The organism is Streptomyces sp. NPDC030862, from assembly GCF_055571835.1.
The window spans coordinates 614496-725914 of sequence record NZ_JBVIEN010000001.1; the positions used below are offsets into that span (position 1 = coordinate 614496).

103 protein-coding genes and 3 pseudogenes (1 of these 106 only partly in view) are annotated in these 111419 nt (G+C 72.5%); 53 read left to right on the plus strand and 53 right to left on the minus strand.

Translation table 11 applies throughout. From position 1 onward, the window contains the following. The first annotated feature begins 202 nt into the window (after positions 1 to 202). From ACZ42X_RS02805 to ACZ42X_RS02815, 3 genes are read left to right on the plus strand one after another with little or no spacing between them, the layout of a single operon-like run. Positions 203 to 1141 carry a carbohydrate ABC transporter permease gene (locus ACZ42X_RS02805; RefSeq protein ID WP_468283550.1) on the plus strand — a complete coding sequence of 313 codons (939 nt, stop codon included), beginning with the start codon at positions 203 to 205 and terminating at the stop codon, positions 1139 to 1141. Continuing rightward, a complete protein-coding gene (locus ACZ42X_RS02810) occupies positions 1138 to 1980 on the plus strand; it encodes a carbohydrate ABC transporter permease (RefSeq protein WP_468283552.1) in 843 nt (280 codons plus the stop codon). The genes ACZ42X_RS02805 and ACZ42X_RS02810 overlap by 4 nt, the downstream gene beginning before the upstream one ends. A 36-nt stretch (positions 1981 to 2016) precedes the next feature. After that, the gene (locus ACZ42X_RS02815; protein ID WP_468283554.1) at positions 2017 to 3447 is read left to right on the plus strand and encodes a GH1 family beta-glucosidase; all 1431 of its coding nucleotides are present in this window, start codon (positions 2017 to 2019) and stop codon (positions 3445 to 3447) included. On the opposite strand, the gene ACZ42X_RS02820 is transcribed toward ACZ42X_RS02815, so the two are convergent. Next, the gene (locus tag ACZ42X_RS02820) at positions 3383 to 4288 is read right to left on the minus strand and encodes an oxygenase MpaB family protein (RefSeq protein WP_468283556.1); all 906 of its coding nucleotides are present in this window, start codon (positions 4286 to 4288) and stop codon (positions 3383 to 3385) included. The genes ACZ42X_RS02815 and ACZ42X_RS02820 overlap by 65 nt on opposite strands. Before the next feature lie 157 nt (positions 4289 to 4445). Then, positions 4446 to 4955 (minus strand): F0F1 ATP synthase subunit B family protein, encoded by a 510-nt coding sequence (locus ACZ42X_RS02825; RefSeq protein WP_468283558.1) that lies wholly within the window; start codon positions 4953 to 4955, stop codon positions 4446 to 4448. Positions 4956 to 5103: 148 nt separating this feature from the next. Between ACZ42X_RS02825 and ACZ42X_RS02830 the strand changes: the two genes are divergently transcribed. From ACZ42X_RS02830 to ACZ42X_RS02855, 6 genes are all read left to right on the plus strand, one after another. Then, the gene (locus ACZ42X_RS02830) at positions 5104 to 6051 is read left to right on the plus strand and encodes a GlxA family transcriptional regulator (RefSeq protein WP_468283560.1); all 948 of its coding nucleotides are present in this window, start codon (positions 5104 to 5106) and stop codon (positions 6049 to 6051) included. A 197-nt stretch (positions 6052 to 6248) separates the two neighbouring features. Next, positions 6249 to 6998, plus strand: coding sequence for a DJ-1/PfpI family protein (locus tag ACZ42X_RS02835; RefSeq protein ID WP_468283562.1), 750 nt, complete (start codon positions 6249 to 6251; stop codon positions 6996 to 6998). Positions 6999 to 7101: 103 nt separating this feature from the next. Next, positions 7102 to 7872 carry a DJ-1/PfpI family protein gene (locus tag ACZ42X_RS02840; RefSeq protein ID WP_468283564.1) on the plus strand — a complete coding sequence of 257 codons (771 nt, stop codon included), beginning with the start codon at positions 7102 to 7104 and terminating at the stop codon, positions 7870 to 7872. Positions 7873 to 8035: 163 nt separating this feature from the next. Beyond that, positions 8036 to 9010: a sphingomyelin phosphodiesterase gene (gene sph, locus ACZ42X_RS02845; RefSeq protein WP_468284112.1), complete on the plus strand. Its 975-nt coding sequence runs from the start codon at positions 8036 to 8038 to the stop codon at positions 9008 to 9010. 113 nt (positions 9011 to 9123) lie between these two features. Then, the gene (locus ACZ42X_RS02850) at positions 9124 to 10113 is read left to right on the plus strand and encodes a cation diffusion facilitator family transporter (RefSeq protein ID WP_468283566.1); all 990 of its coding nucleotides are present in this window, start codon (positions 9124 to 9126) and stop codon (positions 10111 to 10113) included. Positions 10114 to 10389: 276 nt separating this feature from the next. Then, entirely contained in the window at positions 10390 to 10956 is a 567-nt protein-coding gene (locus tag ACZ42X_RS02855; protein ID WP_468283568.1) for a hypothetical protein, read from the plus strand. A gap of 191 nt (positions 10957 to 11147) precedes the next feature. Here the strand turns inward: ACZ42X_RS02855 and ACZ42X_RS02860 are convergent, their stop codons facing one another. Together ACZ42X_RS02860 and ACZ42X_RS02865 are read right to left on the minus strand one after the other, a co-directional pair. Further along, positions 11148 to 11636 carry a macro domain-containing protein gene (locus ACZ42X_RS02860; RefSeq protein WP_468284114.1) on the minus strand — a complete coding sequence of 163 codons (489 nt, stop codon included), beginning with the start codon at positions 11634 to 11636 and terminating at the stop codon, positions 11148 to 11150. 56 nt (positions 11637 to 11692) lie between these two features. Next, positions 11693 to 12262, minus strand: coding sequence for a DUF3885 domain-containing protein (locus ACZ42X_RS02865; protein ID WP_468283570.1), 570 nt, complete (start codon positions 12260 to 12262; stop codon positions 11693 to 11695). An 87-nt stretch (positions 12263 to 12349) separates the two neighbouring features. On the opposite strand from ACZ42X_RS02865, the gene ACZ42X_RS02870 reads away from it, so the two are divergent. Further along, positions 12350 to 13090, plus strand: a complete 741-nt coding sequence (locus ACZ42X_RS02870; protein WP_468283572.1) for a MerR family transcriptional regulator — start codon at positions 12350 to 12352, stop codon at positions 13088 to 13090. A gap of 14 nt (positions 13091 to 13104) precedes the next feature. Here the strand turns inward: ACZ42X_RS02870 and ACZ42X_RS02875 are convergent, their stop codons facing one another. The 7 genes from ACZ42X_RS02875 to ACZ42X_RS02905 form a co-directional block, all read right to left on the minus strand. Continuing rightward, a complete protein-coding gene (locus ACZ42X_RS02875) occupies positions 13105 to 13773 on the minus strand; it encodes a response regulator transcription factor (RefSeq protein ID WP_468283574.1) in 669 nt (222 codons plus the stop codon). Between the two features lie 12 nt (positions 13774 to 13785). Next, positions 13786 to 14838 (minus strand): sensor histidine kinase, encoded by a 1053-nt coding sequence (locus ACZ42X_RS02880; protein WP_468283576.1) that lies wholly within the window; start codon positions 14836 to 14838, stop codon positions 13786 to 13788. Positions 14839 to 14885: 47 nt separating this feature from the next. Beyond that, positions 14886 to 15524 (minus strand): DUF998 domain-containing protein, encoded by a 639-nt coding sequence (locus tag ACZ42X_RS02885; protein ID WP_468283578.1) that lies wholly within the window; start codon positions 15522 to 15524, stop codon positions 14886 to 14888. 277 nt (positions 15525 to 15801) lie between these two features. Continuing rightward, on the minus strand, positions 15802 to 17973 hold the full coding sequence (locus ACZ42X_RS02890; protein WP_468283580.1) for a 3-hydroxyacyl-CoA dehydrogenase NAD-binding domain-containing protein: 2172 nt from the start codon (positions 17971 to 17973) through the stop codon (positions 15802 to 15804). 34 nt (positions 17974 to 18007) lie between these two features. Then, on the minus strand, positions 18008 to 19225 hold the full coding sequence (locus ACZ42X_RS02895) for an acetyl-CoA C-acetyltransferase (RefSeq protein ID WP_468283582.1): 1218 nt from the start codon (positions 19223 to 19225) through the stop codon (positions 18008 to 18010). Positions 19226 to 19228: 3 nt separating this feature from the next. After that, positions 19229 to 20389 carry an acyl-CoA dehydrogenase family protein gene (locus ACZ42X_RS02900; protein ID WP_468283584.1) on the minus strand — a complete coding sequence of 387 codons (1161 nt, stop codon included), beginning with the start codon at positions 20387 to 20389 and terminating at the stop codon, positions 19229 to 19231. After that, positions 20386 to 21528 carry a CaiB/BaiF CoA transferase family protein gene (locus ACZ42X_RS02905; RefSeq protein ID WP_468283586.1) on the minus strand — a complete coding sequence of 381 codons (1143 nt, stop codon included), beginning with the start codon at positions 21526 to 21528 and terminating at the stop codon, positions 20386 to 20388. The genes ACZ42X_RS02900 and ACZ42X_RS02905 overlap by 4 nt, the downstream gene beginning before the upstream one ends. 149 nt (positions 21529 to 21677) lie before the next feature. On the opposite strand from ACZ42X_RS02905, the gene ACZ42X_RS02910 reads away from it, so the two are divergent. Then, complete coding sequence (locus ACZ42X_RS02910; RefSeq protein WP_468283588.1) at positions 21678 to 22229, plus strand: hypothetical protein; 552 nt, start codon at positions 21678 to 21680, stop codon at positions 22227 to 22229. Positions 22230 to 22307: 78 nt separating this feature from the next. Further along, positions 22308 to 23573 (plus strand): saccharopine dehydrogenase family protein, encoded by a 1266-nt coding sequence (locus ACZ42X_RS02915; RefSeq protein ID WP_468283590.1) that lies wholly within the window; start codon positions 22308 to 22310, stop codon positions 23571 to 23573. A 12-nt stretch (positions 23574 to 23585) separates the two neighbouring features. Here ACZ42X_RS02915 and ACZ42X_RS02920 read toward each other — a convergent pair whose 3' ends face one another. Further along, positions 23586 to 24275: an endonuclease V gene (locus ACZ42X_RS02920; protein ID WP_468283592.1), complete on the minus strand. Its 690-nt coding sequence runs from the start codon at positions 24273 to 24275 to the stop codon at positions 23586 to 23588. A 50-nt stretch (positions 24276 to 24325) separates the two neighbouring features. Continuing rightward, positions 24326 to 24754 carry a hypothetical protein gene (locus tag ACZ42X_RS02925; RefSeq protein ID WP_468283594.1) on the minus strand — a complete coding sequence of 143 codons (429 nt, stop codon included), beginning with the start codon at positions 24752 to 24754 and terminating at the stop codon, positions 24326 to 24328. A gap of 237 nt (positions 24755 to 24991) precedes the next feature. Between ACZ42X_RS02925 and ACZ42X_RS02930 the strand changes: the two genes are divergently transcribed. Further along, entirely contained in the window at positions 24992 to 25294 is a 303-nt protein-coding gene (locus ACZ42X_RS02930; RefSeq protein WP_468283596.1) for a YciI family protein, read from the plus strand. 40 nt (positions 25295 to 25334) lie between these two features. Here the strand turns inward: ACZ42X_RS02930 and ACZ42X_RS02935 are convergent, their stop codons facing one another. After that, positions 25335 to 26534: a WD40/YVTN/BNR-like repeat-containing protein gene (locus tag ACZ42X_RS02935; protein WP_468283598.1), complete on the minus strand. Its 1200-nt coding sequence runs from the start codon at positions 26532 to 26534 to the stop codon at positions 25335 to 25337. A 113-nt stretch (positions 26535 to 26647) separates the two neighbouring features. Here ACZ42X_RS02935 and ssgD point away from each other — a divergent pair, with 113 nt between their 5' ends. The 7 genes from ssgD (at position 26648) to ACZ42X_RS02970 (ending at position 33136) form a co-directional block, all read left to right on the plus strand. Then, positions 26648 to 27064 (plus strand): spore wall synthesis regulator SsgD, encoded by a 417-nt coding sequence (ssgD, locus tag ACZ42X_RS02940; RefSeq protein ID WP_468283600.1) that lies wholly within the window; start codon positions 26648 to 26650, stop codon positions 27062 to 27064. A gap of 304 nt (positions 27065 to 27368) precedes the next feature. Continuing rightward, positions 27369 to 29003 (plus strand): ABC-F family ATP-binding cassette domain-containing protein, encoded by a 1635-nt coding sequence (locus tag ACZ42X_RS02945; RefSeq protein ID WP_468283602.1) that lies wholly within the window; start codon positions 27369 to 27371, stop codon positions 29001 to 29003. 137 nt (positions 29004 to 29140) lie between these two features. Further along, complete coding sequence (locus ACZ42X_RS02950) at positions 29141 to 30115, plus strand: acyl-ACP desaturase (RefSeq protein WP_468283604.1); 975 nt, start codon at positions 29141 to 29143, stop codon at positions 30113 to 30115. Between the two features lie 200 nt (positions 30116 to 30315). Beyond that, on the plus strand, positions 30316 to 30618 hold the full coding sequence (locus tag ACZ42X_RS02955) for a hypothetical protein (protein ID WP_468283606.1): 303 nt from the start codon (positions 30316 to 30318) through the stop codon (positions 30616 to 30618). Continuing rightward, positions 30611 to 31840, plus strand: coding sequence for a putative T7SS-secreted protein (locus ACZ42X_RS02960; protein WP_468283608.1), 1230 nt, complete (start codon positions 30611 to 30613; stop codon positions 31838 to 31840). The genes ACZ42X_RS02955 and ACZ42X_RS02960 overlap by 8 nt, the downstream gene beginning before the upstream one ends. 19 nt (positions 31841 to 31859) lie before the next feature. Next, positions 31860 to 32543 (plus strand): hypothetical protein, encoded by a 684-nt coding sequence (locus ACZ42X_RS02965; RefSeq protein WP_468283610.1) that lies wholly within the window; start codon positions 31860 to 31862, stop codon positions 32541 to 32543. A 317-nt stretch (positions 32544 to 32860) separates the two neighbouring features. Continuing rightward, positions 32861 to 33136 carry a hypothetical protein gene (locus tag ACZ42X_RS02970; RefSeq protein WP_468283612.1) on the plus strand — a complete coding sequence of 92 codons (276 nt, stop codon included), beginning with the start codon at positions 32861 to 32863 and terminating at the stop codon, positions 33134 to 33136. Positions 33137 to 33139: 3 nt separating this feature from the next. On the opposite strand, the gene ACZ42X_RS02975 is transcribed toward ACZ42X_RS02970, so the two are convergent. Further along, complete coding sequence (locus ACZ42X_RS02975) at positions 33140 to 33397, minus strand: WhiB family transcriptional regulator (RefSeq protein WP_468283614.1); 258 nt, start codon at positions 33395 to 33397, stop codon at positions 33140 to 33142. Between the two features lie 42 nt (positions 33398 to 33439). Between ACZ42X_RS02975 and ACZ42X_RS02980 the strand changes: the two genes are divergently transcribed. After that, complete coding sequence (locus tag ACZ42X_RS02980; protein ID WP_468283616.1) at positions 33440 to 33565, plus strand: hypothetical protein; 126 nt, start codon at positions 33440 to 33442, stop codon at positions 33563 to 33565. Positions 33566 to 33661: 96 nt separating this feature from the next. After that, positions 33662 to 34528, plus strand: a complete 867-nt coding sequence (locus ACZ42X_RS02985; protein ID WP_468283618.1) for a hypothetical protein — start codon at positions 33662 to 33664, stop codon at positions 34526 to 34528. 7 nt (positions 34529 to 34535) lie between these two features. Here the strand turns inward: ACZ42X_RS02985 and ACZ42X_RS02990 are convergent, their stop codons facing one another. Then, positions 34536 to 35519 (minus strand): multicopper oxidase domain-containing protein, encoded by a 984-nt coding sequence (locus ACZ42X_RS02990; RefSeq protein ID WP_468283620.1) that lies wholly within the window; start codon positions 35517 to 35519, stop codon positions 34536 to 34538. A 194-nt stretch (positions 35520 to 35713) separates the two neighbouring features. Here ACZ42X_RS02990 and ACZ42X_RS02995 point away from each other — a divergent pair, with 194 nt between their 5' ends. Continuing rightward, entirely contained in the window at positions 35714 to 38197 is a 2484-nt protein-coding gene (locus ACZ42X_RS02995) for a ThuA domain-containing protein (RefSeq protein WP_468283622.1), read from the plus strand. Between the two features lie 17 nt (positions 38198 to 38214). Further along, positions 38215 to 40401, plus strand: coding sequence for an OmpL47-type beta-barrel domain-containing protein (locus ACZ42X_RS03000; RefSeq protein WP_468284116.1), 2187 nt, complete (start codon positions 38215 to 38217; stop codon positions 40399 to 40401). Between the two features lie 78 nt (positions 40402 to 40479). Here the strand turns inward: ACZ42X_RS03000 and ACZ42X_RS03005 are convergent, their stop codons facing one another. Both ACZ42X_RS03005 and ACZ42X_RS03010 read right to left on the minus strand, forming a co-directional pair. Next, on the minus strand, positions 40480 to 41985 hold the full coding sequence (locus ACZ42X_RS03005; RefSeq protein WP_468283624.1) for a PH domain-containing protein: 1506 nt from the start codon (positions 41983 to 41985) through the stop codon (positions 40480 to 40482). Beyond that, a complete protein-coding gene (locus ACZ42X_RS03010; RefSeq protein ID WP_468283626.1) occupies positions 41982 to 42578 on the minus strand; it encodes a PH domain-containing protein in 597 nt (198 codons plus the stop codon). Before ACZ42X_RS03010 ends, ACZ42X_RS03005 begins: the two co-directional genes overlap by 4 nt. A 121-nt stretch (positions 42579 to 42699) precedes the next feature. Here ACZ42X_RS03010 and ACZ42X_RS03015 point away from each other — a divergent pair, with 121 nt between their 5' ends. Continuing rightward, the gene (locus ACZ42X_RS03015; protein ID WP_468283628.1) at positions 42700 to 43323 is read left to right on the plus strand and encodes a TetR/AcrR family transcriptional regulator; all 624 of its coding nucleotides are present in this window, start codon (positions 42700 to 42702) and stop codon (positions 43321 to 43323) included. A gap of 18 nt (positions 43324 to 43341) precedes the next feature. Here the strand turns inward: ACZ42X_RS03015 and ligD are convergent, their stop codons facing one another. Continuing rightward, on the minus strand, positions 43342 to 44355 hold the full coding sequence (gene ligD / locus ACZ42X_RS03020) for a non-homologous end-joining DNA ligase (protein ID WP_468283630.1): 1014 nt from the start codon (positions 44353 to 44355) through the stop codon (positions 43342 to 43344). Positions 44356 to 44438: 83 nt separating this feature from the next. On the opposite strand from ligD, the gene ACZ42X_RS03025 reads away from it, so the two are divergent. Continuing rightward, positions 44439 to 45509: an ATP-dependent DNA ligase gene (locus ACZ42X_RS03025; RefSeq protein ID WP_468283632.1), complete on the plus strand. Its 1071-nt coding sequence runs from the start codon at positions 44439 to 44441 to the stop codon at positions 45507 to 45509. On the opposite strand, the gene ACZ42X_RS03030 is transcribed toward ACZ42X_RS03025, so the two are convergent. The 16 genes from ACZ42X_RS03030 to ACZ42X_RS03105 form a co-directional block, all read right to left on the minus strand. After that, the gene (locus ACZ42X_RS03030) at positions 45443 to 46735 is read right to left on the minus strand and encodes a lytic transglycosylase domain-containing protein (RefSeq protein WP_468283634.1); all 1293 of its coding nucleotides are present in this window, start codon (positions 46733 to 46735) and stop codon (positions 45443 to 45445) included. The two genes, ACZ42X_RS03025 and ACZ42X_RS03030, sit on opposite strands and share 67 nt — an antisense overlap. Then, positions 46732 to 47385, minus strand: a complete 654-nt coding sequence (locus ACZ42X_RS03035; RefSeq protein WP_468283636.1) for a hypothetical protein — start codon at positions 47383 to 47385, stop codon at positions 46732 to 46734. The genes ACZ42X_RS03030 and ACZ42X_RS03035 overlap by 4 nt, the downstream gene beginning before the upstream one ends. 56 nt (positions 47386 to 47441) lie before the next feature. Further along, a complete protein-coding gene (locus ACZ42X_RS03040) occupies positions 47442 to 48005 on the minus strand; it encodes a nuclear transport factor 2 family protein (protein ID WP_468283638.1) in 564 nt (187 codons plus the stop codon). Between the two features lie 22 nt (positions 48006 to 48027). Further along, on the minus strand, positions 48028 to 48558 hold the full coding sequence (locus tag ACZ42X_RS03045; protein ID WP_468283640.1) for a hypothetical protein: 531 nt from the start codon (positions 48556 to 48558) through the stop codon (positions 48028 to 48030). A gap of 15 nt (positions 48559 to 48573) precedes the next feature. Then, complete coding sequence (locus ACZ42X_RS03050; RefSeq protein ID WP_468283642.1) at positions 48574 to 49044, minus strand: hypothetical protein; 471 nt, start codon at positions 49042 to 49044, stop codon at positions 48574 to 48576. Then, positions 49041 to 50159 (minus strand): MCE family protein, encoded by a 1119-nt coding sequence (locus ACZ42X_RS03055; RefSeq protein ID WP_468283644.1) that lies wholly within the window; start codon positions 50157 to 50159, stop codon positions 49041 to 49043. The genes ACZ42X_RS03050 and ACZ42X_RS03055 overlap by 4 nt, the downstream gene beginning before the upstream one ends. Then, positions 50159 to 51298: an MCE family protein gene (locus tag ACZ42X_RS03060; protein WP_468283646.1), complete on the minus strand. Its 1140-nt coding sequence runs from the start codon at positions 51296 to 51298 to the stop codon at positions 50159 to 50161. Before ACZ42X_RS03060 ends, ACZ42X_RS03055 begins: the two co-directional genes overlap by 1 nt. Further along, the gene (locus ACZ42X_RS03065; protein ID WP_468283648.1) at positions 51295 to 52398 is read right to left on the minus strand and encodes an MCE family protein; all 1104 of its coding nucleotides are present in this window, start codon (positions 52396 to 52398) and stop codon (positions 51295 to 51297) included. Before ACZ42X_RS03065 ends, ACZ42X_RS03060 begins: the two co-directional genes overlap by 4 nt. Then, a complete protein-coding gene (locus ACZ42X_RS03070; protein WP_468283650.1) occupies positions 52395 to 53492 on the minus strand; it encodes an MCE family protein in 1098 nt (365 codons plus the stop codon). Before ACZ42X_RS03070 ends, ACZ42X_RS03065 begins: the two co-directional genes overlap by 4 nt. Further along, positions 53489 to 54520, minus strand: coding sequence for an MCE family protein (locus ACZ42X_RS03075; protein ID WP_468283652.1), 1032 nt, complete (start codon positions 54518 to 54520; stop codon positions 53489 to 53491). Before ACZ42X_RS03075 ends, ACZ42X_RS03070 begins: the two co-directional genes overlap by 4 nt. Then, positions 54517 to 55782 (minus strand): MCE family protein, encoded by a 1266-nt coding sequence (locus tag ACZ42X_RS03080; RefSeq protein WP_468283654.1) that lies wholly within the window; start codon positions 55780 to 55782, stop codon positions 54517 to 54519. The genes ACZ42X_RS03075 and ACZ42X_RS03080 overlap by 4 nt, the downstream gene beginning before the upstream one ends. Continuing rightward, positions 55779 to 56585 (minus strand): MlaE family ABC transporter permease, encoded by an 807-nt coding sequence (locus ACZ42X_RS03085; protein WP_468283656.1) that lies wholly within the window; start codon positions 56583 to 56585, stop codon positions 55779 to 55781. The genes ACZ42X_RS03080 and ACZ42X_RS03085 overlap by 4 nt, the downstream gene beginning before the upstream one ends. Before the next feature lie 2 nt (positions 56586 to 56587). Beyond that, a complete protein-coding gene (locus tag ACZ42X_RS03090; RefSeq protein WP_468283658.1) occupies positions 56588 to 57529 on the minus strand; it encodes an MlaE family ABC transporter permease in 942 nt (313 codons plus the stop codon). After that, complete coding sequence (locus tag ACZ42X_RS03095) at positions 57526 to 58506, minus strand: ABC transporter ATP-binding protein (RefSeq protein ID WP_468283660.1); 981 nt, start codon at positions 58504 to 58506, stop codon at positions 57526 to 57528. Before ACZ42X_RS03095 ends, ACZ42X_RS03090 begins: the two co-directional genes overlap by 4 nt. Before the next feature lie 202 nt (positions 58507 to 58708). Continuing rightward, positions 58709 to 60313 carry a DUF6801 domain-containing protein gene (locus ACZ42X_RS03100; protein WP_468283662.1) on the minus strand — a complete coding sequence of 535 codons (1605 nt, stop codon included), beginning with the start codon at positions 60311 to 60313 and terminating at the stop codon, positions 58709 to 58711. Positions 60314 to 60484: 171 nt separating this feature from the next. Continuing rightward, the gene (locus tag ACZ42X_RS03105; RefSeq protein WP_468283664.1) at positions 60485 to 61138 is read right to left on the minus strand and encodes a hypothetical protein; all 654 of its coding nucleotides are present in this window, start codon (positions 61136 to 61138) and stop codon (positions 60485 to 60487) included. A gap of 596 nt (positions 61139 to 61734) precedes the next feature. On the opposite strand from ACZ42X_RS03105, the gene ACZ42X_RS03110 reads away from it, so the two are divergent. The 4 genes from ACZ42X_RS03110 to ACZ42X_RS03125 all read left to right on the plus strand — a co-directional run bounded on the left by ACZ42X_RS03110 (position 61735) and on the right by ACZ42X_RS03125 (position 66006). Then, complete coding sequence (locus ACZ42X_RS03110) at positions 61735 to 62952, plus strand: PucR-like N-terminal domain-containing protein (RefSeq protein ID WP_468283666.1); 1218 nt, start codon at positions 61735 to 61737, stop codon at positions 62950 to 62952. A 165-nt stretch (positions 62953 to 63117) separates the two neighbouring features. Then, a complete protein-coding gene (locus ACZ42X_RS03115) occupies positions 63118 to 63378 on the plus strand; it encodes a hypothetical protein (RefSeq protein ID WP_361415506.1) in 261 nt (86 codons plus the stop codon). A gap of 30 nt (positions 63379 to 63408) precedes the next feature. Then, on the plus strand, positions 63409 to 63846 hold the full coding sequence (locus tag ACZ42X_RS03120) for a GNAT family N-acetyltransferase (RefSeq protein ID WP_468283668.1): 438 nt from the start codon (positions 63409 to 63411) through the stop codon (positions 63844 to 63846). 90 nt (positions 63847 to 63936) lie between these two features. Continuing rightward, complete coding sequence (locus ACZ42X_RS03125; RefSeq protein ID WP_468283670.1) at positions 63937 to 66006, plus strand: MDR family MFS transporter; 2070 nt, start codon at positions 63937 to 63939, stop codon at positions 66004 to 66006. A gap of 65 nt (positions 66007 to 66071) precedes the next feature. Here ACZ42X_RS03125 and ACZ42X_RS03130 read toward each other — a convergent pair whose 3' ends face one another. Then, positions 66072 to 66521, minus strand: coding sequence for a YchJ family protein (locus tag ACZ42X_RS03130; protein ID WP_468283672.1), 450 nt, complete (start codon positions 66519 to 66521; stop codon positions 66072 to 66074). Positions 66522 to 66749: 228 nt separating this feature from the next. On the opposite strand from ACZ42X_RS03130, the gene tgmA reads away from it, so the two are divergent. From tgmA to ACZ42X_RS03160, 6 genes are all read left to right on the plus strand, one after another. Then, positions 66750 to 66950, plus strand: coding sequence for a putative ATP-grasp-modified RiPP (gene tgmA / locus ACZ42X_RS03135; RefSeq protein WP_468283674.1), 201 nt, complete (start codon positions 66750 to 66752; stop codon positions 66948 to 66950). A gap of 18 nt (positions 66951 to 66968) precedes the next feature. Continuing rightward, complete coding sequence (gene tgmB, locus ACZ42X_RS03140; protein ID WP_468283676.1) at positions 66969 to 67910, plus strand: ATP-grasp ribosomal peptide maturase; 942 nt, start codon at positions 66969 to 66971, stop codon at positions 67908 to 67910. Positions 67911 to 67958: 48 nt separating this feature from the next. Beyond that, entirely contained in the window at positions 67959 to 68465 is a 507-nt protein-coding gene (locus tag ACZ42X_RS03145; RefSeq protein ID WP_468283678.1) for an EF-hand domain-containing protein, read from the plus strand. 173 nt (positions 68466 to 68638) lie between these two features. Then, positions 68639 to 70441 carry a hydroxysqualene dehydroxylase gene (locus ACZ42X_RS03150; RefSeq protein WP_468283680.1) on the plus strand — a complete coding sequence of 601 codons (1803 nt, stop codon included), beginning with the start codon at positions 68639 to 68641 and terminating at the stop codon, positions 70439 to 70441. A 30-nt stretch (positions 70442 to 70471) separates the two neighbouring features. Further along, positions 70472 to 71800 carry a 6-phospho-beta-glucosidase gene (locus ACZ42X_RS03155; protein WP_468283683.1) on the plus strand — a complete coding sequence of 443 codons (1329 nt, stop codon included), beginning with the start codon at positions 70472 to 70474 and terminating at the stop codon, positions 71798 to 71800. Positions 71801 to 71860: 60 nt separating this feature from the next. Then, positions 71861 to 73780: a M64 family metallopeptidase gene (locus ACZ42X_RS03160; RefSeq protein ID WP_468283685.1), complete on the plus strand. Its 1920-nt coding sequence runs from the start codon at positions 71861 to 71863 to the stop codon at positions 73778 to 73780. Positions 73781 to 73792: 12 nt separating this feature from the next. Here the strand turns inward: ACZ42X_RS03160 and ACZ42X_RS03165 are convergent, their stop codons facing one another. From ACZ42X_RS03165 to ACZ42X_RS03175, 3 genes are all read right to left on the minus strand, one after another. Then, a complete protein-coding gene (locus ACZ42X_RS03165) occupies positions 73793 to 74617 on the minus strand; it encodes an SAM-dependent methyltransferase (RefSeq protein ID WP_468283687.1) in 825 nt (274 codons plus the stop codon). Positions 74618 to 74696: 79 nt separating this feature from the next. Next, on the minus strand, positions 74697 to 74939 hold the full coding sequence (locus tag ACZ42X_RS03170; protein WP_355357486.1) for a DUF397 domain-containing protein: 243 nt from the start codon (positions 74937 to 74939) through the stop codon (positions 74697 to 74699). Beyond that, on the minus strand, positions 74940 to 75803 hold the full coding sequence (locus tag ACZ42X_RS03175; RefSeq protein WP_468283689.1) for a helix-turn-helix domain-containing protein: 864 nt from the start codon (positions 75801 to 75803) through the stop codon (positions 74940 to 74942). It abuts the gene before it with no gap. A 207-nt stretch (positions 75804 to 76010) separates the two neighbouring features. On the opposite strand from ACZ42X_RS03175, the gene ACZ42X_RS03180 reads away from it, so the two are divergent. The 3 genes from ACZ42X_RS03180 to ACZ42X_RS03190 all read left to right on the plus strand — a co-directional run bounded on the left by ACZ42X_RS03180 (position 76011) and on the right by ACZ42X_RS03190 (position 80458). Continuing rightward, positions 76011 to 76547: an ATP-binding protein gene (locus tag ACZ42X_RS03180; protein WP_468283691.1), complete on the plus strand. Its 537-nt coding sequence runs from the start codon at positions 76011 to 76013 to the stop codon at positions 76545 to 76547. After that, positions 76541 to 76966 (plus strand): hypothetical protein, encoded by a 426-nt coding sequence (locus tag ACZ42X_RS03185; protein ID WP_468283693.1) that lies wholly within the window; start codon positions 76541 to 76543, stop codon positions 76964 to 76966. Before ACZ42X_RS03180 ends, ACZ42X_RS03185 begins: the two co-directional genes overlap by 7 nt. Before the next feature lie 81 nt (positions 76967 to 77047). Continuing rightward, positions 77048 to 80458, plus strand: coding sequence for a DUF4132 domain-containing protein (locus ACZ42X_RS03190; protein WP_468283695.1), 3411 nt, complete (start codon positions 77048 to 77050; stop codon positions 80456 to 80458). Between the two features lie 146 nt (positions 80459 to 80604). Here ACZ42X_RS03190 and ACZ42X_RS03195 read toward each other — a convergent pair whose 3' ends face one another. Further along, positions 80605 to 80901, minus strand: a complete 297-nt coding sequence (locus tag ACZ42X_RS03195) for a VOC family protein (protein ID WP_468283697.1) — start codon at positions 80899 to 80901, stop codon at positions 80605 to 80607. A gap of 522 nt (positions 80902 to 81423) precedes the next feature. Here ACZ42X_RS03195 and ACZ42X_RS03200 point away from each other — a divergent pair. From ACZ42X_RS03200 to ACZ42X_RS03210, 3 genes are all read left to right on the plus strand, one after another. After that, complete coding sequence (locus tag ACZ42X_RS03200; protein WP_468283699.1) at positions 81424 to 83226, plus strand: S8 family peptidase; 1803 nt, start codon at positions 81424 to 81426, stop codon at positions 83224 to 83226. Positions 83227 to 83489: 263 nt separating this feature from the next. Further along, complete coding sequence (locus ACZ42X_RS03205; RefSeq protein ID WP_468284118.1) at positions 83490 to 86252, plus strand: helix-turn-helix transcriptional regulator; 2763 nt, start codon at positions 83490 to 83492, stop codon at positions 86250 to 86252. A 105-nt stretch (positions 86253 to 86357) separates the two neighbouring features. Further along, positions 86358 to 87260 carry a trypsin-like serine protease gene (locus ACZ42X_RS03210; protein ID WP_468283701.1) on the plus strand — a complete coding sequence of 301 codons (903 nt, stop codon included), beginning with the start codon at positions 86358 to 86360 and terminating at the stop codon, positions 87258 to 87260. Positions 87261 to 87353: 93 nt separating this feature from the next. On the opposite strand, the gene ACZ42X_RS03215 is transcribed toward ACZ42X_RS03210, so the two are convergent. Then, complete coding sequence (locus ACZ42X_RS03215) at positions 87354 to 87557, minus strand: cold-shock protein (RefSeq protein ID WP_190203608.1); 204 nt, start codon at positions 87555 to 87557, stop codon at positions 87354 to 87356. A gap of 300 nt (positions 87558 to 87857) precedes the next feature. Between ACZ42X_RS03215 and ACZ42X_RS03220 the strand changes: the two genes are divergently transcribed. Continuing rightward, positions 87858 to 88376 (plus strand): hypothetical protein, encoded by a 519-nt coding sequence (locus ACZ42X_RS03220; RefSeq protein WP_468283704.1) that lies wholly within the window; start codon positions 87858 to 87860, stop codon positions 88374 to 88376. Positions 88377 to 88401: 25 nt separating this feature from the next. Here the strand turns inward: ACZ42X_RS03220 and ACZ42X_RS03225 are convergent, their stop codons facing one another. Beyond that, complete coding sequence (locus ACZ42X_RS03225; RefSeq protein WP_468283706.1) at positions 88402 to 89451, minus strand: rhamnogalacturonan acetylesterase; 1050 nt, start codon at positions 89449 to 89451, stop codon at positions 88402 to 88404. Positions 89452 to 89604: 153 nt separating this feature from the next. Here ACZ42X_RS03225 and mmuM point away from each other — a divergent pair, with 153 nt between their 5' ends. Both mmuM and ACZ42X_RS03235 read left to right on the plus strand, forming a co-directional pair. Beyond that, a complete protein-coding gene (mmuM, locus tag ACZ42X_RS03230; RefSeq protein WP_468283708.1) occupies positions 89605 to 90531 on the plus strand; it encodes a homocysteine S-methyltransferase in 927 nt (308 codons plus the stop codon). A 101-nt stretch (positions 90532 to 90632) separates the two neighbouring features. Continuing rightward, positions 90633 to 92559, plus strand: a pseudogene (locus tag ACZ42X_RS03235) (DUF2264 domain-containing protein). Between the two features lie 11 nt (positions 92560 to 92570). Here the strand turns inward: ACZ42X_RS03235 and ACZ42X_RS03240 are convergent. After that, positions 92571 to 93203, minus strand: a complete 633-nt coding sequence (locus tag ACZ42X_RS03240) for an NAD(P)-dependent oxidoreductase (protein WP_468283710.1) — start codon at positions 93201 to 93203, stop codon at positions 92571 to 92573. Beyond that, positions 93200 to 94192: an EamA family transporter gene (locus ACZ42X_RS03245; RefSeq protein ID WP_468283712.1), complete on the minus strand. Its 993-nt coding sequence runs from the start codon at positions 94190 to 94192 to the stop codon at positions 93200 to 93202. Before ACZ42X_RS03245 ends, ACZ42X_RS03240 begins: the two co-directional genes overlap by 4 nt. Before the next feature lie 78 nt (positions 94193 to 94270). Here ACZ42X_RS03245 and ACZ42X_RS03250 point away from each other — a divergent pair. Continuing rightward, positions 94271 to 95118, plus strand: a pseudogene (locus ACZ42X_RS03250) (LysR family transcriptional regulator). A 46-nt stretch (positions 95119 to 95164) separates the two neighbouring features. Here the strand turns inward: ACZ42X_RS03250 and ACZ42X_RS03255 are convergent. Continuing rightward, the gene (locus ACZ42X_RS03255) at positions 95165 to 95449 is read right to left on the minus strand and encodes a hypothetical protein (protein ID WP_468283714.1); all 285 of its coding nucleotides are present in this window, start codon (positions 95447 to 95449) and stop codon (positions 95165 to 95167) included. 188 nt (positions 95450 to 95637) lie between these two features. On the opposite strand from ACZ42X_RS03255, the gene ACZ42X_RS03260 reads away from it, so the two are divergent. The 3 genes from ACZ42X_RS03260 (at position 95638) to ACZ42X_RS03270 (ending at position 98400) form a co-directional block, all read left to right on the plus strand. Next, positions 95638 to 96837 (plus strand): ABC transporter substrate-binding protein, encoded by a 1200-nt coding sequence (locus ACZ42X_RS03260; RefSeq protein WP_468283716.1) that lies wholly within the window; start codon positions 95638 to 95640, stop codon positions 96835 to 96837. 308 nt (positions 96838 to 97145) lie between these two features. Beyond that, complete coding sequence (locus ACZ42X_RS03265; protein WP_468283718.1) at positions 97146 to 97721, plus strand: DUF3291 domain-containing protein; 576 nt, start codon at positions 97146 to 97148, stop codon at positions 97719 to 97721. A gap of 88 nt (positions 97722 to 97809) precedes the next feature. After that, the gene (locus tag ACZ42X_RS03270) at positions 97810 to 98400 is read left to right on the plus strand and encodes a hypothetical protein (protein WP_468283720.1); all 591 of its coding nucleotides are present in this window, start codon (positions 97810 to 97812) and stop codon (positions 98398 to 98400) included. 169 nt (positions 98401 to 98569) lie between these two features. On the opposite strand, the gene ACZ42X_RS03275 is transcribed toward ACZ42X_RS03270, so the two are convergent. The 7 genes and pseudogenes from ACZ42X_RS03275 to ACZ42X_RS03305 all read right to left on the minus strand — a co-directional run bounded on the left by ACZ42X_RS03275 (position 98570) and on the right by ACZ42X_RS03305 (position 104103). Further along, entirely contained in the window at positions 98570 to 99031 is a 462-nt protein-coding gene (locus ACZ42X_RS03275; RefSeq protein WP_468283722.1) for an SRPBCC family protein, read from the minus strand. Positions 99032 to 99140: 109 nt separating this feature from the next. Beyond that, a pseudogene (locus ACZ42X_RS03280) lies at positions 99141 to 99908 on the minus strand (alpha/beta fold hydrolase); the annotation flags it as partial. Positions 99909 to 99931: 23 nt separating this feature from the next. Then, a complete protein-coding gene (gene pcaB / locus ACZ42X_RS03285; RefSeq protein WP_468283724.1) occupies positions 99932 to 101221 on the minus strand; it encodes a 3-carboxy-cis,cis-muconate cycloisomerase in 1290 nt (429 codons plus the stop codon). Further along, positions 101218 to 101826 (minus strand): protocatechuate 3,4-dioxygenase subunit alpha, encoded by a 609-nt coding sequence (pcaG, locus tag ACZ42X_RS03290; protein ID WP_468283726.1) that lies wholly within the window; start codon positions 101824 to 101826, stop codon positions 101218 to 101220. The genes pcaB and pcaG overlap by 4 nt, the downstream gene beginning before the upstream one ends. Beyond that, positions 101823 to 102596, minus strand: a complete 774-nt coding sequence (gene pcaH / locus ACZ42X_RS03295) for a protocatechuate 3,4-dioxygenase subunit beta (RefSeq protein WP_468283728.1) — start codon at positions 102594 to 102596, stop codon at positions 101823 to 101825. Before pcaH ends, pcaG begins: the two co-directional genes overlap by 4 nt. A 29-nt stretch (positions 102597 to 102625) precedes the next feature. Next, positions 102626 to 103273, minus strand: a complete 648-nt coding sequence (locus tag ACZ42X_RS03300; protein ID WP_468283730.1) for a CoA transferase subunit B — start codon at positions 103271 to 103273, stop codon at positions 102626 to 102628. Continuing rightward, positions 103273 to 104103 carry a CoA transferase subunit A gene (locus ACZ42X_RS03305; RefSeq protein WP_468283732.1) on the minus strand — a complete coding sequence of 277 codons (831 nt, stop codon included), beginning with the start codon at positions 104101 to 104103 and terminating at the stop codon, positions 103273 to 103275. Before ACZ42X_RS03305 ends, ACZ42X_RS03300 begins: the two co-directional genes overlap by 1 nt. A gap of 182 nt (positions 104104 to 104285) precedes the next feature. Between ACZ42X_RS03305 and ACZ42X_RS03310 the strand changes: the two genes are divergently transcribed. Next, positions 104286 to 104762 (plus strand): MarR family winged helix-turn-helix transcriptional regulator, encoded by a 477-nt coding sequence (locus tag ACZ42X_RS03310; protein ID WP_468283734.1) that lies wholly within the window; start codon positions 104286 to 104288, stop codon positions 104760 to 104762. A gap of 26 nt (positions 104763 to 104788) precedes the next feature. Here ACZ42X_RS03310 and ACZ42X_RS03315 read toward each other — a convergent pair whose 3' ends face one another. Continuing rightward, positions 104789 to 105703, minus strand: a complete 915-nt coding sequence (locus ACZ42X_RS03315) for an NADP-dependent oxidoreductase (protein WP_468284120.1) — start codon at positions 105701 to 105703, stop codon at positions 104789 to 104791. A gap of 163 nt (positions 105704 to 105866) precedes the next feature. Between ACZ42X_RS03315 and ACZ42X_RS03320 the strand changes: the two genes are divergently transcribed. The 3 genes from ACZ42X_RS03320 to ACZ42X_RS03330 form a co-directional block, all read left to right on the plus strand. After that, positions 105867 to 106835, plus strand: a complete 969-nt coding sequence (locus ACZ42X_RS03320) for a LysR family transcriptional regulator (RefSeq protein WP_468283736.1) — start codon at positions 105867 to 105869, stop codon at positions 106833 to 106835. A 240-nt stretch (positions 106836 to 107075) separates the two neighbouring features. Further along, the gene (locus ACZ42X_RS03325; RefSeq protein ID WP_468283738.1) at positions 107076 to 108965 is read left to right on the plus strand and encodes an HSP90 family protein; all 1890 of its coding nucleotides are present in this window, start codon (positions 107076 to 107078) and stop codon (positions 108963 to 108965) included. Beyond that, positions 108962 to 111419, plus strand: partial view of a tetratricopeptide repeat protein gene (locus tag ACZ42X_RS03330; protein ID WP_468283740.1) — the 5' portion only. The gene runs 605 nt beyond the window's last position; the window shows 2458 of its 3063 coding nt (coding positions 1-2458); the start codon lies at positions 108962 to 108964; its stop codon lies beyond the right edge, outside the window. Before ACZ42X_RS03325 ends, ACZ42X_RS03330 begins: the two co-directional genes overlap by 4 nt.

The window sequence follows — 111419 nt, forward strand, 5'->3', positions numbered from 1 at the left end:
GGGGGGGGGGGGGGGGAGAAAGCGCGGGAAGGGAGGGAGGGGGGGGGAAAAGACCCCCCCCCCCCCCCCCACCGAACCCCCCGGCCCCGCCCAAAGCCCACCGCGGCAGCAAGCCCCGCGCAGCGGCCCGCACCCGCCCACCGGACAGCACGCACCGCGCAGCGCACCTCGCCGCGCGCCGAACTTCGAAGGGCCCCGTACCGTGACCCTCCACGCACCACCCGCCGCCGCGCGCGGCGCGACGTACCGGCGCCTCTGGCGGGCGGCCTCGCCGTACGCGTACATCGCGCCGTTCTTCACCCTCTTCGCCGCCTTCGGGCTCTTCCCCCTCCTCTACACCGCCTTCGTCTCGCTCTACCGCGTCGAACTCCAGACCCCCGGTGACATGCAGTGGCGCGGCCTGGCCAACTACACCGCGCTCTTCGCCGACGACTTCTTCTGGCTCTCGCTGCGCAACACCTTCACCATCGGGGTGCTGTCGACGGTCCCGCAGCTGGTGATGGCGCTGGGCCTGGCGCACCTGCTGAACTACAGGCTCCGTGGCCGGACGTTCTTCCGGACGGCGATGCTGCTGCCGTACGCGACGTCCGTCGCCGCCGCGACGCTGGTGTTCGCGCAGCTCTTCGGGCGGGACTTCGGCCTGGTGAACCACCTGCTGGGCGTGGTCGGGTTCGGCCCGGTGGACTGGCAGACCGGTACCGTCGCCTCGCAGGTCGCGGTGTCGACGATCGTCATCTGGCGGTGGACCGGCTACAACGCCCTGATCTACCTCGCGGGCATGCAGTCCATCCCGACCGAGCTGTACGAGGCCGCGGAGATGGACGGCGCGTCGCGCTGGCGGCAGTTCGTGCACGTCACGCTGCCGGGCCTGCGGCCGACGATCGTGTTCACCGTGGTGGTGTCGACGATCGGGGCGACGCAGCTCTTCGGGGAGCCGCTGCTCTTCGAGGGCAGCGTGTCGGGCGGTATCTCGCACCAGTACCAGACGCTCGGTCTGTACCTGTACGAGCAGGGCTGGGGCTTCTTCCACCTGGGCCGGGCGGCCGCGGTCGCCTGGGTGATGTTCCTGCTGATCCTGGTCCTGGTCGGGGTCAACGCCCTGGTCGTGCGCCGCCGTGCCCGCAAGGAGGCCGTCCGATGACCGTGAAGCGACGCGCGGGGCGCACGCTCCACGGGGGGAGGGTCGCGTATGCGATCCTGATCGCCGCCGTGCTGGTCTCCGCCTTCCCGTTCTACTGGACGATCGTCGCCGCGAGCCGCTCGAACGCGGATCTGGCGCAGGTGCCGCCGGCGCTGCTCCCCGGCCCGAACCTGGTGCGGAACGTCGAGGCGGTGCTGGAGGAGGCGGACATCGGCACGGCCCTGCTCAACTCCCTGATCGTGTCGGGTTCGATCACCGTCGGTACGGTGCTGTGCTGCACGCTCGCCGGCTTCGCCTTCGCCAAGCTGCGCTTCCGCGGCAAGGGGGCACTGCTGGCGGTGACCGTGGGCACGATGATGATTCCGCCCCAACTGGGCGTGATCCCGCTGTTCATGCTGATCGCGAAGCTGGAGTGGGTGAATCAGCTGCAGTCGGTAATCCTGCCGGGGCTGGTGTCGGCGTTCGGGGTGTTCTTCATGCGCCAGTTCCTGGTGCAGTCGCTGCCGGACGAGTTGATCGAGGCGGCGCGGGTGGACGGCGCGTCGAACGCGCGGATCTTCTGGTCGATCGTGGTGCCGGTGGCGCGGCCCGGGATGGCGGTGCTGGGCATGCTGACGTTCATGGCGGCCTGGAACGACTTCTTCTGGCCGATCGTGGCGCTGTCCTCCCAGAACCCGACCGTGCAGGTCGCCCTGCGCCAGCTGGGCGGCGGTTATGTCCACGACCAGTCCGTGATCATGGCGGGCACGCTGCTCGGCACCCTTCCCGTACTGCTCGTCTTCGGCCTGCTGGGCCGCCAGATCGTCGGCGGCATCATGCAGGGCGCCGTCAAGGGCTGACCTTCCCTTTCCCCTCCATCTTTCGTTGGGAGTCTCATGACCGACCTCAGCTTCCCGGCCGGCTTCCGCTGGGGCACGGCCACGGCCGCGTACCAGATCGAGGGCGCCGCCGACGAGGACGGCCGGACGCCGTCCATCTGGGACACCTTCAGCCGTACGCCGGGCAAGGTGCGCAACGGCGACACCGGTGACATCGCCGCCGACCACTACCACCGGATGCACGAGGACGTCGCGCTGATGAAGGACCTGGGGGTGACGGACTACCGGTTCTCGGTGGCGTGGCCGCGCGTGCAGCCGACGGGGCGGGGGCCCGCGGTCCAGAAGGGGCTGGACTTCTACCGGCGGCTGGTGGACGAGTTGCGGGCGGCGGACATCCGGCCGGTGGCCACGCTCTACCACTGGGACCTCCCGCAGGAGCTGGAAACCGCTGACATCAGCGGCTCCGCCGCGGGGGGCGGCTGGCCGCAGCGGGAGACGGCGGAACGGTTCGCCGACTACGCCGCGCTGGTGGCGGGCGCGCTGGGCGACCGGGTCGCCACCTGGACGACGCTGAACGAGCCGTGGTGCGCGGCGTTCCTCGGGTACGCCTCGGGGGTGCACGCGCCGGGCCGCACGGAGCCGGTCGCGTCGCTGCGCGCGGCACACCACCTGAACCTGGCGCACGGGCTCGCGGTGCGGGCCCTGCGGGCAGTGCTCCCGGCGTCGGCGGAGGTGTCGCTGACGCTGAACCTCCACGCGGTGAGGGCGCTGTCGGACTCGGACGCCGACCAGGACGCGGCGCGGCGGGTGGACGCGCTGGGCAACCGGCTCTTCCTGGACCCGGTGTTCCACGGGCGGCTGCCGGCGGACCTGGTGGCGGACACGGCCGGGCTGACGGACTGGGCGTTCGTGCGGGACGGGGACCTGGAGGTGACGTCCGCGCCGGTCGACTCGCTGGGGATCAACTACTACTCCCCCACGGTCGTCGGGGCGGGGACGTCCGACGCGCCGTCGCCCTGGCCGGGCGCGGAGGCGCACGTCCGCTTCGTACCGGCGCCGGGGCCGCGCACCGCGATGGACTGGCCGGTGGACGCCGACGGACTGTACGAGCTGCTGGTACGGCTGCGGGATGAGCTGCCCTCCGTACCGTTGCTGGTGACGGAGAACGGCGCGGCGTACGACGACTACGCCGACCCGTCGGGCGACGTCCACGACCCCGAGCGGGTGGCGTACCTGCACGCGCACCTCGCGGCGGTGCACCGGGCGCTGGCGGACGGGGTGGACGTGCGCGGCTACTTCCTGTGGTCGCTGCTGGACAACTTCGAGTGGGCGTACGGCTACGGCAAGCGGTTCGGCATCGTGCACGTGGACTTCGCGTCCCAGCGGCGTACGCCGAAGGACAGTGCGCGGTGGTACGCGGACGTCATCGCGCGGGGCGGGCTGGCCGGGCCGGGCGGGTTGGGCGGGCCGGGCACGCTGCCGAACTGAGACGGTGCCGTCGGCGGGCCTCACGCGCCAGCGGAAGATAGCGCAGGCGCTCGGGCAGGACGGGGACGAGGGCTCGTACCACGCGGCCGAAGCGGCGCAGCGTGCGTTCCTGCCGGTCCGACCACTCCAGACCGAGCGCGGCGCGCGCGTCGGGCGGCATGAAGCCGATGGTGACGAAGCGGCGGAAGCGGGCGAGGGGCGGGAGCAGCACCGGCCACAGGGCGCGCAGGAGGAGCCGCGTCGGGAGCGGTCCACGGTCGGGCGGGGGCACCGGGCTGTCGGTGGCGACCAGCTCCCGGACGACGACGGTGGCCTCGATCTCCTCGGCGAGGATCTTGCGGTAGTACGGCCAGAAGTCCTCGATCGTCTGCGGCATGTCGCGGTCGTGGAGGCCGAGTATCCGGCCGACCTGCAACCACTCGGCGTACAGCCGCCGCTCCTGCGCCTCGGTCATGGGACGCACGAGGTAGCGGTAGGCGTGGTGGAAGACGGGGAAGCCGGTGGCGTGGACCCAGGCGTAGTTCGCCGGGGTGAGGGCGTGGTAGCGGCGGCCGCGGGTGTCGGTGCCCTGGATGGTCTTGTGGAGCCGCCGGAGCCTGCGGCCCTCCTCGGCGGCGGCCTCGCCCCCGTACACCCACAGCTGGAGCGAGCGCAGGGAGCGTTCGCCGCGGCCCCAGGGGTCGGTGCGGAAGACGGAGTGCTCGTCGACGCCGGCGCCGACGGCGGGGTGGGCGACCTGGAGGGTGAGCGCGCCGGGCAGCATGAGCAGGCCGCGGACGTCGCCCGCGAGGGTCCACAGCACGCCGCCGGGGGGTGGCGGTGCCGGGTCTGCTGCTGCCATGGCCGACGTGCTCCTCGGTGCGGTTCCGGGGCCCGGGGTGGGCCCCGGTACCAGTATCGATCACCGAGGGTGGGCGGCGGAGGCGGGGGCGCGGGTGCCGGTGCCCCGGCTCGGGCCAGGGGCTTCGAACCTGGAGCCTGGGTTCTCGGGCCTGGGATCAGCGGCGGTCGGCGGGGCGGGCGGGGACGGGTTCGCCGATGATCCGCTCGGCGAGGGTGCGTGCCCATGCCTCCACGTCGTCGCCGAGGGTGGACGCTGCGGCGGCGCGTTCCTCCGCGATGCGGGTGTGCCCGGCGGCGAGGATCCGCTCGCGTTCGCGCGCCCCCTCCTCGCGGGCGGCGGCGAGGGCGGCCGCGCCCTGCTCGTGCGCCTCGGCGCGGATGCGGGCGGCGTCGTGCCGCGCCGAGGCGAGCTCGGCCTCGTACTGGCTACGGAGCTGGGCGGCCTGCTCGCGCAGTTCCTCGGCGCGGTCGGTACCGCCCTCGATGGCGTCCTGGCGCTGCTGCAGGGTGCGGTTGATCCGGGGCAGGATCACCGTGGCCATGATGAGGAAGGTGGCGCCGAAGAACACGACGCCGATGATGAGTTCGGCCCACACGGGGTTGAGCGGTCCGAGATCGAAGGGGAACACCTCGGTGTTCCGGGCAAGAGTCACCGTCGAGTCCATGTCCGGATCCTACCGACTCCTCTCGATCCGTCCCGACCGGGCGGGGCGGGACACGAGCGGTGCGGACGGGAGTTGACGCGGCGGCCCCGCGGCGGTGGGGGCAGCCCGGTCGGGGCGGGGTGAAGCGCCCGGCGTACCGTGCGGCCCCATGCATGTGGTTGCCGTACTCGCTCTTGACGGAGTGTCAGCGTTCGACCTGACCACCCCCTGCCAGGTGTTCGCCTTCGCGCGCAGGCCCGACGGGACGCCCGCGTACGAGATCAGGGTCTGCGCGGACCGCGCCGTCACCACGCGGGCGGGTGAAGCGGAACCCTTCCGCCTCACCGCCCCGTACGGTCTGGCGGACGCCCGCGGCGCGGACACCGTCATCGTGCCGGGCATCGCCGCCGACCAGGCGCCGCACCCGCGGGTGGTCCGGCTGCTGAGGGAGGCGGCGGCCTCGGGAGCACGCATCGCCTCCATCTGCACGGGCGCCTTCGTCCTGGCCCGGGCCCGGCTGCTCGAAGGGCGCCGGGCGACGACGCACTGGCGCTTCGCCGACGACCTCGCCGCGCGGTTCCCCGAGGTGACGGTGGACCCCTCCGTGCTGTTCGTCGACGACGAGGACGTCCTGACCTCCGCGGGCATCGCCGCCGGCCTCGACCTGTGCCTGCACATCGTGCGCCGGGACCAGGGCGCAGCGGTCGCCGCCGACGTGGCCCGCATGATCGTCATGGCTCCGCAACGGGAGGGTGGCCAGGCCCAGTTCATCGAGCACCGGGAGCCCGGCACCGACACGGACTACCTCGGCGGGACGCTGCGGTGGATGCGGGACAACCTGCACCGGCCGCTGGCGATCGCCGACATCGCCTCCCAGGCCGCGATGAGCAGGCGCAGCCTGGCGCGGCGCTTCCGGGCGCAGACCGGGACGACCCCTTTGCGGTGGCTGCTCGCACACCGGGTGCAGCGTGCCCGGGAACTGCTGGAGACCACCGACGTACCGATCGGCCGGATCGCGGAGAGCACCGGTTTCGGGTCCATCGAGGCCCTCCGGCACCACTTCACCCGGCAGGTGGGCACGACCCCTAAGGCGTACCGCGCGAGCTTCCGGGTGTGAGGCTTTCGGGTGTGAGGCTTCCGGGGCGAGGCGCCGGGGCGCGTGCACGCCCCCGGGGCGTGGCCGCATCTTGCGCCACATGGGCACCCAGGCCACTGTCCCCTCTCGTCCTCCGTCGGAAGACTGGGCCCGTCGTCGCACCTCAGGGGCCGCATGCGGTGTCCCCTGGGGCGCTTCCCCCTCTCCCTGGAGGATCCATGCACAGGCGCGATCTGCTGCGTTCGAGCGCCGCCGCCGCGGTCGGCATCGGGGCCGCCGGCTCCGGCCTCGCGGGCGCCGGCCCTGCGGCGGCCGGCTCACCGGCGGGCCCGGGCCGACGGCGTCGCGAGCCCCTGCGCGTACACACGGTGCTGTACGACGGCGTGGAGGAGCAGGACTTCGCGGGACCGGTCGAGGTCTTCGGCATCATCGGGGACCGGGGTCCGGTCGAGCAGACCTTCGTCACGGCGGACGGGCCGCGGACGGTCGTCACCACCGCGGGCATGGAGATCGTCTGCCGGGCGCGCTGGTCGCCATCCGCGGCCGACCTGATCGTCGTGCCGGGCGGCGGGTACGGTCCCGGGTCGGGCCTGCGGAAGGAGATCGACCGCGGCAGGCTGCCCAGGGCGCTCGCGGAGGCCCGGCGGCCGGGACTGGTCCTCGCGGCCGTGTGCAGCGGGACGATGCTGCTCTCCGCCGCCGGCATCACCAAGGGCCGGCCCTGCACCACCCACCACATCGCCAAGGACGACCTCCGCGCTCAGGGCGCGCAGGTGGTCGGCGGTCGGGTCGTCGACGACGGCGACCTGGTGACCTGCGGGGGCGTCACCTCGGGCATCGACCTCGGGCTCTGGCTCGTCGAACGGTTCTACGGCCACGAGACGGCCGTCTTCGCCGAGGAGGTGCTCGAGTACGAGCGCCGCGGCACCGTGTGGCGCTCCCGACGCCGCGCCCCCGACCGGGCGTGAGCCTTCCGCCGCCATCGGAGCCGTCAGCCGTCAGCCGTCGGGGCCGAGCATCGCGGCCGAACCACCTGTCCACCGACCCGCCCCACACCCCTGGGAGACCTGCGTGAACCGCCGAGACCTGCTCCGTGCCTCGACCGCGGTCGGCGCCACGACCCTGGCCATGGGCGCGGCTGCCGCCGCCCCCGCCTCCGCCGCCGCGCCTTCCGCGTCGGCCGCTCCGAAGCCGCCCGCCGCCGGAGGCGGCGAGCCCCTGCGCGTGCACATCGTCCTCTACGAGGGCGTCGAGGAGCTCGACTTCATCGCGCCCTACGAGGTCTTCTCCGCCGCCGCCTTCTTCACCGACCGGCCGGTGGAGGTCGGGTACGTCAGCGTCGCCGGGACCGCGACCACGGCCGTCAGGGCCGCGTACGGCACGGAGGTCCACGGCGTTCGCCCCTGGGCACCGCACCGGGCGGACCTGTTGGTCGTGCCGGGCGGCGGGTACGCCCGCAGGGGCAGCCCCGGCGTCTGGGCCGAGATCCAGCGCGGCACGCTGCCGAGGGCCCTGGCCGCGGCGGCGCGCCCTGGCCTCACCATCAGCGCGCTGTGCACGGGGACGATGCTGCTGTCGGCTGCCGGTCTGACCCGGAACCGGCCCTGCACCACGCACCACAGGGCACGGCAGGACCTCCAGGACCAGGGCGGCGTGGTGAAGAACGCCCGGGTCGTCGACGACGGTGACCTGGTGACGGCCGGCGGCGTCACGTCCGGCCTGGACCTGGCCCTCTGGCTCGTACGCCGGGAGCTGGGTCCGGACGCAGCGACCGGTCTGGAGGCCATGCTCGAGTACGAGGCGCGCGGAACGGTGTGGACGTCGCCCGCCGCGGGGCGCTGAGGATCCGCATCCTTTCTCTCAGGTGTCGGGAGCGTGTCGGGAAAGGTCCATCCAACGGCTACCGGAAAGTAACCGCAGATGATGTGATGTGCGGCGCCACGTCCAACCCCCCCTCACTCCTCAGGAGTTCGTTGTGCCGCGTTCCCTGGTCCGCCGTTCCCTCATCCGCCGCTCCCTGTCCGCCGCGGTGCCCGTGGCGCTCGCCGCCGCCACGCTGGCCGCCACCGGCCCTTCGGCCTCCGCCGCGTCCGCCGCCGGAACGCCGAACCTCAAGGTCCTCTCGTACAACGCGTTCCTCTTCAGCAAGACCCTCTACCCGAACTGGGGCCAGGACCACCGCGCGGCGGAGATACCCAAGACGGGCTTTTACCAGGGCAATGACGTCGTCGTGCTCCAGGAGGCGTTCGACAACGGCGCCTCCGACGCGCTCCTGCGCAACTCCGCCGCTCAGTACCCGTACCAGACGCCGGTGATGGGGCGCAGCAGGGACGGCTGGGACGCCACCGGCGGCGCGTACTCGGCGACGACGCCAGAGGACGGCGGGGTCACCGTGCTCAGCAAGTGGCCGATCGTGCGCAAGGAGCAGTACGTCTACAAGGACGCGTGCGGGGCGGACTGGTACTCCAACAAGGGCTTCGTCTACGCGGTGCTGAACGTGAGCGGCGCGCGCGTGCATGTGGTGGGCACGCACGCCCAGTCGACGGACCCGGGCTGCTCGGCGGGCGAGGCGGCGCAGGTGCGCAGCCGCCAGTTCAAGGCGATGGACGCCTTCCTGGACGCGAAGAACATCCCGGCGTCCGAGCAGGTGCTGGTGGCCGGCGACTTCAACGTCGACTCGCACAGCGCCGAGTACGCCGCGATGCTCGGTGACGCGGGGCTGGCGGGCGCGGACGCGCGCACGGGGCACCCGTACTCCTTCGACACCGAGCAGAACTCGATCGCCGCGGAGCGCTACCCCGACGACCCGCGCGAGGACCTGGACTACGTCCTGCACCGCGCCGGTCATGCGCGGCCCGCCGGCTGGACCAACGACGTGATCAAGGAGCAGAGCGCGCCCTGGACGGTGTCGAGCTGGGGCACGCGGTACACGTACACGAACCTGTCCGACCACTATCCGGTCGTGGCGTCCGGCCGGTAGCGGACCATGGCCGGCCAGTAGCCGACGGCTCGCAGTCGCGACTGCTTCGCAGCTGGTCGGAGGGCGTATCACCACAGTGGCTGCAGGGCTGTTGAGCTGCCATGGTGGTGTCCATGACGGGTCATGGACACCACCACCGCCATCACCACCACCCCCACGAGCGGATCGACGCCGCACTGGAAGGGTCGGCGGAGGGGCTGCGCACCCTGTGGTTCTCCTTCGGGGTGCTGGCCGCGACGACCGTCGCCCAGGCGGTCGTCGCCGTGCTGTCGGGTTCGGTGGCGCTGCTCGGTGACACCGTGCACAACGCGACGGACGCGCTGACGGCACTGCCCCTCGCGCTCGCCTTCGTGCTGGGCCGCCGGGGCGCCACGCGCCGCTATACGTACGGCTTCGGGCGCGCCGAGGACCTGGCGGGCGTGTTCGTGGTGCTGGTGATCGCGGCGTCGGCGGTGTTCGCCGGGTATGAGGCGGTAAGGCGGCTGCTGGAGCCTCAGCCGGTCAGCCATCTGCCGGCGGTCGCGGCGGCCGGGCTGGTGGGCTTCGCGGGCAACGAGTGGGTGGCGCGCGCCCGCATCCGTACGGGCAGGCGCATCGGATCGGCCGCACTGGTCGCCGACGGGCTGCACGCCCGGACGGACGGGTTCACCTCACTGGCCGTGCTGCTGGGCGCGGGCGGCGCGGCGGTGGGGTGGCGGTGGACGGACCCGCTGATCGGGCTCGTCATCACGGCCGCGATCCTGCTGGTGCTGCGGGGCGCGGCGCGGGAGGTCTGGCACCGGCTGATGGACGCGGTGGACCCGGCCTTGGTGGACCGTGCGGAGCATGTGCTCTCCCATGTCGAGGGGGTGCGGGGTGCAGGGGCCGTGCGCATGCGGTGGCTGGGGCATGCGCTGCGCGCCGAGACGTCCGTGGTGGTCGACCCGTCGCTGACGGTCGTCCAGGCGCACGCGGTGGCGGTAGCGGCGGAGCACGCCTTGTTGCACGCCGTGCCGCGCCTGACCGCGGTGACCGTCCACGTGGACCACGGCCACGCGGCGGACGCGGACCCGCATGAGGCGCTGGCGCACCACTTCCCGGCCGTGGGCGGCCGGAGCGCGTAGCCGCCCCGGCCGCCGGCGAGCGCCGGGGACGGGAATGCGCGGCCTTTCCGGGAAATCAAGGGACCACATTTCGGTTTCCACATACGGAATGTGCTGGATACGCGCGGCGCGCACGGCGGGGCGAATGTGGCGGGTGATTGCCATTTCAGGGTCGGCCTCGCGCACGAGGGAATGAGCACCACATCACCGTCTGGACAACCGTCCGACGCCCCCACGAAAGCGCGCGGTCCTGAAATGCGTCCGCGTGCCGCCCGGGAACCAAGAAAGGGAAAAGCGATGTACCAGAATTCCCTCAGCGCCGTCGTCAGCTCCGCCTGCAAGGGCGAGCCGGTCATGATCGTGCACCAGCTCAGTGGCGGCTACATCACCAAGGAGTGGGACCTCCAGATCCGCACCTATCCCCTGTCGACCATCAACGACAACAAGCACCTGTGGAAGGTCATCTGTGAGGACGTACGCGACGGCAACGTCGTCTACCGTCTGCAAAGCGCCATGACGGACGAGAAGCAGATGGCGATCGACCCCAACAACCCCACCGGAACGGGCATTCTGCTCCAGGACGCCCGCCCGCTCAACGAAGAGGGCCAGCGGGCCGACGTGCAGCGCTGGTACATCCTCCCTTCCGGCAACGGCTGCTGGACCATCGTTCCGTTCCTCCGTCCCGATCTCGTCCTCGGCCCGATGGACAAGCAGGTCGGCATCAACGTCTGCTTCCGGCTCGTCGAGGTCGTGGGCAACGTGACTCCCACCACCAGCTGCGTCCAGTTCGCTCCGCCCAACCCGCCCAAGGACCCCGCCTGCGAAGGCGCGGGGACGGCCGGCCAGCAGACCCGCCGCGTCTGACCTCCGGCCGCGTACAGGCTCCGCCACCGAAGTCGGCCCGGCAGCGGCGCGTCCGCCTGCGGACGGGCGCGCCGGCGGCTCGGCGGAGCCGGCGCCCGCCGCCGGGGCCGGACGCGGGCGGAGGGACGCGGGCGGAGGGACGCGGGCGGACGGACGCGCCCGGACTGCCGGCCGCACCGTCTGACGCGGGCTCAGCCGACGTGGTCGTACACGGTCACCGGTATGCCCCGCGCCACGAGCCGCTCGGCTATCAGCGGCTCCACCCGGGACCACTTCCCGCCCGCCAGCCCGCAGCCGATCCTCGGCATGTGGACCGAGGCCCCGAGCTCGGCGGCCTTGGCGCCGAGCTTGTCCAGTGCGGCGTCGATCGCCTCGTACCGCACGGGCACCCCCTTGCTGCCCGTGCGGATCCCCCGCTGCCCCACCATGTTCGCCACCCACAGGTACGGCCCCACCTGGACGTACTGCACGGCCCCCAGACCGAAGTCATTACGGGCCCGCTCCCTGTGCCAGCGCCGGTAGGCGGCCTCCGGCTCCGGCCAGCGCCGTGAGAGGGCGAGGACGAAGCCCTTGCCCCAGCCGCCCAGGTCGTTGCAGACATGCGCGATGATCTTGACGCCCTTGCCCACCGGCGTGGTGGCGTCCCCCTGTACGTACGAAACCTGCGCAGTTTCCGTCATCCCCGTCATGCGAACCACCGTACGAGACGCCACTGACAATCGCCGCGGCGTGCTCCTCAGAGGCCGGCCGGGTGATCGGAAAGCCAGTCGGCGTGCCGGTCGCGTAGCCTGTCCCGCTCCGCAGGGGTGGTGAGCAGGACATCAGCACCACCGTCGTAGGGGTGGTAGACGCGCTCCATGCCGGTGTCGGTGATGAGGACATCGGCCACCTCGTCGTCGGCGACCTGGCGCAGCAGGCCGTCGATGCACCCTCGCCGCCAGGGGCGGCGTTCCGTGAAGAGGTGGGAGTGGATACGGAAGTCCGGATCGGGGTCGTCCTCCACCAACAAGGACTGCCAATAGCCCGCCTCGGGTGCATGCGGGGGGACAGTGGGCCCGTTCGTCCATACCGCGCGGATCACGTACACATCCGCCCCCGCGAACAGCTCGTCCAGCACGGTGTTGTGGTGCTCCAGGACGGTCGTGTACTCGCTCTCGTCCTCGGGGTAGCGCTGGGAGCCCGGGAGACTGTGGAAGCGCACCCACACCGTCGCGTGTGCACCACTGAGCAGGTGCCCCACCGGAGCGCAGCCTGGCCAACGCCGCTGCCACAGCTCCGTCAGCGCGGCCTGTCCGCTCTCCGACATCGCGGATCCCTACTTTCACATCATTGGTGAGACAGCAATACTGTTTCATTGACGCATCGCACGCCGCACCACCGGAAGTGAGGCCCCATGGCGACCGAGACCGAGGAGTCCCAGCAGCAGCCGACGCTCACCGTCGACGAGCTGGCGGCCCGGGCGGGAGTCACCGTGCGCACGGTGCGGTTCTACAGCACGCGCGGGCTGCTGCCGCCCCCGGTGATCGGGCCGCGCCGGGTGGGACTCTACGGTCCCGAGCACCTGTCGCGGCTCGCGCTCATCGAGGAGTTGCAGCACCAGGGGATGACGCTGGCCGCCATCGAACGGTACCTGGAGCAGCTGCCTCCGGACCTCAGCGCCCACGATCTGGCCATCCACCGGGCGCTCGTGGCGACCTGGGCGCCCGACTCGCCGGAGGAGCTGTCGCGGGCGGAGCTGGAGCGACGGGCGGGCCGGGCACTGTCGGAGGAGGACCTGGCGCGGCTGACCGCGATGGACGTGCTGGCGCGGACGGAGGACCCGGAGACCTACCGGGTGGACGCCGGGCTGCTGCGACTCGGGGTACGGCTGCTGGACGTGCCGATCGCGCACGAGACGATCCTGGCCGCGCGTACGGTCCTGTTGGAGCACACCCGTTCGGCGGCGCAGGAGCTGACGCGGCTGTTCCGGGACGAGGTGTGGAGCCCGTACCGACAGCGCGAGTCGGATCCGGAGCATCTGGCGGCGATGAAGTCGCTGTCCGCCCATATGCAGCCGCTGGTGGTGCAGGCGCTGGTCACGGCGTTCCAGCGGTCGCTGAAGGAGGAGCTGCGCGCCGCCTTCCGCGCGGAGTGAAGGGGGCGGGGGCATCAGGGCCACGATGTTCGCCCGTTGGCGGCGCCACCGACCAGTCCTTGCTCGTAGGCGAGGATGACCAGTTGTACACGGTCCCGTACGCCCAGCTTGGTGATGGCCCGGGAAACATGGGTCTTCACGGTGAGCGGACTGATCACCAGCCGGGCGGCGATCTCGTCATTGGACAGGCCTTCTGCCACCAGCCTGACGACATCGCTTTCGCGTGCCGTCAGCGCAGCCAGTGTCGCGGCCGCGCGGGGGCGGTGCGCGAAGCGCTCGATGACGCGACGGGTGACGCTCGGCGACAGCAGGGAGTCGCCCGCCGCCACGACCTCGACCGCCCGGCGCAGTTCGGCGGGTTCGACGTCCTTGGTGAGAAACCCGCTCGCGCCTACCCGCAGCGCCTCGAAGACGTGCTCGTCGGTGTCGAACGTGGTCAGGATGATCACCCTGGTCGAGGGCAGCTCGCTCACGATGCGGCGGGCGGCCTCGATACCGTCCATCCCCGGCATCCTGATGTCCATCAACACGACATCAGGCCGCAGCAGGGCAGTCTGCCGCACCGCCTCCTCCCCCGAGGCGGCCTCGCCTACGACGGACAAGACCTTGGCACGGCCGAGCAGGCTGCGGAACCCCGCCCGCACGAGCGCCTGATCGTCGACGAGCAACACACTGATGGTCATGGGCCGAGCCTGTCACGTTGCCGTCAGGGGCAGAACCGCCTGTACGGCAAACCCGGTACCGGCGCCGGTACCGGTGCCGGCGTCGACGCTCAGCGTTCCGCCGAGCACCGTGACGCGTTCGCGCATCCCGGTCAGACCGTGCCCCTCGGTGAATCCGGTAGCCGAGCGCCCGTCGTCGGCGATAGTGACCTCCAGCTCTCGCGACCGGGCGTGCACCTCGATGGTGAGGTGTCCCGCGTCGGAGTGGCGCAGCGTGTTGACCACGGCCTCCTGGATGACGCGGTAGGCGGTGAGCGCCTGTGCGGCGGGGACGGCGGAGGGATCGCCCTCCAGGTTGTAGCGCACCGCCAACCCGGCGGTGCGGGCGTGCTCCACCAGATCGGCGACGGACTCCAATCCGTGCTGTGGGGCCTCGCGGAGTTCGCCCACGAGTGCTTTCAGGTCGCTCATGGCCTGGTTGCGTACGGAGATCGCGGTGCGCAGGGCATCGAGTGCCTCCTCGGGCGCGTCGTCCAGGGCTTCGACGGCGACGTTCAGGTGGACGCCGACGATGGCCAGGGTATGGGCCACCACATCGTGGACCTCGCGGGAGATCCGCAAGCGCTGCTCAGCCAGCCGTGTCTGTTCCAGCTGGACAAGACGGGCCCGGTGCTCGGCACGCCAGCGGCCGTACTGGCGCCATGCACTCGCCGCGGCCAGCACCAAGGCCAGCCAGAGCAGTTCGACGCCACCTCGGGCAAGGGCCTCCGGGGCATCGAGACCCTGCGAGGCCAGGCCGCACACCAGGCCGAGGGCCCCAACACCGGCGGACCAGCCCGGGCGACTGAGCGCGGCGGTGAACAGCGCGGCGGACAGGGGCCAGATCCAGCCGCCCTCGAACAGGCCGACGATCTGCCAGCCGATGAGTGCAGTGGCGGACAGGACGAGTACGAGCAGGGGGCGACGCCTGCGCACCGACAGCAGTCCGCCCAGGATCAGCGCGAGTGCGAACGTACCGTGCCACGAAAGGGGTGCGCCCATCGCGGCGGGGCCTGCGGCGACACCCACGGCGGTCAGCAGCGCCAACCCCATGTCCACCAGTCGCGCCCGCCACCCGCTCCACGGACGTGAGCTCACTTGCCGATGCCTGCCGTCATCCGGCCCATAGTGCCCGACGTCGAGGGCCGGGGGACCGACAAGGTGGTGGCGGCCAGAGCGAGCCAGGTCAGGTTGACGGCGATGACGACGCGCTCGGCCAGTCCCAGCGGGGCGGTGTGGGTGAAGGCCGCCTTGTCCACCATGGCGACGGCGAACAGCACGAACGCCCCTGACGACGCCCACGCGAGCACGGTCAGCCCACGCGTCTTCGACGCCCAAGCAGGCTCGCGTCGCCACAGCGTGGTCAGCCGTACGATGGCGACCGCCAGCGCGAGGAATCCCGTCCAGGCGGCCGTCCCGTGCACCGCGTCGGCGAGTGAGGGACGGTCCCAGTTGCCCGGCGGGTCGGCAGGGAAGACAGCGGAGACCAGGACGCATCCCGCCCATAAGTGGAGCAGCCACCCGCCCCATCCACTGCCGGTGGCCTGGACCCCCAGGGCCGCCGACCCGACGGCGGCCGCCAGCAGGCCGACGGTCACCAACCAGCCGTGTGGCAGGTTGACATATCTGCTGATCGTCTCGTCCAGCGGGTCGTACCCCCCGTTGACCGCATCGGACACCACGAAAGCGAGGACGGCGACGGCGAAGCCGGCCAGAGAGATTGTTTTGGGCATGGGCCCAACGGTAGGTTTTCGCTTCCTCCGCAGCATCGTCCCCCACTCGTCATCCGGGCCTGCGCCATGGGCGTACGTGCGTACTCCCATCGATGTACGGCACGACCGGGATGAGGAGCGCCGGCGGCTTGACTCCCCCGCCTTGACGACGGCACACACCCGCCCCGCCGAGGACGGGCCCCGGATGCCGGAGACCTCCCGCAGCCACGGCACCACGCTCGCCGGCGTCGGGGCGGCCGGCCCGCTGACCAGCGCGGCCGCCCCGATGGCCGGGGGCTCAGTCGCTGAACGTCTCGCCCCGCTCCGCCTTCTCCACCAGCAGCGCCGGCGGCTGGAACCGGTCCCCGTACCGTTCGGCGAGCTCTCGCGCCCGGGCTACGAAGCCGGGCAGGCCGCCGGCGTAGCCGTTGATGTACTGGAGCACGCCGCCGGTCCAGGCCGGGAAGCCGATGCCCATGATGGAGCCGATGTTGGCGTCGGCGACCGACGTCAGCACGCCTTCCTCCAGGCAGCGGACGCTGTCCAGCGCTTCGGAGAAGAGCATCCGCTCCTTCATGTCCTCGAAGGGGACCGCTGCCGCGCCGCCGCCGAAGTGCTCGCGCAGACCGGGCCACAGGCCCTGCCGCTTGCCGTCCGCGTCGTAGTCGTAGAAGCCCGCGCCGCCGCTGCGGCCGGTGCGGCCGAACTCGTCGACCATCCGGTCGATCACCGCGTCCGCCGGGTGCTCCGGCCAGGTGCCGCCCGCCTCCTCGACCGCCCGCCGGGTCTCGTCACGGATCTTGCGCGGGAGGGTGAGCGTCAGCTCGTCCATCAGGGACAGCACCTTGGCCGGGTACCCGGCCTGCGCCGCGGCCTGCTCGACGGAGGCGGGCTCCACGCCCTCGCCGACCATCGCCACGCCCTCGTGGATGAACTGGCCGATGACGCGTGAGGTGAAGAAGCCGCGCGAGTCGTTGACGACGATCGGCGTCTTCTTGATCTGGCGTACGAGGTCGAAGGCGCGCGCCAGCGCCTCGTCGCCCGTCCGCTCCCCCTTGATGATCTCGACGAGCGGCATCTTGTCGACCGGCGAGAAGAAGTGCAGGCCGATGAAGTCGGCCGGCCGCTCGACGCCCTCCGCGAGGAGCGTGATCGGCAGGGTGGAGGTGTTGGAGCACAGCAGCGCGTCGGGCTCGACGATGTCCTGGATCTCCTGGAACACCTTGTGCTTGAGCGCCGTGTCCTCGAACACAGCCTCGATGACGGCGTCGCAGCCGGCCAGGTCGGCCGGGTCGGCGGCCGGGGTGATCCGCGCCAGCAGCTCGTCGCGCTTGGCCTCGGTCGTCCGGCCCCGCGCGAGCGCCTTGTCGAGGAGCTTGACGGAGTACCCCTTGCCCTTCTCGGCCGCTTCGAGCGACACGTCCTTGAGGACGACCTCGATGCCCGCCTTGGCGCAGGCGTACGCGATGCCCGCGCCCATCATCCCGGCGCCGAGGACGGCGACCTTGCGGACGGTGCGCGGCTCGACGCCCTGGGGGCGGCTCCGGCCGGCGTTGACCGCCTGGAGGTCGAAGAAGAACGCCTGGATCATGTTCTTGGCGGTCTGCCCGGTGACCAGCTCGGTGAAGTACCGCGCCTCGATGGTCAGGGCGGTCTCGAAGTCCACCTGGGCGCCCTCGACGGCGGCCGCGAGGATGTTGCGCGGCGCCGGGTAGGGGGCGCCGTTGAGCTGCTTCCTCAGGTTGGCCGGGAAGGCGGGGAGGTTGGCGGCGAACTTCGGGTTCGACGGCGTACCGCCCGGGATCTTGTAGCCGGGTACGTCCCAGGGCTGCCGCGACTCGGGGTTCGCGTCGATGAACGCCCGCGCCTTGGCGAGCATCTCCTCCTCGGTGGCGGCCACTTCGTGGACCAGGCCGTTCTCCAGCGCTCGCTGCGGCGGGTACTGGGTGCCCTGGAGCAGCACCTTCAGCAGGGCGTCGGCGATGCCCATCAGCCGTACGGTGCGGGCGACGCCGCCGCCCCCCGGGAGCAGGCCCAGGGTGACCTCGGGCAGGCCGATCTTGGAACCGGGCGCGTCGAGGGCGATGCGGTGGTGGGAGGCGAGTGCGATCTCGTAACCGCCGCCCAGCGCGGCCCCGTTGACGGCGGCGACGACGGGCTTGCCGAGCGTCTCGATGCGGCGCAGCGCGCTCTTGATCTCGGTGCCGGTGTCGAAGACCCGCTGGGCGTCCTCGGGCCCGGCCTTCATCATGTCCTTGAGGTCTCCGCCGGCGAAGAAGGTCTTCTTGGCGGAGGTCCAGATGATGCCGCGGATCGAGTCCTTCTCGGCCTCCGCACGCTCGGCGACCGCCGCGATGGAGGCGCGGAAGGCCTGGTTCATGGTGTTGGCGGACTGGTTGGGGTCGTCCAGGACGAGGGTGACGACGCCGGTCTCGTCCTGTTCCCAGCGGATGGTCGTGCTCTCGGTCATGTGCTGCTCTCCGTAAGGGGTGCGGACGGGACGGTCAGACGCGCTCGACGATGGTGGCGATGCCCATGCCGCCGCCGACGCAGAGCGTGGCGAGGCCGTAGCGCTTGTCCTGGCGCTCCAGTTCGTCGACGAGGGTGCCCAGGATCATGGCTCCGGTGGCGCCGAGGGGGTGGCCCAGGGCGATGGCGCCGCCGTTGACGTTGACCTTGTCCAGCGACAGGCCCATGTCCTTGACGAAGCGCAGCACGACCGCGGCGAACGCCTCGTTGATCTCGACCAGGTCGATGTCGTCGATGGTGAGCCCGGCCTTGGCGAGGGCCTTGCGGCTGGCGGGCGCGGGGCCGGTGAGCATGATGGTCGGCTCCGATCCGGAGACCGCCACGGAGACGATGCGCGCGCGGGGCGTCAGCCCGTACCGCTCGCCGACCTCCTTGTTGCCGATGGCGACGAGCGCGGCGCCGTCGACGATGCCGGAGGAGTTGCCGGCGTGGTGGACGTGGTCGATCTTCTCGATCCAGTGGTACTTCTGCAGCGCGACGGCGTCGAAGCCGCCCATGTCCCCGATGGCCGCGAAGGACGGCTTGAGCGAGGCGAGGGAGTCGGCGGTCGTGCCGGGGCGCAGGTGCTCGTCGCGGTCGAGGACGACGAGGCCGCTGCGGCGGTCCCTGACCGGGACCACGGACCGCTCGAAGCGGCCCTCCTTCCAGGCGGCCGCTGCCCGCTCCTGCGACAGCGCGGCGTACTCGTCGACGTCGCGCCGCGAGTAGCCCTCGATGGTGGCGATGAGGTCGGCGCCGATGCCCTGCGGGACGAAGTTGGTCTCCAGGTTGGTCATCGGGTCGTTGAACCAGGCGCCGCCGTCGGAGGCCATGGGCACGCGCGACATCGACTCGACACCGCCCGCCAGGACGAGGTCCTCCCAGCCCGAGCGGACCTTCATCGCCGCCATGTTGACGGCTTCGAGGCCGGAGGCACAGAAGCGGTTCTCCTGGACGCCGGCGACCGTGTCGGGCAGCCCGGCGGCGATGGCCGCGATGCGGGCGATGTCGGAGCCCTGGTCGCCGACCGGGCCGACGACGCCGAGCACGATGTCGTCGACGGCGGCCGGGTCGAGGCCCGGGAAGCGGTCGCGGAGTTCGTGGATGAGTCCGACCACCAGGTCGACGGGCTTGGTGCCGTGCAGGGCGCCATTGGCCTTGCCGCGCCCGCGCGGGGTGCGGATCGCGTCGTAGACGTACGCTTCGGTGCTCACTGGTCAGGCCTTTCGGGAGGGGTGGTCGAGCAGGGAACGGCCGATGATCTCCTTCATGATCTCGGTCGTGCCGCCGTAGATGGTCTGGATGCGGCCGTCCGTGAAGGCCCTGGCCACCGGGTACTCGGCCATGTACCCGTAGCCGCCGTGCAGCTGGAGGCAGCGGTCGGCGACCCGCTTCTGCAGCTCGGTGGCCCACCACTTGGCCATCGAGGCGTGGACGGCGTCCAGCTCTCCGTCGGCGTGGTCGACGATGCAGCGGTCCAGGAAGGTGCGGGTGACGGCGCACTCGGTGGCCATCTCCGCGATCTCGAAGCGGATGTGCTGGAGCTTGGCGAGCGGCCGCCCGAACGCCTCCCGCTCCTTGACGTAGTCGGTGGTGATCTCCAGCAGGTGCTCGGCGGCGGCGATGCCGGCGACCGCTATCGCCATCCGCTCCTGCGCGAGGTTGGTCATCAGGTGGATGAAGGCGCCGTTCAGCTCGCCGAGCAGGTTCTCCTTGGGGACGCGTACGTCGTGGAAGAACAGCTCGGCGGTGTCCTGGGACTTCTGGCCGATCTTGTCGAGGTTGCGGCCGCGCTCGAAGCCCTCCATGCCGCGCTCGACGACCAGGAGGGACAGTCCGTGCGCGCCGCCCTCGGGGGTGGTCCTGGCGACGACGATGACGAGGTCGGCGAGGATGCCGTTGGAGATGAAGGTCTTGGAGCCGTTGAGCAGGTAGTGGTCGCCCTTGTCCTCGGCGGTGGTGCGGATGCCCTGGAGGTCGGATCCGGCGCCGGGCTCGGTCATGGCGATGGCGGTGATGGTCTCGCCGGTGCAGAAGCCGGGCAGCCAGCGCCGCTTCTGCTCGTCGGTGGCGAGACCGGTGAGGTAGGGGCCGATGATGTCGTTGTGGAGGCCGATGGCGAAGCCGGGCGTGCCGGCGCGGGTGAACTCCTCGGCGAGGACCGCGCTGTAGCGGAAGTCGGCGGTCCCGCCGCCTCCGTACTCCTCGGGCACGGCGAGACCCAGCAGGCCCTGCCGGCCTGCCGCCCGCCAGGCGTCGCGCGCGACGATGCCGTCCTTCTCCCACTGCTCGTAGTGCGGCAGTACCTCCTTGGCGAGGAAGGTGCGGACGGTGTCGCGGAAGGCGTCGTGCTCGGCGCTGAAGATCCGGCGTTTCACCCGGTCCCCCTGGTCTCGTCGGTACGGATGCTCGGTACGCCCCAGTCGCGGGCGATCTCGTCGGTGTCGGCGCCCGGCCGCGCGGGCGGGCGGCGTACGGCCCCGGGCGTGGCGGAGAAGCGGGGCGCGGGTGCGGGCTGGGTGATGCCGCCGTGGTCGGTGAAGGTGGACCGGGCGGCGAGGTGCGGGTGTGCGGGCGCCTCGCGCAGCGAGAGGACGGGTGCGACACAGGCGTCGGACCCTTCGAAGACGGCGGTCCACTCGGCGCGGGTCTTCTCCTTGAACCGCCGGGCCACGGCGGCGCGCAGCTCGTCCCAGCGGGCGAAGTCCTTGCGGGCGGGTGCGGTGTCCTCGATGCCGAGGAGCGCGGTGAACTCGTCGTAGAACCGCTGCTCCAGCGCGCCGACCGCCATGTACGCGCCGTCGGCGGTCTCGTAGGTGCCGTAGAAGGGGCAGCCGCCGTCCAGGAGGTTGGCGCCGCGCCGGTCCTGCCAGCCGCCGGCCGCCATCATGCCGTGGATCATCGTGGCGAGGTGGGCGGTCCCGTCGGTGATCGCCGCGTCGACGACCTGCCCGCTGCCGCCCTCCGCACGGGCGTGGTGGAGCGCGGCGAGCACGCCGACGACGAGGTAGAGGGCCCCGCCCGCGTAGTCCCCGAGGAGGTTGGCGGGCACGGTCGGCGGCTCATCGCTTTTGCCGATCATGGAGAGGGTGCCGGTGATGGCGATGTACGCGATGTCGTGCCCGGCGCGCTGGGCGAGCGGGCCGTCCTGGCCCCAGCCGGTCATCCGCCCGTACACCAGCTTCGGATTCCGGACCAGGCACGGCTCGGGGCCGATCCCGAGCCGTTCGGCGACGCCGGGGCGGAAGCCCTCGATGAGGATGTCGGCGCGCTCGACGAGGTCGAGCACCCGCTCCGGTGCGCCGTCGGCCTTGAGGTCGATGAGGACGGAGCGCTTGTTGCGGTTGGTCAGGTCGTACGCCGGGTCGATCGCGAGCCCCGCGCCGCCGGGCCGGTCGACGCGTACGACGTCGGCGCCCAGGTCTGCCAGGAGCATGGCGGCGAACGGGCCGGGGCCGATGCCCGCCAGCTCGACCACGCGCACTCCGGCGAGCGGGCCGGTGCCTGTCGCTGCCATTCAAACCCCCAGCTGATGTGACACAACTGCTGTAACAGCATCGATGCTAAGAACACGTTCCACTGCGCACAAGGCCTGTGGACAACTCCGCTTCGGGAGCCGACCGGGCCGGTCCGGTTCCGGCCTCACCCGCTTGCTACGTTCGCGACATGCGTATGTCCGGCCGTTGGCCCCTCGCCCTGCTCGCCGCGCCCGTGGCGGCCCTGTTGATCTCCTGTTCCGGCGGCGGCGAGCCGGCCGGGGGCCGCGCGACGACCACGGCCACGGCCACGACGGCACCGGCGCACGGAGCGGCGGCCCCTGAGGCCGGCACGGAGGCGGACGCCGCACCGGAAGCCGGTGACACCGCCTCCCCGGCCGTCGACTCCGGTCCCGGTTCCGGTTCCGGCCCCGGTCCCGAGAAGGTGCGCGACGCCTTCGCCGGGCTCCAGGCCACGCTCGGCGACAGCTGCACCCCGGGCAACTGCGCCTACTTCCTCGACCGCGTCCACGAGAAGCTCGACGGCCTGGACCGTGCCATGAAGGCGGACCCCAAGGGCCCCGGCCACTTCACCGAACCCATCGCGTGGATCGCCGCGCTGCGAACCTCCCTCAAGGGCGACACCTCGTTCGACAACCTCAAGAAGCACCAGAGCGAGCTGATCGGCACCCGCGACCGCATCAACGTCTGGATGCAGGACCACCCGGGCGATTACCGCTGACACCCACGCTAGCCTCTGCCACCGACAACAGCGCGGCACGCACTGCACGTGTGGGGCTCCTGGGACGCGGAGGGCTGGATGGACAGACGGGACAGCACGGAACGGGCGCAGGGGTCACGCGCGCACGAGGCCCCGGCACAGGGCGCCCCAGCGCACGAGGCCCCGGCACGTGCGTCACGCCCCTATGACGTCGTGCTCTTCGGAGCCACCGGTTTCGCCGGGGAGCTGACCGCCCGCTATCTGGCCACGCACGCGCCCGCGCACTGCCGCTGGGCGCTCGCCGGGCGCAACCGGGACAAGCTGGAACGGCTGCGTGAGCGGCTCGCCGCCGACAACCCCGCCTGCGCCGAGCTGCCCCTGCTGCACGGCGACGCCGCCGACCCCGGCTCCCTGCGCGAACTCGCCGAGTCCGCCAGGGTCGTGGCCACCACCGTCGGGCCGTACATCTGGTACGGCGAGCCCCTGGTGGCCGCCTGCGCCGAGGCGGGCACGGACTACGTGGACCTGACCGGCGAAGCGGAGTTCACGGACCTGATGTACGTACGCCATGACGCGCGGGCCCGCGAGACCGGCGCCCGTATCGTGCACGCGTGCGGCTTCGACTCGGTGCCGTACGACCTCGGCGTGTACTTCACGGTCCGGCAGCTGCCGAAGGACGTGCCGCTCCGCGTCGACGGCTTCGTCCGGACCAACGCCTTCTTCTCCGGCGGAACCTTCGCCTCCGCGCTCACCGCGATGGGGCGCGGGCGCCAGATGATCCGGGCGGCGCGGGAGCGGCGGCTGCACGAACCCCGGCTGGTGGGGCGCCGGGCACGGGCGCCGCTGGCCGGCCCCCGGTTCAGCCGCGAGACCGGGGCGTGGGCGCTGCCCCTGCCGACCCTCGACCCGCGGATCGTGCAACGCTCGGCGACCGCACTCCCCCGGTACGGGCCCGACTTCCGCTACCGCCACTACGCGGCCGTCCGCACCCTGCCCATGGCGCTCGGCGGAGCGGCGGCCGTCGGCGCGGGGGTCGCACTCGCGCAGGTGCCCGCCGTACGGCGCTGGCTGATGGAGCGTTACGAACCGGGGAGCGGCCCCGACGCGGAGCGGCGCGCGCGCAGCTGGTTCAGCGTGCGGTTCGTCGGCGAGGGCGGCGGACGGCGGGTGTTCACCGAGGTGGCGGGCGGCGACCCGGGCTATGACGAGACGGCGAAGATGCTCGCCGAGTCGGCGCTGTGCCTCGCGTTCGACCCGCTGCCGAAGACGGCCGGCCAGGTCACGACGGCCATCGCGATGGGCGACGCGCTGCTGGACCGGCTGCGGGCGGCGGGCATCGTCTTCCGGGTGGCCGATGCCCGCTGACCGGAGGCGCGCTCAGGCCGTCGCCTCCTTCAGGGCGCGGCGGCACAGGGCGTCGGCGCGGCGGGTGGTCTCGGGGATGCGGTAGCGGGGCGTCAGGTGGAGGGTGTGCGCGCAGGCGTTGTCCAGGGTGACGCGGTGTCCCGCCGAGACGAAGACCGGCTTGACCGCGTCCCGGGTGCGCAGCGCCCGGCCGACCTCCTCGCCGTCGGCGAGCAGCGGGCTGGACGCGCCGCGCTGCGACGCGGGCTGCTCGTACGTGAAGGTGAAGGGGTTCTTGGCGACGCCGATGACCGGGCGGCCGGTGAGGACGCCGAGGTGGCTGGCGAGCCCGAAACGGCGCGGGTGCGCTTGGCCGTATCCGTCGCAGACCACCACTCCCGGGTCGGCGGCGAGGGCGTCCAGGGCTGCCAGGACCGCGGGGATCTCGCGGAAGGCCAGCAGGCCGGGGACGTACGGGAAGGAGACCCGGCCGACCGCGGTGGCCTCGTCGACGACGTCGAGGGTGCGGGCGTCGAGGACGACGGCCGCCGCGGCGACGAGGTCGCGTTCGTCGTCGTAGGCCACGTCGACGCCGGTGACGTGGCCGGTGCCCGGGGGCGGGCCCGGCTCGTCCAGGACGACGCGGCTGCGCAGCTCGTCCTGGACGGCCAGGGCTTCGGTCTCGTGGGCGGGCCAGTCGGCGGGCACGGGGATGATCGTCATGATGACGGTCACCTTACGGCCGTCCGCGCGCCGGGGGCCCGGGGGTCGGATCAGTACCAGGGCGTGGAGGCCAGGTCGTGGCCGTTGCAGGAGAGGATGGCGCGGGAGAGACGGCCGTTCAGGTTGTTGGCGATCTTGGTGTAGGCGTAGTTGATGCCGGGGTCGACGCTCTCGGAGACCCATCCCCCGCCGTCGGCGCGCTGGGCGACGGCGACGCAGCCCTGGGGGGCGTTCTCGATGCGGGCGAAGGAGCCGCACTTGGAGGAGTAGAAGTACTTGAGCGTGATGCCGGAGGCGCCGCTCGTGTACTTCAGCGCGAAGGTGCCGGAGCAGCCCGAGACGGTCGGGTACGAGCCCTCGTAGGCGTAGGCACCGTAGTTGCCTCCGCTGTACGAGGCGGCCTGGGCGGTGAAGGGCGAGAGGACGACGGCGGTGACGGCACCGGCGGCGGCCAGCAGGGTCTTGGTGGTACGGCGCATGGTCCCTCTTTCTGCGCTGCTCGTGGGGCTTGGAGCTCGAAGCGCGCTCACCGTAGGGCGGGAGGGGGCGATTCCGGACCGGAGCGCAGGAGGTTCGGCCGAATTTCGCCTAGGCGTGGGATGTATCTGCGGATATTCCGTGACGTATCACCTCGTTAGAGGGGGCGATTTTCGGACACGTCTGAGTTATCCACAACCCCCCGGGGCTTGTCGGCGGAGGCGGGTAGCCTGGCGCACATGTTCGTACTGGAATTGACCTACACGGGGCCGCTCGAGGCCATCGACGCGCAGCTGGACGCCCACATGGCCTGGGTTGACGAGCACTACGTGTCGGGTGTCTTCATCGCCTCCGGCCGCAAGAACCCGCGCGACGGCGGCGTGCTGCTGGCCGTCGGGGACGACCGCGCGCACATGGAGAAGATCACGGCGGCCGACCCCTTCGTCGCGGCCGGGCTGTGCGAGTACCGCATCACCGAGTTCATAGCGACCAGGACCGCGCCCGAGCTCGCCGCGTACCGCCAGCAGCCGCTGTCGTCCTGACGCCGCCGCGCCCCCGCGCGGGCGGGGGCGCGTAGGTCCGTCAGGGGTGGGCCGGCCGCTGCAGGCGTGCCACCCGGCCCTTTTCACCCGAGGCCCAGCAGCCCCCGTCGGCGGCGCAGTCGACGGTGTCGTACGCCCCGGAGTCGACCGTGTGCCAGGTGCGGCCGCCGTCCGTGGTGAGGTCCGTGCCCGTCGGGCCGACGGCGAGCGCGGCGGACCGGCTGTACGGCAGCCAGGCCACGCCGGAGCGGTAGGCGGGCGGCGGGGTGTCCGCCTGCCGCCAGGAGCGGCCGCCGTCCGCGGTGACCGCGGCCGCCTGCGGGGACGGCTGCCCGGTCCGGTAGTCGCCACCCACCGCCAGGCCGTGCGTCCGGTCACGGAAGGCGAGGGCGAACACACCGCGCGCCGGGTCACCGGCCGGGAGGGTGGAGTCGGCGACAGTCCAGTTCAGGCCACGGTCCGACGAGTGCAGTACGCGTGCGGCGGCGCCGCCTCCGGTGGCCAGCCAGACGTCTCGCGGGCCCGAGCTCACCAGGCACTGGCCGCTCGCGGCGAAGGCGGCCTCGCCGGGCAGCGCGGCGGGCATCCCCGCGTTCGGCAGGACGCTCCAGGACCGGCCGCCGTCGCGGGTCGCCAGGATGCGGTACCGGCCGTCCACCGGGTCGCTCACGGCGAGCCCGTGCCGGCGGTCGAGGAAGGTGACGCAGTCGTAGAAGGCGCGCGGGTCGGTGTTGCGGAAGGACTCGGTCCAGGTGGCGCCGCCGTCGTCGGTGCGCAGGATCCTGGACGCCTCACCCTCGCCGATCGCCAGCACCACCGCGCGGCGGTGGTCGAACGCCTCGATGTCGCGGTACTCCAGCGCCTCCCCGCCCGGCGGCGACACGTTCCGCCAGCTGCGGCCGCCGTCCGCCGTGCGCAGCACCGTGCCCCGGGAGCCGGCCACCCACGCACCGGTACGGCTGACGGCCGCGAGGCCCCGGAACCGTACGTCCGTACCGGTCGGCCGCGGGGACCAGACCGGAGCCTCGTGGGCGGTACCTCCGGGCGCTTCCTGGGCGGCCCCCGGGGCCGCTTCGGCCGGGACGGGCCGCGCCCGGGCGGTAGGCGGCGCGGCGGTCAGGGCCGCGGTCAGGGCCACGCTGAGTGCCGCCACGGCCAAGGCGGCCCCCGGGGTCACTCCGCTGCGTCCTCCCGGCCGCACCGTTCTCACCGTTGGTCTCGTCTTCCCCATGGGCGTCATGGCGGGGGACGGTGACACACGTCACGCCACTCGTCAATGCACGCCTTGGCCGAATCCATCGTCCTCACCCGTGTAAAGAGACGTACCCCAAGCCACGTGTGAGGGAGCAGGCCTTGTCCACCGTCATCGAGCAGGCCGTGCAGGCCCGCCTGGTCGCGTCCGCGCCCTGTATGGAGACCGTTCCGGCCACGCTCCGCTACGACCGGAAGGACCCGTTCGCCGTACAGATGGCGTTCCCCGCCCCCGCCACTCTGGAGGGCACCGAGGTGGCCTGGGCCTTCTCGCGGGAGCTGCTGGCCGCCGGCGTCGACCAGCCGGCCGGCCTGGGGGACGTCCGCGTACGGCCGTACGGCTACGACCGCACGGTCGTGGAGTTCCACGCGCCGGAGGGCGTCGCGATGGTGCATGTGCGCACCTCGGAGGTGCGCCGGTTCCTCCAGCGGGCCCAGCACCTCGTACCCACCGGCTGCGAGCACCGGTTCCTCGACCTCGACGGGGACCTGTACGAGCTGCTGCGCGACGCCCGCTGACCGCCGCTCCCACGCATCCGTCCGTAATTCCGTTGCCGCCCGGAGCCGTCGGGGCGTAGCGTCTTTCCCGGCCCTTGTCGTCGTCGATCGGAGTAGGACGTTGCTCGTCTGAGGTCTCGAGACACCGTGTCGCACCCCGCGTTCTCGGCGGTGTGCGCACTGATGTGTGCGACCTCGGCATAGAGCCGTACGCGCTGCGCCAGCCGTACGAGCCGCACGAGCCGTCCCGCGACAGCGACCGCCACTGCCCGCGGTGTCTCACCCGTTGCCCCACCCCTTTTCCTCACGCAACCGGGAGACCCGTATGTCTACCTTTCCCACCTTTATCAGCTGCACCGACCTGTCCTTCTCCTGGCCGGACGGCACCGAGGTGCTCGACGGTTTCCAGCTGGCGGTCGGCCCCGGCAGGACCGGCCTCATCGGCCTCAACGGCTCCGGCAAGTCGACCCTGCTGAAGCTGATCGCCGGAGACCTGACCCCGTCCGAGGGCTCGGTCCGCGTGGCCGGCGAGGTCGGTTACCTGCCGCAGAACGCCACCCTCGACACCGCCCTCCGCGTCGACCAGGCCCTCGGCATCGCCGCCACCCGCGCCGCGCTGCACGCCATCGAGGCGGGTGACGCGAGCGAGGAGCACTTCACGGCGGTCGGCGACGACTGGGACGTCGAGGAGCGGGCCCGCGCCCTGCTCGACCAGCTCGGCCTCGGCCACATCGGCCTGGACCGCACCATCGGCGAGGTCTCGGGCGGCGAGTGCGTCCTGCTGCGGCTGGCGGCCCTGTTGCTGGCCGAGCCCGATGTGCTGCTGCTGGACGAGCCGACGAACAACCTCGACCTGTACGCGCGCCGCCGCCTGTACGCCGCGGTGCGGTCCTGGCCGGGCGTCCTGGTCGTGGTCAGCCACGATCGCGAACTGCTGGAGCTGGTGGACCGCATCGCCGACCTGCGGGACGGTGACGTGGCCTGGTACGGCGGGCCGTACTCCGCGTACGAGGAGGCCGTCGCCGCCGAACAGGAGGCGGCCGAGCGCATGGTGCGGGTCGCCGAGGCCGACGTACAGCGGCAGAAGCGGGAACTGTCGGAGGCGCACATGAAATTGGCGCGGCGCAAGCGGTACGGGCAGAAGATGTTCGACAGCAAGCGCGAGCCGAAGATCGTCATGAACGCGCGCAAGCGGGCCGCCCAGGAATCGGCCGGAAAGCATCGCATCCTGCACACCCAGAAGCTCGCCGAGGCCAAGGAGCGGCTCGACGAGGCGGTGGAGGCGGTCCGGGACGACGACGAGATCCGTGTGGAGCTGCCTTACACCACGGTCCCGCCGGGCCGCGGCGTGCTGCTCCTGCGCGACCTGGAGCTGCGGTACGGGGCCCGGGTCAGCGGCGAGTGGGAGTTGCGCGGCCCGGAGCGCATCGCGCTCGTCGGGCGCAACGGCGCGGGCAAGACGACGCTGCTGCGCACGATCGCCGGGGAGCTGGAGCCGGTGTCGGGCGAGGCGGTGGCGCACGTCCCGCTGCGGTTCCTGCCCCAGCGGCTCGACGTACTGGACGACGACCTGAGCGTGGTGGAGAACGTCGCCCGCTTCGCCCCCGAGGCCACGCCCAACCGCATCCGGGCCCGACTGGCGCGCTTCCTGTTCCGCGGCGCGCGGGCCGACCAGCCCGCCGGGACACTCTCGGGTGGTGAACGGTTCCGGGCCTCGCTCGCCGCGCTGCTGCTGGCCGAGCCGGCGCCTCAGTTGCTCCTGCTGGACGAGCCGACGAACAACCTCGACATGGCGAGCGTACGGAAACTGACGGCGGCGCTCGACGCGTACGAGGGGGCGCTGATCGTGGCGAGCCACGACATGGCGTTCCTGGAGTCGATCGGCATGACGCGCTGGCTGGAAATGGACGGCGAGCTGCGTCCGACAACACCGGAATCCGTGGTTCCGTCACTCGAATGACGGACGCGACCAGGGAGTATGACCCACCGTAACGACACATGACCGGACCCGGGCTTGGCTGGGGCTTACGGCGCCCTTAACCTACGGTTTCGTAACCTACGAAGCCGTAGGTATGTCACGTCCCCAGGAGTAGCCGCATGACCCTCACCTCTCCCCACCTCGGCAGTTCGGAAGCGTGGACCGACGCCCGGCTGCTGTACGCCCTGGAAGAGGTGGTCGAGAAGGAGCTCAACCGCCATCTGAAGGTCGTCAAGGACTGGATGCCGCACGAGTACGTGCCGTGGTCGGACGGCCGCAACTTCCCGGGCCTCTTCGAGGACGGCGAGGCCTGGGATCCGGAGCAGTCCAAGGTCTCCGACATCGGCCGGATCGCGCTGGTCGTCAACCTGCTCACCGAGGACAACCTCCCGAGCTACCACCACGAGATCGCCACGCTCTTCGGCCGTGACGGCGCCTGGGGCACCTGGGTGCACCGCTGGACCGCGGAGGAGGGCCGGCACGGCATCGTCATGCGCGACTACCTGCTCGCCTCGCGCGCGGTCGACCCGGACAAGCTGGAGCAGTTCCGGATGGCGCACATGAGCGAGGGCTTCGAGTCGGACAACCGGCACTCGATGCTGCACTCGGTCGCGTACGTCGCCTTCCAGGAGCTCGCCACGCGCATCTCGCACCGCAACACCGGCCACCAGTCCGGGGACCCGGTCTGCGACCGGATGCTGGCGCGCATCGCGACCGACGAGAACCTGCACATGGTCTTCTACCGGAACCTGCTGGGCGCCGCCTTCGAGCTCGCGCCGGACCTGACCATGCAGGCGGTACGGGACGTGGTCGTCAACTTCCGGATGCCGGGGCACGGCATGCCGGGCTTCGAGCGGGCGGCCGCGCAGATGGCCATCGGCGAGATCTACAACATGCGCATACACCATGACGACGTGCTCCAGCCGGTGCTGCGCTTCCTGAAGGTCCTGGAGATCGAAGGGCTCGGCCCGGAGGGTCTGAAGGCGCAGGAGGAGCTCGGGCTGTACATGGGTGGCCTGGACGCCGAGGCGCGGAAGTTCGACGAGAAGCTCGCGGCGCGCAAGGCCCGGCTGGCGGCACGCGCGGCCGGCTGACGCGAGCCCTCCGGGAGCATGCGGCCGAGCGGCGCCTCCGTCACCTGCGACGGGGGCGCCGCGCACGCGTGCGGCCCCCGTCGCAGGTGACGTGCAGACGTACGGAGAAACGTTCCCCATCGATCAGTGGGCCACGAACACCACCCGGGAGGGTTACGGCGTTTCGGCGCATTGCTGCAGATCTGCCAGGGTGGTCCGCCATGGACCAGCATCTCCGTGTCGACCGTGACCAGTTGGGCCGTTTCTCCCATGCGTTGGGCGAATCGCTGACCTCCCTCGCGGAGGCCAGACGCGCGCTGGAGCACGTACGGGCCGATCAGCTCGGTACGCCGGAACTGGACGAGGCCTGCGACGGCTTCCAGGACCGCTGGAAGTACGGCGCGGAGCAGCTCGGTGTACGGATCAAGGCCGTGCACGAGGGGGTGCGGCTGAGCCACCAGGGGTACGTGCAGCTCGACCACGCGATCGCGTCGGCGTTCCGGGCGGTGGGCCGCCGTGACTAACGCCGCCTTTCCCCACTTGGGCTGGAACCCGGCGCCGGGGAGCCCGGCGGAGATCGCCGCGCTCCGGTCGAAGCTGACGTCCTCCGCGGCCGCGCTGGGTACGGCGCACCGCCTGGTGCGCCAGCTGCTGGGCGAGAGCTCCTACTGGGCGGGCGAGGCCGCGGACGCCTTCCGCGAGGCCCTGGACGGCGAACTCCCCCGCTACCTGGGCAACGCCCACCGCTCCCTGACCAAGGCGGCGGACCGCCTGGGCACCTGGCACGACAGCCTGGTCTCCTTCCAGACGACGGCCCGCCGCTACGAGACCCAGGCGGCCCTCCACGCGAAGTCCCTGAGCACCGCGGAGTCCACCCACGCCGCGACCACCTCCCGCGCCGACGCCTCCCCCTCCGACCTCCACGCCGCGACGACCGCCCTCACCGAAGCCCGCGAAGCCCTGCAACACGTCCGCCGCCTCGCCCGCGAGCTGGAGGACACCCACAGGGTGGAGGCGGCTCGCGTGGCGAAGTGCCTCAACGAGGCGACGGACCGGTTGGCTCCGGAGGAGCCGGGGGTGTTGAGCAAGGCTCTCGACTGGATCAGCGAGGACCTCGGCGATGTGCTGTCCGACGCATCTGCCGTCATGGGCTTCGCCGGCCTTGTGCTGGGGGTTGCCTTTCCACCGGTTGGCCTCGGTCTGATGATCCTCGCCACCGGAGCGAGCATGGGAGCGCTGGCCCTGCATCTTTCGAACGATAAGGTGCGCACCTCACTGCGAGACGGCTTCACCAAGGGTGAGTTCGACGCCGACTTCTGGGACAACGCCGTCACTCTCACCGGCGACGCCCTGGGGTCCGTCCCAGGCGTTGCTGCCTTGGCACAGGGTGCCAAGGCAGTTCGTGCGAGTTCTGCCCTGGCCGGGTCTGATTCCCTTGCTGGTTTGGGAGCAGGAGCACGCGAGTTCGCCAGCGCTTCCAAGAGTTCGATGGATGAACTCCGGAACATCGAGAACCCTCTTACGGAGTGGGCACTCCGAGAGGCACACCCAACGGTGAGAAGCAGTGTCAAGTACGGCATGCCGGCGACGGGCGCGGTGACTGCCGCCAGCCATTACTCATCCCTCGATGAAAACGATACGTTCTCCAACTCGGCTACAGCAGTCGACGGTACGAGAGTCGCTATCGAAGATGCCCCGACATCAGCAGCCAGGATCGCGCACGCATGGGCCTCGCTCTCCCGTTGACAGCCTGTAAGGCGGTTTCATGAGCACCAAAGAAAATGCTCCCCCAGTCTGGTTTCGATTGCCTCCCGGTTTCCACTCCCTCGAAACCATCACTGACGAAGCCCTTACGCGGGCCGTCACCTCAGTCGTTACGCCTCTGCTAGGGCAAGCACCGGAGGCCGACCAAGCGTTGCGGGACGCACGCGTGTTGACGGAACTCATGACGGCGCTGTTCCATCGAGGGGCCGCTTTTCTGGCTTTCGGCCTGCACCCCGATGGCGCCCACGGAGCGTGCATGTCGCTTTTCTCGCTCTCCACGATCAGCACAGCAGCTCCCTCACCACACGTGGCCGCGGCTCGTACGGGCATCACACTGGCCGACTCGTCTGCATGGCGAACACGGAGTTGCAGACTTCTCGAGCTGCCCACCGGCGTCCCCGCGGCGATGGTCGCAGGGACGTTGGCCCCTCCAATGGACCTCGTGCAGCGTGCCGGGATCTCACCGCAGGCGGGTGAAGTATTTCAAGCCCGCATCGCGGTGCCGTACCCGTGCGGTTCTCATGTCGTGGTCGCCGACTTGGCGAGCGCGGCCACACGCCATGCAGATTCCTACACCGACATCCTCGAGGGAATTGCTTACACGTTCTCGTTTTCACATCCGGAAGACGATTCCAATTCCGCCGCTGCGGCACCTACTTCACGAATTATGGAGCTTCTCACGTGACACCACCACCGACACCGGCACCTCTACTGAAGAGGGCTATTGATCACGCACCGACGATTCGGGGGCATGGCCGCCTAGTGATCAAACGCTGGGCCTGGCTTTTCTCCACAACCGCTCTGGCGGCGGTCTCCTTCTATGCATGCATCGCATGGAGGTCGATCGGGCTTACCATCCTGTGCGTGCTCTTCTATCCGTTCATACTGCCACTGGCAATGGTGGCGCTGCGGCAGGCGCAGCGTGTAAAGGCAATCCTGAGCACGTACCCCTGGGTAGCGTATCCGTGCTCATATCCTCCGCGGTCGCTGGAACGACCAGTCGTGATCCGCATCCGGTTCAGTGAGCATTACGCGCCCACCCTCCGGATCACGCCCTTCTCGGTCGAACTGGCCCGCAAGCAGAACCCTCAGCCCGACATGATCTGGTTCGCCGGGGACCCCCGCTACGGCGGCGTCGTCTCGCCCGTCGGCGGGCACTACCCCGTGCGAGTCGTGCCCGAGGACATGGGGGACGGCGTGCCGGGCGGAGCCCCCGCGGATGACGTGCTCGCGGAGCAGGCCGGTCTGGTCAAGGGCGGAAGAGCTCGGCGGAGTTGAGGCTCAGCGGCTGTTGCGCCTCAGCGCGTGCCGTTCCTTCTCCGAGAGGCCTCCCCAGACGCCGAACCTCTCGTCGTGCGTGAGCGCGTACTCGAGGCAGGCCTCGCGGCCCTCGCACGCCGCGCACAAGCGCTTGGCGTCGCGGGTGGAGGAGCCCGGGTCCGGGAAGAAGAGCTCCGGGCCCGTCTGGGCGCAGAGGGCGGTCTCCTGCCAGGAGAGTTCGTGGTCGATCGTGGTCGAGGCATTGGTGTGGATCGGCATGGCGCACACGCTGCCCCGGCGGGATAAACGACGCCTCAACGAATGATCAACACGGCGCACCGCGGATCGCTCCTCGTCAGCATGGGCTTCCGTGACGTGATCGGCAAGGGCGCCATGCCGCGCGCGTATGATCGGATCATGACGATCAGAAAGGCTCATGCCGCCTAGGCGCCCCGTACCGCGCCCCTCGGCGAACGCGCCGCCGGGTCCTCCGTGTTCACCCGTGGAGGCCCGTGTCAGGAGACGTTCCGAGGAGTCGGCAGCATGAAGACCACCCCTTTGACGCCGTACGCGCGGTTGCCGCGTGCGTACCGCGAGATACCGGTCATCGCGAGCACCGTCGATGCGTACGGACGTGCGCACTGGCTGCTCGGCGAGGCCGGCGGCAGGACCGGTGAAGGGCCGTACGACGCCGTCATGGTGACGGTGGACGAGGGGCGTGCGGAGGAGACGGAGCTCAGCGCGGTGCGGCCACGGCGGCCCATGATCGACGCGTTGCCGGACGGCGGGTTCGTCTTGGCGGCCGGGCGCAGTCGCCCCGACGAACAGCATGTGCAGGTCTTCGACGCGCTGGGGAAGCCGTCGTGGACGTTCCGGGTGGGGGACGGCATCGAGCACCTGCTCGCCGACGAGGCCGGGGACCTGTGGGTGGGCTACTTCGACGAGGGGATCTACGGGGACGACCCGCTCAGCTGGCCGGGGCTGCGGCGGTGGAGCGGTACCGGTGAGCCGCAATGGGCGTACGCCCCGCCCGCCGGGAACCAGTACATCTGGGACGTCTACTCCCTGAACGTGGACGGGGATGCCGCCTGGTCGACGCCGTACGGCGCGGGCCCCCTCCTGGAGGTGCGGGGCGAGGAGGTGCGCGTGCGCTCGGCTCCGGTGCGGATGGCCACCGCGCTCGCCGTGCACGGGGATCGGGTGGTGTTCCTGAGCGGCAGCGGCAAGCCGACCGATCTGCTCACGTACGGGCGGCTGACGGACACCTCCGTCGAGTCGGTGATGGAGCGCCGGCTCGTACGGGCCGACGGGCGGGACGTCGGGCGGTGCCGGACGGTCTGCCGGGGTTCGCGGATCTTTCTGCGGCACACGTCGGCCGTCGACTGGGAGGTCCTGGACCTCGCCGGCTGATACCCCCTCAGTGGGCGGTGTGGCCTCCCGCCGGGTGGTGCGGTTCGTAGCCGGGGATCGTGCCGTCCGCTTTCGCCACCAGGAACAGGCCGGCCATACCCATGTCGGAGTGGCTCTGGACGTGGCAGTGGTACATCCAGGCGCCGGCGCCCACGCCCTCGCCCGCGATGATCTGGAAGCCGAAGGAGTCGGCGGGGCCGGTGATCTTGTTGTCGATGACGGGGCTCGGGTCGTCGGGGCCGGTGAGCATGCCGGTGCGGTTGTCCGCCCAGCGGTGACCGTGCATATGGAAGGTGTGGTAGTACTCGCCGTGGGTGATCATGATGATTTCGACCCGCTCCCCCACGGTGGCCTGGAAGTCCGGGCTCTGATGGCCGGGCCGGTTGTTGATCGTCATGTCGTTGAAGACGATCGTGAACTGCTTGTCGGGGAGGATGTCGCCCTGGCGCCGCACCACGACCGGCCCGTACAGGCCCTTGCGGATGCCGCCGGTGCCGTGGTCGGTGCCGACGACGTGGTCGTGGTAGTGCCAGTAACCGGCGCTGCCGGCACGCCAGGTGCCGTCCTTGCGGCGGCCGGGGGCGTGGGTGCGCCAGGTGTACGTGCGGGTGCCGCCGGGTTCGACGTGGCTGCGGTTGAGTTTCGTACCGTCGCTGGCGGTGTCGTAGTCGACGCCGTGGACGTGGAGGCTCGCCGGGACGTCCATGGTGTTCTCGAACTCGATGTGGAGGGTGTCGCCTTCGTTGAGTTCGATGAGCGGGCCGGGAATCGTGGCCTTGCCCTTCTCCAGGCCGTACCCCATCTGACCGTCGGCCAGTTTTTCGGCGTACAGCTTGAGGTGCCGCACCTGGCCGCCCGCCGGGGCGGTCCTCAGGGGCGTCGCAGCCGACACCGTGTCCGGCGCGGCAGCCCCGGATGACAACGATGTCACCCCGACCGTGGCAGCCGCTCCCGAGGCCAGGAGACGCCGGTTGAAGCTCCGTCTGTCCATGCCGAACTCCCCAGTACGGTGCCGAGACTGACGGGGGCTGAGTACCCCGGGACGGCCACACCGTAGCCGTGGGCGATTCGTTTTTCCACAGCCAGGACAAAGTTCGCGCGATCGGTGCCAAGCTATTGGCGTGTCACGGAAAGAGGTCTAGCTTCGTCGTCGTTTGCTGTGACCACAGAGGGGTGGGTGAACACATGCACCGTGCACCACATCACCGGTCAAGAACACGCCGCCGTGCGGCCGCGGCCCTGGCGGTCGCCGGCCTGGCGGCTTCGCTGCTCAGCGGTACGGCCGCCACCGCCCAGCCGCACCCGGAAAACTCGCGGACAACGTTGTCCCTCCCGTCGCCGCCGGGCGGCGCCAACGTCCGCGTGCTCGTCTTCCACGCCTCGGCGACCACGGAGTCCCCGACCGTCAACGCCGGTATCGCCGCGATAGAGGCGATCGGCCAGTCCGGGCCGGCCGCGCAGCGCTTCCGTACCGAGGCGACGGACGACGGTTCCGTCTTCACCGACGCCACCCGGCTCGGGCGGTACAACGCGGTCGTGTTCCTGACCGGCGGCGGTGATGTGCTCGACCCGGAGCAGGAGGCGGGTCTCGAGGCGTACATGGAGGCCGGTGGCGGGTTCCTCGGCATCCACGACGCGGCGCGCACCGAGCCGTACTCCGACTGGTTCACCGGGCTGGTCGGCGCCCGGCCCGCCGCCGGCGGCCCCACGCCCGTACAGCGCGCGACCGTCGAGGTCGGTGACCGGCAGCATCCCGCCACCCGGCAGCTCCCGCTGAACTGGAAGCGCCCCGACAAGTGGTTCAACTGGGCGGTCAACCCCTCCGGCAGCGTGCACACGGTGGCGCGGGTGCGCGAGAGCACGTACCGGCCGGGCGCGGGCGCCAACGGCTGGGACCATCCCGTCTCCTGGTGCCGTGACTACGACGGCGGCCGCTCCTTCTACACGGGCATGGGCGGTACGGCCGAGTCGTTCGCCGAGACCGACTTCCGCGAGCACCTGCGCGGCGCCCTGCTGTGGACCACCCGGCTGGTCCGCGCCGACTGCAAGGCCACCATCGACGCGAACTACGCGAGCGAGCGGCTGACCGCGCCCAACCAGCCGGGCAGGAACGACCAGATCGGCGAGCCGCACGGACTGGTGGCCGCGCCCGACGGCCGCGTCCTCTACATCGGCCGCGGCGGCGCCGACTCCTCCCAGCCCGTGGTCACCGACTGGAACGACCCGGACATCGGCAAGGGCAGCGGCGAGATCCACGTCTACGACCCGAAGACGAAGAAGGTGCAGCTCGCGGGCGCACTCACGGTCTTCGGCAACAAGGGCGGCGGCGACGAGCTGACGAAGAACGAGGAGGGACTCCTCGGCATCGAGCTCGACCCCGGCTTCCTGTCCAACGGCTGGGTGTACCTGCACTACACACCCCACTCCCGGATCAACCGCGACACCCACATGGCGGAGCGGTACGTCTCCCGCTTCACCCTCGACCTCGCCACGAACAAGCTGGACCCGCGCAGCGAGAAGGTGTTGCTCAAGTGGCCGGTGCAGATCCACAGCTGCTGCCACGCGGGCGGCGGCATGGCCTGGGACTCCGAGGAGAACCTGTACATCGCCACCGGCGACAACAACTCCAGTGGCTTCAGCGGCGGTTACTCGGGCAACAACCCGGAACCGGCCTTCAAGGGGGTCTCCTTCGCCGACGCCCGCCGCACCTCCGGCAACACCAACAACCTCAACGGCAAGATCCTGCGCATCCACCCGGAGGACGACGGCACGTACACGATCCCGGACGGCAACCTCTTCACGGGCGAGGAGCCGGACGAGGGCGGCGGCAAGACGCGCGGCGAGATCTACGTGATGGGCGTGCGCAACCCGGCACGCATCTTCGTCGACAAGACGACGGACATCCTGTACGCCGGATGGGTCGGCCCCGACGCCGGCGCGCCGTCGACCACCTGGGGCCCCGCCAAGTACGACACCTTCACCGCCATCACCAAGGCCGGCAACCACGGCTGGCCGTACTGCATGGGCAACAACCAGCCCTACCGCGACCGCAATGTGCCCGATCCCGGCAAGCCGCTCGGCTGGTACGACTGCTCCGCGCCGAAGAACGAGTCGCCCCACAACGACGGCCTGGTGAACCTGCCGCCGGTCACGCCCAACTCCATCTGGTACTCACCGCAGGGCGGCGGTCCCGACTTCCCGAGGGACGCGAGCGGCGTGCCCAGCTACAAGACGCAGGAGCAGAAACTGCTGCTGCCGTGGCTCAAGGGCGGCGGGCAGGCGACCATGAACGGGCCGGTGTACCGGTACGATGCCACGAGCGCGAGCACCGTCGCGTGGCCGTCGTACTGGGACGGCAAGTGGTTCGTGGGCGACTTCTACGACGGGGACCAGCCGCGCCACGCCGTGCTGATGGACCCGAGGACGGTCGGCAAGGGCGGGCTGCCCGTGCACGCGGAGTCCCTGAAGAAGATCATCCCGGGGGGCCCGGACGGCATCCGCAACCTCATGGACTGGAAGTTCGCGCCCGACGGCTCCCTGTACGTCCTCGACTACGGCCGCGGCTTCTTCACCTCCGACTCCAAGTCCGCGCTGTGGCACGTGACGTACCGGGGTGGCGGGCCGACGCCCGCCGCCGAGGACCTGGCGAGGAAGGCGGCAGCGCAGTGAGACACCGCTATCCGACGATGTGGACGGCGCTGCTCGCCTCCGTGCTGATGGTGGTGGGACTGGCCTCGACCGCCGCGTACGGACGCCCGGACGGCCGTGCGGCGGCCGCGGCGGAGCAGGTGCTGACCTGGACCGCCGGCGATCCCGTCGACCGCTACTTGTCCTTCCCCGCCACCGCGGTGGCGGGCCCGGCGACGATCGTCTTCGAGAACAGTGCGGCCACCGGCAACACCACGGGCATGCCGCACACTCTGACGTTCGACGTCTCCGACCCGGAGTACAACAACGACGTCCGGCTGAACATCCTGGCCAACCCCAGTGACGACCAGGGCGGCAGGCACACCGCCCAGGTCACGCTGACGCCCGGGCGCTACCGCTTCTTCTGCACCATCCCCGGCCACGGCGCGATGCAGGGCATCCTCACGGTGACGGAGGCGGGCGGTGGCGAGGACACCACCGCACCCGAGACGACGGCGAAGGTGGAGGGTGAGCGGAACGCCGACGGGGCGTACATCGGCCACGCCAACGTCACCGTCACGGCGACCGACGCCGGATCGGGCGTGGACCGGATCGAGTACGCGGTCGGGGCGGGCGGCACCTGGCAGCCGTACACCGGCCCGGTGATGGTCCATGAGGTCGGCGCCCACAGGATCCGCTACCGGGCCACCGACAAGGCGGGCAACACGGCCGCCGAGAAAGCCGTCGACTTCACCGTGGTCGCCCCGCCGACGGACGACAAGACGCCCCCGGAGACGTCGGCGACGGTCAGTGGCGAGAAGGACGCCGAGGGCAGGTACGTGGGGATGGCGACGGTCACCGTCACCGCCTCCGACGCCGGGTCCGGCGTCAACACCATCCAGTACGCGGTCGGGGCAGGCGGCGCCTGGCAGACGTACACCGCGCCCGTGATGGTCCACGCGACCGGCACGCACACCGTGCGCTACCGGGCCACGGACCGGGCGGGCAACACGGCCGCCGAGAAGGCCGTCGACTTCACCGTGGTCGCTCCGCCGACGGACGACAAGACGCCGCCCGAGACGACGGCCACCGTGACGGGCGAGAAGAACGCGGACGGCGCGTACATCGGCCGGGCCACGGTGACGGTCACGGCGACCGACGCGGGCTCCGGGGTGGAGAAGACCGAGTACTCGCTGGACGGCGGCCCGTACCTGGCGTACACGGTCCCGGTGGTCGTGGACCGGGTGGGCCACCACACCCTGCTGCACCGGGCCACGGACAAGGCGGGCAACACCTCGGCCGCCCGGCAGGTCCGCTTCGACGTCGCGGAGGGCGGCGGCGTCCCGGCGCCCAACTGCCCCGAGTACGACGAGCGCCTCACGGTCATCGTGGGCACGGTCGACTCGGGGGTGCCGAACCGGATGACGCGCGGCCGCTGCACCATCAACGAGCTGATCGAGGACGAGAAGGATTGGTCGTCGCACGCGCTGTTCCTCAAGCACGTGGACGCGGTCCTCGACCGGCTGCTCACCGAAGGGGTCGTCGACGCCCGCGAACACCGCACGATCTACCGGGCGGCCAAGGAGTCCGGCATCGGCAAGCCCGGGCAGACCACCGGCTACCGCACGCTGTTCGACGGCTCGGCGGAGACGTTCGCCCGGTGGCAGCACGTCGGCGGCGGCAGGTTCGGCCTGAACGGCGACGGCTCGATGACGAGCAGTACGGCGGTCCCGGGCATGGGCATGCTGTGGTTCCCGCAGCGGCAGTACGGGGACTTCTCGCTCAAGCTCCAGTGGCGGGACGACGCTCCGGGGGCGGGGAACGCCAACTCCGGTGTCTTCGTGCGCTTCCCGTACGTCCACGACCACCCCGAGGAGCCGAGGCCGGAGTGGGTCGCCATCAAGTTCGGGCACGAGATACAGGTCCTGGACCGGCCGGACGGCGACATGTACAAGACCGGTTCGGTCTACGGCTTCGACCGGGTCGGGCTCGGCGGCGCCGGCGTCACCCCGAAGGGCACCTGGAACGACTACGAGATCCGGGTGGAGGGCCAGCACTACTCGGTGTTCCGCAACGGCGTCCTGATCAACGAGTTCGACAACACCGGCGGCCAGGAGTTCTCCCCGCCGCGCGCCGACGACCCGGGCACGGACGGCCGCCGGTACGCCACCGGCTACATCGGGCTCCAGGTCCACGGCACGACGGACGTCATCTCGTACCGCGACATCCGGATCAAGGAGCTCTGACCGGCGACGACACTCCAGGGCCGCCGACGGCGACGACACTCCGGGCCCCGGACCGCGACGCGATCCGGGGCCCGGAGGTCAGAGGCGGGGCCCGTCCGGTTCGAGGAACTCCTCCAGGATTCCCGGCCGGGCCGCGGCGGCGAGGGCCACGGCGTCGTCGGCCGCCACGTCCCGCACGTGGTAGCCGTGCGCCCCCGCGGCCACGGCCGCCGTGAGCGTGACGAGTCCGGCGCGGCGGCCGAACGGCGAGGTCGTGAACGTCCAGGCGACGAGCGCGGAGCGGTCCAGGGCGAGGGTGTCGCGGCTGAACGTACCGGACCTGATGAGGAGATGGGAGCCGTGCAGGGCGTGGCCGAGGCTCGCGTAGGCGTCCCGGGCGAGCAGCGCCGTCACGGCGGTCGCGACCAGTGCGTACATCCAGGCGGCGTGCAGGAGCACCGGCGTGAGCAGCGCTCCGAGGACGAGCAGTACGAGCGTCGCCGGCAGGACGGCGAGCAGGAGCCCACGTGACATCCGGCGGCGCAGCGCGGCGCGGGGATGGGCGGTCAGCGGGACCGAGTCCACCAGGCGCGAGGGGGCGCGTAGCGCGCCGGCAACCACGCGCAGGGCCTCGGCTCGCGGTGCCGGCGGAAGCAGGACGCCGCGCGCCTGGGCCTCCTCCTTGTCGCCGAGACCGCCCGCCACCGCGGCCGCGCTCGCTCCTCCGGCGGCCCGCAGCAGCAGCGGTTCGCGGAGCAGTACGCCGTGCAGCCGGCTGCGTTCCAGCGCCACCGAGCGGGTGGTCAGCAGTCCGCGCCGTACGGTGAGCGTGTCCGCGTCGGTCCAGGCGGCGCTGTAGCCCCACCAGTTCTCCGCGTACACGGCGAGGGCGCCGAGGGACCCGAGGGCGGTCACGACGGCCAGGGCCGCGGGTACGGTCAGCCACAGCGCGCGGTGGCCGAACTCGGCGAACAGGTCCTGGACGAGGGCCGTGCGCCACGGATCGATGCCGATGCCGTCGAGGATCCGGTAGGCCGTTCCGACGGCGACGCCCACACCGCCGAACACCCAGAAGGTGAGCGGCGCGTAGCGCAGCCAGCGCCAGTCGATGCGGCTGAGCACAGGGTCGCCGGTGACGTACCGGGGGTCCGCCTGCGCGAGCAGGGCGGCCTTGAGCCGGTGTGCCTCGCGGACCGTGACCGCGTCGAGGGTGATCCCGCCCTGTTCGCCGTCCGCGGCGGTGGTCGCGGCCCGTACGACGCTGAGGCCGAGCAGGCGGTGCAGCGGGGTCGCGGTCAGGTCGACGTTGCGGATCCGGTGGAGCGGGATCGTGCGCCGCCGTCGGCTGAACACCCCGCTGTGCAGCGTGAACGCCTCGGCGGTGAGCCGGTAGCGGGTCCGGGACCAGCGGAGCAGACCGGCGGCGGTGACGGCGGCGAACGAGACGGCGAGGGCGGCCAGCGTGATGCGGGCGCCCACGGGAACGCTGCCGCCGGTGACGAGCACGGTGAGGGCGAGCGATCCGAGCGGTGGGGCGAGCCAGCCGCACCTCACCAGCAGGGTGCGGGCGGCGGGGCGCCGCCCGACGTCCGCGCGGCGGCTCACGCTCCTCCCTCCGATACGCCCCGTGCCACGCCGTCGACCACGCCGTCGACCATGCCGGCGGTCATCCCCTCGGCCTCGCCGGGAGTGGTGCGGGCGGTGTGCGCGGCGTGGCCGATGCGCCGCGCGAGCTCCTCGGCGTCGGCCTCGGACAGGCCCGCGATCCTGACGGCCCCCGCGGTCGAGGCGGTGGTGACGGTGAGCGTCGTCAGGCCGTACCACCGCTGGATCGGCCCGCGGACCGTGTCGACGGTCTGCACCTGGGACAGCGGGGCGATCCGGCGCCGTTGCCATATCCAGCCGCCGGCCGCGTAGACGGCGTACGCGCCGAGCTCCCAGCCGTGCGTGGCGTACCGGCAGCGCGGCATGAGGAGCAGGTACCCGAGCGCGGGCACCACGAGGGTGACCAGCAGGAGGGGTGCGAGCCAGGGCAGCGCGCCGGAGAAGAACAGCGCGGAGAGGAGGCCGAGCGCGAGGGCGGTGAGCAGCATCGGCCCGCTCACGGAGACCAGTGCCTGGACCGTCCACCAACGGCGGGCCAGCGGGTGGGCCCGGTGGCGGGGCGGCCTCAGGCGTGGGGCGGCGTGAAGAGACATGGGGCAGGGACCGCTTTCCAAGTCAACTGTATTGGATAGCGATACGCTACAACGGTACAAGTGACTTGTAAAAGCGGCCCGGGCGTTTACCGCCGTGCCGCGGAGAGGTTGGGGTGGTGCGGTGCCGAAGAAGGTGGACCACGAGGCGAGACGCCTGGAGATCGCGGAGGCGCTCTGGCGCATCGCGAGTACGCGCGGCCTCGACGGTGTGAGCCTGCGCGATGTGGCGGCGGAGGCGGACATCTCGCTGGGCAGGCTCCAGCACTACTTCCGCACGAAGGACGAGATGCTCCTCTTCGCCTTGCGCCACATCAACACCCTGGCGGACCGGCGGATCCGCGAACGCATCGGCACGCTCGCGGCGGGCCTCGGCCAGGAGCCGCCGCCGCGGGCCGTGCTGCGGGAGTGCCTGGCGGGGATGCTGCCGCTGGACGAGAAGAGCAGGGTGGGCGCGCTGGTGGGCGCGGCGTACTTCGCGCGCGCGGTCCACGACGAGCGCCTGCGCGCCGAGGCCCGGGAAGGGATCCCCCGGCTCGCGGAGTTCTTCGCCGGGCTGCTGCGCACCGCCCAGGAGCGGGGGGAGTTGGCATCGGAGCGGGTGCTCGACCCGTACACCGAGGCGATGGTGCTGATCAGCCTGGTGGACGGCCTGACGGCGTACACGCTCCTCGGGGTCCAGACGGGCGAGGAGGCCGTGGGCCGGCTGGACGCGCACCTGGAGCGGCTCTTCGGCGCCCCGGAGTGAGCCGCCACGCGAACCGGGTCAGTCAGCCGGCTTCTTGGCGCGGCTCGGCTGGACCCGCTTGGGTTCGCCCGGCATCTTCGGGTAGTCCGGCGGGTACGGCATGTCGCTCAGCCCGTGGTCGCGCTCGTCCCGGTCGGCCAGCTCCAGCAGGCTGTCCAGGGTGAAGGCGTGGTCGTCCATGTCCGCGTGGACGTCGCCGTGGTCGGCGTACCGCACGGGCATGGTGGCCAGGTCGAAGTCGCGCGGGTCGACGTCGTCGAGCTCCTCCCAGCGCAGCGGGGCGGAGACCGGGGCGTGCGGCCGGGGGCGGATGGAGTAGGCGGAGGCGATGGTGCGGTCACGCGCCGTCTGGTTGTAATCGAAAAAGATCTTTTCGCCCCGCTCCTCCTTCCACCAGGCGGTGGTGACCCGGCCCGGCATGCGCCGTTCCAGGGCGCGGCCGAGTGCGATGGCGGCGCGCCGCACGCCGGTGAACTCCCAGCGCGGTTCGATCGGCACGAAGACGTGGAGGCCGCGCCCGCCGGACGTCTTCAGCCAGCCGCGCAGGCCGTACTCCTCCAGCAGGGCCCGCAGCTCGTGCGCGGCGGCCACCGCCTCCGGGAAGGCGGTGCCGGGCTGCGGGTCCAGGTCGATGCGCAGCTCGTCGGGGTGGTCGGTGCGATCGCCCCGCACCGGCCAGGGGTGGAAGGTGAGCGTGCCGAGGTTGGCCGCCCAGATCACGGCCGCGACCTCGGTGGGGCGGATCTCGTCGGCGTAGCGGCCGCTGGGAAAGGTGATGTGGGCCGTGGGGATCCAGTCGGGGAGGTTCTTGGGGGCGCGCTTCTGGAAGAAGGACTCGCCCTCGATCCCGTCGACGAAGCGCTCCAAAGTGGTGGGCCGGTCGCGTAGGGCGCGGACGATGCCCTCGCCCACGGCGAGGAAGTAGCGGGCCACGTCCAGCTTCGTGAAGCCGCGCTCCGGGAAGTAGACCTTGTCCGGGTTCGACAGGCGTACGGTACGTCCGCCGACCTCCAGCTCCACCGCGTTTCCCATACGCGCCACAGTAGGGGGCGGGTACATACCTCGCATATCGGTACTGATGGGCACGAGTAGCTGGATAGAGGCAGAATCGGGCCATGGATCTGCCGGTGATGCCACCCGTCAAGCCGATGCTGGCCAAGTCCGTCAAGAAGATCCCGCCCGGCATGCACTACGAGGCCAAGTGGGACGGCTTCCGTGCGATCGTGCACCGGGACGGCGACGAACTGGTGATCGGCAGCCGTACCGGCAAGCCGCTGACCCGGTACTTCCCCGAGCTGGTCACGGCCCTCCCGGAGCGGCTCCCCGAGCGCTGTGTCGTCGACGGTGAGATCGTCATCGCCCACGAGGGGCGGCTCGACTTCGACAAGCTCACCGAACGCATCCACCCGGCCGCCTCCCGCGTGAAGATGCTCTCCGAGCGGACGCCCGCCCGGCTCATCGCCTTCGACCTGCTGGCCCTCGGTGACGCGGCGCTGCTGGACACGCCGCTGACCGAACGCAGGGCGCTGCTCACCGAGGCCCTGGAGGGCGTCGACGCCCCGCTCCACCTGGCGCCGTCCACCACCGACATCGACGTGGCCCGGCACTGGTTCGAACAGTACGAGGGCGCCGGGCTCGACGGCGTGATCGCCAAGCCGCTGGACCTGCCCTACCGTCCGGACGCCCGGCTCATGTACAAGATCAAGCACGAGCGCACCGCCGATGTCGTCGTGGCGGGCTACCGGTTCCACAAGACGGGGAACGTCGTCGGCTCGCTGCTCCTCGGCCTGTACGACGACCAGGGCGCGCTCCAGCACGTCGGGGTCTGCGCCGCGTTCTCCGACAAGCGGCGCGCGGAGCTGGTGGAGGAGCTGGAGCCCCTGCGCATGGACACGCCCGACGGCCACCCCTGGGCCGCCTGGGCGGACGAGGCCGCCCACGAGACCGCCCGGCTGCCCGGGGCGCCGAGCCGCTGGTCGGGCAAGAAGGACCTGTCCTGGGTGCCGCTGCGGCCCGAGCGGGTGTGCGAGGTGGGCTACGACCACATGGAGGGCAACCGCTTCCGGCACACGGCGCAGTTCCGCCGGTGGCGACCGGACCGTACGCCGGAAAGCTGCGGCTACGCGCAGTTGGAGGAGCCGGTCTCGTACGACCTGGACGCGGTGCTGTCGGGGTCCGGGGGCTGAGTCGCGCTGGGCGACGGGGACGCGGTCGGCGTGGGCGACGGGCAGGCGGGAACCGTGGGTGTCGGGCTCGGCGATGGCGTAGGCGTGGGTGAAGGGGTCGGCGTCGGTGACGGGCCAGGCTCTGTAGGCGTGGGCGTGGGGCTGGGGGTAGGGGTGGGTGTCGGGTGCGAGGGCGACGGGGGCGGGGTCGGTGTCGGGGAAGGGGAAGGGCGGCTGGGTGGCCGTGGGGTGAGGGTCGGACGCGGCGAGGGCTGGGGGCCCACCACGATGCCGCCGCCCGGACGAGGGCTCGGCGCGGGCGCCGGCGCGGTGGGCGTCGCGGGCCTGGGCTCCGTACCCGCCCCCGGGCTCACCGGCAGCACGCCCGTCCCGTCCGGCACCGGATGCGCACCGCGCTGGTAGAAGGCGAGCCACGACAGCACGGTGCGCAGATAGGCGTACGAGTGGTTGTAGCTGAGGATGGCCCGGTCGAGGTCGGTCCGGATGGTCAGCGTCCGGTTCCCGGCGCACAGGTAGTGTCCGGCGGCCAGCGCCGCGTCGTGGATGTTGTCCGGGTCGGCGCGCCCGTCGCCGTTGCCGTCGGTGCCCCACCGGGCCCACGTCGAGGGGATGAACTGCATCGGGCCGACCGCCCGGTCGTACGTGCGGTCCCCGTCGTACACGCCGTCGTCGGTGTCCGTGATCCGGGCGAAACCGACGCCGTCGAGGACCGGGCCCAGGATCGGCGCGAGCGTGGTGCCGTACGCGTCGACCCGGCCACCGCGCGCCTGGCCCGACTCCACCTTGCCTATCGCGGCGAGCAGCTCCCACGGCAGTCGGCAGCCCGGGTCGGTGCGGGCCACGGCGGCCTCGGCGCGCCGGTACGCGGCCAGCACGGTCGCCGGGATGCCCGCCTGCGCCGGCCCCAGGCTCACCGGCGGCCCGGCCGCGACTCCGGCCCCGGACCCGGCCCCGGCCCCCGGCGTCGGAGCGGTTCCGGGCGCCACGGGCGAGGTGAGCGGCGGGAGTTCGGTGTGGTAGGCGTCGTCCGACGGCGGGACCGGGGCGGTGTCGTGCCGCGCCACGGGGTCGTTGGGGTGAGCGGCCCGGGACGGTACGAAGCCGGGGGCCTGCGAGGCCGTGAGGGCGGCCATCGCGGCGAGGGCCGTGGCGGTCCCGGTCACCGCCCGCCGTGCACGCCCACGCGCACGTCCACGCGCACGCCTGTTCCCGGCCCGCCCGCTCATGAAGCAGCCCCCAGGGTGTCGATGGCGGTGATCCGCCAGGCGCCGCCGGCGCGTACCGCCTCCACCGCGAACATGGCGGCGCCGTACGTCGTGGCGTCCTTCTTGGCCGCGGCCGCGGTGCCCGCGGTGCGGGTGTTGGTCTGGTCGGCGTAGACGAGCACCCGGGCCCGGTCGCCGTTGATCCGCTCCACACCGCTCTCCGTGACGGTGGTGGTGAGGACGAGCTTCTGCCGCGCCGCCTGTTCGCGTACGGGTGCCAGCATCGCGCGGTGCTGCTCGACCGCCCTGCCGGTGAGGTGTGTCTTGGCGGCCCGGTCGGCCTCGGTGGGGGTGGCGTAGTTGTACGAGAAGAGCTCGCCCACCGCCTTCGTCACCTGGCCCTTGACCTCGCTGGTGCGGGCCACGTCGGTGAGGGCGGTGTTGCGCACGGCCGGGTCGTCGCGCAGGGCCGCCGCCTCGCCGCCGGCCCAGGCGGCGACGCCGCCCAGCAGCACGGTGAGCGCGCCGAGCACCACGGGCAACCTGCGGCGGGGTGCCGGCGCCCGCGGCGGCGCCGGGGACCTGCCCGCGGGGCCGGGCGCGGCCCGGGTCGTGTGCGCGGCCGCCAGGCGGCGCTGCCGGTTGATGAGGTGTCGGGTCGTCGACGACATGCGGGGCTCCTCTTCGGTCCACTGGTCGCTGGCCGGTCCGCCGGCCGGTCCGCTGGTCAGTCCACGGGTTCCACGGCGGTGTTGCCGACCGGCGCCTGGCCGAGCGCGCTGAGCTTCCACCCCTCGGGGGTGCGGGTGAGTTCGCCGAGCAGGCGGCTCTGCTTCGCCGCGGGCTTGCCCCCGGACGGGGTCACGGTGATCCGCAGGGCGACCATCACGCGGGCCCGGCCGGCGCGCGTGTCCAGCTCGGTCACCGCGCCGGACAGCACCTTCGCGCTGGTCACGGTCTTGGCCTCGCGGATCTGCCGCTCGAACCGCGCGCGGCCCTCCGTCAGTTGGGTGCGCAGGTCGCCGGTGGCCGAGTCCTGCCAGGTGTCGAGCCCGCGGCGCAGGTCGCGGTGGTCGAGGGTGTTCATGTTCTGTACGGCCTGCTCCCCGGCGGCGAGGACCTCGTCCCGCGTCTTCGCGTACGCGGCCGAGTCGTCGTGCGCGGCCGCGTACCAGGACCAGCCGGCCCAGCCCGCCCAGCCGGCGCCGCCGACCGCGAGGAGGGCCAGGGCGAGGGCCGATGCCAGGAGCGGCTTCCCCGGCGTGGCGTTGCGCGTACGTTCCGAAAGCATGGGCATGGGTGTGACGGCCTCTCTAACGTGCGGTGATGTCGACGATCCGCCAGTGGCCGCCCCGTAGTTCGGCGGTGACGGACAGCTGGGCGGCGACCGTGGTGGCGGGTTTCCCGGCGCGCTGGGCGACCTGGTCGAGGAAGACCAGGAGGTGTGCGTCGCGGTCGGTGAGCCGCGTGACTCCGGCGCGTACGACATGGGTCGTGAGCGTCAGTTTCTGCCGTGCGGCCCGCTGCTCCACCTCGGCGAAGAGCGCCTCGTACTGCCGTGCCGCCTTGCCCGCGAGGAGCTGCCGCGCCGCCTGCCGGGTCGAGGCGGTGTCCTGCGGGGCGTACGAGAAGACCCGCCCGAGCGCGCCGCTGACGTCTCCGACGACCCGCTCGGTGGCCCGCGTGTCGGCGAGCGCGCGGTTGTCCAGGGCCGGGGAGTCCGCCAGCTCCTCGGTGCGCCAGAGCAGCCACCCTCCCGCCAGCAGCATCAGGACGGTGAGCAGGGCGGCGGCCGTGCGGCGGTACCGGAAGCTCCGGGCCCGGGCCTCTGCGCTCGTGGTCACCCCTCCCCCTTCCTCTCAGGCCCCGGCGGCGGGGACCGCGGTCAGCGCCGTGACCTTCCAGCCGTCGGGCGTACGGAGCAGCTCGGCCTCCAGCCGTCTGCGGTCCCTGGCCGACGGGCTGGCCTCCACCCGTACGGTCGCGATGAGGCGGGCGGTCCCGGCGCGGTGGTCGAACGCGGTGAGCGCGGCGTCGGTGACGGTCGCGCGCACCAACGTGCCGGACGCGTCCGGGGTGGGGCCGGTCCTGCTCAGCTCCTCGCGCAGCTCCCCCGCCGACACCTCCAGCCATGCGCGCCGGCCGGGGCTGTTGAGCACGGCCAGATGCCGTTGCCCGGTCGTGAGGGCGGTGTCCCGCGCCTCGGCGTAGGCGCGGTCCTCATCGCGGGCGGTACGCGCGTACGACCATCCGGCGGCGCCGCAGAGCAGCGCCGCGACGAGAAGGGCCGCCCACCACCCGTACCGGGTCAGATGCGTCCCCGTCCTCATGGGCGTCCGCCCCGGGGCGCGTTCGCGGAGCCGCGGACGTTGACGCCGCTGGAGGGCGGTGCGGTGCAGCGCGCCTGGGTGTTGAGGGCGGGCGGGGCCGACAGGTCGAGGCCGTTGCGGTAGGGCGTCCCGCCGTAGCCGGTGGTGCAGGGCAGTGGCTGGAAGAAGGTCACCGACATGCCGAAGTTGGCGCCCTGAGGGGTGACGGCGGTCGCCCCGGCGGCGGCGAGGGCGGGCATGGTGACCAGGAACTCCTCCATGCCGCGCTGGCGTGTCACGGCCACCTCCGAGACGGTGAGGAGGTTGGCGAGGACGACTCCGAAGGCCGGGTCGAGGTCCTTCAGCAGTGCGCTGACCTGGCCGGCCGCACCGGGCGCGGCGGCGATGAGCCGGCGCAGGTCCGCGTCGGAGCGCTTGAGCTCCGCGGCGAGCTCCCGGGCGCCGGAGGCGAAGGAGGTGAGGGCCTCGCCCTCCTCGGCCTGGGTGCGCAGGACCGTCTCGGCGTCGATCACCAGCCGGGTGTTGGCGGGCAGCGCCTTGTCGGCGGCGCGTACGAAGGCGTCGCCGCCGTCCAGCAGCGCCTGGAGGTCGTCGCCGCGGCCGTTGAGTGCCGTGCCGAGTTCGTCGACGACCGTGCGCAGCGACTCCAGGTCGACGGAGGCGGCGAGGTCGCCGATCCCGCTGAGCACGGTGGTGACGGGCGGCGGCGTACGGGTGTCGGAGCGCGGGATGACGGTGCCGTCGCGCAGGTACGGGCCGCCGGAACCGGCCGGCCGCAGGTCGATGTACTGCTCGCCGACGGCCGACAGCCCGGCGACGACGGCTTCCAGATCCGCCGGGATGGGGGGCGCCGAGTCGTCGATGCGCAGCTCGGCCTCGACTCCGTCACCGGTGAGCTCGATGGGGCCGACGCGCCCCACGGAGACACCTCGGTAGGTGACGTTGGAGTGGGTGAACAGACCTCCTGTCGCTTCGAGTTGGACGCGGACCGTGTAGTAGTCGCGGAAGCCCGCGTACCGGCCGAGGTCGGCGTACCGCACGCCGACGTAGCCGAGGACGACGACGGCGATGAGGAGGAAGGCGAGGTTCTTCAGCCGGATGGCGAGGGTCGGCATCAGTTCCTCCCGGCCGACGGCAGCGGTAGGGGCAAGGGCAGGGGCAGGGGTGGCCCGGCGGCCGCCGGGTCCTGTGGCGGGACCAGCGGTGGTACGAGCTGGGTGCCGGGTGCGGCGGCGACGTCGAGGTAGACGTTGAGGTAGTCGCCCTTGACGCCGCGCAGCACCTCGTCGGTGAACGGGTAGGTGAGCAGCACCTGGAGCGAGTCGGGCAGCGCCTTGCCCGCATCCGCCAGCGCCCGCAGGGTCGGCCCGAGCGCCTTGAGGTCGGCGACCAGGTCGGCCTTGGTGCGGTTGACGGTGTCGACGGCGACGGTGGAGAGCGTGTCGAGGGCGCCGAGCATGGTGAGCAGGGAGGCGCGCTGGCGCTCCAGCACCTTCAGGCCGGGGCTGAGTCCGGTGAGCACCTTGCCGACGTCCCGCTCGCGGGTGGCGAGGGTGGCGGAGAGCCGGTTGACGCCGTCGAGGGCCGCGGTGATGTCGGCCTTGTTGCCGTCCAGGCTGGTGACGAGGGTGTCGATGCGCGTGAGGAGGGACCGGACCTCGGTCTCGTTGCCGCGCAGCGCCTTGGAGAGCTCGGCGGTGATGGTCCGCAGCTGCTGGACGCCGCCGCCGTTGAGGAGCATCGACAGGGCACCGAAGACCTCCTCGACCTCGGGGTTGCGGTTGGTGCGGCTCAGCGGGATGCGGTCGCCGTGCGCGAGCGTGCCCCCGGCCGCCTTGGCGGGCGCGGAGAGGTGGATGTACTTCTCGCCGAGCAGGCTGGACTGCTCCAATCGCGCGTAGGCGTTGGCGGGCAGCCGTACGTCGCCGTTGACGCGCAGGGTGACCTGCGCCGACCACTCGTTACTCCCACCGGCTGCCAGGGCGATCCTCGTCACGCGGCCGACGGCGACGTCGTTGACCTTGACCGCCGCGTTCGGTACGAGGCTGAGGACGTCCGCGAACTCCGCGGTGACCTCGTACGGATGGTCGCCGAGGTCGGCGCCGCCGGGCAGGGGCAGTTGCTCGATGCCGGACAGCTCGGGGCCCGCCGGCGGGTCACAGCTCACGGCGGTCGCGGCGAAGCCGACGGCGAGGGCGAGGACGGCGGCCACGCCCGTGGTGGTCGTCGTGGTACGGGTGGTGGGTCGCTTCACCGCGCGGCTCCGTCCTCAGCCGTGCCGTAGACCTGGCCGACCGCGGGGAGCGGAAGGACGGGCAGGTCCTTGCGGCGGGCCGGTTCGACGGGGACCAGCCCCGGCGCACCCGAACCGCCGGAGCCGCCGGAGCCGCCGGAGCCCATGCTGAGCTCGTTGACGTCGGCGCGTCCGTTGAGGGTGCGGTGCAGCGGGTCGTACGCCTTGAGTGCGTTGCCCGCGGCGAGCGGCGCGGTGTCGAGGGCCTCGGCGAGCGAGGCGCGCTGGTCGGCCAGCGTGCGGGTGATCGGCAGCAGGATGTCGACGTTCCGCTTCAGGCTGCCGCGGTTCTTCTCGATGAAGGTCTTCACCTGGGTGAGGGCGGTGGAGAGCTCCTTGAGGGCGGCGGCGAGGTTCTCCTTGTCCTCGGCGAGGAAGCCGGTGACGGTGGCGAGCCGCCGCTCGGCCGTGCGCACCTCGCCGTCGTTGTCCTTCAGCATGGTGGTGAAGGACTGGAGGTACGCGAGGGTGTCGAAGAGGTCGTCGCTGCTGGAGTCGAGGGTCTTGGCGGCCTTGCCGAACTGCTCGATGGAGTCGCCTATCGCCTTGCCGTTGCCCCGGAGGTTGGCGGCGCCGGTGTCGAGCAGGTCCGCGAGGGCGCCCTGGGCGTTGGCCCCGTCGGGGCCGAGTGCCTCGCTGAGCTGGTTGATCGACGCGTAGAGCTGGTCGATTTCGAGGGGTGTGGCGTTGCGGGCGGCGGGCAGGACGGCTCCGTCGCGCAGCCGGGGCCCGCCCGTGTAGGCGGGGGCGAGCTGGATGTACCGGTCGGAGACGATGCTGGGGGCGACGAGTACCGCGTGGGCGTCGGCCGGGACGCGGACGCCCTCGTCGAGCAGGAGCGTGACCTCGACCTCCTTGCCCTTCGGGCGGACCGCTCCGACGGTGCCGACCTTGACGCCCAGGACGCGTAGGTCGGAGCCCTCGTACACCCCGGTGGCCCGGTCGAAGTAGGCCGTGACGCGGGTGGTGTGCGCCGCGTCGAGGGCCTGGAGGCCGGAGGCCGCCGCGACCGCGACGACGGCGAGGCCGGCGCCGAGGCCGATGGCGCGTCTGAGGTTCACCTGGCACCCCCTGTGGGCTTGGGCGGCATGCATCCGGTGGCCGGGGGCGTGCCGGGCGGGAGGTAGTTCCTGGGGACGAGGCCGCAGACGTACGTGTCGAGCCAGCGGCCGTTGCCGAGGGTGTTGCCGACGAGCCGGTAGTACGGGCCGGCCAGGGCCAGGGTGCGGTCGAGGCTCTGCCGGTTCTTCAGCAGGACTCCGGTGACCCGGCTCAGGGACTCCAGGGTGGGGCCGAGCTGCCGGTTGTTGTCCTGGACGAGCCCGGTGAGCTGGGTACCGAGGTTCCGGGCGCCGGTGAGGAGCTGGTGGATGGCGTCGCGCCGGGCCTGGATCTCGCCGAGCAGCAGGCCGCCGTCCTCCAGGAGGGTCTCGAAGCTGCTCTTCTTGGTGGCCAGGGTCTTGGCCAGCTGCTTGCTGCCCTTGAGGAGCTCGGCGAGCTGGGTGTCGCGCGACGACACGGTCCGCGACAGCGCCGACAGGCCCTCGGCGGCGCTGCGCACGTCGGGCGGGGCGTTCTCGAAGGTGGCGGAGAGGGCGTCGAAGCTCGCCGCGAGCTGCCGCGTGTCGATGGCGTTGAGGGTGTCGCCGAGGCCGTTGAGCGCCTGGGTGACGTCGTACGGGGACGTGGTGCGGGACGCGGGGATGCGGGTGGCGGGGTTCTGACGGCGGGTGCCGAGCGGGTCGACGGCGAGGTACTTCTCGCCGAGGAGCGTCTTGATGGCGATGGCGGCGGTGCTCGCGTCACCGATCCAGGTGCCGTCGTCGACCTCGAAGGTGACCTTGACCTTGGCGCCGTCGAGGGCGACGCCGGTCACCGCGCCGACCTTGACGCCGGCGACGCGCACCTCGTCGCCCTCGTCGAGGCCGGCGGCCTCGGTGAAGTCGGCGGTGTACGCCGTACGGGCCACGAGAGCGTCGATCTTGTACGCGCCGAGGCCGATGAGGGCGAGGACGAGGAGCCCGACGAGACCGGTGAGGACGGGGTTGCGTTCCCGTACGGGCGTGAGGCGGAAACGGGGACGGGTCCGGGGCACGCGCGGTGCGAGGAGGCGGAAACGGGGCCGGGGCACGCGTGCTGCGAGGAGGCGTCTCATCCGCGGCACCTCGCTTCCGTGAGCGGGATACCGGTGGGCGGCTTCGAGCCGTCGGAGGTGGTGACACCCGTGACGGTGGCCTCGCAGAGGTAGAGGTTGAGCCACGACCCGTACGAGGCGAGCCGCCCGATGGCCTGCATCTTGGCGGGGCTCTTGCGGAGGAAGTCCTCGATCTGCGGGGTGCTCTTAGCCAGTTGGCCGGAGAGGCGGCCCAGTTGGCGGATGTCCTCCTTGAGCGGGGCGCGGCCGTCCTCGAGGAGCCCGGCCGTGACGGTGGTGAGCGAGCCCATGGCGGTGATGGCCGCCCCGAGCGGTTCGCGGTCGCCGGCGAAGCCGCTGACGAGCTGCTGGAGGGTGACGACGAGGTCGTTGAAGTTCTCTTCGCGGTCGTTGACCGTCTGCAGCACCGTGGTGAGGTTCCGGATCACCTCACCGATCACCTTGTCCTTGGCCGCGACGGTGCCGGTCAGCGAACCCACGTGCCGCAGCAGCGAGTCGACGGTGCCGCCCTCCCCCTGGAGGACCTGGACGATGGAGCCGGCGAGGCTGTTGACCTCGGTCGGTGAGAGTCCCTCGAAGAGCGGCTGGAATCCGTTGAAGAGCTGGGTGAGGTCGAGGGCGGGAGTCGTCCGCTCCAGCGGGATGACGGCACCGGGCGGCAGGGTCCGCCCGACGGGGCCGGTGCCCCGGTCGAGGTCGACGTACCGCTGGCCGACCATGTTCAGGTACTTGATCGACGCGGTGGCGGAGGCGGGCAGTGCCCGTCCCTTCTGGACGGTGAAGCCGACTTCGGCGACGCGCCGGTCGACGACGCGGATCGACGAGACCTGACCCACCTTCACCCCGGCGATCCGCACGCTGTCGCCTTCGACGAGGCCGGTGACGTCCGAGAAGCGGGCACGGTACGCGCTGGTCTCGCCGACCCCGGTGTTGGCGATGGACAGCGCCAGGACGGCGGTGGCGAAGACGGTCACCACGATGAAGGCGAGCGACTTGGTGAGCGGCCCGGCGAGGGAGCGGCGCTTCACTGCAGGGTCACCTCCGCTCCACGGAAGAGGGGGCCGGTCAGGACGGTGGACCAGTCGGGCAGCGCCTGGGGCGCGGTCCCGAGGCCCGGGGCGATGAGTTCGTTGACGAGCTGGTTCTCCTGCGGGGAGTTGGGCAGGCCCAGTCCCTGGGCGCGGTCGCTCACGCCGGCGGCGCCGCCGGGCTTCCCCGTGTACGGGACGGAGTAGCAGTGCGGCCCGCCGTTCGCCTCGTACACGGGCCGGTCCTTGCCGGGCACGTATGCGCCACGGGACGGCACGGTCCGGACGGTGACGTGGAGCCCCGGCTCGTCGGTGCCCTTGCCGAGCGCCCGGTCCATCGCGGGGACGAAGCCGGCGAGGGTGCGCAGGGTGCAGGGGTAGGAGGAGGCGTAACGGCCGAGCAGCTCCAGGGTGGGGCGCGAGGTGGCGGAGAGACGGATGAGGTTGTGCCGGTTCTCGCGCAGGAAGGCCGTCAGGTCGCGGGCGGTCGCCGTCGTGGCGCCGTACAGCCGGGAGAGCTGTGCCTGCTGCTCGGCGAGGGTGCCGCTGGTGGTGGTGAAGTCGGTGAGCGCGTCGAGGATGTCGGGCGCGGCGTCCCCGTACACCCGGCTGACCTCGACGAGGTGGGTGATGTCGCGGTTGAGGGCGGGCAGATGGGGGTTGAGCTTCTTCAGGTGCGCGTCGAGCGTGACGAGGGTGCGGCCGAGCTGCTCGCCGCGGCCTTCGAGCGCCTGGGCGACGGCCGTGAGGGTGGCCGACAGTTTCTCCGGCTTCACGGCGGTGAGCAGGGGGAGTACCTGGTCCAGGACCTGTTCGAGTTCGACGGCGTTGGCGGAACGGTCCTGCGGGATGGTGGCGCCCGCCGCGAGCGTACGCGGTGAGGAGGTGGCGGCCGGTGGTACGAGGGCGACGAACCGTTCGCCGAAGAGGGTGGTGGGCAGCATCTGGGCGGTGACGTCCGCCGGGATGCGGTCGAGGTGGCCGGTGCGGATGGCCAGGGTGAGGCGGGCGCCGGTGCCGTCGGCGCGGATGTCGCGCACCTCGCCGACGACCACGCCGCGCAGCTTCACCTCGGCGCCGCGGTGCATCTCGTTGCCGACGCTGGCGGTGAGGACGGTGACGGTGGCGTCGCGGCTGAACTCCTTGTCGTACACGGCGACCGACAGCCGGATGAGGAGGACGGGGACGAGCAGGAACACGGCCCCGGCGAGGCGTCTGCGGAGGGTGCGGGCGTGGGTCCGCGTGGGGGTGCGCGTGTTCATCCGGCCACCTTCACGGTCGTGGTCGCGCCCCAGATGGCGAGCGAGAGGAAGAAGTCGGTGACGCTGATCAGCACGATGGCGTTGCGTACGGAGCGACCGACGGCGACCCCGACGCCCGCGGGGCCGCCGTGGGCGTGGAAGCCGTAGTAGCAGTGCGCGAGGATCACCATCACGCTGAAGATCAGCACCTTGAGGATGGAGAGCAGCACGTCGTCCGGGGAGAGGAACAGGTCGAAGTAGTGGTCGTACGTGCCCGCCGACTGGCCGTTGAAGAGCACGGTGACCGCGCGGGAGGCGGCGTACGAGGAGAGCAGGCCGATCGCGTAGAGCGGGATGATCGCGACGACGCCCGCGATGATGCGGGTGGTGACGAGATACGGCATCGAGCGCAGGCCCATCGCTTCGAGGGCGTCGACCTCCTCGTTGATGCGCATCGCGCCGAGCTGCGCGGTGAAGCCGGCGCCGACGGTGGCGGAGAGGGCGAGTCCGGCGACGAGCGGGGCGATCTCGCGGGTGTTGAAGTAGGCGGAGACGAAGCCGGTGAAGGCGGAGGTGCCGATCTGGTTCAGCGCGGCGTACCCCTGGAGGCCGACGACGGTGCCCGTGAACAGCGTCATGGCGACCATCACGCCGATGGTTCCGCCGATGACGCCGAGGCCGCCGCTGCCGAAGGCCACCTCGGCGAGGAGGCGTTGGACCTCCTTCAGGTAGCGGCGCAGGGTGCGCGGGATCCAGAGCAGCGCCTTGACGTAGAAGAGGAGCTGGTCGCCGGAGCGGTCGAGCCAGGCGAGGGGCGAGGCCATGGTCAGGCCCCCTTCGCCGGGACGATCTGGAGGTAGATCGCGGTGAGCACCATGTTGACGAAGAAGAGGAGGAGGAAGGTGATGACGACGGACTGGTTGACGGCGTCGCCGACACCCTTGGGGCCGCCGCGCGGATTCAGGCCCCGGTGGGCGGCGACGATGCCGGCGAGGAATCCGAAGATCAGTGCCTTGATCTCGCTGATCCAGAGGTCGGGCAGTTGGGCGAGGGCGGAGAAGCCGGAGAGGTATGCGCCCGGGGTGCCGCCCTGCATGATGACGTTGAAGAAGTAGCCGCCGAGGGTGCCGACGACGGAGACCATGCCGTTGAGGAGCACCGCGACGAGCATGGTCGCGAGCACGCGGGGCACGACGAGCCGCTGGACGGGCGAGACGCCCATGACCTCCATGGCGTCGAGCTCCTCGCGGATCTTCCGCGAACCGAGGTCGGCGCAGATGGCGGAGCCGCCGGCGCCGGCGATGAGCAGGGCCACGATCAGCGGGCTGGCCTGCTGGATGACGGCGAGGACGCTGGCGCCGCCGGTGAACGACTGGGCGCCGAGCTGCTGGGTGAGCGAGCCGACCTGGAGGGCGATGACCGCGCCGAACGGGATCGACACCAGGGCGGCGGGCAGGATGGTGACGCTCGCGACGAACCAGAACTGCTCGACGAACTCCCGGAACTGGAAGGGCCGCCGGAAGACGTCGCGGGACACGGTGACGGCGAGCGCGAAGAGCTCGCCGCTCTCGCGGAGGGGCGCGAGCAGGCGCGAGGGCGCCGGGGCGTGAGGGTTCGGGGCTTCGGCCGGTACGGGCTCGGACGGTACGGGCCCGGCCGGTACGGGCCCGGACGGTACGGGCCCGGCCGGTACGGGCTCGGACGGTACGGGCTCGGGCGCCGGGGCCTTGACGGGCGGGGCGCCGGGCGCCGGGTGTTCGGGGGTCATGAGGCGGGACCGCCGGCCGGGGCGTAACTGCGCAGGATGGCCGACCTGGCGGCTTCCGGGAGGTCCGACAGCATCCCGAGGACCCTCTCGCGACGGCGCAGTACGGCCGCGCGGGTCGGCATGCCGGGCGAGGGCTCCAACTGCGGTGCCAGCGGACGGGGTTGCGGCGGGTACGGAGCGGAGGCGCGCTGTTCGCGCGCGAGGGTCGCGGCGTCCTTCTCCTCCGACATGCCGATCGGCCCCTCGCGCCGTCCGGCGAGGAATTGAGCCACGACCGGCTCGTCGCTGGTGAGCAGCACTTCGCGCGGCCCGAAGGTGACGAGCCGGCGCCGGAAGAGCATCCCCATGTTGTCGGGAACGGTCGCCGCGATGTCGAGATTGTGCGTGACGATGAGCATCGTCGCGTCGATCTGCGCGTTCAGGTCGATGAGCAGCTGTGAGAGATACGCGGTGCGCACGGGGTCGAGCCCGGAGTCGGGTTCGTCGCACAGGATGATGTGCGGGTCCAGGACCAGCGCCCGGGCCAGGCCCGCGCGTTTGCGCATGCCGCCGGATATCTCGCCGGGGAGTTTCCCTTCGGCGCCGATGAGGCCGACCATGTCCATCCGCTCCATGACGATGCGGCGGATTTCGGACTCCTTCTTGCGGGTGTGTTCGCGGAGCGGGAACGCGACGTTGTCGAAGAGCGTCATCGAGCCGAAGAGGGCTCCGTCCTGGAACATCAGACCGAAGAGCTTGCGGGTTTCGTAGATGTCGCGTTCCGGGCTGTTGACCATGTCGACACCATTGATGAGGACGCGGCCGCGCTCGGGTTTGACGAGCCCGATGATGGATTTCAGGAAGACGGTCTTCCCGGTGCCGGAGGGCCCGAGCATGACGCTTACCTCACCGGCGGGCAGGGTGAGGGTCACGTCCTGCCAGATGTTCTGTTTGCCGAAGGATTTGGTGAGCCCTTCGACGACCACTTCTGTTCCCATCCCACCACAACTCCAGACAGACGCCGCTCGTGCTGAGGAAGTGACAAAAGTGCACCGGGGAAAGCGCACGTTACGGTGACGGTGAAGGCACGGACAAGCGTTCCGCCGGCGCTTTCCGGGGTGACCCGCGCGTTTGTCATCGAGTGACAGATCCGCCGGCGGAATTTGTCGCCCGGTGCGTATCGGCCGGGACGCCCCACCCTCAGCGCTCGGGCCGCGGCCTCGGCGGGTCGGGGCAGTGCGGGCTGCCGGGCGCGCAGAGCGGGCCCTGCGTCATCTTCATGTAGTTGCCCGCGCCGGAGAGCGACGCGGTGAAGAGCCGGTCCAGGTCCTCACCCGTCCGCACTCCCGCCCCCGCCCCCGCGCCCGCCCCTGCTCCGGCGCCTGCTCCCGCCCGGCATCCGCGGAAGTCCGGGAGCGTCGCGGTGGCCGTCAGCGGGCCGCCACCGGCGACGGTGTACCCGTGGGGCCGGCCGTCGACGTCGTTGTAGCCGCGGCCGGTCAGGACCAGGTCCATGGGGCGGGCCGAGCGACAACGGGGGCCGACGTCGAGGGGGGTGCCGTTGACCTTCACGTCGTACAGCCGGATCCAGACCTTGCCGGTGACCGTGGACACCTCCGGCTGCCGCCCCTGCTCGTCCAGGGGGTAGCCGTGGGTGACGATCTCCATCGGCCCGACCGCGGTCAGCTCCACGGTGGCGGTGGTGGGCATGAAGCCGAAGGTCAGGAAGGTCGAGGTCGCGGGCGGAAGTTGCGGCTTTCCGCGGTGATCGAACCGGACATCGCTGTAGACGGCGAAATACGGCCCTTCCGGAGGGTTGCAGGTGAGCAGCTGATAGGCCTTCAGCATGTTCACGCGCAACATGCCCGGCTCTTTGAGGAAAATGGCCCCACCGAGCTTCCGGACATTCGAGTAGCCGGCGATGTATCCGTGCGCCGGAGTCGGTTCCAGCGGGAAGGGCGGTTCTTCGACGCATTCCCCTCCGTCACCCTTTTCGCCGGCCCTTCCACCGGCCCCTCCGTCGGCCTTTCCGTCGGCCTTGCCGCCCCCGGGCTCTTCGCCGCGGCCGGGCTGCTGCGCCGGGCCGCCCGGCTCCTCCACCACCGGAGGCCTCGGCCGCTCCCCCGGGTCGGGCCCGGACGGCGTCGCGGGGACGGTCGCCGCCGTCACGGCGACCCGCGCGAACTCGGTCTTCTCGCCCGGCTCGGGTGTGCACGCGAGGGACAGGTTCGGCGGTGTGGTGGGCCGGTCGTCCGCCCCCCGCGCCAGCAGGTCCAGCGAGACGGCGCCGGCCGAAAAGGCGAGTTCACCCGCGGAACGGGCGGTGACCGTCGGCACGGCGCCCCGCGCCTCGATCGTGTACTCGCCCTGCGCGGGCACGGCCGTCTCCGGGGCCGACAGCTGCGCCCAGGGCGCCTCCACGGTCTCGGAATCCGGGGCGTCCTGGGTGACGAGCGTGGTGAGGCGGGCGACCCCGCCGGTCTTCGCCGCGCCCACTGCGGCGAGATCGGCGACCGCCTCCGGCGACAGGCGCACGCCCACGGTGACGGATTCCGCCTGGACGGGCCGTCCGGCCCGCACCTGCCGGGGCAGGACCGCCGAGATCCGCACCGTCGCGACCCGCTCCCCGCCGCCGCCCGGCAGGACGCAGCGGTAGGCGAGGGCCCGGTCCACGGTCTGCCCGCCCTCGTCGGCGGCGGCGCCCGTACCGACGCCCGTACCGGGAACGAGCCCCGCGACCAGTACGACGGCCCCCATCGCCACCGTACGGCGCAGGCCCCGTCGCCCGTGCGCTGCCTCGCTCATACCGTCGCGCCCTCTCTCGAAGTCCCGAAGTCCGAAGTCCGAAGCCCGAAGTCCCGGAGTCCCGAAGTCCCGGAGTCCCGGAATCCGAAGCCCCGGAGTCCCGACCGCGCGGCCGGACGTGAGCCGTCCGCGCGGCGGGGCAGCAGTCGGCCGTCCGCCCCTCGACGGGCCTTACGGGCTGGTGACCGTGAGGATGGGCGTGACCTTGTACTGGGCGCGGAACGTCGCCACGTTGCCGTTGTTCAGCAGACCGGCGCACGCACCGGTGACCTCGGAGATCGTCAGGGCGGGCGTCGCGTCGTCCGCGATGCTCAGGACACCGGTGGCGTTCGTGTACGAACCGGTGTTGGCCGCCCCCTTGATGCGTGCGGAGCAGGTGCCGGCGATGCTGGTGCCGGTCAGCTTGACGTCGATGGCGGTGATGTTGCCCTTGGTCACACCCGCGCTGTACGTGCTGCCGTTGAGTGACATGGGGGCGTTGCTCGTGGCGATCCAGGTGGAGCCGAGCGGGCCGGTGCACTTGGAGGCCGAGTTGCCGAAGGTGGCGTTCTGGATGATGGCCAGGCCGATGCCGTCGGAGTCGACGCCGTCCACGGCGGTGCCGGACGCGGCGATGGTCCGACAGGTGACCTGCGCGCCGGTGGACTTGTTGGTGAGCACCGCCGTCGTCCCGGCGACGTTCACGGCGGTGAACTTGTCGTCGGCGGCGGGGTTGGTGACGGTCCACGAGGCCTGTGCGGCCGCCGAGGCATTGGTGGCGGTGACTCCGGCCGCGCCGAGGAGCGCGGCGGCGGCGATGGCGGACAGTTTCGTCATGCGTCGCATGGGTGTTCCCTCCTGGGGATTCGGGCGTACCCGATGGACCGCTTTCCGTCCCCGCGCGGCTCTTTCGGGTGGGGGGTACGGAAAGCGTGAGCGGCTCACTTCTCAGAACGCGGCGCCGATATGTCCCGCTCCATCGGCCGCCGGGCGTAAGCACCTTGCGCCAGTGACGCTACGAGCGGGTAACCAAGCGCGCAATACTCGGCCGACGGTTTTCCGCGGCGCCCTTACTCGCCGGTATTTTCTTGTCGTCACCGGAGCAGATCGCCACGCTTTCTTGTTGAGAAGTGAGCAGCTCCCCGTCGCTCCCGTCTTCGGCCCTCGCCGGGTCCGGCCACCCCCCAGGCCACCCCGGGGCCGCCCCGGGCCGCCCGCGGCAATCCCCGGCGCCCCCGGCCACCGTCCGGCTTCGGCCAAATCACCGCGGCGGACCCCCGGTGGCTGTCCCAACTACTGCGCGGCCCGGACCTCCTGGACTATGTTCGGGCCCCCACGAAGTGCCACCGGAAGTGCTCGGACCGTCGATCCGCGGGAGCGCTCTCACCGCCCACGCCCGCTCCCACCCCCACCGGACGTCCGGAGAACGAGGGGACAGCCGCATGCCCAGAACCACCCAGCCGTCGGACGCGGGCGAGCCGCTGGGGCAGCTCCCCCAGGAGTTCGCCGCCATCATCAGGCCCGAACTGCCCAGCCTGGTCACGGAGATCGGCATCGAGGTCACCCGGGCCTACCCCGAGTACGCGCGATTACTCAACGGCCCCTACCGGCAGGCGCTCCAGTACGGCGTCGAGCAGAACATCGCCGCCTTCGCCGAGCGTGTCGCCTCCCCTTCCGCCCCCACGACGCTGCGCGACGAAGTGTGCCGCCGGTTCGGCCGGTTCGAGGCGTACGAGGGCCGGAGCCTGGAGACCCTCCAGGGCGCGTACCGCCTCGGCGCCCGGGTCGCGCTGCGGCGCGCGAAGAAGGTCGGCCGGCGCTACAACCTCTCCCCGACGCTGCTGCTGAGCTTCGCCGACGCCCTCTTCGCGTACGTCGACGAGCTGGAAGCGCTCTCCCGCGAGGGCTACCTGGAGGTGCGGGCGCAGGCCGACGCGCGCTCGGAGCTGCTGCGGAGAAGGCTGCTGCACCTCGTGCTGTCGGGGCCGCCCCTGCCGCGTACGGCCCTCACCGAGTTGTGCGAGCAGACGGGCTGGACGCTGCCCGAGCTGGTCACACCGGTGGCGCTGCGCTCCCCCGCAACGCTCCCCCCGTCGGTGCTGGACAACGATGTCCTGCTGGACCCGGCCGACCCGCAGCCGCTGCTGCTCATTCCCGGCGCCGTGGACGACGCCCGCCGCCGCATGCTGGAGGCGGCCCTGCCGGCCGTACGCGCCGCCGTGGGCCTCACCGTGCCGACCGCCTCCGCCGCCGACTCGCTGCGCTGGGCACGGCGCGTGCTGGAGCTCATCGACACGGAGGCCATCGAGGACCGGGCGCTGGCCTTCTGCGCGGACCACCTGGTGACGCTGTGGCTGCTCGCCGATCCCGCGCTCACCGAACAGCTCGCCGAACGTGAACTGGCGCCGCTCGCCGCGCTCACCCCGACCCGCCGCTCCCGGCTCGTCGAGACGTTGCGGGTCTGGCTGGAAACCCGCGGAACGGCGGCCCAGATGGGCCGGCTGCTGGAGGTGCACCCGCAGACGGTGCGCTACCGGATGCGGAGCCTGGAGCACCGGCTGGGCGGGCGGCTCACCGATCCGGAGGCCCGGTTCGCGCTGGAGGCGGTGCTGCGGGCCCTCCATCTGCGGAGCGGGCGGCCGGGCGGCCGGGGCCGCTGATCGGAGGGCGTACGCGCCCGTGACTGGTGCGCCCGGGTGAGAAACGGTTGCAGCACAGATACAAACCCGCGGGAAAACCGGGATACGCGTCCTGTACTCATGGAGGGAGCACCGCATCGGACCGCTGCCGCCGAGCAGCGGGCAGCAAGCAGCAAAGGACCTGACGTGACCGCCTCGCCCCTCGTGCCCGTCCCGATCCCCGACCGTGTCGCCGCCCTGATCGGGTCGTGCATGCCGATCGGCATCCTGCAGGCGGAGATCGACGCCGAGTGCGCGGCCCGCGAGGTCCGCCGCTTCCGCTTCCCGATGTGTCAGGAGGACCAGGCGGACCGCGAGCACGCGCTGGCGCTGCTGGCCAGGGCCAACAAGGTGCTCGGCGCATACAACCCGGGCCTGCTCCTGCGGCCGGGCGGGGCCGCCCTCTGAGCCCGCCGGGGCGCGTGCCACAGTGATCCCATGATCACCATCGGAAAGCTGGAACCGTCCGACCGGGAGGCCTGGGAGGCGCTCTTCCGCGCGTACATCGACTTCTACCAGAGGGTGGAGCCGCCGCAGATGTACGAGCGGGCCTGGCGTGAGTTCCAGGCCGACACGCGGATGCACGCCCTCGGGGCCCGGCTGGACGGCCGCCTCGTGGGCATCACCCACTTCTTCGTGCACGCCAACACCTCGGGTCCGGACGTGTGTTACCTCCAGGACCTGTTCACCGCGGCCGACGTACGCGGCAGGGGCGTGGCGCGGGAGCTGATCGCCGCCGTGACCGAGTGGGCGCGCGAGCAGGGCTGCGTGCGGGTGTACTGGAACACGCACGAGTCCAACGCGACGGCCCGGCGGCTGTACGACAAGGTGGCCGAGAACCGGGGCTTCATCCGGTACCAGATCGAACTGACCTAGGGCCTGATCCGGAGGACAGGCCCTAGGGGGTGTCACCGGTCCGGACCGTGCCCGCATGCGCGGGTGCTCCGCCGGTGTGAGGGTGCAAGCGTGACGACGACCACGCAGCAGGGGCCGGTGGCGACGCCGCCGGTGCTCGACGCCCGGCAGCGGAACATCGTCTTCGTGACGATCATGCTCGGGGTGCTGCTGGCCGCGCTCGACCAGACGATCGTCGGTACGGCGCTGCCCACGATCGTCGCGGACCTGGGCGGCGCCGCGCACATGTCGTGGGTCGTCACCGCGTACCTGCTGGCGGAGACGGTCGCCACCGTCCTGGTCGGCAAGTTCGGCGACCTCTTCGGGCGGAAGGTCGTCTTCCAGGTCTCGGCGGTCGTCTTCGTCGCCGGTTCGTTCCTGTGCGGCCTGGCCGCCAACATGCCGCTGCTGATCCTCTGGCGCGGGGTACAGGGCGTCGGCGCGGGCGGGCTGATGGTGACGTCCATGGCGCTGATCGCGGACGTCATCCCGCTGCGCGAGCGCGGGAAGTACCAGGGCGCGATCGGCGCGGTCTTCGGGGTGTCGACGGTGATCGGACCGCTGCTCGGCGGGCTGTTCACCGACCACCTGTCCTGGCGGTGGGCGTTCTACGTCAACGTCCCCATCGCCGTCGTCGTGGTGCTCGCGGCGGCCCGCACCATCCCGGCCGTCAGGTCCCCGTCCCGGCCGGTCATCGACTACCCCGGCATCGCCCTCGTCGCGGTCGGGGCGAGCGCGCTGATCCTCGCCACCAGCTGGGGCGGCAACGAGTACGCGTGGGGTTCGCCGGTCATCGTCGGGCTGTTCGTGGGCGGGCTCGTCGCGCTCGCGCTGTTCTGCGTGGCTGAAACGCGGGCCGTGGAGCCGATGCTGCCGATGCGGCTGTTCGGCAATCCGGTCTTCACCGTGTGCTCGGTGCTCAGCTTCATCGTGGGCTTCGCCATGCTCGGCGCGATGATCTTCCTTCCGTCGTACCTCCAGTACGTCGACGGCGACTCGGCCACCGTCTCCGGCGTCCGTACGCTGCCCCTGGTCATCGGGCTGCTCATCGCCTCCGTCTACAGCGGCAACGTGACCAGCAAGACCGGCCGCTACCGGGTCTTCCCGATCGTCGGCTCGCTGGTGATGGCGGTCGGGCTCTACCTGCTGTCCCTGATGGGGCGCGGGACGGACGCCTGGCTGGAGTCGCTGTACATGTTCGTGCTCGGCATCGGGATCGGCCTGTGCATGCAGGTGCTGACGATCGCCGTGCAGAACACCGTGGAGTACGCGGACCTCGGCACGGCCACCTCGGGCGTGACCTTCTTCCGCACGCTCGGCATGTCCTTCGGTACGGCGGTCTTCGGGACGATCTACGCCAACGCCCTGGCGCCGAACCTGCGGCAGGGCATCGGCGAGGCGGTGGCGGACGTTCCGGGCCCGGCGGCCCCGGCGGAGGCGGCGGCGCTGGCCCGCGCGGCACTCAGCCCGCAGGGTGTGCACGGGCTGCCGGTCGAACAGGCGGTGCCTCTGGTCGAGGCGTACGCGGACACCCTGCACACGGTGTTCCTGTGGACGGTGCCGGTGGCCGTGGTCGGCTTCGTGGTGTCGCTGTTCCTGCGGCAGGTACGGCTACGGGACGCGGCGCGCGTCACGGCGTCGGACATGGGCGAGGGGTTCTCGTCGCCGGTGGCGACGGCGGACTCGGCGCGGCTGCTGGAGCTGGCGGTGGGCAGGCTGCTGCGCCGGGTGGACCTGACGACGGTGCGGCGGGTGATCGAGGACTCCGACACACGGCTGGACGTGGCGGGCGCGTGGGCGGTGATGCAGGTGGAGCTGTTCACCCGCCTGGTGGGGCACGCGAGCCTGGGGCTGATCGCGGCGCGGCGGCGGGTGCCTCCGGAGGTGCTGGTTCCGGTCTTCGACCGGATGGCCGAGGAGGGGTACCTGACCCGGGCCGGGCACCTGTTCTCCCTCACCCAGGCGGGGGCGCGGGAGGCGGCGGTGATCAGCGATGCGTGGGCGCGCTGGCTGACGGACCGGCTCGAACGGGACAGCGACCGCCCGAGCGGCCCGGAACTTCGGGCGGCGACGGACACGATCGCCAAGCGCATGCTGGCGGAGGACCTGGCATCGGCCGACACCGCGCGGACCAGTGCCTGACCGGTCCCTGACCGGTGCCTGGCCGGTCCCTGACCGGTCCCTGACCGGTGTCTGGCCAGGGCTGATCAGTCGAGGAACGTCCCGTCCACGTAGACCCAGGCCCCGTCCTCCTTCTCGAACCGGCTCCGCTCGTGGAGCGCGCCGGGCTCGCCGCCGTGGGTGTAGCGGGCGACGAAGGTGACGGTGCCGGTCGTGTGGAACAGGGTGCCGTCCGTGGCCTCGGTGACCTCCAGCCCCGTCCAGCGCATGTCGGGGTCGAACTCCACGCGCGGCGGCCTCGTACGCGCGGCCCAGGTGCGCAGCAGGTACGGCTCGTCGCGGACGACGAAGGCGCTGTAGCGCGAGCGCATCAGCGACTCCGCGGTCGGGGCGTGGGCCTCCCCCGCGTGGAACCGTCCGCAGCAGGCCCCGTACGCGTCCCCGCGCCCGCAGGGGCAGGGCGCGTCGGCCCGTACGGCGGAGACCGCCGGTGCGGGGCGCGGTGGGGTGGTACGTCGGGGGGTGCGTCGGGCCATACGCCCCATTCTGCCCCGACGCGACGGAGCGGGCGCCGCCGGGTCGCGCGCCGCCGGGAACCGGGCGACGCGTAAGGAGAGTTCATGAGCCGACGGGGAAAACGTACGGGGACCGCCCACACGCCGCCGTGGCACACAGTCACGAGAACCCTACAGGTTGGCTGCGTACTGTCATACGGATCGAGAGCCGGCACGACGATGAACAAGATGATGAGACGAGGGAGAACCATGCACCCTTTCGCTTACGCCTACGCCCGTCCGCAGGAGAGCGCGGACGACGTCGACGTCACGGAGCTGTACACCTACGATGCCGCGCGCCAGCTGAACGTGCTGCCGGACGGCCGCCCCGCCATCGCCGAGCCCGCGATCCTGCTGGCCGCCGGCACCACCACGTCCAAGGCCGGTTCCCAGACCCACTTCGACGACTGAGCGGCCGGCGGCCCGCTCATGACCGTACTGATCCTGACCAGCCCTCAGGACGTCACGGCCGACATGGTGGTGGACAAGCTGCAGGCCCGGGGCGTCCCCCTGGTACGCCTCGACCCCGCCGACCTCCCGGGTGAGGTGGACCTGTCGGCCGAGTACGTACGCGGCGACTTCTACGGCTATCTGTCGGCGCAGGGCCGGATGGTCAGCTCCCGGGCCCTGCGCTCCATATGGATGCGCAGACCCGGCGAGCCGGCGGCGCACGCGCCCGAGCGCTCGGACTGGCTCGGTGCCGAGACCGCGCAGGCGTTGTACGGAATGCTGTACTCCACCACGGCACGCTGGATGAACCACCCCCGGCAGGCGGCGCAGGCCCGGCACAAGCCGTGGCAGCTGCGGCTCGCGCACCACAGCGGTTTCGCCGTGCCGCCCACCGTCGTCACGACCTTCCCGCGGGTGGCCGAGGAGTTCGCGGCGACGTACGGGCCGGTCGTGGTCAAGTCCCTCTCGGGGCCGCCGCGCGGCGGACCGCCGGTCGAGCTCCCGACCACGCTGCTCGGGCCCGGTACGGACTTCGCCGGCGTCGCGGCCGGCCCCACCCTGCTCCAGCAGTACGTGCCCAAGCGGGCCGACCTGCGGGTCACCTATGTGGGCGGACGGCTCTTCGCCGCCCGGAAGTCGTCCGCGCCCGGCCAGGTCGACGGGCGCTACGGCGACACCGGGCACCCCTGGCAGCCGGCCGAGGTACCGGACCGGATCGTCCGGGGCGTGCGCGACTACACGGACCTGGCCGGACTGGCGTACGCCGCCTTCGACTTCGCCGAGGACCTGGAGGGGCTGTGGTGGTTCCTGGAGTGCAACCAGGGCGGGCAGTTCGGCTTCGTGGAGGCGGAGACGGGCCAGCCGATCGCCGAGGCGGTCGCCTCCTGGCTGGCGCCGCATCACCCATCGGAGCGAACATGATCGAAGGTTCGCCCACCGGCGGCCGTGCGGGTGGCACCCTCTCGGACCATGACCGACACCAGCAGCAAGGCACATCTCTCGGCCCTCCGGGAGTTCCGGAGCATGGACGCGGACGGGGACGGCTCCGTCGGCCGCGACGACTTCCTGCGGGCCCCGCGCAGGCTCCTGGAGGAGCTCGGCATCCAGGAGGACGCGGGCAAGGGCCGCGCCCTCATGGACGCCAACGAGCGGCAGTGGGGCTTCCTGCTCTCGATCGCCGACAAGGACGAGGACGGCACCCTGACGGTCGACGAGTACACGGCCGCCCGCACCTCGCCCTCCTTCCGCGCCCCGCAACACCAAGGCGAGGGTGACGTCTCCGGGACACTGTTCGACGTCCTGGACGCGGACGGCGACGGCTCGATCGACCGCGACGAGTTCGTACGGGCGGCGGACTTCCTCGGCATGACCGCCGACGAGGCCGGGGAGTACTTCGCGCGGCTCGACGCCGACGGCAGCGGACGGGTCGACGGCAAGGAGTTCCTGAAGGCGGTGAAGCGCTTCTACACCAGCTGACCCCGGGCAACCCCCGGGCGGCCTCCGGGCGGCCCCGGACGTCCTCGCCCCGCCCCGCCTGGCGGAAACCGGCCAATGTGCGCCCAGTGCACTCCTGATCGGTTCCGGGCCGGGCGGGGCGGCCCTATGCTCCTGCGACCAACGTGACCGTTACCGCGGGTAAGGGGTGGGGCATGGAGCGTACGGGTACGACACGGCGTGGTTTCGTGGCGGGGGCCGCAGCAGCGGCCGGGGCCGTGGGGGCGGGGCTCCTCCCGGCCGGCCCCGCAGCGGCGGCCCCCGCGAAGGACTCGGCGGAGGCCGCGGCGGAAGGCGCGGCCGGCCGGTCCGTCGCGGTGTTCGGCGGCGGCGTCGCCGGCCTCACCGCCGCGCACGAGCTCGCGGAACGCGGCTTCCGGGTGACCGTCTACGAACGGCGCGCGCTCGGCGGCAAGGCGCGCAGCTTCGACGTACCGGGCAGCGCGAGGGGCGGGCGCAGACCGCTCCCCGCCGAGCACGGGTTCCGGTTCATCCCGGGCATCTACCACAACCTGCCGGACACGATGCGGCGCATCCCGTACCCCGGCAACGCGCGCGGTGTCTTCGACAACCTCGTCGCACCGCCCGAGATGATGTTCGCCCGCACCGGCCGCGAGGACCTGCGGATGGCCATCCCCTGGCCCGGGCACAAGCCGGCCGCCCTCACGCTCGACGACGTCCGCCGGGCGCTGACCGCCCTCGTCGAGACGGCCGCCGGGCTGCCGCCGCACGAGACCGCGTACTTCGTCAACCGCGCGCTCGTCTTCCTCACCAGCTGCGACGAGCGGCGCGACGAGGTGTGGGAGCGTACGCCGTGGTGGGACTTCACCCGGGCCGCGCGGATGTCGGAGACGTACCAGCGGATCCTCGCCATCGGCGTCACCCGCAACATCGTCGCGACGAAGGCCGAGGAGGCCAGCACCCGCACCGTCGGCACCCTCGGCGAGGCGTTCGTCTTCAACGCGCTCGGCCGCGGCGCGGACGGCCCCCCGGACCGCATCCTCAACGCCCCCACCAACGAGGCGTGGATCGACCCCTGGGAGGCCCACCTCCGCTCCCTCGGCGTGGAGTTCAGGATCGGCTGGACGCTGCGCGAGGTGCTGTACGGGGACGGGCGGGTCGGCGGCGCGCTGGTCGAGGACCCGGACGGGGTGCGCAAAAACGTCACCGCGGACCACTACGTCTGCGCGCTGCCGGTCGAGCACGCCCGCCGCACCTGGGGTCCGGCGCTGCGCGCGGCGGATCCGCAGCTGGCGCGGTGCGACAAGCTCCAGACGGACTGGATGACGGGCATCCAGTTCTATCTGACCGAGCGCCCGCCGCTCGTCCACGGCCACCTGAACTGCATCGACTCGCCCTGGTCGCTCACCGCCATCGCACAGGCCGAGCACTGGCCGCACCGGGACTTCCCCGCCGACTACGGCGACGGCGTGGCCGTGGACTGCCTGTCCGTCGACATCTCCGAGTGGGACAAGCCGGGGATCCTGTACGGGAAGACGGCCAAGCAGTGCACGCGCGAGCAGGTGGCCCGCGAGGTGTGGGCCCAGCTGAAGGCGGCGCTCAACGACACGGGCCGTACGGCGCTCAAGGACGGCGCGCTGCACTCCTGGTACCTGGACCCTGGCGTGGACGGCCTCGGCACCCCGAACCCGACCAACGAGGACGAGCTCCTCATCCACCCGGTCGGCACCTTCCACCACCGGCCGTCGGCCGCCACGGCGATCCCCAACTTCTACCTGGCGGGCGACTACGTCTCCGTCGACATCGACCTCGCGACGATGGAGGGCGCCAACGCCGCGGCCCGCCAGGCGGTCAACTCCCTGCTGGACCGCACGGGCTCGACGGCGCCCCGCTGCACGGTCAAGCCGCTGTTCCGCGCCCCGGAGATCGAGCTCCTCAAGCGCCACGACCGCACCCGCTACCGGCTGGGCCTGCGCAACGCCCTCGACCTGGGGTGACGTGGACGGCGTGCTTGTAGCGTTGCCGCCATGAAGCTGACGATTCTGGGCGGTGGCGGTTTCCGCGTACCGTTGGTGTACCGGGCGCTCCTCGGCGACCGCGGGCCGGGCCGGGTCACGCGCGTCACGCTGTACGACGTGGACGCCGGCCGGCTCGCGGCGATCGGCGGGGTACTGGCCGAGCAGGCGGCGGGCGTCCCGGAAGCGCCCGCGGTGAGCACCACCACGGATCTCGACGAGGCCCTGCGCGGCGCCGACTTCGTGTTCTCGGCGATCCGCGTGGGGGGTCTCGCGGGCCGGGCGGCCGACGAGCGGGTGGCGCTCGCCGAGGGCGTGCTGGGTCAGGAGACGGTGGGCGCGGGCGGCATCGCGTACGGGCTGCGCACGGTACCGGTCGCGACGGCGATCGCGCGGCGTGTCGCGGAGGTCGCGCCGGACGCGTGGGTCATCAACTTCACCAATCCGGCGGGGCTCGTGACGGAGGCCATGGCGCGGGTGCTCGGCGACCGGGTGATCGGCATCTGCGACTCCCCCGTGGGCCTGGGGCGGCGCGTGGCGCGGCTGCTGGGTGCCGACCCGGCGGAGGCGTGGTTCGACTACGTGGGCCTCAACCACCTGGGCTGGCTGCGCGGCGTCCGGGTGGGCGGGCGGGACGAGCTGCCGCGGCTGCTGGCGGACCCGGAGGCGCTGGGCTCCTTCGAGGAGGGCCGGCTCTTCGGCGCCGCGTGGCTGCGCTCGCTGGGCGCGATCCCGAACGAGTACCTGCACTACTACTACTTCAACCGGGAGGCGGCCTCGGCCTACCGGGACGCCGAACGGACCAGGGGCGCCTACCTGCGCGACCAGCAGGCGGCCTTCTACGGCTCCCCGTCCCTCGCCACCTGGCACCGCACCCTCGCCGAGCGGGAGGCGACGTACATGGCGGCCAACCGGGCCGCCGCGGGCGCCGGGGAGCGGGCCGCGGAGGACCTGGAGCCGGGCGGCTACGAGCAGGTGGCGCTGGCGCTGATGCGGGCCATCGCGCGCGACGAGCGCGCCACCCTCATCCTGAACGTCCGCAACCGTACGACGCTGTCGGTGCTGGACGCCGACGCCGTGGTGGAGGTGCCCTGCCTCGTGGACGCCAACGGCGCCCATCCGGTGGCGGTGGCGCCGCTTCCGTACCACGCCGTCGGTCTGGTGACGGCGGTGAAGGCGGTGGAACGCGAGGTGCTGGCGGCGGCGGAGAGCGGGTCGCGGGAGGCGGCGGTGAAGGCGTTCGCGCTGCACCCGTTGGTCGACTCGGTGGCGGTGGCGCGGCGGCTGCTGGACGCCTACGTGGCGGAGCACCCGGGCCTGGCGTATCTGGCCAAATCCTAGCCGTGTGGCGCGACAGCGCTCCCTTTACCGGGCGTGGGGCGCACCGTACGCTCCGGCCCCATGGTCTCCCCACGCCTCGGACGGGCCGCCGCGCTGACCGGTGCGGCCGCTCTCCTCGCCACCGCGCTGGTGGGCGCCGGTCCGGCCACCGCCGGGCAGCGCCCACCGGTCACCGAAGCCGCCACCGTCGTGCCCGTACAGACGACGGGTCCGGCCGACCAGCGGTTCAACCTGATCCTGCTCGGCGACGGCTACACCGCCGAGCAGCTGCCCGAGTTCCGGGCGGACGTCGAACAGCACCTCAACGTGCTGTGGAGCATCGAGCCGTTCGCGTCGTACCGCTCGTACGTCAACGTGTGGGCCGTGGAGGTCCCCTCGCGCGATTCGGGCGTGGACTGCGATCCGGGGCTGGACGCCCCGCGCCGCGACACGCCGTTGGGGATGGGCTTCTGGGGCGGCTGCGACGCGGACAGCGTGCAGCGGCTGCTCACCGTGGACGGCGGCGCGGCGAACGCGCTCGCCGACCTCGTCCCCGGTACGACGGGCGCCAACCGGCAGATCGTCGCCCTCGCCCACAGCGACACCTACGGCGGCGCGGGCGGCACGTACGCCACCGCGTCCGGCGGCAACGCCCTGTCCGCCCTGATCACCCCGCACGAGATCGGCCACTCGCTGGGCAGGCTCCAGGACGAGTACGACTACTACGCGCGGGGCGTCCCCGGTGGTGCGTACGAGGGCGGCGAGCCGGCGTCCGCGCACCACACGGTGCTGTCCGAGGCCGCGATGCGGGACCGGCGGGCCAAGTGGTGGCGCTGGCTGGGCGAGGAGAGCGAGTCGGGCGGCGTCATCGGCCGCCACGAGGGCGGGCTGTACAGCACCACGGGGGTGGGGCGCCCCAGCGCGCACTCGATGATGAAGACCCTGGGGTACGCCTTCGACCAGGTCGGCCGCGAGGTGATGGTCCAGGCCATCGCGTCCAAGGTGAACCTGGTGCAGGGGCACACCCCGAACAGGGAGCCGCTCGGCGCGGACCGGACGGTCTGGGTCGAGACCCTGCATCCGAACGGTGGCGAGCTGGACGTGGCCTGGCGGCTGGACGGACGCCCGCTGCGGGCGCTGAGGGGTGTCCGTACGGTCGATCTACGACGGCTGGACCTGGCCCGCGGGACCCACACGCTGACGGCGACGGTGACGGACCCGACGCCGTTCGTACGGGACCCGGCGGTGCGGGCTTCGCCCGCCCTGACCCGTACGGTCACGTGGACGGTGGACACGTCGGTGGTCACGGAGCCGGGTGTGGTGGCGCCGCGGTTCACCGGGCACACGGCGACCGACGCACCCGTGGGCGCCTGGTCGGTGGTGTACGCCGACACCACCCATCCCGACGACCGGACGCTCGCGGTGCGGTGGTCGCTGGACGGGCGGCCCGTGGCGAACCCGGGCAACGACCGGGACCTGGACCTGTCGGCGCTGCGGCTGTCGCCCGGTTCGCACACGCTGACGGCCCGGATCGCGGGCACCTCGGGCCCGGGGGAATCGGGTTCGCAGGGCGAACTGCGCTGGACGGTGGACGCCACTGCGGCGACGGCGGCGTACGAACTCTCGGAGCCGCTGCGCACGGTGCGTCGGCCGGGGCGGCCCGTCGAGTACGTCTACGACGGGCCGTTCACGATGCGGCTCACCGCGCGCGACGACCAGGAGGGGTACGTCGTCCGCCAGTTCCGTGTGGACGGTGACGGCTGGTACACCTACTACGGCTGGCCGACGGACGCGGACGCGCCCTTCCGTTTCACGCCGGGCGGGACGGAGATCGACGGCCTGGTGTACGGGAAGCTGGGCCGCGCGCGTGTGGTCCCGTGGGACGACGCCACGCCGGAGTACGGCACGCACACCGTGGAGTACCGGACGGTCGACGCGGCCGGGAACACCGGCGCGGCGGAGAGGTTCCTCGTCACGCTGGTGCCCCCGGAGGCCCCGTGAGGCCGACGCGGACTACGGCTTGCGGGCGACGCCCGCGTAGCCCGGGATCGGCTCGTCGCCGGCGACCGGGACCACCTCGCCGAGCTCCGGGTGCCAGTCCGCCGTCAGCGACACCCCGGGCTCGACGAGCTCCAGGCCGTCGAAGAACCGCGTGAACTCCTCGCGCGTGCGCGGACGCAGGGTGAGGCCGCGCGCCGTGTACAGGGCGCGGGCCTTGGCGGCGCCCTCCGGGTCGAACTCGCCGGTGACGTGGGAGAGGACCAGGTAGCTGCCGGACGGGAGCTGCTCGACGAGCCGGTGGACCAGTTCGTACGCGCCGTCCTCGTCGTCCACGAAGTGCAGCAGGGCCAGCATGGACAGCGCGATGGGGCGGCCGAAGTCGAGGACCTTGCCCGCCCGCTCCAGGATCACCTCGGGCTCGCGCGCGTCCGCCTGGATGTACTCGGTGGCGCCCTCGGGGGTGGAGCGCAGCAGCGCCTCGGCGTGCGCGAGGACGATGGGGTCGTTGTCGCAGTAGACGATCCGCGACTCGGGGGCCGTCTCCTGGGCGATCTGGTGGAGGTTGGGCTCGGTCGGGATGCCGGTGCCGATGTCCAGGTACTGGCGTACGCCCTGGGCGGCGAGCCACCGGATGGCGCGGTGCATGTAGGCGCGGTTGACCCGGGCCATGTCCCGGCCGCGCGCGTCGACGGTGAGGAGCTGCTTGGCCATCTCCTCGTCGACGGGGTAGTTGTCCTTACCGCCCAGGAACCAGTCGTACATACGGGCCGGGTGGGGCTTGCTCGTGTCGATGTGCACGGTGGCAGGCGGTACGGCGACGGGTTCTTGTCCGGTCATCTGGCGCTCCAGTGGTCGGCTGGGTGGCTGGTCGGTACGTCGGTTGATCCGTCGATCGGCTGGGTTGAGTCGATGGGGATCAGGTGAGCAGGAAGTCGGCCTGTCCGGCCTTGGCTCCCTGGATGAACGCGGCGATCTCGCCGTGGGTGTAGATGAGTGCGGGGCCGTCCGGGTCGGCGGACTGGCGTACGGCGACCCTGCCGTCGGCCAGCTTCATGGCCTCGACGCAGTTGCCGCCGTTGCCGCCGCTCCACGGCTTGTGCCACCCCTCGGCCCCGAGCTCGGCGGCGGGCATGCCGTTGTATATGCGGTCGCGGTCCATTCACAGCTCCTTGCGGAAACCCCGGAGGATCTCCTTCGTACGTGGTGCGGTGGCGGCCTGCGCCGCCATGCGGTCCATGACCTCCAGGTGCGAGGCCACCTCGGTGCGCGCGTCGAGGTAGACCGCGCCGGTCAAGTACTCGCTGTAGACCATGTCGGGCAGTTCCGGCATGGCGAATCGGAAGAGGACGAACGGTCCGTACGTGCCCGGGTGGTGCCCGGTGGCGAACTCGGCGATCTGAAGGGTGACGTTGGGGAGCGCGGTCGCCTCCAGGAGGCGGTCGATCTGCGCGCGCATGACGGCGGGGCTGCCGCCGACGGGCCGGCGCAGCACCGTCTCGTCCATGATCACCCAGAACTTCGGCGCGTCCTGCCGGGTGAGCAGCGACTGCCGTGCCATGCGCAGGGCCACATGGCGTTCGATGTCGTCCGGCCTGACCTGCCCGACGGCTCCGCCGCGCAGGATGGCCCGGGCGTAGTCCTCGGTCTGGAGGAGGCCGGGGACGAACTGCGGTTCGTAGGCCCGGATGAGGCTGGCGGCGCCCTCCAGGCTGACGTACATGCTGAACCAGCTGGGCAGGACGTCGTGGAAACGCTGCCACCAGCCCGGCTTGTTGGCCTCCTCGGCCAGCCGGACGAAGCCGTCGGCCTCGTCGGCGGGGACTCCGTACTCCCGCAGCAGGAGCTGGACGTACGGGATCTTCAGCGAGACCTCCGCCGTCTCCATGCGGCGGATCGTCGCCGGGGCCACGCGGAGCACCTTGGCGGCCTCCTCGCGCTTCAGCCCCGCGCGCTCCCGCAGTTCCTGCAGGCGCTTGCCGAGAACGACCTGTCCCACGGTGGGGGCGGACCGCGGCTCGCTCACTTCAGACCTCCCCACGCGCTGTTTCGACGAGGCGAGTGTGCCATGTGACGGTCAGACAGAACAGCTCACTCTGTAATTTTCAGAGTGCTACTTGCCAAGTGTCGGAGTCGGGAGGAAAGTATTCCGGTGAACCAGTTCACGCGGCAGCCCGCACTCCGCTCCGGGAGAGGCAACGTGCGTACTGCCGCCCCACGTTAGGAAGCGGTCGTGGTCCCTGGTAATGCGCTGACGCCTCATGTCATGGCCGCTCCGCGACCGTGGACCGTTTCCGCATCCGCGTCCGCATCCACAACCGCGTCCGATGCGTATTCCTCTTCCGACGACCGTCACTTCTCCTTCGAACTGCCCGCGCGCGCCCAGTCGGTGGCCCGGGCGAGACGCCTCGCCGACGACCGGCTCGTCCGGTGGCGCCTCGGGGGCGAGGTGCGCGACACGGTCGCACTGGTCGTCTCGGAGCTCTTCACCAACGCCGTGGTGCACACGGCGAGTGGCCGGGTCGTGTGCGAACTGCGCGACGGAGGCGGGCGGTTGCGCATAGCGGTGCAGGACGAGGGCTGTCCGGCGACCGAGCCGCGGCGGCGGCACGTCGACGCCGAGGAGCGGGGGCGGGGGCTGCTTCTCGTGGAGGCGGTGTGCGGCGCGTGGGGCGCACACGACGCCCGGCAGGGCGCCGGGCGCGTGGTGTGGGCGGAACTGGCACTCGATGGCGCCGATAACTCATTCGGTATGGCGGGACCATGCTGAGGTCGATGGCCACGCTGCTCGCCGCGCGTGGCCGCCACGGCCGACCGGACGCTTCGCGGGACCAGGTGCGGCTGACCCCGCCCCCGTCGCTGCCGGCCACGCTGGGCTGCGACGCGGTGGGCGTACCGGCGCGGCACGGGTTCCGGCTGCTGTCGCGGCTGCCCGGCACAGGCTGCGTGTTCGCCGACACCGACTGGTGGTGGTGGATCGTCCCGGCCGGCTCGGACACGGAGCTGCGGTGGCCCCTGCCCGCCTGTTACGCCGCCGACGCCTGCGTACCGGACCGCCGGCCCCGGCTGATCCACCGGCCGGACAGCACCTCGCCGTACACGCCGCCGATCCCCCTGTACCTGATGGTCTGCCAGCTCACCGGCATCGCACCGTCGTGGACGGTGCCGGGGGTCGAGTCCCGGCTCTGAAACGCCTGGTCGAGGGCGTTGTCAGTGGTGCGCGCTACGGTCGTTTCCAGTGATCGACGTGGACGGAAACGAGGAGGGCCTGTGCGCCGTGACGAGTTGCCGGGCCTGGCGGCCGGGGAGCCGGAGCAGTCGTTCGTCCTGCCCGCGGCGTGGCGGCGGAAGCTGCATCCGCGGCGTGGCGGCGTACGGAGGACGCCGGGCAGACCGGACAAGGACGCGGCGTCCCTCCTCCAAACACGCCTGACGGAGGACAAGGACTGGATAGAGGAGTTCCTCACGGCGCCCGGCAGCGACGCGCGGCTGGTGGCGGCGGCGCGGGCGCACCTGGACGGCAGCGGGCCCTCGCCGCTCGGCGCGGCCGCCGTGGCCGCGATGGTCGCGATGCCCCCGCCGACGGCCGCCGCGTGGGCGGACGTCTGGGCAGCGGAGCACGGGCTGCCGTTCGCCGCCCGGGCCGTGGTGGAGCTGTTCGACATCGAGGCGGTGTGGATCCAGTCGGGCGGCACGCGGTCGGATCCGGGTCTCACGGTGCTGGATTCCGCGACGTGCATCCCTTACCTCACCGAGCAGCGCCGGCCGTCGGCCGACCGCGTCAGGGCCCTGCTCGCGGCGGCCGACGAGGAGACCTACCGGGCGGCGGTGGCCGTTCTGGCGGGCGCGCGTGACGGTGAGCGGCGGCGGATCGCGGTGTCGTATCTCGTGCCGTCCGAGACCGGCTGGGTGAACGAATGCTGCGCCGAGCCCGGTCCGCTCGTCTCCCTCGACGGGTACCTGCGGTCGATGCTCTTCTGCTCGATGGACGCGCCGGAGCAGGTCGTCCGGCTGGGCGGGAAGGCGGACATCGACTGGCCGCTCTCCACGATCGCGACCGTGGCCGAGGGGCTGGGCGCGGCCGCGGCACCGCTGGTCGCGGAGGTCTTCGACCGCCCGTACGCCTCCGCCGCGAGCGTGAGGGCGGCCGCGGCCGCGCTGGTCGAGCTGCCGGGCGAGGCGGCGGTCCGGGCGCTGCTGTCCCGGGCGGACGACAAGCGGGTACGGCCCGCGCTGCTGGGCGCGATGGAGCGCCGGCCGGTGACGGCGCTGCGCGTACTGGCCGAGGCGTCGCAGGGAGCGGGCCGGGCCGCCGAGGTCGCGCGGCAGCTGCTGGGCGAGCACATCGGCGCCCATGAGGAGCTCGCTACGGCTGCTCTGCCCACGTTTGAGGAGGCGCTCGCGGCGGCCGTCCGGCCGTTCCTCAAGCGGCCGGACCGGGTGCCCGACGCACCCGCCGAGGCGCTGCCCGCGCTGCTGACGAGCCCGCCGTGGCTGGTTCCTCCGAGCTCGGAGGCCGAGGAGCCGGAGGCCGATGCGGAGGCGGGTGCGTCGAGGGTGATCGCCGGGCTGGACGCCGACGCCGCACCGGTCGTGGAGTGGCTGCCGGGCGAGCGGGAGGCGTGGGCGGCCACCCGGTCGCCGTACCTGCACCCCATGGACGGCGGTTCCGAGACGATGCCCGTCGACGTGGAGGCGCTGCGCCGCTACGGGCTGGAGGACCTGTCGTCGGCGCAGCTCTTCCTCCGGGGCCCGGAGGAAGAGCTGCGTCCCCTGCTCGCCGCGTGGGCGCCGGACGACTACTGGGAGGGCGAGAACACCCTGCGGCCGGTCGCCGCGCGGTACGGGACGGACGCGCTGCCGGTACTGAAGCGGGCAGCCGTGCGTCGACCGGCCACGCTGGGGGCGCTGCTGCTGCCGTTCCGGGACGCCGGGACCGCCCGGCTGATGGCCGAGTGGACGGTACGGCTCAAGAAGGCGGGCGGGGTGGCGCGCGCGTGGTTCGCGCGGCACGGCCTGGCCGCGGTCACCCTGCTGGTGCCGGACGCGGTGGGAGCGCCGGGACCGGCGCGGCGCCACGCCGCGTACGCCCTGGGGCTCATCGGGTCCGCGCACGGGGCCGAGGCGGTGTGCGGGGTGGTGGCCGCGCGGTACGGCGAGGAGGTCGCGGAGGTGGTCGGGGAGGTGCTGGCGCCGACCGCCGATCCGCTGCAGGCCGCCCTGCCCGCCACACTGCCCGCGCTCCCCGAGTGGGCCGATCCCGTCGTGCTTCCGCAGATCCTGCTGCGCGGCGGAGGCGGCGCGCTGCCCGCCGAGTCGGTGCGGCACACGCTGACCATGCTGGCGATGTCCCGTCCGGGCGGGGTCTACCCGGGGGTGCCGGTGGTGCGGGAGCTGTGCGACCGCGGCTCGCTCGCCGCTTTCGGATGGGAGTTGTTCGAGCGGTGGAGGTCGGCGGGGATGCCCGCCGAGGACAGTTGGACGCTGCACGCCCTGGGGCTGCTGGGCGACGACGAGACCGTGCGGCGGCTGGCCCCGGTGCTGCGGGCCTGGCCGGGCGAGGGAGCGCACCACCGTGCGGTGGAGGGGCTCGACGTGCTGGCCGCCATCGGTACCGACGAGGCGCTGACACAGCTGCACCGCATCGCGCAGCGCGTACGGTTCAAGGCGCTGAAGGCGCGGGCCCAGGAGAGGATCGCCGAGGTGGCGCGGGGGCTCGGGCTCACCGGCGAGCAGCTGGGCGACCGGCTGGTGCCGGACGCGGGCCTCGACGCGACGGGCGGCACGGTCCTGGACTACGGCGCACGGCGCTTCACGGTCGGCTTCGACGAGCGGCTGCGGCCATACGTGCGGGACGGGTCCGGCAAGCGGCTGAAAGGCCTGCCGAAGCCGGGCCCGCAGGACGATCCGGAACGGGCGTCGGCGGAGCGCGCGCGGTTCACGGCCTTGAAGAAGGAGGTGCGGACCGTCGCGTCGGACCAGGCGCGGCGGCTGGAGGCGGCCATGGTGGCGGGCCGGGCCTGGACGGTGGAGGAGTTCCGGGACCTGATCGCCGGTCACCCGCTGCTGCGTCACCTGGCGCGGGGGCTGGTGTGGCTCACCGAAGACGGGGACGCGGTGTGGTCGTTCCGGGTCTCGGAGGACCGGGCGTGTACGGACGTCGCGGGCCGGCACCGCGAGCTTCCCGCAGCCGCCTCCGTACGGCTGGCCCACCCGCTGGAGATCGAGGGCGAACTGGCGGCGTGGCGTGCGGTGTTCGGCGCCCACGGGATCGAGCAGCCGGTCCGGCAACTGGAGCGGCCCGTGTACCGGTTCACGGAGGAGGAGGCGGCGGGGTGGCGGCTGCCCCGTTTCGAGGGCATCACCGTGCCCACCGGCAGCCTGCTGGGCCTGGAGCGGCGCGGCTGGCGGCGCGGGGAGCCCCAGGACGCCGGGGTGGAGTGCTGGCTCAGCAAGGAAGTCGGGCCGGACCGGTACCTGGTCCTCAACCCGCGCGACGGGATAGCCGTCGGTGCCGTCGACGTCTATCCGGAGCAGCCGCTCGACGCCGTCTGGCTGCACGATCGCCCCGGGGACTGGTCGCCCCCGCGGGACAGCCGGCTGCGTCTGGGCGAGCTGTCCCCCGTCCTCGCCTCCGAGGCGCTGGCGGACCTGGCGGCGCTGACCGAAGGGTCCGCGTGAGGATCTGACCGACCGGCTACGCACCTCTCGCGCCATCGCGCCATCGCGCCATCGCGCCTGCCGGGCCTACCGCGCCTGCGGTGCGGGCGCCTTGGCGGGGTCGAAGGCGACGTACTCGACCACCGCGCCCCCGGGGTGCAGCACGGTCAGGTTCCGCCCGGTCGGCACCTCGTCGGCCCGTCGAGTATCTGGCCGCCCTCGTCCGCGACCAGCGCCAGGACCTCGTCGAGGTCCTCGACAACGGTGGTGGCCTGCACATCGCGGAACGGAGCCAGCGCCTCCGTCGTTCCCGCCACGAGCAGGTAGGCGCCGACGGCGGCCAACTCGACGCCCCGGTACGCGAAGCGCAGCTCCGGCTCGGTCCCGGTCAGCGACTGGAACGTCGGCAGCGCCGTGTCCAGGTCGTCGACGTACACGCGGGCGTAGGTGGCGAGCACCGGCATCGGACACTCCTCGGTCTCGTCTACGGCACCGACCGCGCGGAGCGGTCCAGAGCATGCGACGACCTTACCGGAGCCCCACTCCGGTTCTGCCTGACCGGCCCCGGCCGAGCCCACGGCGCGAGCCCCCACGAGGGTCCCGCCCGGGTCGCAGGCGGGCAGCAGCCTGACCGCAGGAGGCTCTGGGGAGCGCCCCGCGGAGGGCTCCCCCTACCCCCCGCAGGGAGGACAAGGGTTTCCCCCATATCGGGTTCACCTCGGGTTTCCCTACTGTCTGCCCCACCGGCGGTTCTCATTCCCTGGCCTCGTATGTCAGGTGCATGTAACCCCTGAGCACCACCGGTCGCGCCGGCGGCGGCCACGGGCCCACCCAGCCCGGGGACCACGGAGCACTGCCCCCATGGTGCACCGCGGTCCCCGCAGCCGCCCGCCGCGCGCCCTGCACCGTCAGCTGCTCCGGGAGTCGCCGGAGCCGCCCTGAAAGGGAACACCTTGAACGGTTCCAGGCGGAGACTCATATCCGTCGTGGCCGCGAGCGCCACGATCATCGGCGTGGCCGCCACCTCGTCGGTGGCACTCGCCGCAGAGGCCACCCCCCAGCCCGCCCCCCGGCCCGCCGCCGGGGTCACGCTGCCCAGCGCGCCGGTCGAGAAGGTCATCGTGACCTACAAGTCCCGCACCGCCGAGGCCACGTCCAACACCGCCGCCAAGGGCGACGCCGCCGAGAAGGCCGCCAAGACCGGTGAGGACCTCTCCTTCGAGCGCCGCCTCGCGAGCGGCGCCGCGCTCGTCGACCTCGGCCAGGAGGCGGCGTCGAAGCAGGACCTCTCCGAGGTCATGGCCGCCTTTCGCGCCGACCCGGCCGTCGCCTCGGTCGAGCCCGACATCCGCGCCTACGCGATGGCGGTCACCCCCAACGACACCGAGTACGCCAAGCAGTGGGACCTCTTCGAGCCCACCGGCGGCATGAACGTGCCCGGCGCCTGGGACACCACCACCGGCAGCGGCGTCACCGTCGCCGTCATCGACACCGGCTACGCCGCGCACAGCGACCTCAGCGCGAACACCATCGCCGGCTACGACTTCATCTCCAGCTCCGCCGACGCCCGCGACGGCGGCGGCCGCGACAGCGACCCCAAGGACGAGGGCGACTGGAACGCGACCGACGGCGAGTGCGGCACCGGCTCCCGCGCGAGCAACTCCTCCTGGCACGGCACCCACGTGGCGGGCACCATCGCGGCGACCACCCACAACGCCAAGGGCGTCGCGGGCATCGCGTACGGGGCGAAGGTCCAGCACGTGCGCGTGCTCGGCAAGTGCGGCGGCTCGTCCTCGGACATCGCCGACGCGATCACCTGGGCCTCCGGCGGCACCGTCCCGGGCATCCCGGTGAACCCGACCCCGGCCAAGGTCATCAACATGAGCCTCGGCGGCGCCAGCTCCACCTGCCCGACCGTGTACAAGAACGCCATCGACGGGGCGGTCGCGCGGGGGGCGACCGTCGTCGTCGCGGCGGGCAACAGCAATGCCAACGCGTCCGGCTTCACGCCGTCCAACTGCGCGAACGTCATCAACGTGGCGTCCACCAGCCGCGAGGGCAACCGTTCGTACTACTCGAACTACGGCACCATCATCGACGTGTCGGCCCCGGGCGGCGAGACCCGCCGCGCCACCGACACGCCGGGCACCATCACCACGCCCGAGAACGGCATCTTCTCCACCCTGAACTCCGGCACCACGACCCAGTCGCTGGAGAACTACAAGCCGTACCAGGGCACTTCGATGGCGGCCCCGCACATCGCCGGTCTCGCCGCGCTGCTCAAGTCGGCCAAGTCCTCGCTGACCCCGGCCGAGATCGAGACCGCGATCAAGAGCAACGCCCGTCCGCTGCCCGGCACCTGCTCCGGCGGCTGCGGCACCGGCATCGCCGACGCCGCGAAGACCGTCCAGGCCGTGACCGGCGGCACGGGCGCCCCCGGCACCGGAGCGAACTTCGCCAACGCGACCAATGTGAACATCGCGGACAACGCCACCGTGACGTCCTCGATCTCCGTCACCGGCCGCACCGGCAACGCCCCCGCCGCCCTCAAGGTGGACGTGGACATCAAGCACACCTGGCGCGGTGACCTGGTCATCGACCTGGTGGCCCCGGACGGCAGCGCGTACCGCCTGAAGAACTCCAGCAGCAACGACTCGGCCGACAACGTCCTCGCGTCCTACACCGTCGACGCCTCGTCCGAGGCCGCGAACGGTGTCTGGAAACTGCGCGTCCAGGACGTGGCCTCGGGTGACACCGGCTACATCGACTCCTGGGGTCTCACCTTCTGATCCTCTCGCATGACCTGCTCCACCGCTGGTCAGGGGCGTGTTCGCGGCACTGCGCCGCGGGCACGCCCCGTCGCGCTTCCCCGGCGGACCGTCCACATGCCGGACACGACACCTGGACGAGGGTGGCCGGGTTCGTATTCTCTGCTCCCAAGCGGGGACGGAGGGCGGTGGTGAGCGTGGTGCAGGCGGGGTCGACGCCGTACCGGGCGGCGTCACGCGAGCGCACGACGTCACGCGAGCGCGCCACCCCGCGAGAACGCGTCGTGCCCGTCGGCCGGGCGGAGCTGCTGACGCGCCTGGACCAGGTCCTCCGTACCCGCGGCCGCGCGCTCCTCACCGGCCCGGCCGGGATCGGCAAGACCGAGGTCGCCCAGGCGGCCGCCGACCAGGCCGCCTGCGGCCGTGGAGAAACGGTCCTGTGGCTCGCCCCGCAGCCCGCCGACCGCGACATGGCCGGTGCCGCGGCCGCCGCCCTCATCGCCTCCGTGCCCGCCGCCGCGCTCGACGGGCTGCCCGAGCCGCAACGCGCCGCCGTCGCCGTCCTGTGCCGCGAGGCCACGGCGCCCGAAACCGGCTGGGACCCCGTGGCGCTGCGCCTGGGCATCGCCCGCATCCTGCGCACCCTGGCCGAGCGCGGGCCGGTCCTCCTCGTCGTCGACGACGTCCAGCGCATCGACGCGGAGAGCGCCGACCTGCTGCGCTTCGCCCTCCACCTGGCCCCGCCCACGCTGCGCGTCCTCGCGGTCGAGACGCCGGACCCGTACGCCGACGGCGCCTCCTGCACCCTGTGGGTGCCCTCGGAGGCCGACGTCCTGCTCGTACCGCCGCTCCAGGCCGACGAGATCGCCGAACTCCTCGTCCACCACCGGCTGCCGTCCCGGATGGCCGGGCGCATCCACCGCACCAGCGGCGGAAACCCGCGCCTCGCGCTCGCCGTCGGCCGGTCGCTGGCCGACGCGCGGACGCCCGTGCACCACGCCGAGGCGCTGCCGCTGTCCGGCCGGGCCCGCGACCTCGCACGCCGCATGCTCGCCCCCGCCACGCCCGACGTGCGCGCCACGCTGCTGCTCGCCGCGCTCGCGCTGCGCCCGACGGCGGCGCTGATCCGCCGCGCCGGCCGCCCCACCGCCGAGGCGGAGCTGGCCGCGGCCGAGCGCGCCGGCCTGATATCGGTGACCGAGGACGGCACGGTCGCCTTCACGGCGGGCCTGCTGCCCTCCACCCTCGTCCACGACACCTGCTGGACCGAGCGCAGCGGCGGACACGCGGCGCTCGCGCGCGTGGCGGACGACCCGGTGGAGGCGGTACGCCACCGGGCGCTCGCCACAGACGTGCCCGACGAGGACCTCGCCGCCGAGGTCACCACCGCCGCGGAGACCGCCCGCCGCCGCGGCAACAGCGCGCTCGCCGCCGAACTGGCGCTGCTGGCCGCCGAGTCGACGCCGGTACGCCTCGGGGAGCGGCGCATCGCCCGGCTGGTGGACGCCGCCGAGGAGGCCGCCCGCGCCGCCCGCGCCGATCTCGCGATGCGCGCCGCAGCCGACCTGCTCGCCCGCGACGCGGCGCCCGCCGACCGGGTGCGCGCCCGGCTCGCCGTACTCGACACGGCCGGGCAGGGGCTGACGGACCTCGACGAGCTGTACGTGCACGCCATGGAGGACTCCGACGGCGACCCGCGGCTCCGGGCGGGCGTCCTGCTGCGGCTCGCGGTCAAGTACGTGCTCGCGGACGGCGATCCGGTACGTTCGCGGGCGGCCGCCGTCGAGTCGGCCGCGCTCGCCGCGTCGGTGGACGACCGGCACACGGCGGCGAAGGCCCTGACCGTACAGGCCCGGATGGACAGGGCGCTCGGCTCGCCGGACGCCGAACGGACGCTGGCCGAGGCGCGGGCCCTGGAGATGACCGACCGGCCGCTCGGCGTGCGCAACGCCGCCCAGATCCTGACCATCCGGCACGCGCTCTTCGACGACCGGCTCACCGAGGCGCGCGACCAGCTCAACGCCCTGCTCCCGCTGGTCGAGCGGCGCGGCCCGGTCGAGGACGCCATCGAGCTGCTGAACACCCTCTCCCAGGTGGAGGCCCGGCGCGGGCAGTGCGCGGCGGCCCTCGCGCACGCCCACCGGTCGCTCGCGCTGACCCTGGAGGCGGGCCTGTCGCCGGGGCCCGCGTGGTACCACCTGGCGCTCGCGGAGACGGCGGGCGGCAGCTTCGCGCGGGCCGCGGGATACGCCCGGCGCAGTGTGCGCGCGTCGGAGGAGGAGGGCGACCACGTCTTCCTCTCGCGCAGCCTCTACGCCCTCGGCCGCGTCCAGCTGGTCACGGGGGACGTGGCGAGCGCCCTGGAGACGCTGCGCCGCGTGCAGGAGGCGGAGAAGGCCCAGTGCGCCGTGGACCCGTCGATGGTGCGCTGGCACGAGGAGCTGGCCGAGGCACTGCTGGCCAACGACGCGCGGGACGAGGCGGAGGCGCTCCTCGCCGACGTCGGCCCGGTCGCCGAGCGCCTGGGCCGTACGACGGTGCTGCTGGGCTTCGACCGGGCGTACGCACTGTGCCTGGCGGCGGGCGGCAAGACCGACGAGGCGGTGGCCCTGCTGGCCGAGACGGCCGACCGGTTCGCCGCCCACGGGCTCGTACTGGAGCAGGGGCGCTGCCTGATCGCGCTGTCGCGGGTGGAGCGCAGGCGGCGCAGACGGTCGGCGGCGCAGCAGGCGCTGCACGCGGCGGCGGCCGTCTTCGAGCGGGCGGGCGCGGTGCCGTGGCTGGCGCTGACCGCGGAGAACCCGTCGTACGCAGAGCCGGCGCCGGGCGCGGCACCGGCGGGGAACGCTGCCCTGTCCCGGCTCACCGAGGCGGAGCTGCACCTGGCGCGGCTCGTCGGCGAGGGGGCGAGCAACCAGGAGGCGGCGGCCCGGCTGTACCTGAGCGTGAAGACCGTCGAAGCACGGCTGACGCGCATCTACCAGAAGCTCGACGTCCGTTCGCGGGCGCAGCTGGCGACGGTGCTGAACCAGGGCGCCGGGTCCTGAGCCGTGCAGGGCCCTTGCCCGGCCGGCCGTTCACGCGCTTCACTGACGCAGCTCCCCCCACAGGAGAATCCCCCGTCCCGGCCCCGACGCACCGAAGGGTTTCTCTTGACCACCACCTTCGCCACGGCCTCCACCGCCGTTTCCGCGCGCGCGACCGCCGTCCTCGCCGCGGCCTGCGCGCTCGTCCTCGGCGCGGCCCTGCCGTCCTCCGCGATCAACTCGTACAACGCCACGCCCGCGCCCGAGCGCACCGAGGTCGGCGCGCTCGTGGCCACCTGGGACCACGACGACGACCCTGCGACCGCGGACCGGGTCGACTGGGTGTGCTCCGGCACGATGATCGACACGGACACGTTCCTGACGGCGGCGCACTGCACCAGCGACTGGCCGGCCAACGTGCGGTTCTTCGTCTCCCTCGACCAGGACGTCCAAGGGGCGCTCGACCGGGCCGCCGAGCGGCACCCCGGCGATCCGGCGGCGGTCGCCCGCGCCGTCGCCGTCCCCGGCACGGCGCACCACCACCCGGCGTACCCCGGCCCGGCCTCGGACACCCACGACATCGCGGTGGTCGAGGTACCGGCGGACCGGCTCGCGGCACGCTGGGCGTTCACCCCGGCCGCGCTGCCGAAGGCGGGGGCGCTGAACGCGCTGGGCCCGCAGGGGCTCAGGGAGACGCCGTTCACGGTCGCGGGCTACGGCACCCAGGAGGCCCGGCGCGGCCCGGGCGGCCACACGCACCCCGGGGGCGGTGTCCGGATGAAGGCACCCGTCACGTACGACGCCCTCAACGGCGCCTGGCTGCGCCTGGCCATGACGGCGCCGCAGGGCAACGGCGGTGCCTGCTACGGCGACTCGGGCGGCCCGAACTTCGCGACGCTGGGCGGCAGGCGCACGCTCGTCGCCACCACCGTCACGGGTGACTCGCCGTGCTACGCCACCAATGTGACCTACCGCCTGGACAGCCCGGGCGCCCGGGCGTTCCTCTCGCCGTTCACGAAGCTTCCCTGAGCCTGGCGGAGGGATGGACGGCGAAGGCCCCCGGAAGCACCGGCTTCCGGGGGCCCTTGGGCGCGAGGCGCGCTCAGGGCGCCGTCACGGCGATCAGGCGGGGGTGATGTTCTCCGCCTGCGGGCCCTTCTGGCCCTGCGTGATGTCGAAGGTGACGGCCTGGCCCTCCTGGAGCTCGCGGTAGCCGTTGCCGTTGATGTTGGAGTAGTGCGCGAAGACGTCCGGACCGCCGCCGTCCTGCGCGATGAAGCCGAAGCCCTTTTCGGAGTTGAACCACTTCACGGTTCCGCTGGCCATGCTGGTGCCTCTCAGTTTGATGACGGGTCCGCACCGCGCGGACCCGGAGGTGATCGCCCTGGTCCTGCACTGCACAGCAAGAAGCCCACGCCTCCGCGTGGGCAGGAACTGCGAACCACGACATCTGGCATCGACGCTACACCGTGAAGGGGCTCATCACCAGAGAGCAACTTCCCGCCATTCAGGGGGCGCCGGTCCGGAACCCGGCCACCGATCGCCCTGACCGTCCTCGGAGGCGGCCTGGGCCCCGTCCTGCCCCCGGACCGTTCACCTTCGCCTTCCTCCCGATAATCTCTCCAAGTGATCGATGAAGTTACTCGCTGGTATCGCTTCGCCGACCTGCTGCCGGAGCCTGCGGCCACCGAGGTCAGGGACCTGTGGGCCACAGGAGAACAGGAAGCCGGTCTCGACCGGCTCGTGGCCGGTCTCCAGGCACACGGCGTGGTGGTGAGCGAGGCCGTCGTCGCCGAGATCGCGGTCGTGGCCCGGGAGTGGGGCATGGGCGAGGTGCTCACGCCCCGGCTCCTGCACTGCGCCGCCGTCCGGCCGGGCGCGGAGGAGCCGCCGCTCCGGCTGATCGAGCACCCGGACGCCCGGCCGCTGCCGGCCCAGGGCACCGGTCAGGCCGTCGTGCCGTGGATCGGCTGCGGTCGCTGCGGCGAGGTACTGGCCCGCGTCCACACCGTCGAGCCGTGGGGCGCACTGTCCCTCACGCCGCTGCACTACGCGCTCCTGACACCCGGCGCGGCGGCGCGGCCCCGTCTGTTCGCCGCCGACTCGGCGTGGCCGGCCCTGGCGGCCCTCGGCACCTGCGTCTGACCGTCCCTCACCCGCTCTCGCCGCCTCACCTGCGCTGCCACGAGCCGATCAGGCCCTGGGCCACCAGCTCGTCGGCGACGAGCCCGGCGTACTCGGTGGCGCCGCGCACCGAGGTGTGGGTGTTGTCGCGCTTCTCGTCCGTCAGGTACAGGGCCTTCGACGCCTCCGTACCGAGCGCCTCCACCCGCGCCTTGGTGAGCGCGGTCAGATCGACCAGCGGGGTGCCGAGCCGGGCCGCCAGGGCGCGGATCTCCGCCGGGTGGTCGACGCCGAGGGCGTTGACGAGCAGGGCCGCGTCGTTGTCGAGCGTGCCGTCGGCGTTGAACCAGCGGCGCACGATAGGCGTGACGAGCACCGGACGGCCGCCCCGCGCGCGTACGCCGTCGACGAGCGCGGTGAGGTTCGCGCGGTAGGTCGGCGCGTCGGTCCGCTTGTCGTTGTGGGCCAGCTGGATGAGCACCAGATCGCCCGGACGGACGCGTTGTCGCGCGGCCGGGAAGAGCGCGGGGTGGGCGAGGAAGGTGACGGTGCTCTCGCCGGAGTCGGCGTGGTTGGCGACCGAGAGCCCGCGCCTGAGGAGCTCGGGCAGCCGCTGCCCCCAGCCGGCGTACGGCTCACCCGGCTGGTCGCACACCGTCGAGTCGCCGATGAGCACGATCCTGCGGGTGGCGTACGGCGCCGGGGTGACGCGGACCGCGGACAGCACGGGCGCCGGGCCTCCGAAGACCAGCTGCAGCCCCGGCGTCCCGGCGGGCCCGGTGGGCTCGCCCTCGGGGGTGCGTACGTCGACGGTGAAGGAGCGGCGGATCCGCTCACCGGCCGCGGTGGCGGTCTCGGGGAGCATCGCGCGCCGCGTCTCGGCGGTGACGGAGGTGGCGCCGGCGCGCTCGCCGCCGAGCGTGACGGTGACGTCGTACGTGCCGGGCGGGACGTCGAAGTGGCAGACGACGGGCACGACACGGGTCCCGGCCCCGGAGCCGTAGCGGGTCCCGGTGCAGTCGTCCACCGCCTGCCCGTACGCCGTCGACGCGTGCGCGGGCAGGACGGCCCAGACGGGGAGCAGAGGCAGGGTCATGGCGGCAACCGCGACCAGCAGGGCGGTACGTCTCTTACGGTGCAAGGTGCTCAAGGCGCTCATGGCGTTCACGGCGTTCATGGCACCAAGAAACCTCAGGCGCCCTCCCCCGGCAGCGCGGCGCACGGCGCGGGTTCCGCTAGCTTCGGCGTCATGAGCAGCGCCGTCACCCCTCCCCCGTTCACCGACGCCCTCACCGACGGCCCCGCCCTCGTCCTGGACGGCGGCCTCTCCAACCAGCTGGAGGCCGCCGGGTACGACTTCTCCGACGACCTGTGGTCGGCGCGGCTGCTCGCCGAACGGCCCGACGCGATCGTCGCGGCGCACCGGGCGTACTACGCGGCGGGCGCGGACGTCGTGATCACCTCCAGCTACCAGGCGACCTTCGAGGGCTTCGCCCGGCACGGCATCGACCACGACCGGGCGGCCGAACTGCTGGCGCTCAGCGTGGAGCTGGGGCGCGAGGCCGCGCGCCGGGTAGAGGCCCAAAGCCCCGGCCGGGCGCTGTGGGTGGCCGCATCCGCCGGGCCGTACGGGGCGATGCGGGCCGACGGCTCGGAGTACCGGGGGCGGTACGGGCTGGGCGTCGACGAGCTGGAGCGTTTCCACCGGCCGCGTCTGGAGGTGCTGGCCGCCGCCCGGCCGGACGTCCTGGCGCTGGAGACCGTGCCGGACACGGACGAGGCGCGGGCGTTGCTCCGCGCGGTGCGCGGACTCGGCGTGCCGGCCTGGCTGTCGTACACCGTCGCCGGGGAGCGGACGCGCGCCGGGCAGCCGCTGGAAGAGGCGTTCGCCCTCGCGGCGGACGCGGAGGAGATCGTGGCCGTCGGCGTCAACTGCTGCGCCCCCGAGGACGCCGACCGGGCGGTCGCGCTCGCCGCCCGCGTGACCGGCAAGCCGGTCGTCGTGTACCCGAACAGCGGCGAGCGCTGGGACGCCCGGGCGCACGCGTGGGACGGTCGTCCGACCTTCTCCGCCGACCGTGTGACGGGCTGGCGGCGGGCCGGGGCGCGGCTGATCGGCGGGTGCTGCCGGGTGGGGCCGGAGACGATCGCGGAGATCGCCACCCGACTCCGCTGACCGTCTCATCGTCTGATCGCCTGATCGGTTGCCGGCGATCCATTGACCGGCTCACCGCCGAGCGATCACCCTTCCCGTGTTCCGACGACGGGAGTGACACGATGCCGCAGGTGCCGCAGCTGCCGCCCGACGACCGCGAGTCCAGCCCGTACACCGGCTTCACCCGCGCCCACTGGGAGGCGGTGGCCGACGGCCTGGTCCGGGCGGCCTGGCGCTGGGCGACGCCCGGGGGCGCGCTGCTGGACCTGCCGGGGCGCCCGTCCGTGTCCGGGGTCCGTTCGGACGGCCTGGAGGGATACGCCCGGACCTTCCTCGCGGCCGCCTTCCGGGTCGCGGGCGCCGGCGGCGGGGACCCGTACGGGCTGCTCGGACGGTACGCGGACGGGCTGGCGGCGGGTACGCGCACGCCCGGCCGCGACGACGCCGAGTCGTGGCCCCTCGTCCTCGACCACCACGTCCAGGGGCAGCCGATGGTGGAGTCCGCCTCCGTGGCGCTCGGGCTGCGGCTGACCCGGCCGTGGCTGTGGGACCGCCTCGACGACGCCGTACGGGACCGGGCGGAGGCGTGGCTGCGCGGGGCGCTGCGGCACACGCCCGCGCCGAACAACTGGTACCTCTTCCCGCTCACCGTGGCCGGGTTCCTGGAGTCGGTCGGACGCGGCGACGCGGAGACCGCGCGGGCGGTCGAGCGGGGCCTCGGGCTGCTGGAGTCCTGGTACCGGGGCGACGGCTGGTACGCGGACGGCGACGGCCGCGCCTTCGACCACTACAACGGCTGGGCCCTGCACCTGTATCCGGTGCTCCACGCCCACCTGGCGGGCGACGAGGGTCTGTTGGACGTCTACGGGCCCCGGCTGCGCGCGCATCTGGAGGGGTTCTCGCTGCTGTTCGGCGGGGACGGGGCGCCGGTCCACTTCGGTCGGTCGCTGACGTACCGCTTCGCGGCGGGCGCGGCGGTGGGCCTCGGCGCGCTGACCGGGCACACGCCGCTGACACCCGGGGTCTCGCGGCGGCTGCTGAGCGGCTGCCTGCGGTACTTCCTGGACCGGGGTGCCGTGGACGGCGACGGGCTGCTGACACCGGGCTGGCACGGCCCGCACGAGCCGACGCTCCAGGCGTACTCGGGCCCGGCGTCGCCGTACTGGGCGTCCAAGGCGTTCGTGGCGCTGCTCGTCCCGGCGGACGACCCGCTGTGGACCGTGCGGGAGGAGGCCGCGCCCGCCGAGGACGGCGCCGACCGGGTGCGGGCACTGCCCGCGCCGGGGCTGCTGGTGCAGACGACGGCCGCCGACGGGATCGCGCGGCTGCACAACCACGGCAGCGACCCTCTGCGGCCCTTCGAGGGCGAGTCGGCGGACCGGCACGACGTGCTGTACGGACGGCTCGCCTACTCGACCCGTACCGGGCCGACGTCGGCCGCCAACGCACCCGACAACCACCTTGTCCGTCGAGGTCGACGGCGTCCCGTCCGTACGGTGCCGGGTCCGTCCCCTGGGCGCGGGCCACGGCGACGGCTGGGGCTGGGCCGCCTCCTGGCACCGGCCCTCCTTCCCCTCCGGCGCGCCGATGGTGCCGGGCCTGCGGGTGGAGCACGTGACGGTGGCGCGCGGCCGGTACGAGCTGCGGGTGCACCGGGTGACGGGCCTGCCGCGCGGTGCGCGCGTCCACCTGTCCGGGTGGGCCACGGGCCCGGGCGAGCCGCTCGTCTCGCAGCTGTACGGCCTGCACGGCTGGGCGGATGCGGACGCCGCCGAGCTGCGCGCGCCGCAGGGGACGGCGTACACCCGCTGGGCCACCGTCCCCCGCGTCGGCACCGGTCCGTGCGACGGCGGTACGGCGCTGCTGGTGGCCCTCGCCTCCCTGACCGCCTCCCCGGACCCCGCTCCGCTCGCGGAGGCGGCGGTCCTGGAAGGCACGGACGGCGGCGACTCGGTGGAGGTGCGCTGGACCGGCGACGGATCGCTCACGCGGGTCGCGTTCACGCCGTCGGTGACCGTGACGGTGACGGTGGCGCATCGCCGGCCGTAGCGCCCTTCCGGTCAGTAGGCGACGGTCAGGTGCGCCGCGCCGGCGGGCCGTTCCAGCTCGTCGACGACGGCCACCGCGAGGTCCTCGGCGCTGATGCGCGACACCCCGGCGGCGTCGGTCAGCAGCGTGTCCCGGCCCCACCGGTAGGTGCCGGTGCGCTCGCCCGGTTCGAGGAGCGCGGGCGGGCTGAGATACGTCCAGCCCCGGTAGGTGTGGCTCTCGCAGGCGCGCAGCTGCGCGAGGCTGGCGCGGGCGATGGACCGCCACTGCGCAGGGACGAACGTCTCGTCGTCGACGGCGAGCCGGGCGGGGTCGCCGGGGGTGCGGAGCGGTCCGGCGCCGCCGACCACCAGCACCCGGACGCCCGCGGTCGCCGCGGCGTCGAGAAGGCGGTGCGTGGAGCCGGTCACGGCGGTGGCGTCGTCCAGGGCCGGAGGGACGCTCAGCACGAGGGCGTCGGCTCCGGCGAGGGCGGCGTCCGGGAGACCGGCGGTCGTGAAGTCCGCGGCCAGCGCCGTCACGCCCGCCGCCTGCCGCTCGGGAGGCCGCCGGGACACGGCGGTCACGTGGTGACGGCGGCGTACGGCTTCGGCGGTGACGCGCGAGCCGACCATGCCGGTGGCGCCGATGACGGTGATCCTCATGAGTGGTGGCCTTTCCGGGTGCGCGGCACGTCGGCCCGCGGTAGGGGGAGGTGTACGCGTGAGGGGGTGAACTGCCCGGCGACGAGCGCCGCGAGCGCGAGGGCGAAGCCGCCGAGCTGCGTCGGCGTGAAGACCTCACCGAGGAGCACGGCCCCGACCACCGCGGCGACGAGCGGGGAGAGCAGGACGAGGAGGGAGGTGGCGGTGACCGGCAGGCGGCCGATGCCGCGGAACCACAGCACATAGGCGATCAGCCCGCCGGCGGTCGCGAGCCAGAGGTACCCCGTCACCGCGTGCGCGTCGACGTACGGCGGTACGCCCTCGAACAGCAGGACCAGCGGCAGCAGGAACAGTCCCCCGCCGGAGAGCAGCCAGCCGGCGAAGGGCAGCGGGCCCACCCCGGCGGGGCGTCCCCAGCGCTTGGTGAGCGTGACCCCCGCGGCCATCGACCCGGCGGCCCCCACCCCGGCGACGACGCCGAGCGCGTCGAACCCGGCGCCGGGGCGCAGCACCACGAGCCCTACGCCGACGACTCCGGCCACCCCCCACGACAACCGCCAGGACGACGGCGATTCGCTGAGCACGACGATCGCAAGCCCCGCCACGATCAGCGGCTGGGCCGCGCCGAGGGTGGCGGCCACACCGCCGGGCAGCCGCTCCGCGGCGACGAAGAGCAGCGGGAAGGGGGCGCCGATGTTGAGCACCCCCAGCACGGCGGCCTTCCACCACCAGTCACCGCGCGGCAGTGTGCGGGTGACCGCGACGGCGAGCAGCCCCAGCGGCAGCGAGCGCGTCAGCGCCGCGAACAACGGGTGGCCGGGCGGGAGGAGTTCGGTCGTGACCCAGTAGGTCGTGCCCCACGCCATCGGCGCGAGCGCGGTCGTGACGATGAGAAGGAGGAGCGCCCAGCGGGAGCGCCGTGCCCTCCGGTCGGCCGATGGGTTGATCTGCTGCGTCGTGGTGCGCGGTAGCGCCGTCCCCGTGGTCATGCATCGAGTGTCGGCGCCCAGCAGCCATGAATCCAACGCATGGTTTTCATTCCAACGATCGTGCTGCACGATGAATCGGTGGATCTGCAGCAGATGCGTTACGTGATCGCCGTGGCCGAGACGCGGAACTTCACGCGCGCCGCCGAGCGGTGCTTCGTCGTCCAGTCCGCCCTGAGCCACCGCGTCGCCGCGCTGGAACGGGAGCTCGGGGTGAAGCTGTTCGCCCGGACGAGCCGGCGGGTGGAGCTGACGGCCGCCGGGGAGGCGTTCCTGCCGGCGGCGCGGCAGTCACTGGAGGCGGCCGGCCGCGCCGCCGCCGAGGCCGCCGCGGCGGTGGCGCCGCGATCGACGTCCCGGCGGTGCTGCGGGTGTTCCGGGAGCGCCACCCCGAGGTGCGTATCAGCCTCCGCGTGGCCGCCAGCGACGAGCTGACGGCCCAGGTGGTGGCGGGAGACCTCGATGTCGCGGCCCTGGGCCTGCCGGAGGGCGACCGGCCCCGGGGCGTCCGCGCACGGCTGCTGGCGCGCGACCGGCTGGTCGCCGTCGTACCCGAAGGGCACCCGCTGGCGGGGAGGGCCCGGGTGGGCCTGGCGCGGCTCGCCGAGGAGACGTTCGTCGACTTCCCCGCCGGAACGCCCGGCCGGGCCCAGAGTGACCGGGCGTTCGGGGAGGCGCGGTTGACGCGTGAGGTCGCGTTCGAAGTGCTGGCGCCGGATCTGATGGTGCGGCTGGTCCGGCAGGGGCTCGCCATCGCCCTGCTGCCGTCCGCGGTCGCGGCGGGCCTGCCCGGGCTGGCGACCGTAGCGATCACCGGGGGGCCGCGCCGGGTCGAGTACCTGGTCTGGAGCGAGTTCAACCCGACTCCGGCGACCACGGCGTTCCTGCGCACGCTGGAAGAGCACGGGCGTGGCGCAGGAACGCAGTGATGCGGTGGTGTGGCGGTGCGGTGGCGCCGGGGCGCCGTCCCGCCCGTCAGCCCCCGAGCGGAAGACCGGCGGGCACACCACCGAGGAGGCTGCCGACGGGTCCGCCACCGACCGGCAGCGGTGAGGCCTGACCGGGCTTGCCCTGCCCCTGCGGGCCCGAGGCGAGCAGGCCCGTGCTGTTGAGGTTGGAGGAGATGGGCGTACCCACCGAGGCCGGCGGGTGCTCCGCGACGGTGGTCGCGACGGCGGCGGCCGGAACGATCGCCGCCATGCTCGCGCCCGCCACGCCGGCGCACACGGTGATCAGTCGGATACCGGGACGAATGCTCATATCTGCTCTGCTCCTGTACGGATCGGAAGAAGAGAAAGGTTCCTACAGATAAGTGCAACGAGCCCCGGTCTCCGACGACACTGCTCAACCCGGCATCTCGGCCCCGACCAGGGCACAGCGCGGCCGCAGCCCCGGCGGTGCGCGGAGACGGATCGTTACGCCCGCGGCGCGGTGGCGTTGTCCGGGGCATGGAACAGAAGAACGGGCAAGAGGGACGGATCCCGACCGTGGGCGTGGTCGTCGCACGCACCGGCCGGCTGGCGCGGCTCGGGGATCCGCTGGCGTACGCGATGGAGCTCCTGGCACCGAAACTGCGCGGGCGGGTGCGCCTGGTGAGCCGTGACAGCCGCTCCACAGCCGAAGGCGCCCGGCGGGCCGTGCGGGAGCTGGTGCGGGACGAAGGGGCGCGGATGGTGGTGACGCTGGCGGGCACGGAGGTGCTCCCGGCGGTCGCCGACAGCTGCGAGGAGGCCGGTGTTCCGTGCCTGTCCAGCACCTTTCCCTGGCAGGTGTACTTCTACGGGCGCGGCGCGACGGATCGGCGTCCGTTCCGCTGGACGTACCACTTCTGCTGGGGTCTCGACGACATCGCGGAGACCTTCGCGGACTTGTGGGAGGCGGCGGGTGCGGGACCGGGCCGCGCGGTGGGGTGCCTGTGGAACGACGGCCCGCAGGGCGCGTGGTCGCGCCACGCCGAGCACGGTTTCCTTCCGGCGGCCCGGGCGCGCGGCTACCGGCTGGTGGACCCGCCGGGGTACCGGGAGCCGTCCGGGGGCTTCGACGGGACCGGCGGGACCCTGGCGGCGTTCCGGGAGGCGGAGGTGGACGTCGTCACGAGCGCGGCGACGGGGGCGGACCTCGCCCTGTTCCGGCGGGAGGCCGCGGCGTACGGGCTGCGGCCCCGGCTGATCACCTGTTCGCGGTGGCTGGCGTACCCGCCCGCCGCGACGGCCACCGGTGAGCCCCCGCAGGCGAACGTGGCGACACTCGTCTACTGGACCCCGGCCCACCCGTACCGCTCGTCCCTGGACGGCATGACCGCCGCGGAGCTGGCCGAGGCGTACGAGCGCGCCACCGGCAACCGATGGCTCCAGCCGCTGGGCCTCGCGTACGCCCTCTTCGAGGTGGCCGCCCACGCCCTGACGACCGCCACCGACCCGACGGACCCGCCCTCCGTGACGGCGGCCCTCGCCACGACGCGCCTGCACACGATGGCGGGCCCCCTGGACTGGACGTCGGGCCCGGTCCCGAACGTCGCCACGATCCGCCTCTCGGGCGGCCAGTGGCAACGCGGCCGCGCGCACCCGTACGAACTGGTGGTGGTGGACCCGCGGGGTGTTCCGGGCCTCCGGTCGGGCGGTGAGCTGGTGGGGGTGGGCGGGGGGTGAGGCGGACCGCCTCGGCCCGACGCCCTCACCCGTAGCAGCGCCGGCCGACCTCCCGCACCGCCTCAGCCGCCACCAGGGCCTCTGCAAGAGGCCACTTGACGAGGGAAAACGCAACTTCGACAGAGTCTGCGGAGGTGGCTATCGTCACCTCTCATTCGGCGGCGCCCAGAGTCGCACAGGAGTTCCCTCAGGCTGAGTCGATCACGCCTGTAACTCCCCCCACGGGCAGGCCATCGAATCGAGTCCACGCCCGGACGGCGGGACCGTCAGGAATTCCCCACCAGGCCCACTCGGCCAGGGAGAGACGCATGCCCCATCTCGCTCTGTACACGTTCAGCGTGCTGAAGTCACCCCTCACCGATCCCGGGCCTCTCACCCGGGAGTTCTACGAAAGCGGTGAGGCCGTCTACCAGGAGATCGGCCGGCACCCCGGATTCATCACTCACGCTGAACCGGCGCACCACGTCCAGGGCGTACTCTTCGACGCCGACTGGGGCGCATGGGGAGAGTTCGTCGTTCCGGCCTGGTACGGCAAAGGCCGCAGTGCGGAAACCACCGCCCTGGCCGCGACCCTCTCCCTCTGGAGCGATCTGGGCGCCGCCTTCGACGCCATCTACACCGGCCTGCACCGCGCGGCGCTCAACAGGCGTTACGACTGGTTCGAGCGGACTGGGCACCCGGGTTACGTGTTCTGGTGGGTCGCCGACGGCGCGATACCTATGTGGCAGGACGGGGTCTCCCGGCTGGAGCACCTCCACGAACACGGCTCCGCGCCCTACGCCTTCACCTTCCACCGTCCGTTTACCCCAGGCGGAGAACCGACCCGACTCGAAGGCGTCGGAACGAAAACCGAGGGTCACCGACTCGGAACCATGAACGACTAGGAACGACCAGCGATCGCAGCGCGGCCGAGCGCGCAGCGATGTCGCCACCTGGGTCTGGTCACCGCGGAGCTGCGGGTAGCGTGCGGGCATGACGAGGGAGAGCAAGCGGCGGGTGCTGTACCGGCAGGGCAGCGGGTTCTGGCGGATGACGGCGAAGTGGGTTCTGGTCTTCGGGGTCCTGTACCTGGTGGACGGTGGACTGCTCCGATCGTGGAACGACGCTATGACCTGGCCGTTCATCTGGCTCGTGCTGTGGGTGCCGTTCGGGATCGGCGTGTTCTGGTATCCGAAGAAGGACCAGCAGGTCACGCTGACGACACGTGAACTGCGTATACGGCGTAGGCGGCTGCCGATGGAGGAGGTGAACCTGCTGCACGTGGCGCGCCTGTGGCTGGAGGGGCTGTCGACCGCCGACGACCAGCCGGTGCTGGAGTGGACACGGCGTGACCGGGTGGTGTGGGTGCCGCTGCTGGACGGCCGGGCGTACGGCGTGGAGTTTCGCGACCCGGCCGCGTTCGCCAAGGTTTTCGGCGCCTTCGCGGTCGCGGCGTGCGGCGGGCCGGAGATCGTCCGGGCGAGGGCCGCAGCAGCGGCCTATCCGGAGCCGCGCCCGATGGTGGCCCGCTACCGCCCCGCCGACGACGGCTCCCGGACGGACATCCTGGACATCTTCGGCTGAGAGGCGGGACTGCACAGGACTGACTGCAGGGCGTTCTCGTCCGCTCGCCGCCGGTCCGGCCGTTGCGCAGAGGTGCTGGGGCGGGCGCACGAGCGTACGACGCGGCTTGGCCCCCGGACCGCGCGGGTCCGGGGGCCAGGAGGCTCATGCCGCTAGCCGGGCCGACGGGTCAGTCGCCCGGGCGGATGCGGCCGCGCCAGCCGCCGTCCTCGCCGCCCTGCTTCTCGATGTACTCCTTGAACCGGCGCATGTCGCCCTTGACCCGGCGGTCGATCATGCCGGTCATGTCGGCGGCCTTGTCCGCCATACCGCTCGGCTCGACGTCCATGACCAGTTCGACGCGCGTGTGGGTGTCGTCGAGAGGCTGGAAGCTGACCATGCCCTTCTGACGGGTGTCGCCGCTGATCGTCCGCCACGCGATCCGCTCGTCGGGGAGCTGGTCGATGATCTCGGTGTCGAACTCCCGCTTCACCCCGCCGATCTTGGTGACCCAGTGGTTGTGGCGGTCGTCGACCTGCCTGACCTCCTCGACCCCCTCCATGAAGTGGGGGAACGACTCGAACATGGTCCACTGGTTGTAGGCGGTGTGCAGGGGCACCTCGACCTCTACGGCTTCCTTCACCGTGCTCATCAGTGACTCCTCGCTTCCGTGCTGTCGGCGACGCGCGGCGGCGTTCCCACCGCGCTCGGCACGTCATCCGGGTAACCCGCACGCGCTCGGCTATGCGTCCTCACGCCATGAAGTGGAACTTCAGGGCGGCGAGGACCTCCTCGGGGCGCTCGGCAGGGGCCAGGTGGGAAGCGCCGGGGAGCTCGGTGAGGGTGGCGTCGGGGAGGGCGGTGGCAAGCTCGTGGGCGTGGGCGGGCGGGGTGGCCGGGTCCTCGAGGCCGGCGAGCACCAGAGTGGGGGTGGCGATGGAGGGCAGGGCGTCGCGCAGGTCGTAGGCGGCCAGGGCGTCGCAGCAGGCGGCGTACGCGCCCGGGTCCGCCCGGCGCAGGTCGTCGACCAGGCGTCGGGCCAGGGGGTCACCAGTGAAGCCGGGCGTGAACCAGCGGGAGGCCGCCGTCACCGCGACCGGCGCCGTGCCCTCGCGGCGTACGAGCGCGGCACGGTCCCGCCAGGGGCCGGGCTCGCCGAAGCGGGCCGAGGAGCAGACGACGGCGAGCCGGTGCAGCCGGTCGGGGTGGTGCGCGGCGAGCCGGAGGCCGACGGCGCCGCCGAGGGAGACGCCCGCGTAGTGGAACCGCTCCAGGCCGAGGGCGTCGGCGAGGCGCAGGACGTGCGCGGCGAGGTCGGCGACGGTGACGGTGGTGGTGCCGGGCCGCAGGAGTCCGGCGGGGCTGTGCCCGTGTCCGGGCAGGTCCCAGCGCACGCGGCGGAAGGCGGTGAGCCCCGGTGCGACGCGGTCCCACAGGGCGGTGGAGGTGCCCAGGGACGGCCCGAGGAGGAGGGCGGGGGCGGTGTCGTCGCCCTCCGTGACGTGGTGGAGAAGGGCGGGCTGATCCATCGGCTTCATCGGTTTCAGCGGCTTCATCGGCGTTCCAGGGCGCGGTCGGTGAGGGGCCCGGCCGCGCCCGTGTAGTGGATGGGGTCCGTCAGCTCGGATGGCACGCCGAGTACGTCGGCGAGCGGCTTGCCGGTCGTACGGACCTCCTCCGCCGCACGCGTGAGCACGTCTTTCGAGAAGCGGGTCCGCAGCCGCTCGGAGACGATCAGACCGCGGGTGAGGTCCAGATCGGCCCGCATCCGCTCGGGGTGGACGCGCAGCCCTTCGGCCAGCCGCACGGCGTGGTGCGCGGCGCCGCCGACGAGGCGCAGCAGGTCGCGCAGCGGCTCCCACTCGGCGTGCCAGGCGCCGGGGGGCCGCTCGTCCTCGGCGGCGACGGAGGCGTACAGGACGGCGGCGAGGGCGGGCGCGCGCCGGGCGGCCGCCGCGAGCAGGGTGGAGCGTACGGGGTTGGTCTTGTGGGGCATGGCGGAGGAGCCGCCGCCGCTGCCCTCGGTCACTTCGCCCGTCTCCGTACGGGAGAGGACGAGGACGTCCGCGGCGGCCTTTCCGAGCGCCCCGGCGGTGAAGGCGAGGGCGCCGGCGAGGTCGGCCACCGGCGTACGCAGGGTGTGCCAGGGCAGGGCCGGTTCGGCGAGGCCGAGTTCGCGGGCGTACGCGCCGACGAGGGCGAGCGGGTCGGAGCCGTGGGCCTCGAAGGCCGCCAGGGTGCCGGCGGCGCCGCCGAGTTGGGCGGGCAGCCGGTCGCGTACGGCGTACAGCCGGTCGCGGGCGTCCAGGACGAGGGCGCGCCAGCCCGCCGCCTTCAGGCCGAAGGTGGTGGGGACGGCGTGCTGGGTGAGGGTGCGGCCGGGCATCGGCGTGTCGCGGTGCGCGGCCGCGAGGGCGCCCAGGGACGCGGCGGTGCGCTCCAGGTCCGCCAGGAGCAGCGCGAGGGTGCGGGAGGCGACGAGCATGGCCGCGGTGTCGAGGATGTCCTGGCTGGTGGCGCCCCGGTGGACGTACGCCCGCGCGTGTTCCGGTACGGCGGCGGTCAGGTCCGCGACGAGCGGGATGACGGGGTTGCCGCCGGTACGCGCGCGCAGGGCCAGGTCCCGTACGTCCGGGGCGTCGAAGGGGCGCGCGCAGGCGGCCGCGATGGCCTCGGCGGCCTCCGGGGGCGCCTGGACGCGGGCGAGGGCGGCCTCCGCGTCGAGCATCGCCCGCAGGAAGGCCGCGTCGGAGGTGGCGGCCTCGGCCGGTGTGCCGGCGCTCCCGGGGGCGAGCAGGCCCGTCTCCTCGGGGTCGTACTCGGTCGCCGTGTACGCCGTCATGTGAACTCCAGGAAGACGGTCTCGCCCTCGCCCTGCAACCGGATGTCGAACCGGTACGTCGGGTTCCGTACCGGCTGGTCCGGTTCGGGGCGCGCGACCAGTGTCGCGGCGCGCGCGGGCGGCAGCGAGGCGAGCAGGGGGTCGGTGGCCCGGTCGGTGGCCCCGGCCTCGGCGAGTTCGGGGAGGTAGGCGCGGGTGAAGAGGTGGTGGGTGAGTCCGCGGGCGAAGACGCACAGGCTCAGGTAGGGGGCGCCGGCGCCACGCCGGCCGGGGCGCAGGGTCCGTACCGTCCAGTGGCCGTCGGCGTCGGTCGGTACGCGGCCGAAGCCGGTGAAGTCGACGCCGTTGCGGCCGAGGAAGCCCCCGGTGACGGGGTCGCGGCGCATCGAGCCGCCCTTGCGCGGCAGTTCGCCGTCCGGGCCGGGCCCCCAGATCTCGATGAGCGCGTCCGGGACGGGCCCGCCCTCGCCGTCGAGGACGTACCCGTGGACGGTGATGGTGTCCGGGTGTCCGAAGGGGGCTATCTCGCCGCCGCCGGGGAACGGGAGGGCGTACCCGTAGAAGGGGCCCACCGTGTGCGAAGGGGTGGGGTCGAGGGCGCTCATCGGCCGTCCTCCATCCAGGTGGCGGCGGGGCCGTCCAGGACGATGTCCCAGCGGTAGCCCAAGGCCCATTCGGGGGTGGAAAGGGTGTGGTCGTAGGTGGCGACCAGGCGCTGCCGCGCGCGTTCGTCCGTGACGGACTGGAGGATCGGGTCGTACGGGAAGAGCGGGTCGTTCGGGAAGTACATCTGGGTGACGAGCCGCTGCGTGAACGCGGAGCCGAAGAGCGAGAAGTGGAGGTGGGCGGGCCGCCACGCGTTGGTGTGGTTGCGCCAGGGGTAGGCGCCGGGCTTGATGGTGGTGAAGCGGTAGTGGCCGTCGTCGTCGGTGAGGGTCCGTCCGACGCCGGTGAAGTGGGGGTCGAGGGGGGCCGGGTGCTGGTCGCGCCGGTGGGCGTAGCGGCCGGCGGCGTTGGCCTGCCAGAGCTCGACGAGCTGTCCCCGTACGGGACGCCCGTCGCGGTCGCGTACGCGCCCGGTGACGGTGATGCGCTCGCCGATCGGTTCGCCGGGGTGCTGGCGGGTGAGGTCGTTGTCGAGCTCGGTGACGTCGGTCTCGCCGAAGGCGGGCGCGGCGAGTTCGACGGCTTCCGGGTCGCGCTGGGCGGCGATGGCGACGAGCGGCCGGCGCGGGTGGCGCAGCACGCTGGAGCGGTAGGGCGGGTAGTCGCGCGGCGGGTGGTCGGCGCGCGGGGCGCCGTCGGCGACGGACTTCTCGTACGCGGTGCGCTGCCGGACGATCTCGACGTCGATGTCCTGCTGGGTGAGTGCCATGGCGGTGAACTCCTGCGGGATCGGCGGGCTCAACGGGCTTGGGTCGCTTCGGTGCGCACCGGGGCGGCCGTGCGGTCGGCGATGTCCCGGGTGGTGACTCCGGGGGCCGTCTCCACGAGCACCAGGCCGTCGTCGGTGACGTCGAGGACGCCGAGGTCGGTGATGATCCGGTGGACGCAGGCCCGGCCGGTGAGCGGCAGGGTGCACTCCTCGACGATCTTCGGGCTGCCGTCCTTGGCGGTGTGCGTCATGGTGACCAGCACCCGCCGGGCCCCGTGGACGAGGTCCATGGCGCCGCCGATGCCGGTGACGAGCTTGCCGGGGACGGCCCAGTTGGCGAGGTCGCCGCGGGCGGAGACCTGCATGGCGCCGAGGACGGCGACGTCGATGTGGCCGCCGCGGATCATCGCGAAGGAGAGCGCCGAGTCGAAGTAGGAGGCTCCGGGCAGGACGGTGACGGTCTCCTTGCCCGCGTTGATGAGGTCGGGGTCGACTTCGTGCTCGTACGGGTAGGGGCCGGTGCCCAGGATGCCGTTCTCGGATTCGAGGACCACGTGGACGCCGTCGGGGAGGTGGTCGGGGATGAGGGTGGGCAGTCCGATGCCGAGGTTGACGTACTCGCCGTCGCGCAGTTCGGCGGCGGCGCGGGCGGCCATCTGGTCGCGGGTCCAGGGCATCAGCCACGCGCCTCTCGGGTTGCCGTACGGTCCGTACGCGCCGGAGGGTCCATACGGACCGAGCGGACCGGGCTGACCGTACGGACCGTGCGGTTCTCGATCTTCTTGTCGGCGGCCTGCTCCGGGGTGAGGGCGACGACGCGCTGGACGAAGACGCCCGGCAGGTGCACGTGGTCCGGGTCGATCGCGCCGGGCTCGACCAGCTCCTCGACCTCCGCGACGGTGACGCGCCCGGCCATGGCCGCGAGCGGGTTGAAGTTGCGGGCCGACTTGGCGAAGACGAGGTTGCCGTGGCGGTCGCCCTTGGCCGCGCGGACGAGCGCGAAGTCGGTGCGGATGCCGTGTTCGAGGACGTGCGGTACGCCGTCGAACTCCCGGACCTCCTTGGGCGGGGACGCCACTGCGACGCCGCCGTCGCCGTCGTACCTCCAGGGCAGGCCGCCGTCCGCGACCTGGGTGCCGACGCCGGCCGGTGTGTAGAAGGCGGGGATGCCCGCGCCGCCGGCGCGCAGCCGCTCGGCGAGGGTGCCCTGGGGGATCAGTTCCAGCTCCAGCTCGCCGCCGAGGTACTGGCGGGCGAACTCCTTGTTGGCGCCGATGTACGAGCCGGTCACGCGGGCGATGCGCCCGGCGGCCAGGAGGACGGCGAGACCGGACTCCAAGGCTCCGCAGTTGTTGGAGACGACGGCGAGGCGCCTGACGCCGGTCTCGAACACCGCCTGGATGAGCGTGTTCGGTACGCCGCTGAGGCCGAAGCCGCCGACGGCCAGGGACGCTCCGTCGTGTATGTCGGCCACCGCTTGCGCTGCCGTGGCCACCACCTTGTCCATCCGGCTGGTTCCTCCCGAGCGGAAAGAAACGCTCAGTACACTGAGCATTCGTCGTCGGGCAGCAGCCTGGCACCGCGATCTGGGCCGGTCAAGACCCTCAGTGCACTGTGCGTACGTGAGACACTGTCCCGGCTCGGGGACACCTGTCTCCTGGGAGAGTCATCGGGAGAGAGGAGTCCACCGTGCCCGCACTCGATCTCGGCAGCCATCCGGGCCATCTGGCCCGGCGGTTGCAGCAGGCGCACACGCTGCTGTGGACCACGATGGTCTCGGAGGAGGTCACCTCCCCGCAGTTCGCCGTGCTCAACACCCTGGTGGGCGAAGACGCCCTGGACCAGCGGACGGTCGGCGAGCGGGTCGGCCTCGACCGCTCCACCATCGCCGAGGTGATCCGCCGGCTGGCCGACCGCGGCCTCGTCGACAAGGTGCGCGACCCGCGCGACGGCCGCCGCTCCGTGCTGCACGCCACGGAGGAGGGCGTACGCGTGCACAAGCGCCTCGCGGTCCGCACGGCCCGGATGAACCAGGTCTTCCTCGCCCCCCTGGACCCCGCCGAGCAGACGGTCTTCCTGGCCCTGCTGCGCCGCGTCTCGGACGCTGCGGAGGGGCTCCGCAACCCGGCGGAGCCGGACTACGCGGTGGCGGGCGGGGGTTCGTAGGGAGCGGCCGACCGGGGCTCCAGGGTTCAGTCCACAGTCAGGACGAGCTTGCCCTGGTGTCCGCCGGTCTCCATCTGCCGGTGCGCTTCGGCCATGTCCGCCGGCGCGAAGCGGCGGGCGATGGGCAGGGTGGCCTCACCGCGGGCCACCGCCTGGGCGACGTGGGCGACGGTGGCGGCCGAGCGGGTTCCGAACATCATGGTGATGCCGTACCGCTCGGCGAGCCGCGGGCCGGCCAGCGTCACGATCCGGCGCGTGTCGCCGGTCACGGCGACGGACACGCTGATGGCCTCCTCGGAACCCGTCAGGTCCAGCGAGGCGTCCACGCCCTGCGGGGCCGACTCGCGCACCCGCTGTTCCAGGCCCTCGCCGTACGCCACCGGGGTGGCACCGAGGGAGCGGAGGTAGTCGTGGTTGGCCTCGCCCGCCGTTCCGATCACATGGACGCCCCGCGCTCGGGCGAACTGCACCGCCAGGCTCCCGACGCCACCCGACGCGCCATGGATGAGCACCGTCTCCCCGGCCTTCGGCTCCAGCCGGGCCAGCGCGTTGAACGCCGCTTGCCCGACCGCCCCCACGACCGCGGCCGTCTCCCACGAGAGGACCGCGGGCTTCGGCGTCAGGTTCTCCGCGGGGACGACGACCTGCTCGGCGTAGGCCGCCATGTCCACGAACCCGATCACCTCGTCCCCGGCCGAGAAACCGTCGACACCGTCACCGAGCTGGTCCACCACACCGGCGAACTCGTTGCCGAGCTGCTGAGGGAAAGAGATGTCGTAGACCGCATCGAACTCCCCGCGCCGGATCTTGGCATCGATCGGGTTCAGCCCCGCCGCCTTGATCCGCACCCGGACCTGTCCCGCACCCGCCTGCGGCTCGGGAAGATCAGCCACCCGCAGCACCTCCGGGCCGCCATAGGAGTCCATCACCACTGCCTTCATCACGCTTGCGCCTACACCTTCGAATGAGCGGTTAGATAGCCACCCAAGGCTTCGGATATGCCTCGAATGGCGCCTTCTGCTCCCCAGTCAACGTCTGCGGACCTTGGCGGGTCCAACACTCTCCACCAGACACGCAACAGTCTCAGGCTGTTACGGTGAAGGGGTGGATCTCGATCTGCGCCAGGCTCGCTACGCCGTGACCCTCGCCGAAGAACGTCACTACGGCCGGGCCGCCGCCCGGCTCTCCATCGCCCAGCAGACCCTGTCCGCTCAGATCACCGCCCTGGAGAAGCGCCTCGGCGTCCAGCTGTTCCACCGCGACCGCCGCCAGGTCACCCCCACCCCCGCGGGCGAGGTCTTCACCACCCGCGCACAGCGTCTGCTCACTGATGCTCAGCGACTCGTCGACGACCTCACCCGCGCCAGCACACCGCTGCGCATCGATGTCCTCACCGAGGGGCTGACCCCCTCGCTCCTCGCCCGGCACTTGAGCTCCCAGACCCCGTGCCTGCCCTTGGAGGTCGTCCACAGCCAGGGCCTGGCGGCCGCACTGCCCCGCCTGCTCTCCGGGGATCTCGATCTCTCCTTCGGCCGTATCCACGGCCTCGGCCTCGGCCTCGGCCGAGAACTTCCGGCGCCCCTGGCCACCATGCCCGTACGGCTGGAGCCCATCGGCGTCATCGTCCCCGCCGACCACCCTCTCGCCGAACGCGACGAGGTGCCCCTTGCCGCTCTCGCCGACCACCCCCTCCTCGTCCACACCGCCGACGAAGCCGCCGAATGGCGCGACTGGATCGACCAGACCATGGCCGCCTTCGGGCTGCGCAGCGCGCTCCGCGTACGCGGGCACGGCCGCACCGCCATCCACGCAACCGTGCAAGCCCGCGGTTACCCCGCCTTCGGCCTCACCACGGGGCAGCTTCCCGAGGGCCTGACCGCTCGCCCTCTGACCAGCCCGGTCCCTCTCTACCCCTGGCACGCCGTCTGGAACGCCACCACCGCGACGGCCGCCACCCACCGTGCTCTGGAGCTCGTCCACACCTACGCCAGGGCCCATCACTGGCATCGTCTTCCCGACGCCCCTTGGTGGCTGCCCGAAGCGGACCGCGCAGCACTGAGCCCACGGAAGTGACCAGCCGCGGGATCTGACGGCCCCCACGGGAAGCCCGCGGGAAAGTACCTGGGCATTGTCAGTGGCCCTCCCTACGATGGTCAGCAATTCCGAGTCCTCCTCGGTGGCGTGCGCGTATGCCCGTGTACGGCGCCGGGGTCAGGGCCGGGTCCATCGCGATTTGTGAGGGGGGGACCCCGCGATCGCCCGACCCGCACCCGCGGCCGCCGTCCGGGGCCGTGAGGGTGCTCCCTTGTGCCCATGAACCTGCGCCCTTCCGATTCCTCCGAAGTTCCCGAAGCCGCCGAAGCCGCCGAGCCGTCGGTCAACACCTTCCAGGTGGACCTGCGCGGCCTCGTCGATCTGCTGTCGCACCACCTCTACTCCAGCCCGCGCGTGTACGTCCGCGAACTGCTGCAGAACGCCGTGGACGCGGTCACCGCCCGCCTCGCCCACGACCCCGCCGCGCCCACCGGCATCCGGCTGACGGCCACCGGCGACGCCGTCGTCATGGAGGACACCGGCATCGGTCTGACCTCCGAGGAGGTGCACACCCTCCTCGCCACCATCGGCCGCAGCTCCAAGCGCGACGCTCTGGACAGCGCACGGCAGGAGTTCCTGGGGCAGTTCGGCATCGGACTGCTTGCGTGCTTCGTCGTCGCCCAGCGGATACGCGTGGTGTCGCGCTCCGCCCGCAAGCCCGACGAGCCGCCGGTGGAGTGGCTGGCGAGCGACGACGGGTCGTACACGGTGCGGACGCTGCCCCACGAGGCGCGTCCGGAGCCGGGCACCACCGTGCGGCTGGAGCCGCGCCCCGGGGCCGAGGAGTGGACCGAGCCGGGGCGCGTGGCCGAACTGGCGAGGGACTTCGGCTCGCTGCTGCCCCACGAGGTCACCTTCACGGGGCCGGACGCCGCCGACCGACCGCTGACGGAGCGGCCCGCCGTGTGGGACCGGGCGTACCCGACGCCCACCGCGCGGCGCGTCGCGCTCGCCGGGCACTGCGCTCGGGTCTTCGGGTTCACGCCGCTGGACTCCATCGACCTGGACCTGCCGGTCGCGGGGGTACGCGGTGTCGCCTACGTCCTGCCCTCGGCCACCAGCCCCGCCCACCGGGCGGCGCACCGGGTCTACCTGAAAGGCATGCTGCTCACCGACCGGGCGGACAACCTCCTGCCCGACTGGGCGTTCTTCGTCCGCGTGGTCCTGGACACCGACACCCTGCGCCCGACGGCCTCCCGGGAGAACCTGTACGACGACGAGACCCTCGCCGCCGTGCGCGAGGCGCTCGGCGTCCGCATCCGCGAGTGGCTCGCCGAGCTCGCGGCCGGGGACCCCGACCGGCTGGCGGCGTTCCTGACCGTGCACCACCTGGGCGTGAAGTCGATGGCGCGGCACGACGCCGAGCTGTTCACCTTGATGCTGCCGTGGCTGCCGTTCGAGACCAGCGACGGCCGGGTCACCCTCGACGAGTTCGTACGGGCCCATCCGCAGGTCCACTTCACGCGCACGGTGGAGGAGTTCCGGCAGGTCTCCCCCATCGCCGCCGCGCACGGCCTCGGCGTCGTCAACGGCGGGTACACCTACGACGCGGACCTCATCGCCCTGCTGCCCCAGGTCAGGGAGGGCGTCACCGTCAGCGAGCTCGACGCGGGCGCCGTCACGGCCCACCTCGACCCCGTCGAACCGCGGCAGGAGCTGGCCCTGGCCGCGTTCCTCGCCACCGCCCGGACCCGGCTCGACGCCCTGGGCTGCGATGTGGCGCTGCGCGCCTTCCAGCCCGTCACCGTGCCGGCGCTGTACCTCGACGACCGGGAGGCCCGCCACGAGCGGGACCGCGCGGCGGCCGAGGAGGGCGCCGACAGCCTGTGGAGCGACATCCTCGGCGCCCTGCGCGGCTCGGCGCCCCGCGCCCGGCTGGTGCTCAACCACAACAACCCCCTGGTGCGGCGCGTCGCGGCGATCACCGACCCGGAGCTGGCCGGTACGGCGGTCGAGTCGCTGTACGGGCAGGCCCTGCTGATGGCGCAGCGCCCGCTGCGTCCCGCCGACACCTCACTGCTCAACCGGGCCTTCCTCGGGCTCCTGGAATGGGCGACGCACCCCACCACCACCCCCGCCGAGGGCACCACCCGGGAGGACGACAAGTGACCACCGCCGAACACGCGGGCCAGCCGGGCCCCGACGACATCCGCCGGGCCCTGTGGGAGAACGAGTCCGCGCCCAACGGGCTGCTGCGCAACGCGCGGGCGGAGGAGCTGGTCACGGCGGCCGAGGCCACCGGGGACCGGGACCTGCTCCGGCAGGCGCTCTTCGGGCTCATCCGGGCGTACGAGTACAGCACCGAGCGCGGCAAGATGCTGGTGCCGTTCGCGCGCCTCATGCAGGAGTGGGACCGTGACCCGTCCGCGTTCGACGGGGCCGACACCCACACCTTCCACTGGATGTTCAAGTGGGTCAGCTCCGGAATGCTGACGCTGCCGGAGATCCCGCTCGCCACCATGGAGCAGTGGCTCGGCGAGATGGAGCGCCGCTACCGGATGGCCGGATACAGCGAGCGCGCCGTACGGCAGGCCGAGTTCGAGCTGGCCGAGGAGACCGGCGACACCGAGCGGGCGGCGCGCGCGTTCGCCGCGTGGACGGCGGCGGAGCGCGACCGGATGGCCAACTGCCACGCCTGCGAGCTCAACGACCAGGGCCACTACCGGCTGAGCCAAGGACAGGACGACGAGGCCCTGCGCACGTGGGGGCCGGTCCTCGACGGCAGCGCCGGCTGCATGGAGGAGCCGCACCGGGTGCTGGCCAAGTCGCTGCTCCCGCTGGTGCGGACGGGCCGGCTGGACGACGCTCGCGCCCACCACCTGCGCGGCTACCGCATGGCCCGGGGCAACGAGAGTCTGCTGCCCTCGATCGGCCTGCACATCGAGTTCTGCGCGCTGACCGGCAACGAGGGCCGGGGCCTGGAGATCCTCTCGGAGCACGCCGCGCACCTCGCGTCCGAAGGCAACCCGTGGGCCCGGCTGGAGCTGCTCACCGGGGTCCTGGTCCTGACGCGCCGGCTGCTGGAGCTCGGCGTCGGCGAGCAGCCCGCGGTCGCGTACGCGGGGCGGCAGCGCACGGTGCGGGAGCTGCACGAGCTGCTGACCGCCGAGGCAACCGGGATCGCGGCCCGCTTCGACGAGCGCAACGGCAGCGATGTCGTGTCCGGGCGGCTGAAGCACCGGCTGGAGCGCGAGCCGCTGCTGGCGGGTCTGCCGCTGGGCGTACGGGCCGTCCGGCTCGCGGGCCCGCCCACCCCGGCGCCGGTGGCGCCGGTTCCGCGTGGCGGTGACCAGGCGGCGGCCCCCGGGACCCCGGCTTCCCCGGCCTCCCCGGCCGAACTGGTCGCCGAGGCAGTCGCCGAAGCCCGGGAGCTGCGCGCCCAGGGCCACCCCCGGGCGACGGCCGCCTGGGACCGGGTGGAAGCCCTGGCCTCGCAGGCGGGCGAGGCTGCGGAGGGGGGCGAGACCGCGGAGAGGGGCAAGACCGCCGATCCGCTGCTCGCGGCCGACCTGCTGGACCACCGGGCCATCCGCGCCGGGCGTGCGGGCGACGAGAGCGCGCGGGAGCTCTTCGAACGGACCGCCGCCGCCTACCGCGCCGCCGGTGAGCCGAGCCGTGCCGCGCTCGCCGAACTGCGTGTGGCCACCGCGGCGGTGCGAGCGGGCGCGGAGCCGGAGGAGATCCGCGACCTGACGGCGGCGGCCGCCGCCTCGGCCCAGGCCCTGGACCCGGCCGACCCCACCAGGACACGCCGGATCGCGACGGCCGCCCTGCTGAAGATAAAGATCGACGCGGCGCTGCGCCACGACGAGGAGGACCACGGCGACGCACGCCTCGCGGCCGATCTGGCCGTGTTCACCGAGCAGTTCGGGCGCGACACGGGCGGCGAAGGCAGCGGTGTGGACGACCTGCTCGCCGAGGCGGACAGGATCCGCGCCGACCTGGCCTGGCGGTCGGGCGACGCGGACACGGCGGACGAGCTGCTCGCCCTGGCCGCGCGGCGCGTCATCGCCTCGGGCCACCCCTGGGACGCCGCGGAGCCGCTGTCGCGGCGGGCCCGGCTGCTGATGCGGCTCGGCCGCCTCGACGACGCCGAGGAGGCGGCGCGTGCCGCGGTGACACACGGCGCGGAGCTTGTGGACCCGCACGAACTCGGCGTGGTACGGCTGACGCTGGCGGAGGTGCTGTACCAGCGGGACGGCGAGGAGGCCGAGGCGGCGCAGTACGCCCTTGAGGCCGCCCACTGGTTCGACGCGGCGGGCGACTCCGCGGGAGCGGGCGCGTACGCCCGGCTCGTCCTCGCCCAGGCCCTCGGCGAGACGGGGCGCTCCGCCGAGGCAGCCGAGGTGCTGGAGTCCGCGCTGCCGGACCTGCTGGAGCACGGCGACGAGCAGGCCGTACGCGCCCGCGACACGCTCGCGCGGAACCTGCGCGCACTGGGCGACCGGCGGGCCGCGGCGGAGCAGTACCTTCTCGCCGCCGAGGTGGCCAAGGGCTGGGAGCACCCGGGGGCGCACGCCCAGCTGGCGACGCTCGCCGCCGAGTGCCTCTCGGGCGCGGGCT

What these genes read in the sequence shown, in the direction of transcription:
- ACZ42X_RS02810 (WP_468283552.1), top strand. Translation starts at nt 1,138, where the DNA reads ATGACCGTGAAGCGACGCGCGGGGCGCACGCTCCACGGGGGGAGGGTC.
- ACZ42X_RS02815 (WP_468283554.1), top strand. Translation starts at nt 2,017, where the DNA reads ATGACCGACCTCAGCTTCCCGGCCGGCTTCCGCTGGGGCACGGCCACG.
- ACZ42X_RS02820 (WP_468283556.1), bottom strand. Translation starts at nt 4,288, where the DNA reads ATGGCAGCAGCAGACCCGGCACCGCCACCCCCCGGCGGCGTGCTGTGG.
- ACZ42X_RS02825 (WP_468283558.1), bottom strand. Translation starts at nt 4,955, where the DNA reads ATGGACTCGACGGTGACTCTTGCCCGGAACACCGAGGTGTTCCCCTTC.
- ACZ42X_RS02830 (WP_468283560.1), top strand. Translation starts at nt 5,104, where the DNA reads ATGCATGTGGTTGCCGTACTCGCTCTTGACGGAGTGTCAGCGTTCGAC.
- ACZ42X_RS02835 (WP_468283562.1), top strand. Translation starts at nt 6,249, where the DNA reads ATGCACAGGCGCGATCTGCTGCGTTCGAGCGCCGCCGCCGCGGTCGGC.
- ACZ42X_RS02850 (WP_468283566.1), top strand. Translation starts at nt 9,124, where the DNA reads ATGACGGGTCATGGACACCACCACCGCCATCACCACCACCCCCACGAG.
- ACZ42X_RS02855 (WP_468283568.1), top strand. Translation starts at nt 10,390, where the DNA reads ATGTACCAGAATTCCCTCAGCGCCGTCGTCAGCTCCGCCTGCAAGGGC.
- ACZ42X_RS02860 (WP_468284114.1), bottom strand. Translation starts at nt 11,636, where the DNA reads ATGACGGAAACTGCGCAGGTTTCGTACGTACAGGGGGACGCCACCACG.
- ACZ42X_RS02865 (WP_468283570.1), bottom strand. Translation starts at nt 12,262, where the DNA reads ATGTCGGAGAGCGGACAGGCCGCGCTGACGGAGCTGTGGCAGCGGCGT.
- ACZ42X_RS02870 (WP_468283572.1), top strand. Translation starts at nt 12,350, where the DNA reads ATGGCGACCGAGACCGAGGAGTCCCAGCAGCAGCCGACGCTCACCGTC.
- ACZ42X_RS02875 (WP_468283574.1), bottom strand. Translation starts at nt 13,773, where the DNA reads ATGACCATCAGTGTGTTGCTCGTCGACGATCAGGCGCTCGTGCGGGCG.
- ACZ42X_RS02885 (WP_468283578.1), bottom strand. Translation starts at nt 15,524, where the DNA reads ATGCCCAAAACAATCTCTCTGGCCGGCTTCGCCGTCGCCGTCCTCGCT.
- ACZ42X_RS02890 (WP_468283580.1), bottom strand. Translation starts at nt 17,973, where the DNA reads ATGACCGAGAGCACGACCATCCGCTGGGAACAGGACGAGACCGGCGTC.
- ACZ42X_RS02905 (WP_468283586.1), bottom strand. Translation starts at nt 21,528, where the DNA reads ATGGCAGCGACAGGCACCGGCCCGCTCGCCGGAGTGCGCGTGGTCGAG.
- ACZ42X_RS02910 (WP_468283588.1), top strand. Translation starts at nt 21,678, where the DNA reads ATGCGTATGTCCGGCCGTTGGCCCCTCGCCCTGCTCGCCGCGCCCGTG.
- ACZ42X_RS02915 (WP_468283590.1), top strand. Translation starts at nt 22,308, where the DNA reads ATGGACAGACGGGACAGCACGGAACGGGCGCAGGGGTCACGCGCGCAC.
- ACZ42X_RS02920 (WP_468283592.1), bottom strand. Translation starts at nt 24,275, where the DNA reads ATGACGATCATCCCCGTGCCCGCCGACTGGCCCGCCCACGAGACCGAA.
- ACZ42X_RS02925 (WP_468283594.1), bottom strand. Translation starts at nt 24,754, where the DNA reads ATGCGCCGTACCACCAAGACCCTGCTGGCCGCCGCCGGTGCCGTCACC.
- ACZ42X_RS02930 (WP_468283596.1), top strand. Translation starts at nt 24,992, where the DNA reads ATGTTCGTACTGGAATTGACCTACACGGGGCCGCTCGAGGCCATCGAC.
- ACZ42X_RS02935 (WP_468283598.1), bottom strand. Translation starts at nt 26,534, where the DNA reads ATGACGCCCATGGGGAAGACGAGACCAACGGTGAGAACGGTGCGGCCG.
- ACZ42X_RS02945 (WP_468283602.1), top strand. Translation starts at nt 27,369, where the DNA reads ATGTCTACCTTTCCCACCTTTATCAGCTGCACCGACCTGTCCTTCTCC.
- ACZ42X_RS02950 (WP_468283604.1), top strand. Translation starts at nt 29,141, where the DNA reads ATGACCCTCACCTCTCCCCACCTCGGCAGTTCGGAAGCGTGGACCGAC.
- ACZ42X_RS02955 (WP_468283606.1), top strand. Translation starts at nt 30,316, where the DNA reads ATGGACCAGCATCTCCGTGTCGACCGTGACCAGTTGGGCCGTTTCTCC.
- ACZ42X_RS02965 (WP_468283610.1), top strand. Translation starts at nt 31,860, where the DNA reads ATGAGCACCAAAGAAAATGCTCCCCCAGTCTGGTTTCGATTGCCTCCC.
- ACZ42X_RS02975 (WP_468283614.1), bottom strand. Translation starts at nt 33,397, where the DNA reads ATGCCGATCCACACCAATGCCTCGACCACGATCGACCACGAACTCTCC.
- ACZ42X_RS02980 (WP_468283616.1), top strand. Translation starts at nt 33,440, where the DNA reads ATGATCAACACGGCGCACCGCGGATCGCTCCTCGTCAGCATGGGCTTC.
- ACZ42X_RS02985 (WP_468283618.1), top strand. Translation starts at nt 33,662, where the DNA reads ATGAAGACCACCCCTTTGACGCCGTACGCGCGGTTGCCGCGTGCGTAC.
- ACZ42X_RS02990 (WP_468283620.1), bottom strand. Translation starts at nt 35,519, where the DNA reads ATGGACAGACGGAGCTTCAACCGGCGTCTCCTGGCCTCGGGAGCGGCT.
- ACZ42X_RS02995 (WP_468283622.1), top strand. Translation starts at nt 35,714, where the DNA reads ATGCACCGTGCACCACATCACCGGTCAAGAACACGCCGCCGTGCGGCC.
- ACZ42X_RS03000 (WP_468284116.1), top strand. Translation starts at nt 38,215, where the DNA reads ATGTGGACGGCGCTGCTCGCCTCCGTGCTGATGGTGGTGGGACTGGCC.
- ACZ42X_RS03010 (WP_468283626.1), bottom strand. Translation starts at nt 42,578, where the DNA reads ATGTCTCTTCACGCCGCCCCACGCCTGAGGCCGCCCCGCCACCGGGCC.
- ligD (WP_468283630.1), bottom strand. Translation starts at nt 44,355, where the DNA reads ATGGGAAACGCGGTGGAGCTGGAGGTCGGCGGACGTACCGTACGCCTG.
- ACZ42X_RS03025 (WP_468283632.1), top strand. Translation starts at nt 44,439, where the DNA reads ATGGATCTGCCGGTGATGCCACCCGTCAAGCCGATGCTGGCCAAGTCC.
- ACZ42X_RS03030 (WP_468283634.1), bottom strand. Translation starts at nt 46,735, where the DNA reads ATGAGCGGGCGGGCCGGGAACAGGCGTGCGCGTGGACGTGCGCGTGGG.
- ACZ42X_RS03035 (WP_468283636.1), bottom strand. Translation starts at nt 47,385, where the DNA reads ATGTCGTCGACGACCCGACACCTCATCAACCGGCAGCGCCGCCTGGCG.
- ACZ42X_RS03040 (WP_468283638.1), bottom strand. Translation starts at nt 48,005, where the DNA reads ATGCTTTCGGAACGTACGCGCAACGCCACGCCGGGGAAGCCGCTCCTG.
- ACZ42X_RS03050 (WP_468283642.1), bottom strand. Translation starts at nt 49,044, where the DNA reads ATGAGGACGGGGACGCATCTGACCCGGTACGGGTGGTGGGCGGCCCTT.
- ACZ42X_RS03055 (WP_468283644.1), bottom strand. Translation starts at nt 50,159, where the DNA reads ATGCCGACCCTCGCCATCCGGCTGAAGAACCTCGCCTTCCTCCTCATC.
- ACZ42X_RS03070 (WP_468283650.1), bottom strand. Translation starts at nt 53,492, where the DNA reads ATGAGACGCCTCCTCGCAGCACGCGTGCCCCGGCCCCGTTTCCGCCTC.
- ACZ42X_RS03080 (WP_468283654.1), bottom strand. Translation starts at nt 55,782, where the DNA reads ATGAACACGCGCACCCCCACGCGGACCCACGCCCGCACCCTCCGCAGA.
- ACZ42X_RS03085 (WP_468283656.1), bottom strand. Translation starts at nt 56,585, where the DNA reads ATGGCCTCGCCCCTCGCCTGGCTCGACCGCTCCGGCGACCAGCTCCTC.
- ACZ42X_RS03090 (WP_468283658.1), bottom strand. Translation starts at nt 57,529, where the DNA reads ATGACCCCCGAACACCCGGCGCCCGGCGCCCCGCCCGTCAAGGCCCCG.
- ACZ42X_RS03095 (WP_468283660.1), bottom strand. Translation starts at nt 58,506, where the DNA reads ATGGGAACAGAAGTGGTCGTCGAAGGGCTCACCAAATCCTTCGGCAAA.
- ACZ42X_RS03100 (WP_468283662.1), bottom strand. Translation starts at nt 60,313, where the DNA reads ATGAGCGAGGCAGCGCACGGGCGACGGGGCCTGCGCCGTACGGTGGCG.
- ACZ42X_RS03105 (WP_468283664.1), bottom strand. Translation starts at nt 61,138, where the DNA reads ATGCGACGCATGACGAAACTGTCCGCCATCGCCGCCGCCGCGCTCCTC.
- ACZ42X_RS03110 (WP_468283666.1), top strand. Translation starts at nt 61,735, where the DNA reads ATGCCCAGAACCACCCAGCCGTCGGACGCGGGCGAGCCGCTGGGGCAG.
- ACZ42X_RS03120 (WP_468283668.1), top strand. Translation starts at nt 63,409, where the DNA reads ATGATCACCATCGGAAAGCTGGAACCGTCCGACCGGGAGGCCTGGGAG.
- ACZ42X_RS03130 (WP_468283672.1), bottom strand. Translation starts at nt 66,521, where the DNA reads ATGGCCCGACGCACCCCCCGACGTACCACCCCACCGCGCCCCGCACCG.
- tgmA (WP_468283674.1), top strand. Translation starts at nt 66,750, where the DNA reads ATGCACCCTTTCGCTTACGCCTACGCCCGTCCGCAGGAGAGCGCGGAC.
- tgmB (WP_468283676.1), top strand. Translation starts at nt 66,969, where the DNA reads ATGACCGTACTGATCCTGACCAGCCCTCAGGACGTCACGGCCGACATG.
- ACZ42X_RS03145 (WP_468283678.1), top strand. Translation starts at nt 67,959, where the DNA reads ATGACCGACACCAGCAGCAAGGCACATCTCTCGGCCCTCCGGGAGTTC.
- ACZ42X_RS03150 (WP_468283680.1), top strand. Translation starts at nt 68,639, where the DNA reads ATGGAGCGTACGGGTACGACACGGCGTGGTTTCGTGGCGGGGGCCGCA.
- ACZ42X_RS03155 (WP_468283683.1), top strand. Translation starts at nt 70,472, where the DNA reads ATGAAGCTGACGATTCTGGGCGGTGGCGGTTTCCGCGTACCGTTGGTG.
- ACZ42X_RS03160 (WP_468283685.1), top strand. Translation starts at nt 71,861, where the DNA reads ATGGTCTCCCCACGCCTCGGACGGGCCGCCGCGCTGACCGGTGCGGCC.
- ACZ42X_RS03165 (WP_468283687.1), bottom strand. Translation starts at nt 74,617, where the DNA reads ATGACCGGACAAGAACCCGTCGCCGTACCGCCTGCCACCGTGCACATC.
- ACZ42X_RS03170 (WP_355357486.1), bottom strand. Translation starts at nt 74,939, where the DNA reads ATGGACCGCGACCGCATATACAACGGCATGCCCGCCGCCGAGCTCGGG.
- ACZ42X_RS03185 (WP_468283693.1), top strand. Translation starts at nt 76,541, where the DNA reads ATGCTGAGGTCGATGGCCACGCTGCTCGCCGCGCGTGGCCGCCACGGC.
- ACZ42X_RS03195 (WP_468283697.1), bottom strand. Translation starts at nt 80,901, where the DNA reads ATGCCGGTGCTCGCCACCTACGCCCGCGTGTACGTCGACGACCTGGAC.
- ACZ42X_RS03215 (WP_190203608.1), bottom strand. Translation starts at nt 87,557, where the DNA reads ATGGCCAGCGGAACCGTGAAGTGGTTCAACTCCGAAAAGGGCTTCGGC.
- ACZ42X_RS03225 (WP_468283706.1), bottom strand. Translation starts at nt 89,451, where the DNA reads ATGACCCTGCCTCTGCTCCCCGTCTGGGCCGTCCTGCCCGCGCACGCG.
- mmuM (WP_468283708.1), top strand. Translation starts at nt 89,605, where the DNA reads ATGAGCAGCGCCGTCACCCCTCCCCCGTTCACCGACGCCCTCACCGAC.
- ACZ42X_RS03240 (WP_468283710.1), bottom strand. Translation starts at nt 93,203, where the DNA reads ATGAGGATCACCGTCATCGGCGCCACCGGCATGGTCGGCTCGCGCGTC.
- ACZ42X_RS03245 (WP_468283712.1), bottom strand. Translation starts at nt 94,192, where the DNA reads ATGACCACGGGGACGGCGCTACCGCGCACCACGACGCAGCAGATCAAC.
- ACZ42X_RS03255 (WP_468283714.1), bottom strand. Translation starts at nt 95,449, where the DNA reads ATGAGCATTCGTCCCGGTATCCGACTGATCACCGTGTGCGCCGGCGTG.
- ACZ42X_RS03260 (WP_468283716.1), top strand. Translation starts at nt 95,638, where the DNA reads ATGGAACAGAAGAACGGGCAAGAGGGACGGATCCCGACCGTGGGCGTG.
- ACZ42X_RS03265 (WP_468283718.1), top strand. Translation starts at nt 97,146, where the DNA reads ATGCCCCATCTCGCTCTGTACACGTTCAGCGTGCTGAAGTCACCCCTC.
- ACZ42X_RS03270 (WP_468283720.1), top strand. Translation starts at nt 97,810, where the DNA reads ATGACGAGGGAGAGCAAGCGGCGGGTGCTGTACCGGCAGGGCAGCGGG.
- ACZ42X_RS03275 (WP_468283722.1), bottom strand. Translation starts at nt 99,031, where the DNA reads ATGAGCACGGTGAAGGAAGCCGTAGAGGTCGAGGTGCCCCTGCACACC.
- pcaB (WP_468283724.1), bottom strand. Translation starts at nt 101,221, where the DNA reads ATGACGGCGTACACGGCGACCGAGTACGACCCCGAGGAGACGGGCCTG.
- pcaG (WP_468283726.1), bottom strand. Translation starts at nt 101,826, where the DNA reads ATGAGCGCCCTCGACCCCACCCCTTCGCACACGGTGGGCCCCTTCTAC.
- pcaH (WP_468283728.1), bottom strand. Translation starts at nt 102,596, where the DNA reads ATGGCACTCACCCAGCAGGACATCGACGTCGAGATCGTCCGGCAGCGC.
- ACZ42X_RS03300 (WP_468283730.1), bottom strand. Translation starts at nt 103,273, where the DNA reads ATGCCCTGGACCCGCGACCAGATGGCCGCCCGCGCCGCCGCCGAACTG.
- ACZ42X_RS03305 (WP_468283732.1), bottom strand. Translation starts at nt 104,103, where the DNA reads ATGGACAAGGTGGTGGCCACGGCAGCGCAAGCGGTGGCCGACATACAC.
- ACZ42X_RS03315 (WP_468284120.1), bottom strand. Translation starts at nt 105,703, where the DNA reads ATGAAGGCAGTGGTGATGGACTCCTATGGCGGCCCGGAGGTGCTGCGG.
- ACZ42X_RS03325 (WP_468283738.1), top strand. Translation starts at nt 107,076, where the DNA reads ATGAACCTGCGCCCTTCCGATTCCTCCGAAGTTCCCGAAGCCGCCGAA.